Genomic DNA, 101,413 nt, shown 5'->3' on the forward strand with positions numbered 1-101,413 from the left:
AACACGGGCTGCGCGGCGGACACGCCGACGTCACCGCAATGCCACGCCATTTTGCAGAACTTGACGCACACAACTGTTGAGGCTCCACAAATTAGATAGGGGCAACGTAACCCATTTTGTTAAATTGGTAACGACGCATGAAAAGGCCTACAATTCACTCCAGCCGGCAGAGCCACTGACACCCGGTAAGGCCCGGCGGCACGCTGGTTTCCCAATACTGTCGGGACGGCCTATCAAAGTTATGCACCGCTGCAACCAACGTGAAACGCTATCGAACCAACACCCCCCAACCGGTAAGCGCCACGAGCCGCCGGCCAACGACGAAGCAGGCTATTTCGAGTTCTGCCCCGTTTGTGGCCAGACGTTCGACAAGCGAAACGTTAATGAGGTGCTGCATCACTATCTTCCCGACCATGAGCCGTTGAAGTCAATGGACAGGTAACCAGCCTTCGACAGATGACTCCAGCATCCAAGATCGTGATCGGTCCTCAACGCGCGCCGGTGCTTCGAATCTGCCCGCGCGACCACCTTTCGCCACATTCTTTTTGACGCCATGCATCGGCTTGGCAAGTGTGATGAGTGCCGTTCGACGCACACCTGGTCTGCACTTGCCAGGATTGCTGCGATTGTAGCTGAAGATCACGTCGGACCCCGCAATGCCTGAAATACGCATCGGAACGATCTACACATTGCGCCCTAGGCTGGTAACCCGTCACGGGGTGATCACATAGCCCTGGGCGCCCACTTTCCGTGGGCGCTGACCCGCGCCGGCGCAACTTCCTTCGGCTTGCGACCGAGCCCGATGGACCTGGCCAGTGCCGAGCAGAAGCGGCGTAGACCCATGTTGCAAACTAATCGAGCGGGCTAACCTTGCTCTGTGGCGCTCACGCTCCTTATTCGAAGGAATAGGTGAACGCTTGGCCAGCGGCGCCAACCGTCACCTTCGTCATCTTTTCACCAGCGAGCGACCGGTTCAGCACGCCGCGGCTCAGTTCCGGAAGAAGCGTGTTGGTCAGAATTGCGTCAATCATCCTGCCGCCCGATTCGATTTCCGTGCAGCGGGCCTTGACCAGATCCATGACACCGTCGCCGATTACCAATTCCGCATCGTTGGTCGCACGCAGCCGGCGAGCTATCTTGGCGAACTGGTGACGGGTGATCGCTTCGATCATCGAATCCGAAAGCGGAAAGTAGGGGATGGTCACCACCCGGCCGAGAAAGGCCGCAGGGAAGACTTTCAGCAATGGGCTGCGTAACGCGGCGTCCAGTTCGTCGAGCCCTGCCCGGACCGCACCATTCCGTGTCCGGTCCATGATCACTTCTGAGCCGACATTCGACGTGAGAAGGATCAGAGTGTTCTTGAAATCGATGCGTCTACCTTCACTGTCGTCCATCATCCCTTTGTCAAAGACCTGGAAGAAGATTTCGTGCACGTCCGGGTGCGCCTTCTCGACCTCGTCGAGCAGGATCACCGAATAGGGTTTGCGTCGCACCGCCTCGGTGAGAATTCCTCCCTTGCCGTAGCCGACATAGCCGGGCGGCGCGCCCTTCAAGGTAGAGACCGTATGCGCCTCCTGGAATTCAGACATGTTGATCGAGATCAGGTTCTGCTCTCCGCCGTAAAGCGTTTCGGCCAGTGCCAAGGCGGTTTCGGTCTTGCCGACGCCCGAGGGGCCGCAAAGCAGGAATACACCCACCGGCTTTTCCGGAGCGCCGAGACCGGCGCGGCTGGTCTGCACGCGCTTGGCGATCATCTCCATGGCGTGATCCTGTCCGACAACGCGCTCGGACAGAGTGGCCGCGAGCCGCAGCGCCTTCTCGGTCTGACTCGACAGCATCCGCCCCGTCGGGATGCCCGTCCAGTCCTGGACCACGGCCGCCACGGCGTTGCGGTCGACCGATGGCAGGATCAGCGGTGTTTCGCCTTGCGCCTCGGCCAGTTCGCTCATCAGTTCGCGCAGCCGAGCGAGATCGGCAGCCGGATCGGGAGGAGAAGTACCGCCTCCCGCCGGAACCTTCGTCCCGGCGTTGGACCGTTCGGTCTCCGGCAGGTCCACGCTCGCTGTCTCAGTGGCGGCCTCCTGCCCTGCCACGGCATCGAGAGGCACGCCGTCACCGCGCAGCCTGGCGCGCAGTTTCAGTATCTCGGCCACCAGCGCCTTTTCGCGCTCCCAGCGCTGTTGCGCGGCTGCTAGCGTGCGTTCGGTCTCGGCAAGCCCAGCCTCGACCCGTGCCTGCCGCTCAGCCACCTCGATGCCGATTGCAGCCTCGCGGCCGATGATGCCGCGCTCGACCTCCAGCGCCTGGCGACGGCGCATGATGTCCTCGACCTCGGCGGGCGTGGCGTGCTGCGATACGGCGACGCGCGCGCAGGCGGTGTCGAGAAGGCTGACCGCCTTGTCCGGCAACTGCCGCGCCGGGATGTAGCGATGCGACAGGGCGACCGCCGCGTCGATCGCCTCGTCCAATATCTGCACCTCATGGTGCTGTTCCAGGACGCCGGCCACCCCGCGCAACATGAGAATGGCCACCCCTTCCGACGGCTCGTCGATCTTTACCACCTGGAAGCGGCGGGTCAGCGCCGGGTCTTTCTCGATGTGCTGTTTGTATTCCGCCCACGTCGTTGCCGCTATCGTGCGAAGCTCGCCGCGCGCCAACGCCGGTTTGAGCAGATTGGCAGCGTCGCCGGTTCCGGCAGCACCACCGGCGCCTATCAGGGTATGGGCTTCGTCGATGAAGAGGATGACCGGCGCCTCGGACGATTGAACCTCGTCGATTACAGCCTTCAGCCGCTTTTCGAATTCACCTTTTACGCTTGCGCCTGCCTGCATCAATCCGACGTCGAGCATGCGCACGCTCACTCCCTGCAGTGGGGGCGGCACATCGCCTTTGGCGATGCGCAGAGCAAAACCCTCCACGACTGCAGTCTTGCCGACGCCCGCCTCGCCGGTCAGGATCGGATTGTTCTGCCGGCGTCGCATCAATATGTCGACAATCTGCCTGATCTCCGGATCGCGGCCGACGACCGGGTCGATCTTTCCGTCGCGGGCGCGCTGGGTCAGATCGGTGGCATATTTGGCCAGTGCCGAATCCCCGCCCGAAGCCCGCCGCGGCGCCTCTGTCGCGGTGACCGTCGGCGCAGCGCCGGCTTCGAGTGAGCCCTCCGTAACATCGGCGAAGCGCGCCACGACGGCGTCGGCGTCGATCTTGTCGAACTCGCCGCTGATCTTCGACAGCAGGCCTTCCAGCACCGGTGTCTTCAGGCAAGCAAGCAGAACATGCGCGCTGCGGACCTCCTCCACGCCGAATTCCAGTGTTGCCAGATTCCAGGCCTCCTGGATGGCGTGGAAGATATGGTCGGAAAACTCTTCGATCGAGGTTGCGCCATAAGGCAGCTTGTCCACCGCACGCGTCATATCGGCCGTAAGTCGGCCCGCATCCAGTCCCGCATCGGCGATCATCATTTGCACATCCGAGCGGTCGGAGAGCACCAACTGCTCGATGAAGTGGACGAGTTCGACGTAAGGATTGCCGCGCAGTTTGGCACTGTCGGCCGCTGCCTTGAAGGCGCGCAACCCTAGAGGATTGAGCTTTCCGACCAGTTCCTTGCGCTTGAAACTCTGCGATGACCGGCGCTGTTCCATCGAACGTGCTCCTGCACTCTGCAAGTCGATAACCTGCCACATAAGCAGCCGCTTGACAAAGTACAGGATGAACAAAGGTTTCGATCCCCGATTGTGCGGGCTCCCATCATTGGTGGAAGATCCTGCGTCGCCGGCTGCAAACAACCACGAGCCTGACATCCCAGGCACGACATTTCCGGTCCAGGGCTCGGCAATCACGCCTTTCGGATTCCACAATCAAGACAAGGCTGCATTAGCTTTTGTTAATTTTTTCCGCACTCGCTGAATTGTGGAAAAGCGCAACCGTGTGATAACGTAGGGGCAGGTCGGCCTCAGGGCCGGTGACTGGGGGATCGGTGTGATCGACGTCGCACTCTGGCTTGCTCCGCTCGACGGTGAAAATCCGTCGGGAGAGGATTTGCGTAACGATCCGGCGTTTCACGAACTGGAGCGCCTGACGGAGCCCCAGGTCAAGGTTGTCCATGACGGCAACAACAGGCCGGTCTCGCAAAGCACCATTCCCGTCGACTGGCCAGCAGTGCTCACCAAGGCCGAGGAATTGCGCGCGCGTGGTCGCGACCTGCGCCTGATTGTCATTGTCACCCGCGCACTGGCCAACGAGCAGGGACTGGCCGGCTTGGCGCAGGGTCTGACGCTTATTGGGCGGACATTCGACCAGCATTGGGAATCCATGCACCCGGCGCTGCGGCCCAACACGTCGCCTCGCGAGGCCGCCTTGCGCCGCATCAACGCGCTGCTCGATCTTCAAAATGGTCAGGACGGGCTGCTGGCCAACCTGCGTCAGATGACTTTCTTTGCGCCACGCTCGATCGGGCCGGTCAGCGGACGCGACCTGGAACACGCTGCACTCGACGACCGCGTCATGCTGCAAGAAGCAGCGTCAGGATTGAATGCGGCCGAAAAGGCAGCGCTTGTCAGTGCGCACGGACAACTGTTGAACCGGGTTCGTGCCGGGTGCGCGGCACAGGCGGATCAAGCCAATGAGGAAATGCAGTCGCTCATCGCCGATGCGCGCGCGGCGGTCGCGGCACTGGATACGGTCGAGACAGCCCTCAATGCTCGCCTTGAAGGCAGCGGCGGGACCACCATTCCGGAATTAAAACGGTTCCTGCAGCGTTTGCTGACAACCCTCGAGCGCAACTCGGCTGCCGGCGCGATGGCGAATGGCTCGGCAAAGCCGTCCCCTTCGCCTGCAGAACCGGTAATGCCTGCCCGAAACGGTCATGGAGCCGATACAATGGCAAGTGTGGCTAGCTACGCGGACTCGAGCACCGGACTCCCCGACCGGATTTCTTCGCGCGACGACGTGGTGAAATGCCTGGACCTCGTCGTCGCCTTCTATGACCGTACCGAACCGTCGAGCCCGATTCCCCACCTCGCCCGCCGTGTGCGCCGGATGGTGCATATGGATTTTGTTGAACTGATGGAAGACCTCGCCCCGTCGGGACTGAAGGAGTTCCGGCTTCTTGCCGGCGTTCCCGATGCCAAGAAGACGGCTCAGAAGGATGAAAGGTAGCAAGCAATGCCAGCCGAAAGCAAAGCCAAGGTCATCGAACGAAATCGCGCGCCGCGGGTGCAGATCGCCTATGACGTGGAAACCTATGGCAGTCCAACGACAATCGAGCTGCCGTTTGTCATGGCCGTCATGGCCGATCTTTCGGGGGCTTCGCAGACGAAGGAAGCGGCCAAGTCGGTGCTGGACCGCTCCTTGGTCGAGACCGATGCGAACCGGTTTCCGCGTTTCATGGAGGCACTTGGACCACGCGTGAAAGCCCGCGTGAAGAATACGCTGCCACAGGCTGAAGGCGCCGAGCGGGACGAGGAGCTGGCGCTCGACCTTACCTTCACCAAGATGGGCGATTTTGCGCCGGACAAGATTGCCGAACAGGTGCCGCAATTGGCCGAAATCCTCAAGATGCGCCGCCAACTCGAGGAACTTCTCGGCTTCATGGACGGGCGCGTCGACGCCGAAAAGCGCATTGCGCAACTGCTGAACAATGAACCGCTTCTTGGCCAGATCGCCAGCCAGGCACTGGCGGACGACAAGGCAGGGGAATGACCATGGCCGAACAGCAAAAAACCGCCGCCGTCGCCGAGGCGGAAACCATCGATCTTGGAGAATTCAGCGGGCTCCTCGAGAAGGATTTCAAGGTCAAGAAGGACGACAGCGAAAAGCTGCAGCAATTGGTGCGCAATCTCGCACTTGCAGCGCAGACACGTTCCGATACCACGACCATCTCGTCGAATGCGATCAAGTCGATCAAGTCGCTGATTGCCGGAATCGACAAGATGCTTTCCGAACAGGTCAACGAGATCCTGCACGCGCCGGAAGTGCGCGAAATGGAGGGCACATGGCGTGGCCTGTGGTATCTCGTAAACAATACCGAGACGGATCAGAAGCTGAAGATCCGGGTGATGAACATCTCCAAGGAGCAGCTGGCCGACACGCTTGAGGATTATGAGGGCCAGATGTGGGATCAGAGCCCGATCTTCAAGAAAGTCTACACGGACGAGTATTCGATGCTTGGCGGCGAGCCGATCGGCTGTGTGATCGGTGCCTACGAATTCTCCAACCACCCGCGCGACGTCGGTCTGCTGCGCAACATCTCCGGCGTCTGCGCCTCAGCGCACACGCCTTTTATCGCAGCTGCCTCGCCTCGCCTGTTCCGCATGGATAGCTGGCAGGAATTGCCGAATCCGCAGGACCTGCAGCAGATCGTCTCCAACCCCGCCTATGCCTCCTGGCAGTCGCTGCGCGAGAGCGAGGATGCACGCTACATCGGCCTGACCATGCCTCGCGTTCTGGCGCGGCTGCCGTATGGTACCGATACCGTTCCGGTGAAGGGCTTCACCTTCGAGGAGGAGGTGCATGGCGACCACAACAAATATGTCTGGATGAACGCTGCCTTCCCGATGGGCGTGAACATAAACCGCAGCCACAAGCTCTATGGCTGGGGTACGCAGATCCGCGGCGTCGAAAATGGCGGCACGGTCCTCAACCTGCCAGTGCACAGCTTCCCGACCGATGATGGCTCGATAGCGATGAAATGTCCGACGGAGGTCGCCATCGACGACCGGCGCGAGGCGGAGCTGGCCAAGCTCGGCCTGATGCCCATCCTGCATCGAAAAAACACCGATCTCGCCGCCTTCATTGGCGCGCATTCACTGCAGGACGACGAGACAAGGGCGGGACGGCTGGTCGACCCCGATGCGCAGGCCAACGAGCGGCTGAGCGCCAACCTGCCCTACCTTTTCCCGGTCTCGCGCTTTGCCCACTACCTCAAGGCGATCGCGCGCGACAAGGTCGGTTCGTTCAAGGAGCGCTCCGACATGCAGATCTGGCTGACCGAATGGATCAACCGGTATGTGCTGGCCAACCCGGCCTTTGCCGACGACAAGGCGCGCGCCAAGCGCCCGCTCGCCGCCGCCGAGGTTCAGGTGGACAGCGTGGAGGGACGCCCAGGCTACTACAATGCCCGCTTCTATCTGCGCCCGCATTATCAGCTGGAGGGTATCAATGCCTCGCTCCGGCTGGTTTCGGAACTTCCGTCCGTAAAGACTTGATTTGCAGCAACAACATCTCGGTTTTTGAAAGCGGTGGAGAAAGACAATGCCCACAAATACGAAGATTGATGGCTTTCTAAAGGTTCCGGATATCAAAGGTCCAAGCACTCGTGATGGCCATGAGGACGAAATCGAAATCCATGGCGTCGATTACAAGATGATCGCACCCTATGATCCAAACTCGCTCTCGCGCCGCGGTCGTGTGTCCTTGGGCATGATCAAGTTCACCAAGCATTATGACAAGTCCTCGCCCTACCTGAAAAAGGCGCTGTTCGAAAACAAGGCCCTGGACGAAGTCGTGTTTTCGGCACGGCGGACCATTGATGGCGAGACCAAGGATTACCTGGTCGTCACACTCACCGACGCCTCGATCATGGAATACGACATGTCGCAGGCCGAGGATGAGGAGGACCTGATCGAGGAAGAGGTCAGCTTTGCCTACAAGAAAATAAAGTTCGTCTACGACGACAACGACGAAATCGAAATGGATGTCTATGTCGGCAAGTGAGGCCCGGCGGCCCGGCGCGGACAAGTCGCTGGGTAGCGGCAGCTCGCGGGCAAAGCGCGAAGCCGTCCAGCCCTCTCTATGGGACCGCCTCGTAAACGATCTGCCGGGTATGACCTCCGAGATAGACGGGCTGCGCCAGGCACTGCAGGACGAGCTTGGCGCGGAGCGGCTGGACAATCTTGTTGCGGCCAGCGCGCGGCTCATCGACACCGACGCGGAGTTGACGGCCGACCAGAAGCGGCGTCTGCATCGCCTGGCCTTTCAGAGCCAGCACCGCGCTGAAATCGAAAGCCGCGGCGTGGTGGTGTCGGCGCGTGTGCTCAAGGAAGCCGTGCGGCGCGATGTCGAGGCTTTGTTCAATACCGAGCGCTTCGAGGCCGTTCCGCTTCTTTCCGACCTTGAAAGCGAACAGGCCACGGACAACCCACCGTCGCTCGCCGATTTTCCGGAGGTGCGTCGCAGCGTCGTCAATTACGGAGTGCCTTCCTTCTCGGGCCGTTCTTCCCGCGACTTTGATCGCGAGGCCCTTGCGCGCGAGATCCGCTCGGTGCTTGCCACCTTCGAGCCGCGTCTCAAGGACAGTACAACAAAGGTTGCGGTAACCCTTGGCGACAAAACCGTGGGCCTGAAGATCGAGATAGATGCGGTGTTGATCATGACGCCCACGCCCGAACGCATGCGCCTGCGCACCACGATCAATCTCGATAACGGCTTGGCTCGGACCGAATTTAGGGAAGCCTGAGATGGACCGGGTCTTCGTAGAATATTACGAGGAGGAACTGACCCATATCCGCGCGCTCGCGGCAGAATTTGCCGACATGCATCCCGCGGTGGCGCGCAACCTTTCACTCGATACGGTCCCCTGTCCGGACCCTTACGTCGAGCGGCTGCTTGACGGCGTTGCTTTCTTGGCCGCGCGGACCCGACTCAAGGTCGATGCGGAACGCTCGCGTTTCTCGCGCGCCGTCCTTGATGTTCTCTATCCCGATCTTGTCACGCCGGCGCCGGCAACGGCCGTGGTGGTGTTCAAACCCGGCCAGCAGGTCCAGACAATGATTGGCGGCCATGTCGTCAAACGCAATACGCGTCTGGTTTCCAGCCTCCAGCCAGGCCTGTCGACGCGTTGCACGTTCACCACCGCCCAGGACACCACGCTGTGGCCGATTGCCATCACCTCGATCGGCTATTTTCAGGATCGCAGCGCCTTGGCTGCAGCCGGCATCGCGCGGATCGGCGGTGTGGATGGCGAGGCGGCGCTTCGCATCACGCTGGCTCGTACCGGAAAAGGCAAGCTCGACGAACTGTCGCTCGACCGGCTTGATCTCTACTTTTCCGCGCGCACCAAGGCACCACTGCTTTTCGACGCGATCTTCGGCGCCTGCGCGGCCGTTGGTGCACGGCCGGAAGGCAAGGCCAACCCGATATCGCCGTTGCCGGTACCTGAAATGGTCGGCATCAACGATGACGAGGCGCTGATGCCTCGTACACGTCCGACCTTCGAAGGGTACCGTCTTCTGCGCGAATATTTCATGATGCCGGAGCGCTTTCATTATGCTCGGGTTTCGGGATTGCAGCCCATCGTGCGCACATGCACAGCCGAACTCGAGATCATCTTCATCTTCAGGCGTCCGGTGCCTGAAGTTGCCGATGTGACGGCGGCCGATTTTGAACTTTTCGCAACGCCGATCATCAATCTGTTCGAACGTGAGTGCAACGTCGTCGAGCTCGATCCACGCAAGACGCGGCAGGTGCTGCATGCCGACCGCACGAGAGCGCGGGACTTCGAAATCTATCGGGTTATCCGCGTCGAGGACGCCGACAGCGAGGGGAGCGACGCCGCAATCCCGGAGCTCTTCAGCCTGGGACAGAACCGCGGCAGCGGTTGGGTTTATTCCACCGAACGGCGCCCACGCCGCCCGACGGAGGAGGAACGGCGCGACGGCCTCACCCGTACTTCATACACGGGCGACGACGTTTTCCTGGCGATTTCGCGTCCCGCGGAAAGTCCTCCGAACCGGCCGCTGAAGCGCGTCGACGTCGTGGCGCTCTGCACCAACCGCGATCTGCCGATTCTTGACGACAACCCTACCTTGACTCTGGAAGCCGGCGATCCGGTCGAGACGATCCGGCTTCTCGGCGCATTGCGCCCGCCTCGCCCAGCCATCCCCGCAGCGCTGCCGGCGGGCGCGGCGGGTGAATCGCGAGCCGACAATCTCGCCTGGCGGCTTGTAGCGCAGCTCGCGCTCAACTTTCTAAGCCTTGCAAAGGAAGGTCGCGGCGTCGATCCGCTGCATGCGCTGCTTGAGCTTTACGCCGACAGGGGAGACCCGAGCCTCGCCCGCAATGTGCACTCGATCGTGCGCATCGACTCCCGGTCGGTCATCGAACGGCTACAGATCGACGGGCCGATGTGCTTCGGACGAGGCACGGAGGTGACATTGCATGTCGATCAATCGGTTCTGGCGGGGCAGAGCACCTTGCTGCTTTCGGCCTTGCTGGCACGGCTGTTTGCCCGTCATGCCGGAATAAACGGCTTTGTGCGAACCCGCACATGGCTGCTGCAGAAGCAGGAGGATGTGCCATGGCCGATGACGCCCGGCAATCGCTACCTGATCTAGACAAGCCTGGCCGGTCCGAAGAGCTGTCGGATGCATTCGACTTCTTCGAGTTGTTGCGGCGACTCGAACGAAGAGGCGGGCTGTTCGGCTATTCCGGCCCGCCGGAGCGCGAGCCCTCGCGGCTCGGGCAGCATGTCCGTCTCAGCTTTTTCGCCAAGGACTTGGCAGAATTCCGCGAAGCGACTGACAAAGCGCCCGCTCGGGTCACGGTCGCAAACATTGGTCTGATGGGACCTGAAGGTCCGATGCCCCTGCATTTGACGCGCTGGGTACTCGATCGCCTGTCGCAACGCTGGTTCACCGGCGCCGATGCGCAGCAGACCAGCGACACGACGTTCATGGACTTCGTCAACATTCTTCAGAACCGCATGATTGCGCTGTATTACAGGGCGTGGGCGGATGCGCATCCGGCGGTTCAGGTCGAGCGCCCGGTAGGTGGGCGCGTTCGCGCTATGCTTGAAGCCATGGCGGGAATAGGGCTTCCCGGCACCCACAACCCCGAACTGGACGCAGTGAAGCTGCGCCAGGCCGCTTCGCTTGCCAATCAGGTCGACGGCCCCGAGCGGCTGACGCTGTTCCTGGCTGAGGCGTTCAAGGTGCCGGTCCAGATCAGGGAGTTCATCGCTGCCTGGATGACCATACCAGCCGCGCTCCAGACCCGCGTTGGCAAAGCCTACGCAGGGCTCGGTCGGGGAGCGACGATCGGTCCGCGCGTCTTCAACCGTCAAAGCAGGATCGAGCTCCGCGTCGGCCCGCTGGGCTATGAGGAGTTCAAGGCGTTCCTGCCGGGCGGTCAACGCCTCAAATTGTTCAAGCAAGCCGTTAGCGACATGGTCGGCGCATCGCTCGACGTCGATCTGCGCATCGTGCTGGCGCGCGATGCCGTTCCGCCGCCGCGTATTGGAACCGTGCAACTCGCCCGGACCGCGTGGCTTGCGCGGCCCGCTGAAAGGGGCGATGCTGACGACATGCGGCTGCGGACATTAGTCGGCTGGCGGCAGGAAGGGGCGGAGGTCGCGGCATGAGTCTGCTGCTGACGCTGGAGCAAGGGCCACGCACCCAGGCGGTACGGCAGACCCGGCTTGACGAGGGGGAACTGGTGATCGGCCGCAGCGCGGACGCCGGCTGGCAGATCGATGATCCCGACATGTTCGTTTCACGCGCCCATTGCAGGATCACTGGTGGGCGCGACGGATATTTCGTCACCGATACGTCGAGCAGCGGATTGTTCATAGACGACTCCGACAGCCCGCTCGGCGCAGGCAAGTCGACGCGTCTTCGCAATGGCATGCGGCTGAGACTGGGCGATTACATCGTGCATGTCGATCTGCAGACGTCGAGTGCCCAAGCCACAGCAGCAGCCGCAGCGCCGGTTCCGGAGCGCTCACCGCCGGCGTCTCGGGCGCCGGTCAGCATCGGCCGTGACGATTTCTTTTCAGCCGCCGTGGAAGAAGAGCCGCAGCGGCCACGTCCAGCCGAGCTGCCGAACCCGTTCGAGCAGCCGATCCCGGGCGCGTTCGAACGCGCCAATTCCAGACAGCGCAGCTCGCCTGCTTTCGACGACCCGCTCAGCCTCGATCCGATCGCAACACCAGCATCCAAAGGCACCGCAAACTATCCAGAACCAGCCAGCGCACCCAAGCAGACAGACCCATTTGGCCTCGAGTCGGTGTCGTTCCCCAACGGCGCTACGGAGCCTGCGACGGCAAAGCTGCCGGAATTCAACGACGACTTCGGTTTTGGTCCAGCCGCAGCGCCCAACCCGGGAAGCGGCGCCAGCTCAACCGGGCAGCGCGAGCGCGACGCCCTGCCACTGCAAGCGGCCAATCCCTGGGACGTGCCCGTGCGAGGGGCAGATGCCCCTCCCCCAATACGGGCAGGCGCAGCCGCCAGCCCCGCCCGCCAGCCGCCTGCGAGGCAGCACGCCGACATGGCGCTTCGCACCGCATTCCTGCGCGGTATGGGTGTCGCGGAAGCCGATTTTCCCGGGCGCGACGCCGTCGCCGAGATGGAAAAGTTCGGCCGCGAATACCGGCTTATGATGGAAGGATTGATGCAGCTGCTGCGCAAGCGTGCCGAAGAAAAGGGAAATGCCCGCGTTGCCCAGACAATGGTCGGGGCCTCCGAGGTCAATCCACTCAAGTTTCTGCCGACGGTCGACGACGCAATCTTGACGCTCATCGCCGAACGCAGCCCCGGATTTCTCGCCGGCGAAGCGGCTATCGCGGATGCGGTTCGCGATCTGGCACAGCATCACGTGCGCGCCTGGCGCGGCGTGCAGGCTGCCTTGCGGCGGATGGTCGACCGTTTTGAGCCGGCAGCCATCGAAGAAGAGCTGAAATCGAGTTCCGCGATCGGCACGCTGTTGTCGGGCGGGCGCGGCGCCAAGCTGTGGGAGCTCTATCAGAAACGCCATCGTGAAATCGCCGAGAGCGCGGAAAAGAGCTTTCTCGGCGAAATCGGCGCCGATTTTCGGGATGCATATGAGGAGGAGTAAGACATGATCGATCGACGCGAATTTATCGTTGCCTTGGGTGCGACCGGGCTGCTTACGGCCTGTCAAAGCGCCGGGCCGCCAAAACCGTCGGTCATCACCGTGAAGCTGACAGGAGCGGCCGGCATGAACCCTGGACCAGGCGGCGGCGACCGGCCAGTGACGGTGCTGGTCACGCGGCTGCGCAGCACCGGTAAGTTCAACTCCGCCGACTACTTTGCCTTGCAGGGGGATGCCGGCTCGGCACTGGCAGGCGATCTAATCGGGTCCGACCAGATTGCCGTCGGGCCTGGAAAAACCGCGACCAAGACCATTACGGTTGAACCGGATGCGACGGCCCTGGGCTTCGTTGCACTTATCCGTGAGCCTGGCGGGCGAAACTGGCGGACGACCAAATCGGTTTCGCCCGGAGCAAACTTTACGATCAATGTCACACTCGGCAGCGGCGGCATTTCCGCCTGACGGCCAAGGCAAGGGGAGCTCGATGCAGAGAGTAGCCGCATGAGCGATGCAAACAGGGTGCTGTGGTCCGAGGGCCTTTTTCTGCGGACCCAGCATTTCCAGCAGCAGGATCGTTTCTTCGAGGCGACTGTGCGCGGCGCGTTGCAGGCCGGCCGGCTGCATACGTTCGGCTTTCAGCAATTGACCCTGGATAAGGCATTGCTCGATGCCGGCCAGATCTCGATCCTGTCTGCACGAGGCATTTTCCCGGACGGAACCCCCTTCTCCATTCCGGATCTGATGGACGCGCCGCGTCCGCTGCCGGTCTCCGCGGATACAGGCGCCGGCCCGGTGCTGGTCGCCTTGCCGCTCGAGCCGGCGGGCGGCATTGGTTTCGATCCGGCGCATGCGCCGCCCAGCGGTGCGCGCTATCATGGACGGATCGTTTCGGTGCGCGATGCCGTCCAGGGCGGTTCAGACCCCGAAGAAATCGAAATCGCCCGGCCGCAATCGCTGTTGCTTGCACCCGGCAAATCGGTCGGCGGCTACACCGCCTTGCCGATCGCCGACATCAAGGGGGTTCGTGCCGATGGCGGCGTTTCGCTGGACGAGACGTTCCTGCCACCGGCATTGGTTACCGGTGCAGTGGCCTGGTACCGGCAACTGCTTCTGGAAGTCGTCACAGGCCTCGACCAGATCGCCGAGGCGCATGGCAAGATGGTCATGGGCGGGCCAGGGCGCAGCGTCGAAGACCTGTTGATGCTCAACCTCGCCAACGCGGCGCGTCCGCGACTGGCCCATATGCTGGCGCAGGATGTCTTCCATCCGGCCGAACTTTACCTGGAACTGGCCGGGCTTGCCGGCTCGATGGCGACCTACGGCTCGAGCGCGCGGCGACTGGGCGAGCTGCCGGCTTACGATCACATGGCGCCCGGCCCACCGTTTTCGGCGCTGGCGGATGCATTGCGCTCACTGATCCTGAGCCTGCGCTACATCGAGCCGAAATCGCGGGCGCTGCCCGTCATGCGCCATTCGACCAATGTTTGGAAAATCCGCATCGACAATCCGAAGCTGCTGGTGGCCAGCCGGATCGTCATCCGGGTCGGTTCGGAACTGTCGGAGGACGCGCTACGCAAGATATTCGTCAACCAGGCGACCGTAGGCTCGGCGGATGAGTTCGAGGGCCTGTGGAAGTCCCGCCTGCCCGGCATCCCGCTGAAACCGCTTCATTCGCAACCGCGCGAGATTCCTTACGACGGCGATCGGCTGTGCCTTGAGCTCGACCAGAAAAGCGAGCACTGGGCATCGCTGCTCGGTGCCCCAGGCTTCGTCATTGGCGTTTCGGGTGTACTGCCGAGCGAACCGCAGGTGGACTGCTATTCGGTGAACAGGTGAAACCATGAGCCGGGATGATCCTTTCGGACTGTCGGAGGATCGCGAACGCACTCGCATCAGGCTGACCGGCACGCCGATGCCGCGACCGATGGCGGCATCCTTGCCGGGCGGGCCGGTTAAACGCTCGCGCACCCACCCGAACGGCCTTGTCAACGCCTTCGCGCCCCTGCTCGAGTTTGCGCCTGAGCTTGAAAGCGCGCTGCCACCAGAGAATCCGGAAGTGTTACGCACCCGGCTGCTCGAAGAACTGGTTCGGGCACGCGACACGGCAATGGCGGCGGGGTCATCGATGGAGCGGGCCGATCAGGCAGCATGGGTGGTGGCGGCCTTGCTCGACGATCTGGCCCTGAACACGCCCTGGGGCGGGGCCAGCGCATGGCCGCGTCAGCCGCTTGTGGTCATGTTGCGCGGCGACGTCGACGCCGGCACGCAGTTCTTCACACGGCTCGACGAACTGGAACGCCATCCGAACCGCGATCGCGAATTGCTGGAACTTCAGTATGACTGCCTGGCACTGGGTTTTCGCGGCAAGTATCGCGTGCCCGGCCGGTCGGGCGATCGCTCGCTCAATGCCGTTCGTGTGGCCGCGGCACGTTTCCTGCGCGATGCCGACGCCGAGAATGGACCGCTGTCGCCGAACTGGAAAGGCGTCATCGCATCCGACGAGCCGCAGCGCTTCATCGTTCCGATCTGGGTGATGGCCTTGGCCGCGGCGGTCATCGCCACCGCGACCTATGTCGGGCTCTCGATGGGACTAAGCAGCCAGGCGGTGGAGCTTTCAGCGCTGGTCCGCGCATTGCCGCCGCCGACCCGTGGCGACATCAGCCGCGTATCGCCAACCGTCGATGTCCCGCCGCCGGAGACTGTGGATTTCGCGCTGCTGCCCGAATTTGAGGCCGGCGCGCCGGGCAATCTCAGATCGGCTCTGAGCGGCACGGAGAGCGTTTCGCTGGCCAAGCTGGTCATCCAGGCCTCCAATCCCGAACTGTTCCAGTCGTCGCGGCCAACACTGACGGAAGGATTCGAGCCGCTGATCGGCTCGATCGCCAAGGTGATCCTCGCCAATCAGGACCTGATCGGCAACATCACTGTGGTCGGACATACGGACGGCGTCCCTCTGCAAAGAACCAATCCGCTGTCGACCAACCAGCGACTGTCAGAGGCTCGTGCCCAGACCATTGCCGACATGCTGGTACAAAACGGAGTGCCGCAGGAACGCGTCCATTCCGAGGGCCGGGCAGCCACGGATCCAGTGGCCGACGACGGCACGCGCGAGGGCCGGGCCCTGAACCGGCGCGTTGAGGTGCTGGTCGAAAAGAGGCTGTGAGATGTTCATCCTGCGCTTCCTCTGGGCGGTCCTGACATCGCGCTGGCTGTGGACACTGATTGGCATCGCGCTGCTTTGCTTTGTGATCTGGGTATTCGGGCCGATCGTCAGGGTCGGACCCTACGACCCTTTCGCCTCCGACAATGTGCGCATCGTCATCATCGCGCTGCTGGTCATCTTCTGGCTGATCTGGCTGATCGCCGCCCAGCGTCGGGCGATCCGTGCCAACCGTATGTTCGTCGCCGAAATCGCCGCGCCGGCGGTAGAGAAGCCACTCAGCCCCGGCGAAGAGAATGTCGCTGCCGTCGGAGCCAAGTTCGGCGAGGTCATGGCCGAGTTGAAGCGCCGCAAACTGGGCGGTCGCAAGTTCCTGCGCGAGATGCCCTGGTACGTGATCGTCGGACCGCCGGCCACCGGCAAGACCACGGCCTTGCGCCAGTCGGGGTTGAATTTTCCGATCGACCTGACCGACGACCTGCAAGGGGTCGGCGGCACGCGCAATTGCGACTGGTTCTTTTCGGAGAGTGCGGTTCTGATCGACACTGCAGGCCGCTATGTCCAACAGGAGAGCCAACCCGACGTCGACGCAGTGGAGTGGCTGGGCTTCCTCGACCTTTTGAAGAAGCACCGGGGCCGTCGCGCGCTCAACGGTGTGATCGTCGCGCTTTCGATCGATGTGCTTTCGGAGGGCGACGACGCCATCAAGGCGCATGGCCGCAAGATCCGCCGTCGGCTGGCCGAGCTCAACGACCGCCTCGAAATCCGCCTTCCGGTCTATCTGATGCTGACCAAAGCCGACCTGATCAAGGGGTTCGAGGCTTTCTTCGGCGGTTTGTCGACGGCTGCGCGCGAGCAGGTCTGGGGGACTACGTTCGCACTCGACGCGCATGTCGATGCAAAGACCATCGAGCGGGAAATCGCGACGTTAGCAACCGAGCTCGAGCGGCGGCTGGTGCCCCGGCTGGAGGACGAAGACAAGCTTGCTGCCCGCGCCGAAATCTTCAGGTTTCCCGCCCAACTCGCCAGCCTGTCCGAGCCGATCCAGGTACTGATCGAGGCGATGTTCGGCGAAAGCCGGTATGAGGAGGCCGCCTGGCTGCGTGGCCTTTATCTGACGTCGGCGACCCAGGAAGGGGCGCCCATCGATCGGCTGACCGCAGCGCTGTCTGCCTCCTTCGGCCTTCCGCCGCGCCGGGCGTTGGCCGCGCCGCGTGTCGAAAAACGCAGCTTCTTCCTAAAGAACCTGCTCACAGAAGTCATCTTCAAGGAAGCCGGCCTAGGCACCTTCGATCCGCTGGCGCAACGCCGCCGCGCCTGGATCTGGCGTGGCGCGGCCGCCGCATGTGCCGCAGCCGCCCTGCTGGTCAGCGGTCTATTCACCTGGTCCTATTACGACAACCGCAACGCGATCACGGCCCAGGCAAGCCAGTTCGAGGCGCTGCAAACGCCACTGACCTCGGCCGCGGCAAACCCGGCATCCGTAGAACAGCCTGCGATCGATGGCGCCCTCAGTGCGATGGATGAGGTCGCAAATGCCCGCACCCCGCCGCCTGGCGCGGGACAGGATTTGCTGGGGCCATCAGCCTCGGCGGAACTGGTGCGGGCACAGACCGACACTTACGACCATGCTTTGCGCAATGTTCTCGAGCCGCACATGGTGGCGCTGCTCGAGGCGACGATGTGGCGGCAGATCCGCGATCCGGACTTCATGCTTGGCGCGCTGAAGACCTATCGCATGATGACCGGCCTTTCTCAGATGGATCCAGACTTCGCCCAGAGCTGGTGGGTCAACAGTCTGCCTGAATTCGCCGCGGCTGCCCCCTTTCCGACAGCTGACGCCGAAGAGCACCAGCTTGCCGCGATCCGTCGCATGGCGGTTGACGCCAGTTATATCGCTCCGGACCAGGCGCTGGTTGCGGAGGCACTTAAAACCGTCTGCACGATTTCCTTGCCGGCGCGTGCCTATAAACAATTGCTGGCCGACCCGGCGGTGACTGCGCTCAAGGAATGGATTCCTGCCAACTTCGCCGGCCCCAACGGCGCCAAGGTCTTTGCGCGGCGTTCTGACAAGACGCTTAGGGTCGGCATTTCGGGAGCGTTTACCTATGCCGGCTTCCATGACGCCATTCTCGACCGGGTCGAGGATATCGCCGCCCAGGCAGCACTCGACCGGGCGGTGTTCGCCGGCGGTTGCTCGGAAAATTCCGAAACCTCCCTGTCAGCGCTGTCAGAAGATATTCTGAAGCTTTATTACGACGACTACATCGCGCAATGGGACAGCTTCCTGCGCGACATGAGGCTTGCGCCATTGACCGATCTCAACGTCGCCAGTGAGAACCTCAAGGATCTTTCAAGTGCCGACTCCGCGCTGAAGCGCCTGGTCACCGCGGTGGTCCAGGAGACCGAGCTTACGCGATCCGATGAAGCGCCGGCAAACGACAAGGCAGCGGCGGCAGGTGGCTCGAAACTGCTTGGCAAGCTGGGCAAGCTTGGCAAGATCGTAAAAACCGGAGCAAAGCTTTTGCCGCGTGCCGGCTCCGCCGACGAGGTGGATCTTACCGGCAGTCTGGTGGCCGAGCATTTCAAGCCGCTCAAGGGTGCCATCGCCGAGGTCGACGGCCAGCCGCCGGCGCTCGACGCCGCCATTGTCGCGCTCACCGCACTGTCCAACGTGCTGCAGACGGTGACGGCCAATCCCGATCCTCAGGACGCCATCAAGAAACAGGGCGGCCTCGCCGAGCTGACGGGAGCGGTCGCCAGGCAAGCGCAGATCCTGCCCGACCCAATCGATGATTGGTTGGGCGGTATTGCCGGCGATACCAGCGGCCTGACGCAGAAGGCGGTCACCTCGGAGCTCAACGCCATCTGGCGAGCCGATATCCTGCCGTTCTGCCAGGCAGCACTCAACAACCGCTATCCTTTCAGTCCTGACAGCGCCGTCGACGTCAATGTCCGCGACTTCGCCCGTCTGTTCGGGCCGGCAGGGCTGATCGACACCTTCATCAACGACCATCTGATCAGCTATGTCGACACGTCAGCGCAGCCATGGAAATGGCGCGCCGATTTCGGCCTCGACCCGTCGGCACTGGCCGCGTTCGAACAGGCAAGGCGGATCCGCGATGATCTCTTTCCCGGCGGTACAGGCCCGCTGATGAGCTTCACACTCGAGCCGAAGGATTTGTCACCCAACGTCGCGCGCGTGACGCTCAATCTGGATGGCCAGAACCTCGTCTATTATAACAACGCAACGAGGCCGCAGCCGATGACGTGGCCCGGCAAGGACGGCACGGGCGTCATCTCGCTTGCCTTCCAGCCGATCGATGGCTCGCCCGAGATCTTGCTTAACGAGACCGGCAGCTGGGCGTGGCTGAGAATGTTGCGCAGCGGTCGCTTCACCGGCACCTCGCTGTCGGACGTCTACAGCCTGCGCCTGGGCACCAAAGGCATGTACGCCGATTTCCAACTCAAGGCCGCCAGCGTCGAAAACCCTTACAACCTGCAAATGTTCAAGAAATTTTCATGTCCGCCGCAGATATGATCTTGCCCGGCTTTTACGGCAAAATGCCTGCCACCGGCGATTTCGTGACGCGGCGGCTGCCGGGAGATTTTGTTCGCGCCTGGGACCGCTGGCTGGCGCAGCATGTCGTCCCGCTTATTGGCTCGGAATCCTGGCCGCGCGGCACGGCGCTGCGGTTCCTGAGCGGTCCGGAATTTCTTGGCGCATCGGCAGGCGTCATCGTGCAGAGCGCCGACAGAGTTGGCAGGCAGTTCCCGTTGAGCGTCGTCGCGCAGCTTTCCAAGGCTCCCGTCGAGCTTGCATATGCCGATGCATGGTTTGGTGAGATCGAAAAGGTGGCCATCGCCGCCCAAGGCGGCGACCTGACGCCGGATGAATTGGAGGGCGCGCTGGCTCCGTTGCCAGTACCGCAGGTTGAACCGGGCGAAGAGCTCATCGGCGGTGTGGTGATGTGGACGGCTGGTTCCGACATTTTCGACATTGATCCGCTGTCGCCGCAAGCCGCGCTGGAGCAAATCTTTGCCGCCAGTTGGGAGAGGCAAGTCTGATGTTCGTCAGCCAGAACACGACACCGTTTCTCGCCGAGACCTTTCCTTACCAGGATAAGGATTGCGTGAAACATTGTGTGGCTGTCATTCGTGCCACGTTCGATGTCGATCCCGACGGAAACTGCACGCCCAGCAAGGAGCAGTCGCCTTTCGTCTATGCTGATACTCACTATGGCGATCCGGAGGTCACCTCCATTCGCGTCGAGACCGACTTTGCGCCCGTCAAGCCGAAATGCGAGGTTCTGCTCGATGCGATGGCCGTCGCCCCGCAGTGGAGGCAGGTGGAAGCTATCGACGTGCGCCTGGTTGGGCCGGGACTGGACAAGCGCGCGATAGTCACCGGACAGAGACGCTGGTTCCGAGGCGGGCTCGGTATCCAGGCTTCGCGGCCGACGCCGTTCGTTTCAATACCGCTGGCGTGGCACCTTGCCTTCGGCGGCACCGACCGCACCGATCCCGATCCAGCGAAGCACCGCAGCGACGCGGTCAACCCGATCGGCAGCGGCTACCTTGTCGGCCAGAGTAATGTCGATGGCACGCTGCTGCCCAGCGTCGAGCACCCGCAATCGCGAATGCGCATCTGGAACGACCGACCGCGCGCCATCGGCTTCGGGCCGGTGCCGCGCTTTGCCAAGGAGCGCGCTCGCTATGCCGGCACCTATGACAAGCACTGGATGGAGAACGTCCTGCCCTTCCTGCCCCAAGATTTTGACGACCGGTACTTTCAGGCGGCGCCCCAGGACCAATGGTTGGACAAGCTTGGCGAAGGCATGATCTTCGGCTGCCTCGGCATGAACGAAAGCGGCAAGTTCAAGGTGAAGCTGCCAGCGATGTCAGTTGCGGTACGGTTCATGTTCCATGACAGGACCGAGCACAAGGTGGTGGCGCCGGATACGCTGACCATGCTGCCGCATGAGGGGAGGATAGTGCTGGTCGGACGAGCTAGCACAAAGCTGCCTCGGAAGTTTGTGAAACTGCTCCAGGTCCAGGTGGGAAAGGAGCGGGAGCCGATCTTTCTCAAGCCTCATTACGCTGGGCTGAAGGAGGCTGTGGCGGCCTTGGCCGGGATGCGGAAAAAAAGATGACGGCGATTTCCTGTGTCAGTCTTGTCTGCCCTGTCGGCTATACGCCCGAAAGTGCTGCTGCCGCCATGCGGGCGAGTATCTCGGTATTCCAGGAGTTGTTATATCGGGACATCAATGGGCAGCCGCTTCGCGGAGCCAGGGTCGAGGCTGTTCCGGCTGAAACGCGGGGCCGGAGCCGTCTCACGGCTCTGGCCCGACTCGCTGTCGAGCATATCGATGAAAAGATTTCGGCCTTGCTTCCATGGGGCGAGATGCCGTTCCTCCTGTGTACGCGCGACGCCGGCATGCCCGGCGCCCGCATAAATGGCATTCTGTCCGGGCTTGCGGTGCGCGGAGGGGAGCCATTAGTGGGATCGCGCACATTCCAGATCACCCATGGCCAAATCTCGGCTTTTGTTGCGATAGAACAGGCGCGCAAGCTGTTGAACGAGCGCAATGCGGAAGCCTGCCTCATCATGGCGATCGACAGCCTGATCGACGCTCGCTCGCTCAGCTGGCTCGACAGCCGCATGCGATTGAAGACGAGCCAAGTGACGGACGGCCTCATCCCCGGTGAGGCGGCCTGCATTCTGGTCGTCAGCAAACGTCCGATCCTTGAGGGGGCCTTGCGATTGCGAGGGCTGGGCCTGGCCATCGAAACGGCAACCGCCGGCAACGAGGAACCGTTCCGAGCGGATGGTCTCAGCGCCGCGCTGAAAGCCGCACTTCGCGAGGCGGGCGTCCATCTGCACGAAGTTGCTTTCCGCATCAGCGATGTCGGAGGCGAGTCTTACGCATTCGAGGAATTGGTGCTGGCGCAAATGCGCAACATGCGTAAGACGCGTCCGGAACAACCGCTGTGGCACGCGGCGGACTGTATGGGCGATTGCGGATCGGCGGCTGGCCTGATCCAGTTCGCCTGGGCCGAGCAGGCCTTCAGGCGCGCCTATGCGCCTGGCGACCTCGCCGCACTGCACGGCAGCTCGATGTCGTTCGGCGGTCGTGCCGCCGCTGTGGTCTCAGCATGAGGACCGTCAGATGACAAAGAATGTCTTTGCCGGAAAGTGGGAAATTGCAGCCGAGAACGGGATGAACAAATCAATCGCACGCTTCCCCGACGTGTGCATGTCGCCACCGTCGCCACCAGCCGGGCCGATTCCGATCCCCTACCCAAACACCTCGTTTTCGAACACACTCAAATCAGGCTCATCAACGGTAAAGATCGGCGGCAAAGGCGCGGCATTGGCACAGAGGTCGTATTACAAGGAATCCGTTCTGGGAAATGAAGCCGCGACACGGACTTTCGGGGCAGCCGTGATCACCCATCAGATCACAGGCAAGACCTACTTCCAATCGTGGTGCATGGACGTCAAATATGAGGGCAAGAACGTTTGTCGCCACTTGGACATTACCACCAGCAATCATGCATCCGACCCTCCCTCGACGCCTCCAGCCCCAGCGCCGGAGACGCAGACTTTCGCCGAGTCCGAAGCCCTCTGGGACGAAGACAAATGTCCATGTTGCCACGAGCCTCTGCACGAATGGCAAAAGGACGAGAACGACAAAAAGTTTCCATTGATGAAGGAAAGCGACTTCTGGGCAAAGAGACACAGCGAGCTTCCCGCTACTAACGACAAACAGATCAAGGTGCGCGAGCGCTTCAAGAAGAAGATGGATGACATGCTGGCCGCCAAGGCGAAGGCGCGGGCAGAAAGCGCGGCAGGCGGTGATGGCTGTCCGAATGTCCACAAGACGGAAGACGGACCATGCGCCCTCTATTTTGACGTGCCACGCGGTGCTAAATCCAGATACACCAGCCCGCGAACCCCAGGAACGCGTGTGGAAAGACAGGCGAGGAGTGGTCGAAACCATTTCGACGACAACGGACTGAAGGATGCCGCTGTGAAGAAATGGACAGAAGCGAACACGAAGCCAGGTCAACCTCCGCCTGATTTCAAAGGCAAGACGATGCACCACAAAACGCCGATGATGGGAGGCGGATGTGCAACCGCAAACAACGTGTTGCCAGACCAATATTTGAAAGCTTCCTCTGGGGACTGTCAGGACATCGAAGCTTGGCAAAAAGACCTCGAACATCTGACGACGAATTGATGCCTGAGACACACATCAATCCCCACATCTATGATGGATTTCATGTGGATGCATCCCTGGGCGATGAGTTTGATCCAATTTCTGCAATTCGTAGCGAAGATCCATGGACGGCCTACTTAGGTATCCTGAGGGCATGCAAGTCAGGGAATTTTCGCGAGATTGGTCGACTACCTCCTCTGATGACAAAGACGGAGGGATATTTTTTCTGGCGAGCTAGCACTGAAATCATCGGCTATGCCGGCAGCTGGAAAACAATCTCGGGCGCTTTCTCGTACTTCACGCCGCGAATGTCGAATTCTGATTTCCAGTACTTCTTTGCCTCGGCATTGGGCGCATCCTGCAGCCTCAAGGCGGTAACACCGCTACTGCAACTGCATCAGGAGGCGGAAGACGAAGAGGCACGGCACCAGATCGAAAACCACCTCGCCTATTTGCTGGAAGAGGAGGACGGCCCCGTCTGGGACGGCGCCTCGCAGACCCTTGATGTTCCAGACGATGATAATGAGCCACTGCGATTTGTCGTCGACCGGGTGTCATACTTTGACGTGGTCCAAAAAGCTTTCCGAGATGTTGCCGCTACTCAATCGTCAGATACTACCCCAATCTATGAAGGCAAGACGTACGATGTGATTCAGCTTTCCCACAGATTGCTGGACAGGTTGCGATCAGACGACCGCCAATTTGGCCGCATCAATCGTGAACGGGTCGCCTTCGAGGCCGCTACTGGCCTCGATACTCGCTCATTCTACACCGAAAATGGCACTCTCTTGCGCTTGCCGGCCGCGGCAATCATTGAAGACTTTCTCGACAGCGGCGACGTCAACCGTTTCCGTGCGGGACAGCGCTATTTCTTTGGCCACCCAATTCCTGAGTGATACTTCCCTACCGACGGGCAATCGGCCTGGTTTCGGGTGTGGCAGGGACGTTCATACCTGCCCATTCCGACACCTTGTCGGCCAGTGACAAAGTAACGGTGCGGTCCGCGAAAAATGTCGCGAACGGTTTGCCGAGTTCGACCGGATCCCCTGTGAACAGCTTGCTTTCTTCCCGAGCTTCAGGAAAGAGTTCCAGGAACGAGGCTTTGGCCATCAGCGCAAGGGCCGGCTCCTTCATCCGCTCGACCAGCCAGCCCAGCGCCGACTTGTCTCCCAGCATACCAATTCCACGCACGGCGATGGCAGCGGTGGAGGGCGATTTCATCAGAGCGCCCATCCAGATGCGAACGTCGTTTTCGGGTCCGGCTTTGACCAGCGCACGCATGGCGACCACCGCGTCAGTGCCGCCAGCGGTTGCGATTCTCGCGAGTTCCTGCCGCGCGAGATCACCAGCCCCCAATTCGACGAGCGCCCATGAGGCCCAGAGCCGGACGGGCCCGTCCTCGTGATCAAGCGCAGCTTGGATCTCCCGTTCCAAATCGAAGCACCGGAGCTGGCCCGCAAGACGCAAGGCAGCGGCACGCACTTTTGAATCGTGGTCTTTGATCACCCGGGCCAAAGTTTGGCCCGGGTTAACGTTGTGTGCGATACATGACGAAATGGCGAGGAACCGGATCAAGGCATCCTGGCCCCCGATCCAATTGCGCACATACGGGCCAATGGTCGCAGGTTTGTGCGATGCCAGCGCGCCGACCAGACCCTTGGCATCATCGGCCGCCAATCGTGCGAACTCGACCGCCTGTTCCACCCTTTTGCCATCATCCAGTTCCAGTGCCATCCATGCGAAGGCGAAGAGCTCTCCCTTCTCCGGAAAATTCTCGAACTGCTCGCTCAACAGCGGCCACGCGGCGGCGCCCGCGATTCGGAGTCCGTCGAGATTTATCTCCAAGCGCTCGTCGATCTCGGCGACGACCTTGGCATCGGGGGGATCCTCGGCGGACCAGCTGTCACGCTGCGCCCAAAGAAAGGCGACGAGTTCCGCGTGCTGGCGCACGACCTCCCTCGCAATGCGAAGCGGGCGTGCCCCTTCTGTATTCGACGAGGTCCGCATCAGTTCAGGTTGATCGAGCCGCCGCGAATGCGCTGCGCACCACTGGCATGGCTGGTGATCTGAGCACCACGAATGGTGATGCGGCCGTCTGCTTCCATCAGGATCGTCGCCTTGCCACATCGCAGTTCAAGGCGGTCCGCGGCGGTGACCTGCACGCGCTGTTCATCCCGGATCACCGGCAGAGCCATTTTGGCGCGGTCAGGCTCAACAATGCGGCCAACGATCAGAGGTTTGCGCGGGTCGCCTTCCTGAAACAGCAGGGCCACCTCACAGCCAATCATGTCCGACGACAATTCGCACAGGCTGCGAGCAGGCAATGCCGTCTTCTTCGGATTGCCAGGAAAAACGACTAAGGGGGACTCCTCTCCGAAACCCAGGAAGGCGCCGATCACCACGCCGTCGATCTTGTCCCTGACATTGCTCATCGTGCCCTCAATTCTCGTTGATCTTCGAGCCCTTGATGATCACATCACTCGACGCCTTGATGTTGATCGTGCCCGAGCCCTTCACGGTAATATCCTTGCCCTCGATGATGATCGTGCCGTCTTTCTTCATCACGATTTGCGCGCTACCCGACTTCAGCGTGATGCTGTCCTTGGCGTCGAGCGTGAAGTTCTTGCCGACGTCGATAACGCCGCTCTCGCCGATGTCGATCTTACTCCCTTTGGCGATCTTGAGCAGATGCCCGCCACCAACGTCGGTGCTGTCGTTCGACTTGATATTGGCGACGCGGGAGGCGCCGATATCCGTGGCCTGCGAGGCTGCGATCGCCACAGTCTGTCCCGCACCGATGCTGATGCCCTGATCGGCGCCGATGGTCCAGGTATCACTCGTGCCTATGCTGTGCGTCTGGCTAATGCCCACGCTGACCGACCTTGTCGCGCCGATCGTGTTTGTTTGCGCCGCGCCTACGGTTCGCACCTCCGCGGCGCCGACCGTATCGATACGGGCGGCCCCCACCGTGATCGTCTGGACAATTCCCACCGTCTGCGAATGGTTGGCGTCGATGTTTTCCGTCGAATTCGCCACAACGTGGATCGTCTCGTTGGATCCGACTGTCAGTGACCGGTTCGCACCCACCGTCTCGGTGTCGTTCGAGCCGATGTTTGTTGTCTGGTCTACGCCGACCTTCACTGTTTTGTTGTTGCCGACGTCCTCGTCTAGGTTGTGACCAACCGAGTGCTTAGCGTCGTGGTCGATACGGTCCGACTGGTCGTGCTGGACCAGCTTGTTGCGGTTGTGCTTGATCAGAAGGTGATGGTCCTTCTGCGCCTGGAAATTGACCAGCTCGGAGCCGGCCTTGTCCTCGAACATCAGTTCGTTGTAGCCGCCGCCACCTTTCGATGAATCGGATTTCCATCCGGATTGCGTGGCGTTGCCGGGAAGTCCGTAGGGCGGCATCTGCGCGGCGTTGTAGACCCTGCCGGTAATGATCGGAAGGTCGGGATCGCCTTCGATGAAGTCGACGATGACCTCCTGCCCGATGCGCGGTATCTGGATAAAACCCCAGCCGCTTCCGGCCCAGGTCTGCGAAACCCGCACGAAGCAGGAACTGTTCTGGTCCTTTTTGCCCAGCCGGTCCCAATGAAACTGGACCTTCACCCGCGCATATTTGTCGGTGAATATCTCCTCGCCGGACGGACCGACCACCGTGGCCGTCTGGGGACCGCGCATGATTGGCCGTGTCGTGACTCGCGGCGGACGATAGGGCAAGGCCGTGGGTGCCACGCCAAGGACCACCTTGAACTTCTCGCTCTCGACATCCGCATGGGCTCTGTAGCCCGGGTCGAACAGTCTGTATTCGGCGCTCACCACCAGATACTCTCGGTTCTGGTCTTCGCGCGGGAAGCCGTCCAGCTTGAAAGTGCAGCCTGAATACAGGCCGCGCACGGTTCCAACAGCGGCGATGCGCTGGTGCACCGCCTGGATTTCCTCGCGCCGGATCGCCGCTAGGGTGTCGCCGCGGCCCACTTCCAGATGCGCGCCGGGCTGCCGGTAATTCTCCCCCGCGGCCAACTTGTGACTGAACGGCTGGGCCGATTTGGCCATCAGGTCGGCGCCCGGTTTCCTGAAATCATAATCGGTATGGACATAGGAGCCCGGCCGCACCGAGCTGCCCGGGATCCATTCGGTGATATATTCGACATCACGCCGGGAGCCCTGCCCCTCAAAGTGGTAAGGCACTTTTTCATAGCCCGGCGCTGGCTTCAGCTTGCCCATCGCATCGGCCAGCACAAGAGTGTGCTTGCCCTCGCCATGCTCGAAGAAATACAGGATGCCTTCATGCTCGAGCAGCCGCTGCACGAAGTCGAGATCGCTCTCGTCGTACTGGACGCAGTACTCGCGCGGCGGATAGGACCCTTGCAGGCGCTTCTCGAATCTTGCCGTGCTGTATTTCGAAAATACCTCTTCGACGATTTCGATGACGCTCATGTTCTGGAAAATGCGGCAGTCGGTCGTATTGCCGAGAAACCAGAGCCATGGCCGGACGACTGCTTCGTAATAGGCCAGCCGATCCTCGATCCGGGTGAGGCGAAAGTCCGACACGATGCCGCTGAACCAGCGCTGGGGGTCGGCTTCACCTTCGATGGAGACGGGGCCACCCAGCATTTTCAGCGGATCAATATCGGCGCTGGGGCTTACGAACCCGACCGTATAGGCCAGACAACGACTGATCTCATCTCGCCCGACGAGATGTGTGAAGGTCAACAGCTCAGCGCCAACTGGCGTTTGCACCACCGTGGCACGTTGTTCACTCGGCATGGGTCGTGCCCCTCCTCGGCCTAGCCGCCAGCGTGGTGGATTCGAAATCCAAATCAGGAACTCGAAATCACATCTAACCTCGATGAATGCCAGTCCATGTCGAGCGTAACACATGTTGTTGTGCTGGCCAAAGAGGACCATGAAGCGCCGCCCGGCCCTGCGCTACCAAGAATTCGCTCGCTGCGTTGCGCCAAACGTTATGCGAATTTGGGGTTAGCCACGCTAAAAACATGGAGTATCGTGTCGGCAAGGCCGCCAGCGATCACACAGGCGATTTTCGCATGTTAATCAGTCTGCAGATCAGCAATGTCGATGCCCTGCCCACTGGCGTGGCGCCTGGCTACCGATCGCGTAATCGCAGCTTCAAAATCGGCCGCGAACATTGCGACTGGATCTTGCCTGATCCTGACAAGTTCATCTCAGGCCGGCATTGCCAAATCCGCTACGAGGCAGGCGCGTTTTGGCTGCACGACATTTCGCGCAATGGCACTTTCATCAATGGATCGAGCCAACGCATCACCGGTCCGCGCCGGCTAGACCACGGTGACAGGCTCCTGGTCGGCCGCTACGTCATCTTTGTATCGATTGACGACGAGCATGCAACGCCAAGTCATCCGGAGGCCGACCGAGGTTCGACGCAACGACACATGCCGGTCGCGGCCGATCGGCTGCTTGATTCCGGAGGCGAGCCTCTCTTCAGTTCGGCAGAGCGATGGCTCGGGCAAGCACCGCCATCGACATCGTCGCTGCCTAGGGCCGTCCACTCGACGACAGACGAGGTGCTGCGGGAAATTGCAATCGGCGCAGGCATCTCGCCGGAATTGTTCCAATTGCGTGATCCGCATGAAGTCGCTGCCGAAATCGGCGCAGTGCTTCGCACGGTGGTCGACCAACTGGCCATGCTGCTGAAGGCACGTGCGGCTGCAAAGACATTGGCCAAGAGCCCACACCGAACGATGATAAGCTCCGCTGAAAACAATCCCCTCAAATTTGTCCCAGCGACCGACGACATACTCGAAATCATGTTCGCGCGGCGCAGGGCTGGCTATCTCGATGCCAGGCGCAGCGTCGAGGACGCGTTCCGCGATCTCAAGGCGCACGAATTTGCCACCTATGCCGCCATGCAAGCTGCACTCTCGCGACTGCTTGACGACCTGTCGCCGGAAGCGATCGGCAAAAAGCTCCCGCCGACATCGTTTACCTCGAAGAAGGCCCAAGCGTGGGACGCTTTTGTCGGCACATGGCGGAGCATGGAGGAAGCCCACGAAAACGGCATGCTGGATATATTCTTGGCCTATTTCAGCGAGGCGTATGCCAAAGCCGACAAGCACAAATAGACCTGCGCAACATACTGCACCGCTGTAGCTGACGAAGAAAAGAGCGACGGCGCACCGCATCATGTTCCAATCGACAACATCTGGGACTACGATCACATACGACAGTTCGCCAAGCGGGTAAGCCTGATTGACCTGGGGGTCTGCGGCAAATGTCACATTGCGGCGCCATAGTTTCTTGTAGCTCCGGACCGCCTTGCCGGAAGGACCATTGCCTGGCCTATCCAGCCAGGAAAGATCTGGCGCCTCTCGCACGCGAGCGCGGACACTGCACGGCAGCGGCATATCGGCGATGAGCTCGAAGGACGATCCTTTCGGCCCGGTCGGCAAGACCGTCATCCGCACCAATCCACGACGCGGGCAGAATGCGAAACCAGCCGCAAACGAACCGATTGCGAAGACCGTCGCGCCCCCGCATGTCAAGGAATCGACAGTTTTCGATCCTGACATAGGTCGGCATATGCCGCCGGACTGGACATCCGGAACCATTCTTTATCAGGGAGCATCGTCCGGTACAGCGGCCAGAGCCGAGGCGGCCGGGTCAAGGCCGAGCATTCAGCAGGAGGTGCTGCTCGGCGCCGTAGACACGGTAAAATATTCGACGGCAAATCCGATCCTCGCTGGGTCAGCACCGTTGCTCGTCCTGTTCGGGCATCTCAGGCTCGTGCCGGTCGAAAGACAGGTGGCGCCATTGGCCGAACATATCGCCGATGCGATCGAGAGGTTCGACTGGACGCTGGAGAAGTCAGGGGTTCCCGAAGAGGATGCGCGGATCGCCAAGTTTGCCCTTTGCGAAACGGCCGACGATCTTGTGGGCAACCTGCCTTGGGCCGGCGAGGACACCTGGGCACAGCACAGTATGCTGTCGCGGTTCTTTCACATCGAGCCCACCGGCGCCGGCTTTTACGAAGCACTGAACAAGGTGCTGGCCAATCCTGAGCCACACTTAGACCTGCTCGAGCTGATGCATGTCTGCCTATCCCTGGGATTTGAGGGCCAGTATCGTGGCCTGGCGCGCGACGATACCAGTCTCGAACGTGTGCGGCGCGACGTCTACGAGACGCTTCGCTACTTCAGGGCCCGCGCCGGAGAGGACATCTCCCCCCGCTGGCAAGGCATGGCCGCTATGATGGTGCCGTCTTCGACCCGCCTGCCGCTCTGGGGTGTTGCTGCAGCGGCGTCAGCCCTGGTGACGGCCGCGTTCTTCACGTTGCGGGCGTTCATGACCGATGAAGGCGATGCTGCAGCCAGACAATTGCTGGCGCTCAATCCCTCGACGCCTGTGACGATCGAGCGCGCCAGTGTGGAACCCCCACTTGCCAAACCGGTGACAGCCGCCTCGCCTGCCGTGACCGGCCAGATCGACCGCATCCGCTCAGCACTGTCCACGCAAGTCGAGCGCGGCGGGATGACCATCGGCACAAAAGGCGACTTCATCGTAGTGGAGATCAACAATCAATTGTTGTTTCAGCCAGGCAAGACCGAAGTGAAGCCCGAGTTTCTGCCACTGGCCACACAGATTGCCGCAGCCCTTGAGCACGAGCCAGGGCCAATCACGATCGTTGGCCACACGGATAATGTGAAACCACGGAAATCAAGCACGTTCAAATCGAATTTTGACCTTTCGGTCGCCCGCGCGAAGGCTGTTGAGACAATGATCGCCGCGAAGCTTAACGATCCCTCGCGAGTAACCGCCGAGGGCAAGGGCGAAGATGAGCCAATTGCCGACAATGCGACGTCCGAGGGCCGCGCCAAGAACCGCCGTGTCGACGTGATGATCCCCAAGGAGGAAACGCTGTGAACACCGCCGGTGGGAAACGCCAATGATGCGTTGGCTGCCGCGGATATTCAGCACGTTCGCGTTGGCCGGTTTCGCGGCGGCGGTCTGGTTTGCCGGACCTTTGATCCGCTTCGCCGATATCCGGCCTCTGGGATCCGTCTGGCTGCGCGCGACAATCATCGGCACGATCGTGGCGATCGCGGCCCTCTTTTACGGAGTGGGCTTTTGGCAGAGGAGAAAGGCGCAAAAAGCGCTCGAGACGGTCGTCGCTCGCGCCGAGGGCAGCAATGACGATTTGCCGGTACTCGAGGCGCGCATGAATGAAGCCATCGCAGCGTTGAAGCGGTCGAGCGGCAAACGCAATTTCCTCTACGACATCCCCTGGTACATCATCATTGGTCCGCCTGGCGCAGGCAAGACGACGGCACTGGTCAATTCGGGTCTGAATTTTCCGCTTGCCGGTTCGGGAAACGCCCAGCCGGTGGCCGGTGTCGGCGGCACCCGCTCCTGCGACTGGTGGTTCACCGAAGAGGCAGTGCTGATCGATACGGCGGGACGCTACACGACGCAGGAGTCCAATGCCGGAAGCGACAGCACGAGCTGGCTCGCCTTCTTGTCGCTGCTCAAGAAATACCGCACCAGGCAACCGATAAACGGGGTCATCCTGGCCATCAGCCTTGCCGATCTCATCGGCCTCGACGACCAGCAGCTCGATGCCCACGTCATCGAAATACGCAGTCGCCTGAGGGAAATCTACGAAACGCTGAAAATCCAGTTTCCGGTGTACCTGCTTTTCACCAAGGCCGATCTTGTTGCCGGCTTCATGGATTATTTCGGCAGTTTCGAGGAGCCGCGCAGGCGCAAGGTCTGGGGCGCGACATTCCAGACCACAGACCGGAACAAGAACATGGCCGGTGAGGCTTCGGCCGAATTCGATGCACTGGCGAACCGCTTGGCGGACGAGATGCCTGATCGCCTGCAGGAAGAGCCTGACCCGGTCTCGCGCATATCGATCTTTGGCTTTCCGGCCCAGTTTTACGCGCTCAAGGGCCGAATTGCCAATTTCGTGACCAGCCTGTTCGATCCGGTCCGTAGCCAAGTCAACGTCAGCTTGCGTGGGCTCTACTTCTCGTCGGGGACCCAAGAGGGAACGCCGATTGATCAGGTATTGGGCGCAATCGGCCGCAGTTTCGGCAACAATTCCCGCCCCCACCTGTCCGGGACCGGCAAGAGCTTCTTTTTGCACGATCTCCTGACTGATGTCATTTTCGCCGAATCCGGATGGGTTTCCTTTGACCGAGCGAGCGAGAGGCGGGCAGCGGCTCTCAGATATGGCGGCTTTGGCATCATAGCCTTGATCACTGCAGCGGCCCTTGGCGCGCTCGGGATGAGCTTCATGGCCAACCGCTCGCTGATTGCCTCCACGACGCAGGCGACGAGCCAATATCGCGAGACAGCCGACGCTCTGCTCAAAAGCACGACGGTCACCGATGTCGACCTTGAAAACGTCATCGGGCCGCTCGACCAGTTGCGCAACATGCCGGCCGGTTTTGAAACCAGTGACTTACCGACCCCGATCGAGGAAACGGTCGGCCTTAGCCAGCGGGAAAGGCTTCTTTCGGCATCGACAACGGCCTACCGGCAAGCACTGGAACGAATGTTGCGGTCGCGTCTGCTTGTTCAGGCGGAGCGGACCGTCCAGGCGACGATGGCTGAGCCCGCCGCGCTCTACGAACCGCTCAAGATCTACCTGATGCTCGGCGGCAAGGCACCCAAGGTCGATGACGCATTGATCATCTCCTGGATGAAGCAGGATTGGGAACAGAACCGGTATCCAGGCGAGAGCAACCGCGAAGGACGCGCGCAGCTCGAAAAGCACCTGCGCGCCATGCTTGCGTTGGACGATGCCTATGATCCGGTTTTCGAACTCAACCAGCCGCTTGTGGAAGCCGCCCAACGTTCACTCGGGCGCATGAGCCTTACCGATCGTGCGTCCGCATTGATCAAGTCGGCGGTGTACGCGGCTGCGCTGGACGATTTTTCTGTTTCGCAAAAAGGCGGGCCGGAAGCGCAGCTTGTGTTCGAGCGCGTCGATGGCGGCGATCTGTCGAAGCTCCGTATTCCCGGTCTCTACACCCATACCGGATTCAACAACTTCTATCTCGGACAGCTTTCGCGCATTGCGCAGACACTCGTCGACGACCAGTGGGTCCTGGGCGGTGGCGGCGAGCAAGGCGGGATCAATCAGGAGTTGCTCCAGCTTGGCCCCGAACTTCTCGATCGCTACGGCAAGGAGTTCGCAGCCGCGTGGAACAGCGTTCTCGATGGTTTGAAATTCAAAGCCATGCTGAACGACAAGCCGAACTATGTCGCGCTTTCCGCCGTTGCCTCACCAAGCTCGCCGGTCGAACAGCTTTTTACCGCAATTGCCGAGGAAACAGCCTTGGCGCGCGACCCTGTCTCCGGCGAAGACTCGGGCACTGGGGTGAAAGCCGGCGCCCTCATGCGCCAGTACCAGGATGTCGCGGACATGGCCAAGGGCCTGGCTCGCATCGGCATTCAAATTAGCTCCGCAAAGTCGCAAAGCCGTGCCGGTACGGGGTCCGCGAAATTTCAAAGCCAGAGCCCTGGGGCAAACATCGAAGCGCAGTTCAGGTCCTTCCAGGCTCTGGTAAGCGGTCCTTTTGGACACCGACCCATCGATGCGCTGACCCAGAATTTTCGCGACATCCACCAGAGCCTGCAACTGGCAACCGAGATCCCCTTGCAGACGGAACGTGTCAACGCCAACCTGCAGTTGCAGATAGCCACCCTTCGCGCCAATGCATCGCGTCTGCCCAAGCAACTCGGCAGAATGGTCAACGCAACTGCAGACGAATTTGAGGGCAACGCGGCTGAAATTTCCTTGACGAATTTGAACGAGATGCTCGACCAGGCCGTCACGCAGCCCTGCGAGAACGCGGTCAACGGCCGCTACCCCTTCGCCGGCGATGGTACCGAGGATATTGCGATGGCGGACTTCGCCAAGTTGTTCTCTCCAGGCGGCCTGATGGACCGGTTCTTCGCACAAAACCTTGCTTCCTTGATCGACATGAGCGGCCAGGACTGGAGTTGGAACCGGGATGCGCGCTTTGGGCGCGACCTGTCGAAGTCGACGCTGAAAAACTTTCAGCTGGCTGCTGAAATCCGCGGCGCATTTTTTCCGTCGGGTGGGTCAATGCCGTCGGTCAACCTGACCTTTACCCCGTTCTCGCTGAACGGTGATGCAGATACTGCGGTGCTCGACGTCGATGGCCAGATCGTCCAGAGCAACCAGGCTGGCAACACGCCAAGCACTGTGTCCTGGCCGACCGATGCAGCCTCGAGATCCGCCAGTCTGAGGGTGATGCCGGAAATGCCGGGCCGCGAATCCGCAATCAGGTTCGAAGGGCCGTGGTCGCTCAAGAGGTTGCTGGACAAGGCGACGATCACCGGCAAAGACGACACTGTGGAGGCGCGCTTCGTAATCGGCGGACGCGACGTCAGCTATACGATCCAGACCGGTTCCGGAGCCAGCCCCTTCTTCCTTCCCGCCCTTTCTGCATTCAGCTGTCCGAAGGCGTTTTGAGAGGATTTGAACCTCACCTTTGCAACTAGGGCGCCAAAAGCCGTTGCGATCACGGATTGTCCTTCCCTCGGTGAAGTCGCATCGGAGTGAACTCTGGGATAAAGCGCATTTGCCGGTAGTGGGTGAGTTTGAAATCAACCGCCGCGCTTCTTGCCGGGTCAGTTCTTCGGCATTTGGGGTGGCACAAGTTGAATGTAGGGCGTCGTCGGTTCCTTATCAGAGCGAATGCGGCTGGGGGCCGGCTTCCCGTGTTTGCCGAGCGACCTAATGTATAGATAGAGCGATTGCATATCGCTCTCCTCCATCGCTCGAAGATTGTACCAAGGCATCGGTGGAGACGTTCTAATGCGCTTCAGCATCCCTACAAATCCACGCTCGGTCATTACCGAAGCATCTATCCGAAGATTGGTCGCATAGGTCGTGCCCCANGTAGCCTTCGGTATGGCAATCGTGACACCCGCCGATGATTGATACCTGCAACCCTCGTTCGACCGATACTTCGCCTTTAGCGAAGGCTGCAATTGGGGTCGTGAGACCGGCTAACAGGAAAAACAGGCTTGTGATGCGCATCCTTCCCTCCCATGCGTTCCGCTAAGCATATATGACCCAACGTCCGAAGGCGACGGCTAGCTTGAAAGGCTCTTTTTGTAAGGGCCGCAAACAGCCGGTTTCTCGCCTTCCTTCGCTTCGATTAGCGCAACGATGTCAGTGATCTCCCAACGCTTGCCAGTCCGCCAGCGGCTATCGCCGGGGTCATGCGAAGCGCAGCATGGATGCGGACGAAGTTGTAATACGTGAAGTGCAGAGCCACGGCGTTGGCGTGAGCCTCCACTTTCTTTGAGAAGCCGTTGGTCAGGCGCGTGAAGCGGCGCATATGCATCCGCATGGTGAGGTACTGACGCTCGGCAAATGACGTGCTGACGTGTTTGATGTCTGGGTTGACTTCGATCCGTTGTTTCTGTGCATCAGCGCATTCGGCGGGGCTGTAACGGCCCTTTCCGCCATGCCGACCATGAGGCGTTGAGGATTGCGTAGTAGTGTTTCGGCCAGCGTGCCGCGAAGCGTCAGCCCGGCATAGAGGACTCCGAACCGTCCGCCCGCGCTGTCAAAACGGGTCGTTGGTGGCACGCCTCGTCCGGACCAAAAAATGGGGTCGAGCCAAGATCGGTGAATACGGTGCAACACCTGACCGGCTTCTATGTCGTCAATAGGAAGCGAGATATCGTCAAGCCAATCAGGAGGAGGAGGCGCCCGACCGGGTGGACCGCGGCGCGCGGCTCGATCCACGGAGATCACGCAAAGCCATCCACAGCCTCACTGCGTAGAATGCGCAGAACTAAATCCGCCTCGCCTGCCCTTAACGCCTCTAGTGGCGTGCGCTCTCCGAGCACGGAGTCGGGGGCGAGCAAGAAGTCCAGCGCCATCCACGGTCCGGCTGAAGTGTAGGCCCGCACAACGTTCTCGATGCCGGGGACCACATCCGTTTCGTCAAATTGGCAAGCAGGATATCGCCAGTCGCTCCCCTGCCGAACGGCAAGCAATGACCCGCCCGGCGTCCTCGGCCGACAAGATGCGGCCCGCACGCTCGATCAGAATCTTGCGATATTCGACGTTTCTTGCCAGGGCGGGGACCAGTCGGTCGAGCTCTATGACGGCTGACTCGACGACGTCCGACTGGTTGAGAGGCCGGGCGAGCGAACCGGCATCGGTCGGGGCCGACAATGCGTCAGAGAGAACCTTTAGCGAGGCAGTGGCTGCATGCGCTCAAGCGCCGATGTGGCGCGTCGAAGAAACACTGCCTGCAGACTATCGAGACCCGATAATACTTTTGTTTAGCGCTGGCCGAGCCATGGTGATCTCGCTGGGTGACATCAGGAATATATAGAAACGACGTTGCCTCCATCAACCAGCCGGATGTCACGGGTGAGGATCGATACTTTGGCATATACCGTGCCTCCTGTTTCTATGCCGGCGTCGGCCATGTGCGCTGGGTTGCACGCCGCTCGCTCGGATCCTGAAAGAAGTCGGGGTCCACGGCAGTGGCATCCAGGGTGGTCTTCTCTGGCGCCGATGATGGGGAGATCACATGACGTCATTCCGCACAATTCTCGGGTACTGACAGCTGCCTGCTTGGTTGTGAGATGAGCGGGAACGCTTAGGCAGCGGCAAGCTGTGACAGACGGGGAGATCGCAGCATGCGCAGTTGAGGAGGCAACGGAGCGCAGTTGCGCCCTCAAATCATCTCTTGAGCTCTTTCTGGTGGTGACCCGCCACAACGGTCACGCGCTCAACGCTAGATTTCGATATTTTAATATTCGAGCCTGTGGCAAAGTGGCGCCAGCGAGCGCCTGAGAGTGCGCTGCAGAGGACACTTCGAGAAGCGCTTGGTGGCAAGTTGAGCGATGTCGCCCTTTCCTTTGAAAGCTTCGGCGTGAGCCACAATGGCTGTGTCCGTGAGCACAATGAAGACAACTATCTGGTCGAGCCGCGAACCGGCCTGTGGGTGGTGGCAGACGGAATGGGTGGGCATGAAGCCGGAGAGGTTGCTTCAGCCAGCATCGTCGATCATCTGGCCACGATCGGCATTGCCAGTTCCGCCCCGGATCTTCGTGCACGCTTCGAGGACAGGCTGAGCCGTGCCAACGCCGAGATCCGCAGGATCTCCGAGTCCCGCGGCATAACCATCGGCTCCACCGTTGCCGCCCTGTTGGCGAGGGATGGGCGATTTGCCTGCCTATGGGCGGGCGACAGCCGGGTTTATCTGATCCGCAACGGCTCGATCTCACAGATATCGAAGGACCACACCGAAGTTCAGGAACTTCTCGACCGCGGCATGATCAGCGCAGCCGAGGCGCTCACCTGGCCGCGCCGCAATGTCATCACGCATGCGGTAGGCGTCAGCGACGAAATCGTCATCGATTTCCAGCAAGGCGAAATCATGCCGGGAGACATCTTTGTGTTGTGCACCGATGGGCTGACGGCGCATCTGACCGATGCCGAGATCGGCGCCGCGGTTGTGACTGCGACACCTCAGGCGGCCTGTGAGGCTCTGCTGAAAACGGTGCTGGAGCGAGGCGGGACAGACAATGTCACGATTGTGCTGGTAAAATTCGCAAACAGAAGCAATGGACACCCCCCCTACCCTGATCTGTCCAGAGCGGAGGGTTGAGGCCGATGAGCGCCGACGACAAGACGCGAATATCGCCGCAGCTGGCCAACACCGCCGTCGGCACGCAGCTCAGCGGCATCTACGAACTTGACGAGCGGATCGCATTCGGCGGCATGGGTGAGGTCTACCGCGGACACAACATCCAGACTGGCGACCATGTCGCGATCAAGATCGTCCTGCCCGAATTTGCCCGCGACCCGACGATCTTGTCCTTGTTCCGCAAGGAAGCGTCGATCCTCAATCACCTCTCGCATGATGCAGTCGTGAGATATCACGTCTTCACCATCGACCCCGGGATCGGTCGTCCTTACCTTGCGATGGAATTTGTCGACGGCGAGTCGCTTTACGACATCATCCGACGTGGCCCGATGCCGACTGAAGAGGTACGCAAGCTCTGCCATCGCCTCACGTCGGGACTGAGCGCCGTGCATGAAGCGGGAGCAATTCACCGCGATCTCTCCCCGGACAACATCATCTTGCCGGGAGGTCGGGTCGATCGCGCCAAGATCATCGATTTCGGAATCGCGCGATCGGCGACCGTCGGCGGTGAGACCCTGATCGGCGGAAAATTCGCGGGAAAGTACAACTACGTTTCCCCCGAACAGCTTGGGCTGTACAGCGGCGATGTTAGCGAGCAGTCCGACATCTACAGCCTGGGGCTGGTGCTGGTTGCCGCCTTGCGCGGCAAGCCGATCGACATGAGCGGGTCGCAATTCGAGATCATCGAAAAGCGCCGGACCGTGCCCGACCTGTCTGACATCGACGACGATTTTCGCGGCATTGTTGAAGCCATGCTGCAGCCGGATCCGCGAGACCGCCCGGTGAGCATGGCGGAGATCGCCAGGATGACGCGTGACGAGGACGAAGGGACAACGCCGCCGACGTTCATCCCAAACCGCGACAGGCCGGGTCTGCCACGAGCGGGGCAAACGCTTGCGCCCGATCCGAAGGCCTCGTCCCCGCCGTCCAATGTCTTGGGCCATGACGCGGCTTTGGCAGGCTCGGGCGGGCAGCGCTTTGTCCCGCATGTCCGGCCAGCGCTTTTGTCCGAACCGCGGGCCGCACCGATCGCCGCGCCGCCACGTGCGGTCGTGGGCGCTGTTCCTGGAAGGTCCTCAAAGACGCGAACCATCGCAATCTCTGCCTTCGCGACATTGGCTCTCGCCTCGGTTGCCGGCCTTTATTTCAGCGGCTTTACAACGCCCACCGCGCCGAGCGCCAGCAAGACCTCGCTTTCCGCGCCAGAGCCACCACAGGCTGCACCCCAAGCAACAATGCCTGTCCCCGAAGCATCGATTCCTGAGGCAGAGGCGTCAAAGCCGCTGGCGACGGACAATGATGCGGACTCCCCTGCGCCGCCACAGGAAGTTCCAGCCCCAAAGCCGCAAACGGAGGCTACATTAGCGCCAGCTGAGAATCAGGCGGAGGCCGCAGTTCGAATGCCGCCGCCGGCAGCGTCGCCCAAGATGCTCCCGAAACCCGAGGAAACGTCGAAGCCGTCGGCAAGTGCGGCGCAACCGCCGGCCGAAAACGCAACGCCATCAGTTCAGCCCGATACGCCCCCGCCGCCTGCCAAGATTGCTCCCGCCCTCCCGCCGGTCGAAAAAGCTCCGACGGCGCCCGCGACCCAGTCAGGTGCCGCGGCGAGCCAGAAGCCTGAACATCAGGCAAGCCACCAGGCGGAGGCGAAACCGGCCACGCCCTCCCCCAAACCGGCTGCAGACCAGGCAGATGCGACGAACGCACAGGAGCAGCAGGCCGACCTCCCGCCGGCCAAACACCAAGCAAGCCGGCCGGCGAAGGCGATACCAGCAGCGCCCGTTCCAGAGCCGGCTGCACGCCAGGCGGATGCGACGAGGGCAAAGGAGCAGCAGGCCGACCTGCCGGCGGCCAGAGAACCAGACCAGGCCATTGTCGCCCTGAACCTGCCTAAGCCAGAAGTTGCCCCGGTAATCGACGATATAGCGCAACGTGTCTCGTGGGTTCGCGACTTCAGCGGCGGCGACTGTTTCTACGCCGCCGTGACTTCGATAACCGACAAGACCGCTGCCATCGAAGGATTTGGAACCGCGGTCCAGCCCTTCGAGCAGATGCTGGCTGATTTCCAGGCAAAGTTCCACGTTGAGCCGGACATCAACGTGCGCCTCATTGAGCCGAGCCAGTGCGAAGTCACCAATTTCCTGCGCTTTCTGGGGCAGACTGCTGGCGAAAAGCCGCAGCTTGTTCTCGATCGAACATCGGTGCCGAACGGTACACCGATCAGCGGTACGCTGGTGACGCGTGGCGGGCTCATTTCCAGCGTGCTGCTGATCGACCACAAAGGCATGATGTTCAACCTCGACGACCGCATGGTCGTACAATCGGACAAGGCTACCTTCAGCATCCCGATCAGTCTCGGCGCCGCCGACAGGGCTGCAGGCAAGGCCGTGCCGCAGATCATCATGGTGATTACCGGGCCCCAGGATATCCAGGCGGCTGCGTTCTCCACGCCAGTGCCAGCCTCGCGGCTGTTGCCCAAAATCCTCGAGGAAATCGAGACCAACGGATCTCAGTTCTCGGCCAGTGCCAAATATTTCCGGCTCGGCGGGTAGTATGGGCGTGCAATGGAACTCTGCCGCTCGCGTTTGCCCCGCTCGTCTGACGGCCTGCCCGTAAAGCAGCGCGATCGGTTTCGAGCCTTGCTTGTCTTGACAGGCCGCATGAGGCTTGCGGTCGTTTCGGGCGCGGCACTCCTAGCCGTGCTCTCATGCAATGAAGCGCGCGCCGAATTCACGGTGTGCAATCAGACGCTCGACGTCGTCAACCTCGCCGTGGGCCAGGAGGTCGACAATGCCGACCAGACCGATGGCTGGTGGACCATCGGCGCAAATCAGTGCGTGAACGTCATCCGCGAGGAACTGACGAACCGCTACATCTACCTCTACGCCACTGACGTTTTCGGCCACGCCATCCTGACCGGATCGACCGAAATGTGCATTGAGCGGCGACGTTTCTCGATACGCAGCATCGACGAATGCTGGCAGCGCGGCCATATTGCCGCGCGATTTGTTGAAGTCGATACGCTGGAACAGGTGCGGTGGACATTTTTCCTGACCGGAAGCAGTCCGTGACGCACGCTATCGACACCAGCTTCAAGGAAAAGAAGCAAGCACGCGCTGCCCTTCGCCGGCGCATGTTTTGGCGCAGGCTTCTTGCCGGCTTCGCCACGGTTTTCCTGTGTTCGATTGCCGCCGGCTTCTATCTCACCGCAGACTATTGGTCGTTTGGCGACGAAGACGAGGAGCTGCATGCGGTCGAAGGAGCCGACGATGTGCCCGCTGATGCCTCTGTTTATGTGCCTGCCATTATCGGCCTGGCGGGGGACCCGATGTGGATCACGCTCGCACCCGATTCCGGCGCCGCAACGAAAGGCCGCGTTGTTCCGCGCCCGGCCGAACTCGAGCAGGCCGGGGTTTCGCCACAGCTCGAGATTTTGTCCGACGTCATGCTTAGCGCCAGCGAGAAATTCATGACCACCATACCGTCGACGCAGGAGGATTTTGCATTCTTCCAGGCGCAACGAAAGACGGCTCCAGCAGCCTCCAGCGATCTGCAGAACAATCTTCAGCCATTTCCTGCCCCGGATGAACCCGCGCCTGCTGCCGATCAACTGGCCGAAGCCGACGACCCGGAGGCCGGCTGGGGTGAAACAATCGATGCAGGCGATGCAGCTCTTCCGGCGTTCCACAAGACCCAGATCGAAAACAACACCAGCGTCGCAACTGTGACGAACGAATATCAGCGGTTTGAGGCGACGGAAGACACGTTCGTGAAGATCCTCAACGATCGCAGTCTGGATAGCGTTGCGCTCGATGCACATTTCTCCGCCGACGACGCCAAGCAGGCAGGCGAGGCGCTGAAGGCCCTCTTCGGCCGGGACGGCCTGGAACCGGGCTATGTCGTGGCCATGCGTGGATACCGGCCCAACCGCGAGACGACAACGATGTCCCTCATGCAGGTGTCGATCTACGCCAAGAACGTCTTTGTCGGTACGCTGACGCGTAATGCCGCGGGCGTGTTGGTATCGGGCGTTGACCCTTGGGTACGCGAAGATCTGTTCAACTACTCGGGCGCGCCGGCGGAAGGCGGCCACAAAAGGCAGTATCGTCTGCTCGACGCGATCTACTCGACTGCGGCACGCAACAGCGTTCCAACCGGCGTGATCGGCGAAGCCATCATGTATCTGTCGAGAGGACAGGATCTGGATGCCTTTGCAAGCGAGGACCAGCGTCTTGTGCTGATCTATTCTCAGACGCCGCGCGGCAAGGACGAAGGCGCCGGCCGCGTGCTGTATGTTGGTGTCCAGGGCACGACAAAAAGTCTCGACTGTTTCGTCTTCCAGCAGGGTGATGGCCAGTTTGCATGCGTGACAGGCGACGATCAGGTCCGTTCGCTGACGGTCACCAATGGCATGGTCACACCGGTCAACGGGGTCTTGACCTCGACCTTCGGGCCGCGCAAGCATCCAATTCTAGGCACCGTTCGCATCCACAAGGGCGTCGACTGGGCGGCGCCGGTCGGCACGCCGATCGCAGCCGCCTTCGATGGCGAAATCAGCTTCCAGGGCGATGGGGGCGGCTACGGCAATCTAGTCAAGATTTCGCACGGGAGCGGGCGCGAGACGCGCTATGCGCATATGCAGAAATTTGCAATCGAGGGCGGCGTCGGCACCAAGGTGAAGGCAGGCGACATCATTGGCTATATCGGCACCACCGGCCTTTCGACCGGACCGCATTTGCATTTCGAACTCTACCAGAATGGCGCGGCGATCGACCCACTGGGCACGGTTACCGCGGTCGCTTCGGATCTGTCCGCCGTCGAAACGCTCACCGACCGTATCGTCCATGTCGAAAGTGGCGGCAGCGCCCGTGCCAAGAACCCAAATTCTTCAGCGACAGGCGCCGGCCAATTCATCACAAAGACCTGGATCCGGATGATGAATACTTACCGCCCCGAACTTGCACGCACACTCTCGACCGCCGACCTGCTCGCCCTTCGATACGACGCCACGATCTCGCGCGAGATGGTTCGCAATCTGGCGCGAGAAGGCGAAGCCTACCTTCGGGCGCGCGGCCACCACATCACAGCCGGCCGGCTCTATCTCTGCCATTTTCTCGGCATGGAGGGCGCGCATCAGGTGCTGTCGGCATCGGGTTCGGCGCAATTGAGCGCCGTGCTCGGGTCAGCCGTCATTCAGGCCAATCCTTTTCTGACCGGCAAGACCGCCAGCTATGTCGCGGACTGGGCCGAAAGGAAGATGGGTCGCAAGCTGAGCCCAGCCACAACCGCGGCGGGCCAGCAGACGACGACCACCACGGAGGTCCGGCAGACATCGCCCGAGTTCGCAAAGTACAAACAGGTGATCACGGCGATGCTGAGCTCTGTTCAGAATGCGCTTTGAGCCTGTGCATGGCCCCGGCAAATCGTAACCGCTTGGGTGCACGCAGACGACCGGTTTTCGGTCCAACGAGTGCTATACTTCGACCTCTGCGCACTTTCGAACCGTGGCCAAGTTCACATACGCCACGGCCATTTTCGGGTTGAAGCGACCTGCCGCTGACAAGACCTAAATGTGCAAAATAGAGCTCGCTGCGACGGCGGAAGGAAAAGCAGGACCCGCCTCCGTGAGCTACAGGGCCTCCTTCGAGGCGGCAAGTTGGAGACGCTCTGGCACACGGTCGGTGGCAAAACCCTGACGGCCTTAAAAGCAGGAGCGCCCGCAAAGCGGGCGCTTGAAACCGGCTGCCGGCGTTTGGTCAGGATGATGTCGCTGGCGACAGCACCTCTTCGAGCAGGGCTGTTGCAATGGCAAGGCTATCAGCAGCCATCTCCTCGTAGTCTGGCATGATCATGAGCTGTGCGATCGTCCGTCCGACGAACTCCGGATTCAGCTCTGCAAGCCGCTCCCTTGTTCGAGCGACACGATCCGGAAATTGTGAATCGGCGTGCAAAATTGACCCCATAAGCCGGGGAATCGGCGTCCAATTTTGACCCCCCTGACGGTTTGATTTGCGACCATCAGCTCGTCGTAGCGAGCGGATGGTGTGGGGATGAAGTCGGTGGATACGATTGCCCGGGTTCGGCGCGCATTCCATGTGCAAGGATGGTCGCTCAAGCGGATTTGCCGCGAGCTGCATGTGTCGCGGAACACCGTCCGCAAGATTCTCAGATCCGATGAGACATCGTTCTCCTACGAACGCGAGCGGCAGCCCAAAGCCGAAGATCGGTCCGTGGCAGGATCAGCTTGACGGGTTTTTGAATGGCAACCGTGGCAAGGCGGCGCGCGAGCAACTGACACTGATCCGGATTTACGAAGAGCTTTGCAGCCTCGGCTACGAGGGAGGCTATGACGCCGTCCGCCGATACGCGAAGAGCTGGGCGAAGGCGCAGGGGTCGGCGATGGCGGACGCCTATGTGCCGCTGTTCTTCGCGCCGGGCGAGGCCTACCAGTTCGACTGGAGCCACGAGATCGTCCTGATCAACGGCGTGACAGTGACCGTGAAGGTCGCCCATGTCCGGCTCTGCCACAGCCGCATGATGTTCGTCAGGGCCTATCCGCGGGAGACGCAGGAGATGGTGTTCGACGCCCACGACCGGGCCTTCGCCTTCTTCGGGGGCGCCTGCACGCGCGGCATCTACGACAACATGAAGACGGCGGTGGAAACGATCTTCGTTGGCAAGGACCGCCAATACAATCGCCGCTTCCTGCAGATGTGCAGCCATTATCTGGTGCAGCCGGTCGCCTGCACGCCGGCATCGGGCTGGGAGAAGGGTCAGGTCGAGAACCAGGTCGGGCTGGTGCGCGAGCGCTTCTTCACGCCGCGGCTGCGCTTCAAGACCTATGAGGAGCTGAACGCCTGGCTGCATGACAAGTGCGTCGCCTACGCCAAGGCGCATCGTCACGTCGAGCAACCGGAACGAACGATCTGGAACGTGTTCGAGGAGGAGCGTGGCAAGCTGGTTGAATACCGCGGTCCCTTCGACGGGTTCCATACGGTGCCGGCCTCGGTGTCGAAGACCTGCACGGTGCGCTTCGACAACAACAAATACTCGGTGCTGTCGACGGCCGTCGGCCGCCCGGTCGAGATCCATGCCTATGCCGGCAAGATCGTCATCCGCCAGGACGGCGTGGTCGTCGCCGAACATGCCCGCTCCTTCGGGCGCGGCGACACGATCTACGATCCCTGGCATTACATGCCGGTCCTTGCCCGCAAGCCCGGTGCACTGCGCAACGGTGCGCCCTTCCAGGGCTGGGTTCTGCCCTCGGCGATGGAGCGTATCCGACGCAAATTGAAGGCGGCGCATGACGGCGATCGGCAGATGGTGTCGATCCTGGCCGCGGTGTTGACCGACGGCATCGATGCCGTGGAGGCTGCCTGCCAGGAAGCGCTCGATNGTCGATCCTGGCCGCGGTGTTGACCGACGGCATCGATGCCGTGGAGGCTGCCTGCCAGGAAGCGCTCGATCAGAATGTCTGCTCCGCCGCCGTCATCATCAACATCCTGGCGCGGCGGCGCGATCCGGCGCCGGCCGTCACCATTCTCACCCCGGACGCTCTTCGCCTGCAACACGAGCCGCAGGCCGACTGCGCCCGCTACGACAGCCTCAGGAGGGCAAGCTGATGGAACGCACGCAGGTTCTGGAACTGATGGGGACGCTGAAGCTATACGGGATGCGCGGTGCCTATGACGAGGTCATGGCGACCGGCATCAAGCGCCAGCACGAGCCGCCGAAGATCGTCGGTGATCTGCTATCGGCCGAGATCGCCGAGAAGCAGGCCCGCTCCATCAAATACCAGCTCACTGTCGCCAAGCTGCCGATCGCCAAGGACATCGATGAGTTCGACTTCGACGGCACGCCGGTCAACGAGGTGCTGGTCCGGGACCTCGCCAACGGCACCTTCGTCGCCGACCAGCGCAACGCCGTGCTCATCGGCGGCACCGGAACCGGCAAGTCGCATCTGGCAATCGCCATTGCCCGGGCCCTGATCCGCAACGGCTCACGTGGCCGCTTCTTCAACGTCGTAGATCTCGTCAACCGGCTCGAGACCGAGCACCGCGCCGGCAAGCAGGGCCGTATCGCCGATTACCTCACCCGCCTCGACTTCGTCGTGCTCGATGAACTCGGCTATCTCCCGTTCGCGCAAGCCGGCGGGCAATTGCTCTTCCACCTGATCAGCAGGCTCTACGAACGGACCTCGATCATCGTCACCACGAACCTGGCGTTCGGCGAATGGCCCGCCGTCTTCGGCGACGCCAAGATGACGACAGCGCTGCTCGACCGTCTCACCCATCACTGCGAGATCATTGAGACCGGAAACGAGTCCTGGCGCTTCAAGAACCGCGCCTGATCACCCCATCAGCTGCCAGCGCGATCCGCGCTCGCCCGGGCTGCGCAACCCTGACCAACTCCGCCCGGGCGAACGCTGACCGCCGCGCATTACATAAGGGGGGTCAAAATTGGACGCCGATCGGGGGTCAGTTTTGGAAGCCGTTTGACACCGGAAATGCCCGGAGGGCGCCGACAACGCCGGCTCGATGCGATCGCGCGGCTGCTGAGATATCGAAGATGTCCCGCGGCCTGGCCTCCGCCTCGGTAATGAACCTTCTTGGCAATGATCTGGGAATGCTCTCAAGCCATACCGAACGACCTTCTACCTCTCGCTTTTCGAAAGGTGTCCCGGTCAAGGCCCCGGCGACGATGAAGTCAATCTCGCCCAGGCCCTCGAACGCGAATTTCTGGAACCTCGTCCCGTCGCCGTCATACGCGGCAGGACCCGTGCTGAAGCTCAGTTGGCTCTTGGATGGGTCAATGAAGCCGAGTAGCTGAGGGTCGTCGAGGAAGATATCGACGTCGTGGCTTTCGCGATGGTTGATCTGGATCATCATCGCCGTGCCGCCGCCAAACGACCATTCGAATTCAAAACCTCCGGCCTTCTCCCGGAGTTGGTCGATCAGATCGGCAGCAATGGCGAAAAGCCGTCGCCATTCGGACGGACGACGGCCATGGACCTCGATCATCAGGCAGCGAGTTGATAGGTTTCGCCGGACCAGGCAGAGAAACGGGCAGCGAAAGCCTTCAGATCATCGACCGCTATCTGGTGCGCGGCGGCGAACTCCATCTGCTGCTCGACCGGCACTTCTCCAAGGAAGGCACTGACCTGCCCAGGATACTGCTTCGCCAGATCTAGATCCGAAAGACAATGAGCCAGCGCCACGCCGTCGAGCTGTTCGCTGTAGGGCGCGTTCACTGTCGTCAGAACCAAGGCCAAATGCTCACTCATAGTCATGCAAAATAGTCAATTCGTGGATGGGGCACAAGCTGCGCAAATGGGTCGCGAGGCTCACAATCGTCCTTCCGTCGACCACAGTGACGCCTGAGCGGCCATGCGCGCGTAGACCCGAGCTACAGAAGCGCGGGGGGATCGAACAGCATTCGGCCGGCTGCGAACTGATCGTTCGGAAGCATGACTCCGGCACGTCCCGCCATTAGCTAGGAAGCTGCAGCGCGAGCTCGGCGGTCGCGCGATCGGTTCCGCGTCGACCTCACCAAAGGGCTCTGAAGGTCCCCTCCCCGCGCTTGAAGCCGTAAGGTGTAAACGGCGGTTCTGAAATAAAACCGACACCGGCCAAGGCCATCAAGGACGCGCTCAACGGCTGATCCTTTGCCGGTACATACCCCTGACAAAAAGAGCCCGGCCGGTCTACCTTGTGGGAATCAGGTGCAGTGCAGACTTCCCGCCCTTCACGGCCGCGACTGACAGCTTGCGGTCAAAGCTCGCAAGTTGGCCGCCACGCGCCTTGGCGAGCGCGAGAAGATACGTATCCGTGACCTGTGCCGAGGTCAGGATTTTCGCTGCATCGATGTCGCCTGAGCCAACCAGGCTCACATCGTCGGGCCAGAAGCTGTGCCCGTGCAGAGCCCGCAACTTGGTAACGATTTGCGCAACGGCGGCGGGCGAGCCGGGAGAATTGGGATATCTTTGGTTGCCGACGATGCGCAGGACGCCGTTTTCGGTAATGGGGCAGGTAGCCCATGCGGCATGACCGGTCACTTCGAACCAGCCATGGGCGTCGTCATGGGCGACATGGCCAGGATCGATCAGCGCGATCAGCACATTGACGTCGAGCAGGAAGGTCACAGCAACTCGTCACGCAAGGCATTGACCGTCTCAAGCGTGACAGGAGGTGCATCCGGCCGAGGCGACAGCAGAGGTATCCCGTTGCGCTCGCCGCCGGCTTGCGGGCGGCGCAGCGAGCGCCGGGCGAGATCGGTGATGATCTCGCCCACGCTGCGGTCCTGCTGCCGGGCCATGGCCTTGGCCGCGATCAGGACGTCGTCATCGATCGCCAGTGTGGTTCTCATATCGCCCTCCTTGGTGGGGCATCAAACATCACGCATCATATAGAGTAGCGACAACGGATACTCAAGCGGTACGATCGCGCACGAAATAGAGGCTCGGTCCCGCCGCCGACAAGCGGGCCGCCGTTGGTCTCGAACAGTTTCCGAATGGTCGCTTCGCCACTGTGGGGCGGCTGAGCATCGATAAGTTGAACACGCCCAAAGCCCAAAACCAACAGATCGCGGCGCGCGATGAGGACCAGGTAAGCAAACAGCGGGCACCGATTTGACAGAAAGTGCGATCGGTCTTGACCGCCAAAGCCGCATCGACCAGCAACTGCGCATCGAGGGGTTGGGCAACGAACTTGGCCGCATCGACGGAAACATAGGTCCGCAGACCCGCCGGGCGATCGGCATCTGGCAAGGCAAGAATGATCTTCCGCCGACCACCTATCTGACGCGCGAGCAACTTGCATTCCTCGTGGTTCAGACAGATCCGATGATGGAGCCGTGCGTGCCGGATATGCCGCCGATCAAGCCCGTACGACGCAGCCGAAAAAGCAGGTTGCGCAGAAGGTCCGCACCCAGCGGCCGGTGGCGCAGAAACCCGCCAAACAACAGCAGGTCGTTCAGAAACGGCGCTTCCGCAAGACCGTGGTGCGGCGGGACGATCCTCCGCCGCCCCAGGATAACGACTTCCTGACCAAGGCGTTGCTCTTCGGCTCCGGTGTGGTGGCGGGCGGCGTGCTCAAGAACTGACCGGGGTCGTTCCAAGCCTATTCGCCTGACTGCCGCTGCGCTTGCCACTCAGTTCCTGACGCACTGCTGCACAGTTTCAGGCGGCATCCGTACGCTACTCGGCCTTTATACGCATTTCCACGCGGCGGTTGACGGCGTCGTATGGATTGGGGCTACGCGGATGCGCTTCGCCCAACCCGATCGCGTTGATGCGGTCAGCCTCGATGCCACTGGATGTGAGGAAGGACGTCACCGATTGCGCTCGTCGCTGCGACAGCCGCTCATTGTAGTGCGCCGGACCGGAAGCGTCGGTGTAGCCTTCGACGACGAAGTGGAAAGTACTGATCCGGCTGTCCTTCAGGGCCTTGGCATACTCCTCGAGTTCAGCGCGTGCGGTCGCGTCGAGTTCGGCCGAATCCAGCCCGAAATTGATCAGCATGTCGAGACTGGATTTGTCGGCCGGCCCCTCTTTTGCCTTGGTCTTGCTCTTGCACTGCTCCTCCGTGCCGACACAAATCCCCCGAGACTTGCCGAGGTCGGCCGCGCCAGCAAAAAACTTGACGATGTCTTCTGATTTCTGGACAGGGTCGGCGGAAACATGGGTCGAGAAAGCCACGACCGCCAACACCAAGGGTGAACTAGCCCACCGCATAGCGGTTACTCCTGTTGAGCATCCGATATTACCAAGCGTGAATATACCAAATTCCCACGCATTTGTCTGTCAATAAACGCCGAGCCCGTGGCTGTGTCGGCCGATCTCCCGTCACCACGAGTTGAGACTTGACCGGCGCCACGCCGGGGGCTTGAGTACCGACTGGTCCTCGATGAAGGCGTGGCGTCATGGCCAATGGGCTCCGATTCAAAACGGCACGGGATCTTTTTGTGGCTTGTCCCGCTGTCGCCAGAGACATGAGAGCCCTTCCAACCGAGCAGCGTTCGATCGAGTTTTGCCGCGATCTCCTCGCCGGGCCCATTCCCGAAGAGGCGATCACGTTTTGTGCCTACCTGCTTCCTGATCGGGCTGCGGTCTGGTGGGCCCACGAATGCCTGGGGCATCTGAGCGAGCTGCTCGATAAGACAGATCAAGAGCTGCTCGCGCTTGTTCGCGACTGGGTCAGCGAACCGGACAGTCCCCGCCATCGCGCCGCAGTAAGCGAGGCTGCGGCAACCCCGCCGGCAACGCCGGGCGCCTGGATTGCCTTGGCTGCGGAATGGCGTGACAATGGTTTTGGCGTTGCCGGATCTGTCGTCGGCGCAGCCGCGCCAACGGCCTTGCAGCGACATCCTGCCGCCCATGCAGTCAATGCCGGTGTGCTAGCAGGGCTGGCGCGCGTCGCACTGGCGGACCGCTTTGCCGTTCTCTCCGCCTTTGTCGAAATGGGCCTCCAGTTGGCCGAGATCGAGGCGCAGCGCCAATCGGCTGATGCGTATTAGACCCGAACCATTCCAATAGACGCAGCTCCATGGTCTTGTTTGACCAGGGATTTTCGAACCGAAGGGCCCAGATCTCACTTGCAGCCGCCTTGCGCCCATTTGGCCAGCGCCACCTTGAAGCGTGTCCCAAGCGGATGTTGCAGGCGGAGAACGGAGACATCGTTGGCGGCGAAATTTTTCGCCTGTTCGCATAGCCGATCCTCACTCCACTCATGACAGCCGTTGCAGTGCTTGCCCTCCCACACCGCCTTGTCGAGCCCTTCCACGGGAGTGAAGAGTGGTTTGCCTGTGATCAGCTCGGCGATACTCTTGCCGTCGATCTTTGGATCCCCAAAATCGACAGGTTGGTCGAAAAAGATCGGCTCGTCCGAAGCCAGTCTCGGGATTTTCTGACGGAGCACATTGAGCGCAAGCTGGGCATCGTCAGCGCCAGACGGATTTGCGGCGGCGTTGCGCCCGCCCGAGCCGCCTTGCGGTTGTTGCGGAGCGGTCGCCTCACCGACGATCAGTGGCGCGTTCAGATCCACCTTGTGCAGCATGACCTCGGTGGTTAGCGAGACATTGATCCACGGGCGCTGTTTGCCGGCCGTTGCCTTGAACACGTCGGCGGTAACCCTGTTCATTGCGTCGGTGATGGAGACGTTCGAGGCCCCGATATGGGCAAGCAGCGCCGACGTGAACGGCGAGTGTTCGCTCGATCCGTCATAGGCGACCTGATTGGGACTGGTGGAAAAGGCGACCAGCGTGCCGGCGCCGCCATTCTCGATCGGGATTTCGGCAAGGCCACTTCTCGCTCCTTTGACGCCTGCGGTCTTTGCCAACACCTCGGCCAAGGGATTGTCGCGACAGGCGTCGAGGAAAATCAGCCTTATGCTGGTCTCGCGCGACATTTGCCGCAAAACGAAATCCACCGGCACCGCTTCGAAGTCGAGCGAGGTCTCGTCTTCCAGTGCGGCATCGACCGGAAGCAGGTAGTTGCTGCCTGAAACTTGCAAGCCGTGGCCGGCGTAAAAGAAAAGGGCAATGTCGGCGCCGCGAACCTGCTTTGCGAACTTCGCAATGGTCGTCTGGGTCTGCAATTTGGTCAGATCGAACCCGGAGACGACTTCAAAATCCAGGCTTTTGAGACGTTCGGCAACAGCCTGCGCGTCGTGTACCGGGTTGGTCAGCGCCGGCGCATGCTGATACTGGGAGTTGCCAAGGACCAGAGCAACACGGCGTTCGGCGTTGGCCGCCGTCAAGGTCAACAACAGCGAGAGCATCACCAGCCCGATCGCGCCTAGGACACCAATAAACCAAGCAATCAGATCGAAGCCCCGCCGGAACAAAGGCCCTTCCTCAGTTGACGAGCTTGGTGGCGGAAAACTCTATCCGCCGATTGAGCGCCTTGTTCTTCGGCGTGTCGTTGCCAGTAACCGGCCGCTCCTCGCCATAACCGATCGCCGTGATCTGCGTGTGAGCAATACCTGCGGCAACAATGGCGTCAGCTACTGCCTGGGCCCTCCGCTCCGACAGGAGCTTGTTGGCGGCGGACGACCCGTCGGAGTCGGTGTGGCCGGAAACCTCGACCTTCAAGCCCGGGCACTTGCCGACGACGCCAACGACCTCGTCCAGTAGCGGGCGGCTTTGGGTGTCGAGCCGTGCGCTCGCCGACCGAAAATAGATGGCTCCGGTGCGCGAGAGGACCGCGAACCGGTTGAGGCACTCCTCGTCGCTGAAGTTCGCCTTCGCAGCATCGGTGGCAACGGGCCCGACGTCGGCGGTGCTTGCCGCGACGGTCTGAACGGCCGCGGGCTTGGCGCCAGCGGCGTTGAACACGAAATCGAACGATACCGAAGCGGTCGGAACAATGTTGGTCACATTGGCGGCCTGCTGCAGCTTGTCGACATTCGGCAGCAGTCCGAAGTCCTCGACATGCACGGCGACGGGCGCTTCCGAAGCGACGGATACCACGCTGTCGCTGATCATGGTCACCACGACGTTGGCCTCGAGATCCTTGTCGACGCCATGCAGGTTGAGTCGGAATGGAAGCATTGCCTTGACCCTTCGCATCGTCGCAAGGTCGGCAAACGCCTCAGGGTCCACTTTTGCGGTCAGTTCGGCGGACGGATACTTGAATGTCTCGAAGAAAAGAAACCGCATCCGGACATTGCGAAGATCGACACCGGTATCGACTGAATTGAGGTCGAACGTGATTTTGGCCTCACCCGTCGAAGAAAGAGTGCCGGCGATGTTCCTGATCTTGTTGGTTTCAACGATCGTGTTCTTCTTGACCGACTGGTAGGTGAGCACCGAGGCGGCCGGATCGAGTGTCCAGTTCGTCTGTGCATTCGCGCTTTCCAGTCCGGGTAAAAACAGCACCGACAGCGCGACCATGAAGCCGAGGATATATGCGGCGAGCCAGCTTCCTGGCCCCGCTTTCCTGCAGGATGCAACGACTTCGAACATGGCCCCCTCCCCTGCCTAAAGCGACAGACTGAGCATCGATAGCTTGCACTACCCGATACTGCCACAGACCATAGAACACTTGCCCCCGCTTGGCGAGTATCTGTCCAATTGAGCGCAAAGTGTAAATTCCGCTCAGGCCCGAGCTGCGGAAGTCCAGCAAAATGGTGATGCACGAACACTGCCTCCGCAGCAGCCGTATTCCAGCCACTCGCGCAGCATGATCGTAATGAGACCCGATCCGCCGATTTTCATTTCGGCCGCTATGAACCGCAAAGCGCCGCCCCGGCAAGGGCGCGCTTGACGATAGCAGGAGGAAGTGGCTGGCGCCACTAGCCGCGCGGTTTGATCTTCGGTTCTGGCGAGCTTTCCGACGGGTTTGCAGCCAAATTTGCAGTTCGCCGATCTTTTACCCACAGCGACTTTCTTCTTGCCACTAAATCGTGGCGATCGCCTTCAGCGGTCGCTCGGCTATGCATCGCAGCAATGGCATAGTCGGCTCTGTTGGTTCGATAGTCTTCTTCTTTTTGCACAGTCATCGTTTGCTCCCAGTTCGTGGCCCCTCTTTTTGCCCTGCCGGGAAGATTAACTGCCGCGGCATTCCTCGAGTCAATCGATTAAATGATGCACTCTGCAGTCGCGCCCACATCTCATTGTTTTGATGATGCCGGCTTAGCCGTCGGGCAGGTTGGGGGCGGGCGAAGGGATGTCTTGAGCCCCACGCAGGCCCCACCTCCGTTCTCCGGGACGAACACCACCCGAAGGCGTTCCAGGCCGAGACCATGGCGGTCAAATTGTTAGGCACCGGGATGGATCGCAGAGCCTCCAAGTTTCGAACCGTCGCGCAGGTCGCCTAACGATACATCCAGCCTGCGTGCATGCTCCTGTCGCTTGGCAATTAATTGTGAGAATGGCTTGTTAGTGATTCAGCAGGTTAGCCATACACCTGATTTGGGGATCTACACTTAGTTCGTTAATCGAGCCCGGCCATAGGCACTTAATATGAGAATCAACGCCAGCAACTTGCCGGCATTGCATTTGCCGAAGGCGCTGTGAAATTCAAAGGAAGCACGGCCTTGACGATAATGCGATGGCATTTAATTTGATAATCCGAACTTCCAGGTTCTCAAGTAAATGCCAATCCTGACAGAAACGGATGCATTCTTACGGTGAACTGTCAAGCGACACCCGACCGACGAGTCCGTGTGTTGCGGCCGCCCTAACGCCGGATGTGAGCGCCGCATCTACCGCTCGCGACTTCGCCTCCTACGCTCAACATTACGGGCGTTTCGACGGGCAACTCTAAGTTCGGCAAGCGTTGGTCTCCACCAGCCCCTGAAGCGTTCGGTCGGCTCGGCGGGTAACCGAGCGGGCCATGTGCTCACAAGTTCGGCCATCGTAGCAGAACGCCACCTGCCCCAAACGAAGTCGCCGTTCGCTGGCATTACGTGGGGATAGAAGGCGGCTGCGCCCAAATAGCTCAACCAGTTCACCGGAAATTTCATCGAAGACGACAATCCCGTACTGTTCCGTTGCGACTGCGCGGCCCAGGGTAGGTAGATCTTGAACTGGCAACGGGTAGCGATGGCGCCGGCGTTCAGCAGCCCGCTTTTGTGCGGCCCGACAGGATTCGGTGTTCCTGGCGGCCGCACGTCGCAGTTTCCTTTCCTCCGGTTCGGCAAGCTGCGCAGCCTTTTCGATGTGTGGCCATCGGCGCCGGAGCTCTTCATATGAGCGGAACGGAACTCTCCAGGCCGCAACTCATCGTCCCAACTCGCCCACGGAACCGCACGCAATTCTTCAAGCACCGTCCTCGAATACGGCGTGCGAATACGGAGGTCGTCCGCAATTTCCAGATACTGGCTCGAAATTGGGTCGAAGGCGAAGGCATCGCGTCCCTTGCTATCGTCATGGGGCGCCCGTAACGCTACGTCTTTCGCCAGCCAGCGGTCGATCCGCCGGGCTGCTGTGTTGCCGTGGACAAACCAGCTCCTGCGCTCGTCGCTCCATCTGGCACGCGGAAAAGCTTGCTGAAACCGCCCCACCGCCATTCGATCGAACGAAAAGCGGGCTTCGGCACCAGGTGCCTCGCGTTTCTGCGGCGCGGGACGAGCGTCGGATTCCATCGTAGTGCATCAGTCGAGTTCGCTGCACGGAACGCGGCGCCGGCCCTAAAGGTTCACCAGCCGGACAAGCCCCGCGGGAATATGGCGCCTGAACCCTGATGCCCAATGCTCAGGACGCGCGCAGTGAAACTTTCCCCACGCTCGTCGGTTAAGGAGTGCCGAGAGGATGAACGATGTCTAAATCAGATGAGAGAGCGGCTGCGGCCGTGCGGCCGAAAAAGGCTCGTTCGCGACCCATAAAAGGGGAGGACGCAGAGGTGAAACATGCCGTCGAGACACAGGATCTGTCGCCAACCCAGGCGCGGGAATTGGTGCGTCGGTACGGCAACGACTGGCGAAAGATCGGCGAGGCCGCCAAATCCTACAAAGACGACTGACAACTCCTCCCTTGCCGGCATGATCCAAGAATCAATATCTGAGCCTTCCATGTCCAAAATCGCCAAGGGTTGTTGAGAACTTCAGATGACCCGCATCGCAACCTTCAACTTGAACGGCGTGAACGGTCGCCTGCCCGTGCTCATCAAGTGGCTGGGTCAGACCGACTATGACATCGTGTGCCTTCAAGAATTGAAGACCTCGGATGAGAAATTTCCCGCCGAAGCCGTCAGGAACGCCGGTTACGGCGCGATCTGGCACGGGCAAAAATCCTACAACGGTGTAGCTGTACTCGCCAGGGGAAAGGAGCCGCTGGAGCGTCGACGCGGCCTGCCGGGTGATCCCGACGACACTCACAGCCGGTATATCGAGGCAGAGGTGGATGGGATCGTCGTGGGGTGCATCTACCTGCCCAACGGCAATCCAGCGCCCGGCCCGAAATTCGACTATAAGCTCCGCTGGTTCGACCGTCTGATCAGCTACGGCCAGTTGCTGCTCAGCGAAGGGATCACAAGCGTTCTGTGCGGCGACTATAATGTCGTGCCAACGCCGATCGATGCCGTGGTGCCGAGACGTTGGCTAGGCGACGCAGTCTACTTTCCGGAGAGCCGGCAGGCCTACGCTGAAATGCTTGGTAACGGCTGGATTGATGCCGTCCGTACCATCCATCCGGAAAAAGGCATCTACACGTACTGGAACTTCTCCTATCGGGGCGGCTATGATCGGAGTTCCGGCCTGCGAATGGATCATCTCCTCGTCAGCCCATCACTTTCGAACAGGTTACGTGATGCCGGCGTGGACGCTGACTTGCGAGGCTGGGAAAAGCCGAGTGATCATGCGCCAGCCTGGATAGAGCTCGACGCGTCCGGCAAGTAGTTGACATGATCGAATGTTCGGCGGAATCGCTGGGCGTCTTCGCCCACTGCTAATAGAATGCTCTGCGAGATTGCTCACGCTGCCTTTCTGGCTGCTGCCCTGAACGGACGGTCAATGGTGAAGGCATCTGGACGGATAGCTGCCTCAACCTGGCTCCAGGTCACGGGATGCGCGATTGGGAAGCCGGGTCGCGCTCGGGGAGAGAAGGCCCCGACCGCCGTGTTGCCGCGCCCATTGCGGAGGTAATCAATGAAGATGCGGCCCTTTCGGGCTGCCGGCGCGGCGGAGAGCAGACAGCGATCGGGATGAGCTTCAGCGAGGCGCTTGGCGAACGACCGGGCAAGGAGCCGGGCATTGTCGTGTGTGATCTTCGTCTTAAGTGGGGCCATCAGGTGAATTCCCTTGCCCCCGGTCACCTTCGGCCAGCTCTCCAGCCCGTCCGCTTCCATGATGTCGCGGAGCGTTAGCGCGGTCTCGATCACTTCATCCCACTCGACCCCCTCCCCCGGATCAAGGTCCAGAACAACGCGGTCGGCATGTTCGATATCGTCAACAGTAGCGTTCCAGGGATGCAGCTCTACCGCATCCATCTCGACCAGCCCCAGCAAGCCGGCAAGGTCGTCCACCCACACGCGCATACCTTCGCCACCCTCGCGCTTCTGGACGCGCAACTGATGCACTGCCGCCGGGATCTTGGGCAGCGCACCTTTGTGGTAGAAGGTCGCGCCATGAGCATGGCGGACCAGCTTCAGCGGTCGGTGGCCGAGATGGACGAGCGCGTGATCGGCAACTCTGTGCCAGTAGCGCGCGAGCTCTTCCTTGGAGGGCGGGACTGCGTCGGGCAGCAGTTGCAGGATGTTCTCGCTCGGAACGCCATGCGCCCGGGCTGGCCCACGTCGCTTTGATGGCGCAGGAGGCTTGGCCGGGATGGCCACGAGGTCTTCGCGAAGGCCCTTGAACACGGCTTCACGCAGCACGCCGCGATCAGTTACGCCACTGAATTGAACCTCAGCCAGAACGTCTGGTCTGACCCAGGTTGCCTTAGGTTTCACAATGGGCTCTGACAGGGGCGACGTGCTGATGATCAGCGGGTCGAGCCGCTCTCGGACCGATTGCGCAGCGCTCAAGGTATAGCCGCTGCGGGCCTTCCCGGCATAGAGCAGTCGGTCGCCCTCGCGGCGCCCGATGTAGAGCGATGCAATGCGACGCGGATGAGCGCCGAGTTTCTCGACGAAAGCGACAATGGGAAAAGTGTCGCTCTTGATGCACTTCACTTTGAGCCAACTGGTCTGGATACCCGAGCGATACGTGGCATCTGTGCGCTTGGAGACGATGCCCTCCAATCCCATCCGGCAGGCATGTTGAAACACGTCTTTGCCACTCACCTCCAGATGCTCGGCATAGGTCAGTGTCGGCGCTGAGCCCTTCAGCAGCTTCTCCAGCGCTGCCTTGCGCTTGACCAGCGGCTGCTGTCGTAGATCGCGGCCGTTCAGGTGCAGCAGGTCGAAAGCGTAAAAGATGAGCCTGACCGAGTTTGGATTGCCCAACTCCCGTTCCAACGCTTGGTAATCCGGCAGGCCGGTATCGCCGAGAACGACAGCCTCTCCGTCGATGATCGCCGCCTTCACCGGCAAGCCCGCAGCTGCTTGAACAATTCGTCGGTATCGATCAGACCAGTCGTAGCCACGGCGCGTGAAGGCCCGCGCTTTGCCGCCCTCAATGATCAGCTCGGTGCGGTAGCCGTCGTACTTGATCTCGTGAAGCCATTCGCTGCCCTCGGGCGCGTTCGCGACCAGCGTGGGCGACTGAAACTCAATGAAAGATAGCTGGCCATCCCCAGCTTTGGAACTCATGGCACACTCCTGACTTCCCACCCAACTTTGGTGCCGCTGAATAGGTTCCGCAACAGGGCTGGCCGGAGGAGTAGGGCCCCGAGCCGGTTTACCCGATCCTTGCTCGAACCGGGCGTGGTTGAGAGAACTCTTAGTTAAGCCGTCTCTTATGTACGAATGTCGCTCCATTGGTTCTCCCCGCCAGTGTCCGTAAGGACCAGCCACCCTGGCATTGCCTATCAGTGCAACAACGTCGAGGGGGCCGCCGAGCAACTGTTGCAGTGGACCAAGCGTGGCCCCAAGTGGCACAGCGCAGTGCAGCTCTGCATGGACGCAATGATCGATCAGGTGAAACCCGAAGTGGTCCGCAGGGCGTTTCTCGAAGCGGCCAAAGAAGAGGGAAACCTACTGCCTCCTTAGCATCTGCGACCGAAAGCCCTACTCTTGGTCGGGCACGAACCTGACAAAGAGCATCATCGGCTCTGCAGCGAGGCGGCGGTCGTAGAACTGGCAAGCGAGGACCATTGGCTTGCCCGACTACCGCTGCGCCTTCAGCGATAGTCAAGCTATCCGGCATTTAAGTTGACTTGCAGGGGATTTTCTCTGGCGGCCTTTTCACTATCGATAATTCCCGCTTATCGATAGTGACTTGACCAAGGCTTGACCATCCGGCGAAATCGGCGCTGTCGTGGCGCAGAATTGCAATTGCTGGGCAAAGCAGCGCTCGTATCGACGACAGCGCACGGCGCGCCGCAGCACAGGAAGCTCGTACGAGGACAAAACAACCGTCACGGTGAAGGTCGGCGAGGCCAAGACACACCTTTCGGAGCTGCTGGCCAGGGTCGAAGCTGGCGAGGACATTGTCATCGCACGCGGCAACGATCTGATCGCCAAACTGACGCGGATTCAGCGCCGCAGCGACGTCGATGCGGCAATCGAGGAGACCAGGGTTGCGCGCGCCCGCGCAAAGCCCGTGACGCAGGAGGAGGTCAGGGCCTGGCGCGACGAAGGACGTCATTAGCGATCCTCATCTAACGTCGTTCGTCGTCGACGTCTCGGTTGCTGCCGCCTGGGTGCTTCCCGACGAGAATGACGCGGCGGCCGAAGCCCTTCTGCGCCAGCTTCCAGGCGCTACCGCTCTTGTCCCTTCTCTGTTCTGGCATGAAGCGCGCAGCGTCGTCTTGAGGGCCGCTCGAGGACGCCGGAGCGGGCCAGGACGGCAAGATTTTAGCGTTGGCGGCACGCCACCAGCTCATCGCCTATGACCCCAGCTATCTGGCGCTCACCATCGAGAGCGAGCTTGCGCTTGCCATGCTTGACCGGAGGCTCGCCGCAGCCGCGCTCGCCGAAGGCGTCGCGATCCCCGCTCCGTGCGGCGAAACGAAAGACCGCTGACATGACCACAAAACCGCCCGCCTGAGAGGAATAATCAAAGAGCCGATCTTGCTTTCAGCCGGCGGCATTTCTTGCCATCAAGCGTCTTGCGCCGGGGAGCTCGTCGTCAAGATGGTCAAGACCCGGCTCCATTTCGGAGGCTTCGACCGGAGCGATTTCGTCCGCGCTGAGCTCCGCTGTCATCTCGACCCGCCGGTCGCGCTTCGACAGCCGGACAAAATCCTCGTAGGCCAGCAGCACGGTGCGCGGGCGGCGGTTCTTGGTGATGATGACCGGATCGCAGACCGCGGCATCCTGATAGGCGCCGAAGTTTTTCGAGACGGCGGCCGCGGTGACGGTCTCGGTCATCTGCGGGACTCCTTTGTTCCGGACGGGCTTTCCGGCTTTCCAAAAGAATCGGCGAACCGGACAAGAACGAGCCAGTGACGGGGCAGAATGCCAAGATCCAGAATGCTGAGATCATCGCGAGGCGGGCCGAAGCCCTCGACGCGCTCGATTCCGTGCTGCCCTTCGACCGCCGCGATTTTCTGGCCGATCTCCTGACCGAGACGACGTCGCAACGCTGCGCCATCTGGCCAGGGAAGGCATTGGCGCAAACTCTCTGCGGGCGCTCGCCTCCGACCTCGGCTATCTCGGCACAAGCTATATCTTCGAACCGGATCTCGGCGTCGGCCTGGCCTTGCGCCGTCCTCAGATCGACAACGTCATCGCAATCGATCTCGTACGAGCAGAGCACGCAAGGATCAATGCGATATACAAACCCTGATTTGCCTCCTTCACGACCGTCATTGTCGAGCGCCAGATAAAGCGTAGGCACACCTTTCGCGTTGCATCTGGCACCCCGAATAGCCGCTCCGTCCCCTGAGATCGGCTGGAAAAACCAACGCGGATCATGGGCGCGGTAGCAAATTCCGGCAAACCTCAAGCAAAGCCACCAACGGCGACATGATCCAGGTAGTCGCGAACCGCGCTGGCCTTGCCTTCCTTAACCAGAGCTTCCGCCGTCCGCCCGCCGAATGCCGGTATCGGCTGCGCCCGGTACCAGGCCATCGCCTGCTCTTTGCCTCCAGCCCAGTCGGTCACCCTGCTGATGATCTCAAGCATTTCACGAAGGCGACCTTGCGTCTTTGCAGCACGGCTACGCTCAACCCTATAGCGGGTTTCCCGTGCAAGACCCGCCGTTTCGGCAAGCTGACCTTTGGACATACCGAATCCATCCGCAACCTGGGCGATAGCGATCTTCCAGCCCGATCCATATAGGACAGCACCAACGGTTCGTTCTGAACTGGAACTTTCAACGCTTGGGTCAACCCTGTCTCCCTTGCCATATTCAGAAACACATTTCTTGTGCACCAGATATGGCATTGTGCGACGGACTTTAAGCCTCGGTCGGGTGATGGGACGTCTTGAGGCCTCACCAGACGCATTCATACGTTCGTTTTCTGGCACATTCCTTATGTGTATAAACACCCCAAAAAAGCCCTGTCAAAAACGACCGAATGCGCGCACAATCGCGAGTGCCCCCGGCTGCGGCCTCATTGGTGATGCCCGCGTCTCGACCGAGGATCAGGCGAGCGCCCAAGTCGACGAACTCAAGGTGGCCGGCGGCCGCTTGGTCCATCAGGAGCACGGCTCCGGCGCCTCGCGCTCCCGGCCCGGTGCTGGCGAAGCTGATGCGCGCCATAGGCGCGGGACACACTGCTATGGCGATATGGCGCCCAGAATCTCCAGGGTCGCCGCCGGCGATAGCCTGCCAAGACTGGAAACGACGGCGGGCGCTACCGTGACGAACAGGATATAAGGCTCTCCGGCAGCAAGCTGGTTGAGGAAGCCCCACCGTCATGAAGCCAATGAACGAAGAGCACCTGGCGGTCCTACGCAGGCACATGGTCGAGATGATTGCAATCCATACCGACCTTGCAAGCGAAGAACTCGGCAAGGCGGCGCTCGATGAGCGGGTGATGGCAGCGATGCGGCGAGTGCCGCGGCATCTCTTCGTGCCAGCCTCGGTTGCACCTTATGCCTATCAGGACATGCCGCTGCCGATCGGCTTCGATAAAACCGTCTCGCAGCCTTTCATCGTCGCTCTCATGACCGATCTCATTGCGCCGCAACCGCACGAGGCGGTGCTCGAGATCGGCACCGGCCTGGGCTATCAAACCGCAATCCTCGCGGAACTCGCCGGGCAAGTTTGGAGCGTCGAAATCATCGAGGAATTCGCAAGCCATGCCGAGACTCTGCTGCAGGGCCTCGGCTTATCCAATGTCGGCATTCGTGTCGGAGACGGGTCGCGCGGCTGGCCTGAGCACGCCCCATACGACAAGATCCTGGTCACCGTCGCGGCCGGGCGGGCGCCGCCGGCCTTGCTTGAGCAGCTCAAGCCGGGGGGACGCCTGGTTCTGCCTGTGGGACCTGAAGATGTGCAGTTGCTGACGGTCATCGACAAGGATTCGGCAGGGCAACTGAAGACTCGTAAACTCATCCCGGTTCGGTTCAGCCGGCTCGAAACGGTCTAATGAGGTGCGACAACTGGCGCGACCGCGCTTTTCCGACCGTCAATCAGATGCCAGCCTTCCGCGTTTCTTCGCCCTTGGTGAACGCGAACAAACGGTAGAGTCGAGGTGTGGCGCAGTGGCGGTAGGTTGAACATATCTGTTTGCCGCCCCTTCGTCTGCCCTGCCTTATTGGTTCAACCTTGGCTCCGTTTCCACACCCCGCTCATCGAACCGGACCTGCAGATCTCCCGCATCCGGCTCTCGGACAAGTACTCACGCCTTCACCCACGACACGCCACGTCCAAGTTGGGTCAGACGTACGAGCCCGAAGTGCTCGTAAAGATGCGAGTCTGGATAGACCCCGCCCTTGCATAGTCTGGTCTTGTGTTTGGAACGCAGCCACCGGCGCAACCGCACTGCAGTGTAACTGTCGAGTGCCCGGTATGCCTTGCTGGTGGTTCCTAGCGAGAAATAGTTCGCCCATCCGCGCAGCATCCGGTTTACCTTCGCTACCAAACAATGTGGTCTCTTGCCATGTACCCTTTCGGTCGGTCAGCGCGTGGATGTTCTCCACAGCGCGCCTGATGCTCTTCTTCGATGGCCGTTGCGCCAAGCGGGCCGCTGACGATCCTTTCCGGTCGATCTTCCAGAGAATAGGTGGAAGGGGATCTCGCCGTGTGATGGCGCTCGGGGTGCGGGCACTATAGCTCGGGCCAGAGTGACGCAAGCAAAAGCAGCACAATTCGAACGAATGCGAGATTCCAGACGAGCGAACGAACCAGGGGAACCCAGCTGCGTAGGGCGGGAGATAAACCAGCCTGGCTGAGAGCCCGCTCCGGCCCCTATCTTCCCGCCGACGTTCCCGGCATCGGCATGTTCATTGTGCTTCCCAGCCGTAGGGGGAAATGGCAGCCGAATGAATACGCCCCAACAAATGCCAGCGCTACCCGAATTCGAGGCCGATTCGAATCCTTACGTGCTTCATCTACGACCGCACAAGATTGTTAACAATCTGAAAAAGTTTTGTTGACAGGTAATTGATTTGAGCCTTCACTCACAAAAGTCCGCGTATCGGTCGAGTTCTGTCGCAACAATGCGCGGCCTCCAAAGGGGAAAGAACAATGATCAACAGGCGTTCAATAATCACATCCGCGGCGCGCGGCGCCGTCTCCGCGCTGGCAATCATGGCCGGCGGCACAATCACGGTGCACGCCGCCAACAAGGAACTCAAGATCGGCTTTGTCGGCGTGACGAGTGGCGCGGCCGCTGCGTGGGGCACATCCAACGTCCGCTCGATGCAGACGCGCGCCGCCTGGATCAACGAAACCGGCGGTGTGAAGATTGGTGACGAGACCTACGATATCAAAATCGTCACCTTCGACGACCAGAAGGACCCGAAGCGGGCGATCGCCGGCATGGAGAAGATGGCCCAGGAGGGCATCCACTATGTCGTCGGTCCGAATGTCGACGACGGCGCGGCGGCGGCGCGCCCCGTGGCGGAATCCAAGGGCATCATCTATTTTCCCTACGCGTTCCCGAAGGAACTCTACACCCCGCCGGCGTCCAATGCCGTGCTCGGCATGATCGCCAACTACCAGTCAGCTCCGGCGATCTACAAATATCTCATGGAAAACAGGGGCGTGAAGAAAGTTGCCTTTGTCGCCGCCAACGAATCCGATCCGCTGAGCCAGCGGGATGGCGGTGTTGCCGCGGCAAAGGCGCTCGGGCTTGAGGTTGTGGCTGCCACGGACGTCTACCAAAACGATACCCGCGATTTCACGCCGGTACTGACGCCGATCGTTTTGCAAAAACCGGACCTGCTGGTGCTTTCGGGTGTCGCGCCCGGCAATGCGCCGCTGCTGATCCGCGCCGCGCGCGAGCTCGGCTACGAAGGCCTGATCTCCACCGAAACGGCGCAGGATGCCAAGGTGCTGGAAGAGGGCGCGGGCGAGTTGGCCAACGGCTTCATCTCGGTCGGCGGCGCATCGACGCCCGAAATCGCGTCCGACACGATGAAGGAATTCGTCGACCGCTATACGAAAATGTTCGGCGAATACAATGACGAGTCCAACACCAAGGTCTACGCGCTTGAATACATCATCGAGACGCTGAAGGCGAACCCGGCCGCCATCGACAATGTCGAGCAGTTCAAGAAGACGATCGACACTTTCTCGGCGCCCAATCCCTATCTGAAGGGCGATGCCAAGCTGACCTATGTCGGAATGACGTCGTTTGGCCAGAAGCGCCAGCTTTCGGTGCCGATGGTGGTCACGGAATACCGCGACGGCAAGTTCGAGACGCTCTTCGTCGCTCAAGTCGATTGACGCAACTGCACTGAAGCGGATTGCCGCAGAGGCTCGTGCATTCGTTTTGAGCCTCTGAATGGCCGGGGAACCATCCTGATGGAACAAGTCATCGCCAACGGGCTCTATCTTGGCGCGCAATACGCCTTGATCGCGCTCGGTCTGACCCTGATCTTCGCTCTGATGAACGTGCTTAACTTTGCCCATGGGCAGATGTACGTTCTCGGTGGCTTCGTCACCTACACCGTCTATGGCCAACTCGGCATGCCTTTCGTCGTCGCGCTCGTCGCGTCCGGGATCACGCTGCTGGTCATTGGAGCGCTGGTCGAGAAATTCCTTTTCAGAACGGTGATTAGGCGAAGCGTGCGGGAGGAAAGTACGATGCTTCTCGCGGCGGCGGTCGCATTCTTCCTCGACGCCGTGATCCTCCTCCTGTTCGGTGAAAAGCAGCGCGGCGTGCCCAAGATCGTCAAAGGCGTCTTCGTCTCCGACAGCCTCATAATGCCTTACGACCGGCTGCTGGTCGGCGCACTCGCCATACTGTTCATCGCCTCCTTCGTGCTTTTCATGCAGTACAGCAAGCCGGGACGCGCCATGCGGGCGCTGGCGCAGGACCGGGTCGCGGCGCAGCTTATGGGCGTCGAGGTCGACCGCTATTCGATGATCGGCTTTGCGCTCGGCGCCATGCTTGCCGGCATAGTCGGCGGGCTGCTGGTCGCCATCACCGGCGTCAATTCGGGCATCGGCGGGCCGATCTCGATCAAGGCGTTCTTGATGGTGATGATCGGCGGGGCCGGCGTCGTCAGCGGAGCGATCGCCGGCGGCTTCATCCTCGGCATGATGGAATCGGTCGGCCTGACGGTGCTACGCCAATATGGCGACGTCACTTATCTCGTCATCTTCGCGGCGCTGATGGTGTTCCTGAGCATCCGCCCGAACGGGCTCATGGGCAAGCCGTGGGGGTGATCGACATGAAGCGTACACGCAACATCCTCGGCGTCGCTGTCTTCCTGCTGGTCGTACTCATCGGCGTGCCCTGGCTGATCGAGGCGACCGGTCGGCTCGACCTCTACTACACGCTGACTTCGGTCGCGCTGCTCAGCATCGCCAGCGCCGGGGTGTGGGTGACTTTCTACATCGGCCGCATCAATATCGGCCAGGGCGCCTTCGCGCTTATGGGCGGCTATGTTTCGGCCATCCTTGTCGTCCAGTATGGTGTGTCGTTCTGGCTGACACTGCCGGTGGCCGGGCTGTTCTGCGCCGCTGCAAGCGTGCTGATCGGACTGCCCATCCTCAGGCTCCGCGGCGTCTATTTCGCCATGGTCACGCTGGTTTTGACCGAAGTGGCGCGGCTGCTCGCGCTGGCACTGCCGATCACCAACGGAGCCAAGGGCATGGTGAGCATTCCGCTCCCCGGCGGCATCTCGATCTTCGGGCTGACCATCCTTCCGGATTTCGCGACGCTCGCCAATCCGCGTCCCGCCTTCTATCTGGTGTCGGTTGCGCTGATGGTGCTGTGCTTTGCAGCGCTCTACCGCCTAGTCCATTCGCGCATCGGCAAACTCTGCCAGTCGTTGCAGCAAAACGAGGAACTGGCCTCCTCGATCGGCGTCAACATCGCCTATCTGCGCGTCATCGCCTATGCCATCTCCTCGTTCCTCGGCGGTCTCGGCGGTGCGATGTTCGTCGCCATCTCGCAATCGATCTATCCGTCGAGCTTCACCGTCACCGACTCGGTGAACTTCATGCTGAACTGCTTCCTCGGCGGGCTCGGCCACGTCTTCGGGCCGATGATCGGCACCTTCGTGCTCTATTTCGGCTGGGATTTCCTGTTCGAGACCGGCGAGTTCCAGTTGCTGATCTTCTCTTCGGTGCTGATCGCGCTGATGCTGTTCCTTCCCAACGGCCTGCTCAGCCTCAGGCTGTTCGGCAAGAAGCAGGGCTAGGACCATGACTGAGCTTCTCCAGATCAAGGCAGTGACCAAACGCTTCGGCGGGCTGGTCGCGGTCAACAATGTTTCCTTCGCGGTCCGCGAACGCGAAATCCTCTCCGTGATCGGTCCCAACGGCGCCGGCAAATCAACGCTGTTCAAGCTGATTTCCTCTTTCCTCAGTCCGACCTCGGGCGAGGTGCTGTTTGGCGGACAGCGGATTTCAGGCCTGGCGCCGCATATCGTCGCCCGGAAAGGCGTCGTCCGCACATTCCAGGAGACGACGATCTTCAAGGGCATGACCGTGCGCGACAATGTCATAATCGCACATCACCTGCGTTCCAATGCCACCCTTGCCGGCTTCTATCTCGGCACGACTACAGCGCGGCGCGACGAGGCCGAATTCGGCCGATCCGCCGACGAGATCATCGACTTCCTCGATCTCGGCGCGCAACGGCATGAGATCGCGAGCACGCTGCCGCACGGGCATCTGCGCGCGCTGGGAATTGCCATCGGCCTCGCCACCAACCCGACCGTGCTCCTGCTCGACGAACCCTTTGCCGGCATGAACCACGACGAAACCGTGCGTGCGGTGAAAATGGTGCGCGGCGTCCGCAAACGCGGCGTGACCGTGCTACTCGTCGAGCACGACATGCCCGCCGTGATGAACATTTCCGACCGTATCGTCGTCCTGAACTTCGGCGTCAAAATCGCCGAGGGAACGCCGAAAGAAATCCAAGAGAACGAAAAGGTCATCGAAGCCTATCTCGGCGCCGAAGACGAGACGATCGGATTTTAGCCATGAGCGAACTGCTGAGCGTCTCCAATGTCGAACTCTACTACGACCACGTCTATGCGCTGAAGGGCGTGTCACTGAGCGTCAACGAGGGCGAGACGGTAGCGCTGATCGGCGCGAACGGTGCGGGCAAATCGTCAATCCTGCGCGCCATCACCGGCCTGAAAAAAGTCCGCAGCGGCGAGATCCATTTCCAGGGCCGCCGCATCGACAAAACGCGGCCGGACGAACTAGTCAGGATGGGCATCGCTATGGTGCCGGAGGGCCGGCGCGTCTTTTCCTACATGACCGTGCGCGACAATCTGATGATGGGCGCATTCACCCGCACCGACAAGGCCGACATCGCCAGGACGCTGGACATGGTGCTCGGGCGTTTTCCGCGCCTGAAGGAACGCTATTCGCAGACGGCGGGCACGATGAGCGGCGGCGAACAGCAGATGCTGGTGATCGGGCGGGCGCTGATGGCCAAGCCGAAGCTGCTCTTGCTCGACGAACCCTCGCTCGGCGTCGCGCCGAAGCTCGTGCAGGACATCGCCCGCTCGATCGTCGCGATCAACCGCGACGAAAAGGTCAGCGTGCTGCTGGTCGAGCAGAATTCGCGCATGGCGCTGCGCATCTCGCAGCGCGCCTACGCACTGACGACCGGAACGATCGCGCTGGCCGGATATTCGGCTGAGCTGCTTGCCGACGATCGGGTCAAGAAACTCTATCTCGGCGGCGAAATATGAAGGCGCAAATGGACATACTCGTCGTCAATCCCAACACCACCGCGTCCATGACCGAGAAGATCGGCAAGGCAGCACGCGCCGCGGCTTCGGCCGGCACCAGGATCATCGCGGCCAATCCGAAGGATGGGCCGCCGAGCATAGAAGGCTATTTCGACGAGGTCTTCGCCATCCCGGGAATGATCGGCGAGATCCAGAAACATCCGGCGGCGAGCGCCTGCGTCATCGCCTGCTTCGACGACACCGGCCTAGACGCGGCGCGCTGCGTCGGGGAGATGCCGGTGGTCGGCATCGGCGAAGCGGCGTTTCACATGGCGAGCCTGATTGCCGGCAGGTTCAGCGTCGTGACGACGCTGTCGCGTTCGGTGCCGGCGATTGAGCACAATCTGGTGCGCTACGGCCTCGCCAGCCGCTGCGCCAGGGTGCGAGCAAGCGACGTTCCCGTTCTGGAGCTCGAAGTACTCGGCTCCAACGCCCGCCATCGAATTTCTGAGGAGATCGAGTGCGCCATCCGCGACGACGGGGCCGAAGCGATTGTGCTGGGATGCGCCGGCATGGCCGATCTCGCCGCTGCGCTCAGCCGCGAACACGGCGTTCCCGTGCTCGACGGCGTCGCCTGCGCGGTAAAACTGTGCGAGAGCCTCGTCGGCCTTGGCCTGTCGACTTCGAAGCGCGGCGGCTATCAGGTTCCACTCGAAAAATCCTTCGCCGGAATCTTTGCGTCCTTTTCGCCCTCCGGCCGTGTATCCTGATGCGTGCAAATTTGTTGACATTCCCGCACAGGATGTTCGATGTCCGGCCTGAAACGCGGTGTTCGCGCCGCTATGCGATCGGGCCGCCAGGACAATGAGACGATGGACCTGCTTGGACCAAAGACACGGGATGACGACAAACCGGCGATGCGCTGGTTTCCGGTCTATGCCGGCCTGCGCGACGCCATCGTCAGCCACCGCCTCGCACCGGGTACAAAACTGCCCGAGGACGAACTCGCCTCGATCTATTCGGTGAGCCGCGCGGTGATACGCGCGGCGCTGCAGGCGCTGTCGCATGACCGCTTGGCCCGGCTCGAGCCGAACCGCGGTGCGTTCGTCGCCCAGCCGACCAAGCAGGAAGCGCGCGAGGTGTTCGAAGCGCGGGCGCTGATCGAGCCCAAGGTCGCGGCGCTTGCCGCCGACGTGGCAAAGCCGGCCGAGATCGCGCAACTGCGGCTTCATCTCGAAAAAGAGCACGAGGCCCTGCATGCCGGCCGCGACAGCGACGCCATTATGCTGTCGGCAAAATTCCATGTCGGCATCGCCGAAATCGCCGGCCATTCGATCCTAACCGGCTTCGTCAAAGACCTGCTGTCGCGGTCGTCGCTGATCATCGCGCTTTACTGGCGCCGCCGCGATACCACCTGCGAAAGCCAGGCCCATCACGCCCTTGTCGATGCCATCGAAAAACACGACGCAAAAGACGCGTCCGACCTGATGCGAAGCCATCTCATCGACCTGCTGTCGGGCCTTGATCTGACGCTTGGCGAGAAGAAGCCCGACAGCCTGTCGGACATCTTGCGCTGATCTCCGCTGTCAAACTCTTCGCCGGAGTTCGCCTATGTCCGCGCCATGCTGGGCGTGATTGAAGGCATAGCTTCGGTCCATGACTACTGCTTCTTCGTTCCTGCCGTCATAATGGTAGCGCGCGTAGAGTCCCGCGGCGCAGCCCCTCCATCTGCCACTGCTCCTGCTGGGCCATAGAGTCAAATCAGTCCCTCCCGCACAACGAGCCGGTCGGGCAACGCGCCCGATCAGAGCTTGAAGCAAGCATAAAGCGCGTATTGGTCGCTCAAGCCGACCCGGTGAAACGCGATGCGCTCGAGCGGGACATCTGCGCAATGGCAGCAGTTCGTGGTGGACGGCTCCATGCCGCTTCAGGTGGGCATGATAACGGCGACAGCGCGGAAATAGACATGTGAGGTGAAAGAAGCGCTTTGACAACGTGCGAGTCGAGGTCAGCTGGGCAAGCATCCAGCGGGACGACATTGCGAATGACAATAATGTGTGCCGATCCGGACTTTGTCTCTCTTTCTTAGGCGTCAGGAAATGGCGCAACCTCCTGGTTCAGGAACCGGAACATCTGGTACAGTCGAGGTGTGGCGCGGTGGCGGTAGGTTGAACATATCTGTTTGCCGCCCCTTTCGTCCGGCGGTGCCTTACTGGTCCTCCTGAATCGATCAAAGGCCACGGAACGCTACGGTCGTGCGATCCTTCTTTGGCCCTCACAACCTGACCTGATCAACCCCCCCAGCCGCCTCCCCCGCCTCCGCTTCCGCTCCCGCCCGAAGGAGGAATGATGACAGGCGCAGGAACAGGCACCTCTTCAACCGGTATAATCACTTTCTTGGCGGCCACCGGTTTGGGAGTGGGCTTGACCGCCTTTGGCCGAGGCATCGTGCGAACGACCTTCGGCGGGGGCGTGCCGACCAGCGCCGTCGGTTCAAATTTGGGTGTCAGAGAATTGCAGCCCATGAGGCCCGCCAGGACGCCGGATAGCGTTGTTCCGATGATTGCTCGCTTCAATGCCCTTTCCACCTTTGCCTCCTCCTTGATCAAAACAAGTCCCGACGCGGATTGGCTTCTTCCCAGACTCGTCTGGCCGCGCCAACCAGTTGAGTGTCGAGTGAACCGGACCCGGGGATCTTCGATTTCAGTTCCTGGCGCAGCTGCTTCAACGCCGCCGTTTTCGGCTTCGGTCCGAATTTTGCCAACGTCCTTTGGGCATCCGGCAGTTCCTTGCGCAGGTCGAGCGCAGCCGCAAACGCAAGGAAACGCACCGCAACGGCCTGATCGGCCTTGTCGCCCTTTTGCAATTCGAGGGCCGCGCGATCGTAAGCTGCGAACTGATCGCCCCGCGCGATCCCAATTTCGAACAATCTTTGCGCTTCCGCTAGGTTCCGTTCCACATCGACACCGTCCCGATACATGCGTGCGAGGCTGCCCGGAGCGTAGGGCTGGCCGAGATCGATTGCCTTCTGAAAAAGCGCCAGCGCCTCTTTCGGGTCCTTCTGAACGCCCTGCCCAGACAAGTAATTGCGGCCGAGCAGGTTCATCGAATACATGTCCTGCCGCTGGACGCCGGCCTCCAGGAAGGCAACGGCGCGGGCCGGATCGGCGGTCACGCCGTTGCGGCCCTCGGTGAAGATTGCGGCAAGATCGTTCATTGCATAGGTGTGCCCCATTGCCGCTGCCTTGAGCAGCAGGTCCAAACCCTTGCTGGTATCAGGTTTGACGCCATACCCATTGAACAAGGCGCGACCCCACGACGTCATGCCATAGGGATCCCCCTTGTCGGACGCCGCCGCGTAAAGCGCGTTGGCCTGTGCGCGGTCGACGGCCATTCCGGTTCCGGTCGCATACATGTAGCCGAGCTCGAACACGGCACGGACGTGTCCCTTCTTGGCGGCTTCCTCGATGGCTGTCCTGCCCTCCTGGACCTTGCCTGCCGCAAGGAGCGCGCGTCCCAGTTCATAGCGAAAGCGCGCGACATCGGGATAAGCCTTGACCGCGGCTTCGCAAACCTCCACCGCGCTGGCGCGAATTTCATTTGGGAGCAGGCCGGGGACGACGCCTTGCAGGTCGAGAGGCTCGCCGGCAGCCGTATCGCACGGATCCACTGTTGGCGATAATTTCATTGTGGCGGGCTTGGATGATCTGCTGTCCGCCCGGATTTCGAAGCCAACCTCGACCGTGGCTTCGGCGCCGATCTGGGGTTCGTAGCGCAGCCGGTCGACTTCACCGGACCTCAGGCTCGAGTCGGGCGCCAGGGTTCGATCGGGCAGCGAGAGCGTTCCCGTTGCCGGATAACCCGAAACTTTCAGGCTGACCGCGGGATCATCGGTCGGGAAGTCCAGGTTCAGCGCAACCGGACCGACACCCACGGGAACATCGATGTCGCGGTTTTCGATCGCCTCGGCCGCACCGGTGATATGGATGCCACGCTCCAGCACCTGTTCTTTCTGCTCGGCTTCGAGCGAGGCCATGATCTGTTCGCCTTGCGCACCTTCGCCGCTCTTGACCCGAAATACCACGATGCCCTGGGTTTGGCCGCCCCAGTTGTCGTGCGTGGCATAGGCCAGCATATCCACCTCTTCCTGCGTAGCGACACCCTTGGGAACATCCATCTGCAAATGGGGCAGGTCCTTGCCTTGGATCGGCACGCCCACCTCGACAGGCTTGCCGTCCAGCATCAGGCGCCCCAGGGCAGGCGGTCTTTCGATGCTCAAGGTGATCGTGCCGCCGTCGACGTCGATCGGTTCGGGCAGGCCCAAGCCGACGGGTCCCACTCCCGACAGCACGACCTTTTCCAGCACCGGCGGCAGCGAGGGGCGATTGCTGCGGCGCATTAGCACGACCTCGTCGATCAGCGACGAGTTCTCCCAGGGAACCTGGAGGCCGTTTGTGGCTTCCACCACATCGCGGCGCACCGCCGCCATTACGGTGCGGATCTCCTGGTTCGGGGCCAGCGCGCGACGGGAAAACGCCGCCGAGAACGGGCTGAGTTCGCCGGCGCCGTCATAAGCCGCCGCCCCGGGTTCGGTGGCAAAGGCAATCAGGGTGTTGAGCGAGCTTCTGACCTGCGCGAGCCCGGTATTGCCGGCAGTGATGAGCTGGTCTCTCAGCCAGTAATTCTTGCGCGGAAACGGATTGTTGCGGCAGGCATCGAGGAGGATCACCTGGATCTTTGATTTCGAACGCAACTGTTCCAGCACATCGTTGAGCTTGACGGCCTGGACCTCGATGTCAGCCGCCTGCTTCAACGACGCATCGACCGGGATCAGGAAGTTTTCGCCGCCGATCTGGAAGCCGTGACCGGAATAGTAGACCACGGCTAGGTCGGCGCCGTCGACTGCGGCCAGATAGTTGCGAAACTGCTCCTCGAACTGCAGCTTGGTCAGATCGCTGGCGACGAAGACCTCAAAACCGGCCAGTCGAAACGTTTTGGATACATCCTCGGCATCCCTGGCCGGGTTCTTAAGAGCGGGGAATTGTCGGTAGTCCGAATTGCCGATGACAAAAGCGACCCTTCGGTCGGCGCAAGCGTCAAAGGTCGTGAAGCTCGTAAGGATGAAGGCTGCGATGAATCCGCAAAGTCGGAGCATGGCAAATCCCTAACCGCTGTTACGTGGCAACCACGAGAACACAGCATGTGGTAGCAAGGTCCATTAGAGGGCATGCAATCTGCCGAGACAGAAAGAGAGAAAAGCCGTCGCGACAGCGGGCATATTCCTCATTTATCAAGTACTAAAGTACATCAGAGGCTGAGTGTCCGCAATGATTGTCAAACGGCTTCTGAACTCGGCTATTCGGACAGTGGTCGCTTTGGTCTCTTTAACTACGCCCAACGACACGAGCCGCACCGGAGCACCGACAGCAACCATTTCCGGTCGCGCCGATGGTCCGACTGCTGGTCAGCGGTCTGCGCTTCAGCGCCGCGAAATCCGCTCGCCTACTTAGCAAGATGTGCCGGACGGCTGGCCTCAAGACGAAAATCGGGCTGCTATTGGGATCGACGCGACATGGGTTCAATGTGCCGACTTATCCCGATGATCCGACATTTGACTTGGTCCGGCGAGAGCTAGGACGCCGGTCGCAGGCTAGCTGCTGCTGAGCAATGATCTTACCGCACTTCTGCAGGCCTTGGCGTGGATCGTGTCGCGTAAGTCGGAAGATTTGGCCGCCTGATGCTTGCAATCCCTTGATCTCAAGGGAGTCTACCTCATTCAAACAGACGAGGACAGTAGGCAATCCTGCCTCTACCGTCGGTGGTCCTTCTGTGAAACTCGTGCGGGAGCAATTATTGTAGGTTGTGCGGAAATCGAAGCAACATGCAAACACTGTTGCAGTTCATACACTCGCATCCCGTAGGGGGGACATTCTCGAAGGACGATTGGGGTAACAACGATTTTCTCGGTGTGACCGCAAGAATTTACAAACCCCATTCGGTGATATGCCGCCAGGATGACAACAACGATGGGATATTCATCGTAAAATCGGGTTGGGCCCTCCTTTACCGCGGACTACTGGACGGAGAACGGCAGATCATCGACACTCCTCTGCGGGGGGACATTGTCGGGTTCCGTTCCGTGGACGGACCCCGTTTAGCGTCCCTGGCGTCCATAACCGAACTAGCTGTTTATGAAATTTCCAGCAAGAAACTGGTAGAGGCCATTTTGTCGGAAGGCCGCCTCGGCAAGACTATCGCCTGCTCCCTGGCCCGCCTGAACGCCATCCTTGCCGAACATCTCATGAATGCCGGGCGGCGGAACGCGATGAGCCGCACCGCCCATTTCCTGCTCGAGTTGGAGGAGAGGCTCTCGAGCGTTGGCCTGTCGGCCCATGGACGATATGAGTGTCCCCTTACCCAGCACGAATTGGCCGACATCCTGGGAATGACCACCGTTCACCTCAATCGGACGTTGGGGGAACTCCGCAAGGCCGATCTCGTCGCTTTCAGGGCAGGCCATGTAGAGGTGATCAACCGCAAGAAGCTGGTCAAAACAGCCGGATTCGACAGCGAGTACCTCAGGTAAAGGTTATTCCCTCTAGCTCGGGTTCAATTGTCTCTGGCGGGGCTTTCGCGTCGCCCTGCGGCGCGGTGCTGGGCGCCAGCGCATAGGCCATCAGCAAAATTTCTGCTGGAAGGCGACAATGCGCCGTCGCTGGAGCAGTTCCACACGATGTTTTCCGGGCTGGTATTGGGCTTACCTGGCCGCAGTCTATCTTGACGAGGGCAGCCGCAAAGGCCCGATTATCATGACCGACGGCACCATGGCCTATCGCATGAGGAGAAGGTGCTGCCGAAATGCGTGTAAGCTGCCCATAAACTCGGCAGATACAGCCGGGTGTTCTCGGACCTAAAGCGCTTGGCCAAGGATGCCACGAACTGCGCCCTGGTCATGCCAATATCCACTTTCAGGAATTCTCGTCTACAATCGCGAGGAACTACCGGTCCTCCCTCGAATGGCTGCTGGGGTTGGGGTTGGCTAAGCGGTCCCATTCCTGAGAATGGCATCATCGCCAACCCGGTTGATCAACCTCGCAGAGCTATCCCACTCCTTGGCATTCCTTGAGCGGTCGGGAATCGTTTCAACGGTTGGCACATGGCCAAAGAGATTGAATCTGACCGGACCCGCGCGTCACGATCGAACTCGCGGGAGGCTTCAAGGCGGGTGACGCGGTCTCAACACATGCCCTCAGGCGAGACCGTCGACGTGAAATTTCCCAAAAATTAACTTATGTTAGAGAACGCTTATAAATAGTCGATAGGCTGCACAAGCTGTTCTCGCTAGGGGGCGAAGAACTGCTGAGAACGCGCGAGCTGGGTGAGCGTCACGCCTTCACAAGGCCGGGTATTCATACACGAGCGCATTCAAACACAGGGCTGGGTATTCAAACTTTCAAATTGCGAGACAATGAGGGGAGTTTTGGCAGCCGCAACGCGGCTTGTATGCGAAAAGATTGGGGATTGACATGGGTTCCACAGCAGGACGGCATAATCACACTTCGGCCAATCGGTCAGGAGTCCTGTCCAGCGGAACGGAAAATGTCCACGGCCAAGGAGGCAGGGGATGCCTCCTCATCCTGGACGGAAGGGCCCTAGACCGCGAGTGTCTCGCATCGGCCCTCGCGGACCACGAACTCGGCATGGAGATCGCCGCCATGGGTTCGATGGATGAATGGCGCGTGAAGAAGGGCTCGGCACCTCCCCTTGCAGCCATACTCTTCAACCTTGGCGGCCGGAAGGTCACCGATCATGGCATCGCAGACGAGATTAAGCATATTTCGTCCGAATTCAAATCGGTCCCGGTGGTTATCCTGGCCGACACCGAAGATCTTGCACACATACTGACCGCTCTCGAATGCGGCGCACGCGGCTACATTCCGACCTCGGTCGGAATCGATGTCTGTGTCGAGGCTATCAACCTTGCGGCAGCGGGAGGCATCTTCGTCCCGGCGAGCAGTGTCCTTTGCATGCGCCACCTGATAGGTTCAGACAGCCGCGACACGCAGCCTTTGAAAGGCATGTTCACGCTCAGGCAGGCCGAGGTCGCCCAAGCGCTCCGGCGCGGAAAGGCGAACAAGATCATCGCTTACGAACTGAACCTGCGCGAAAGCACCGTGAAGGTCCACATCCGAAATATCATGAAGAAGTTGAAGGCGACCAATCGCACGGAAGTCGCCTACAAGGTCAACGATCTCTTCGCGGAAGGAACTCTTGCTGAAGCGTATCCCAAGCAATAAGACTGCCCGCCTCCGGTGAATCCTGGCGGGCCCGTGTTTGTGAAAGTCGGGGGATCTCCGTTGCAGTGAATGGCATCCGGGAGCCGCCCGAGACACAGCGGCCCCTGCCCCGGTGCGGTTGGTTGCCCCGAGCCTCCTGATAGTATGCTGTAGGGGGATTTGGCGGGGTGCTCCGAAACGCGCGGCTTCGTTACGATGATCTTGTTCTGCAGTCCTCTGGAAAGCTGTTCCAAGGGCGCGGTGTCACAGGCAGTGGTCCGCCTCCTCGGGCTTCCACCACAAGGGCTAACCGAGACCTTATAGAGAACGCGTAAATCCTCAGCCGAGCATGTAGACCTTGCTGCCGGAATGGAGGTCCGCATGTCTGAGCAAAGCCTTCGTTTTCGCAAATCCGTCCCTGCACGAACGCGGCCGTGAACTGATCCCGGGCGGCAGCCACACGTCGGCGAAAGGCGAGGACCAGTATCCCGTCCTCGCGCCGGGCTTCCTCGAGCCCGTTGGGGTGCAACAGTACGTCGAATACGAGATGCCGCAGAAGCTCTCCACGCTCGACCCCACCGGCAAGCCGGCGCAGACATACCGTCCCCTGTTCCCTGCAAGACATTCAGGCGTGGAGTGCCCATGCCGTCTCTCGTCGTGGCTACACCCGCGACGAGGCGGCTGTCATGAAGACGATAGAGCGCCGACGGTGCACTGGCGGTGATGGGCACGACCTCACTTCGGTTGCGGACCAATAAGATGACGGCCGTCTGACAAACGGGTGTAGGTCCCGCCGGTGAGGGTATGCATCAGACACCGGGCCGAAAGGCTTCGCTGGGACCTGCATCGGCACGCAAAGCCAAAAAGTTCGCGCCGACAGGAGACTGGCCTCGCGGTCGACGGCTTGAAATGCACTTCCGCCAGGTCGGAAGCTGACAGCAAATCGGGTTAACTTCCTGCCACTGAATCCGCCGATCCATCTGCAGTGTCGGGGAAAGTGCGTCTGGCCACCGATCTTATGGCTTTTTCGATCGTATCGAAATTCTTGTGCTGCCCGCTCAGCAGCCCGAACCCTGTCTCGAGGAACCATTTGCCCTTCGTGGAGTAGGCTTCCTCGTCGATCTGAGTAAGGACCGCGACGAGTTGGTCCCATTTCCACACCAGAACGCCGGATTCTCCACCCTCGACCGTTCCGATCCGGGCTTTCTTGAACGAAAATCCAGGAGCAATGTTTTCTTTGCCCACTTTGATGAATCCCTCAACTTCAAAATGGATAGTAAAAACGGTCGGCTCGAAAGGCTAGTTCTGTACTGTCTTTCCTTGTAGATGTCTTTGTGCCGAACCGCTGTAGACGAATTAGTTAGCACATCGCCCGGTGAGTTCAAGTCCCACTCGATTTTTCGACGGTCTCCCGGTGAGTTTTTTGCGAGAGAATGTGTGAAACTGCTTCGGACCGTGAAAGCCTCGGCGAAATGCTCGGTGCCTGGCATTCCATGTCACGCAACCTCGCAAGCCCAGCGAGTGTCTCGCGGTCGAACCAGTCCTTGGAGCGCTGCGTTCCGAAGTGCTTGTCGAGGAACTCGATCTTGCGTTCCAGCACGTCGGCCGCGAGCGGCACGTAAGGCATTGGGCTGGCAAAGGTCGCCGTCCCATTTCGGGATCGTATTCGAGCACCAGATGATCGCGGAAGACGTTCCAGGTCAGTTGGTTGACCTCCCGGTGGTCCTGATGGACGTCGAACCTGGCCGGGTTAACACCACGTCGCGTGCGGCAGCACAATGCAGGTAACACCAGCCCGAAGGACGATACGTCAAGACGGGGTGGCGGTCACACCGGATGAATGGTCTTGAGAAGGTGATACTCCTTTTGTGCTTCAAGTAGCTCTTGCGGATGGTGAGAAGGCTGAGTTGCCGTCCTTTCGGTCCCCGACGGGCCATTGCCGGACGCTGGAGTAAGCATCTTCATCGCCCAAACTGCAGCCTGTGTACGGTTGCGGACCCGAATCTTTCGAAGGATGGCCTTGACGTGTACCTTCACTGTAGCTTCGGCAATGTTAATTTCGCGCGCGATAGCTTTGTTAGACTTCCCTTCGATTAGGCGACGTAGAATGCAGTTTTCCCGATTTGACAAAATTGATAGTTCTTGATCCTCATGCTCCACTTTGACAACCACCTTTGCTAACTCATCAGCTACCACGTCATGTTTTAGACCATGCCTTATATCTTGAATAAACGTCGAAGTTTCCGCAGGTAACACCGTCTGCCCTAGCATAACCAATTCGAGAGCTTTGATGAAGGTGTCGTAAGCAGCGACTTTTGTCAAATAACCGTCAGCCCCCGCACGAAAAGCTGAAACTATATCGGTCGATCGACAGTGATCGGCTAGCGCAACGACATGGCTGGTGGGATAAACCGCTTTAAAGTCTGCAATTTGGGCGAATCCGGCATCCACATCAGTACCGCCGACATCCATGATGAGCAAGATGGACCGGTGCTGGGCTAGCGGCTTCTGCAGAAGATCGTAAACACAAGCCGCAGAGAAAAGAATGCGAAACTTTGCTGCATCCAGAATTCGAACAAGGCCATCTCGGAGTAACTCGCTTGGACTGACAAGCACTGATATAAAAGATTTTGCGGTCATCAAGGATTTCGTTGTCATCGTAGCCCCCCTGGCGCGATTTAGGTACGCTCGTTTCGCAAGGCGTTCCACGCATAGTTTCTTTTTTGACCATGTTACTTTACGCTAGGAAAACCATATACATGAACACCCTCTTTAGGCGTAGGGCAGCATCCTCGAGGGCTACCCCCGATTTCTCAAGCCTGAGGCCTTGGTGAGGGGTGCGAGCCCTGGCTTTCAGCCGCTCCGGGCGGCAGCCAGCACCATCGTGGCGCCGGATGCGCGGGCCGCGAGAGTTGCCGGGCTTGGACTCCCGGGGGGCATGGGTGGTGCCGCCGGTCTGGCGCGGGGCGGCGCGGCGTGACAGGCGGGAGAACCGCGGGCACAGGGGCCGTCCGCGACCACCCGCCATTTTTGGGATGCCGAGGAGAAGGCGATCTTGACTGGCGCGCGCTGATCCTGACCAGCGCCCGAGCTTCAGCAGCTTGAGGAGCAACGTCTCACAGCTGGCAGTGGCGGCTGGGTGTGGGCCAGGGCGATGCGGCGCAGCGCGCACAACAGCACGGGTGCCTTCCGGGCATCGAAATGCGCGATGGTCTGCCGAGCCGCTCCTTGCGTTGCACCTGCGGTGAGCAACAGAGAAGTTGCCTGGCACGGCCCCTGAGGCGGGCCAGTTCTGCTATTGCTACCTCGATAGATTGCCCAGACTGACGGCTTCGTCGAGGTCGCCTCTTCATTCATCAGGCGAGTCAAGCCGTCGATCAGGTCATCGACATAGCAGAATGATCGGGTTTGCGACTAGGAGCCGGAGATCGTGATCGGCTCGTTCTCCAGGGCCTGGACGACGAAGTGGGAGTTAGGCAGGCCGAGGTTGCGCAAGCGCTCCGGCGCGGCAAGGCGAACAAGATGATCGCCTACGAACTGAATTTGCGCGAAAGCACGGTGAAGGTCCACATCCGCAATATCATGAAAAAACTTAAGGCGACCAACCGCACGGAAGTCGCCTACAAGGTCAACGATCTTCTCGCAGAAGGAACTCTGGCTGAAGAGTGAGCCCAAGCGTAACACTGCCCACCTTGCGAGTCCCGCGGCCGTATTCGACTGTTGCCCAAATAAATTATATTCAATTATATATTGTGAAGGTCCAAGGGCGGGATCGGCAGATGAACTGCTATCTAAGCAGACTCGGGGAAGGTGTGTCTTCCTACCCATCTTATGGCCTCCTCGATCGTATCGAAATTCTTGTGCTGCCCGCTCAGCAGCCCGAATCCCGTCTCGAGGAACCATTTGCCTTTGGTGGAGTAGGCTTCCTCGTCGATCTGGGTAAGGACCGCCACCAGTTGGTCGCATTTCCAAACCAGGAGGCCGTATTCTCCGCCTTCAACCGTTCCGATCCGGGCTTCGCTGAACGACAAACCAGAAACAGTTTTTGTTTGGCCCATTTAATGAAAAATCCCCTCAAATTCAAAATGGCGGTAAAGATCCGTCATCCTTGTGTTTTTTATCAATCACGCACAGAGTTCAAACCGTTTGAGGCGATCTAATTCGTGATCCACCGCTGTTGAGTACAGAGGACAACGGGCAAAAAAACAACCGGATCTAAGTCGGGTCGTGGTTACACTGGCGGGATCCATATGATACGCCCCTGTGATGCGGTTTCCACCGCGCCTCTTCGGCCATCGCCCAGAATGATTTGAGCCTATGCGTTCTTGATCGGGAACGAGGCTTCGGCAAGTGAATGCACCAGCCAGAACGAAGATCTGTCGCAGGTCATATTGGAGGACGATTGTCGAAAACCAGGTATCCATTTTTTGCTTCAAGTAGATCATGCCGATGGTGAGACCGCTGAGGTACCACCGTATCGTTCCCCGACGCGCCGTTGCCAGACGGTGGAGTAAGCATACCATGATTCATCGCCCAAACTGCGGCCTGTGTTCGGTTGCGGACCCGAATCTTTCGAAGTATGGCTTTGACGTCTACCTTCACCGTAGCCTCGGCAATGTTAATTTCGCGCGCGATGGCTTTGTTTGACTCCCCTTCGATCAAACGGCGCAGAACACAGTTCTCGCGATTCGACAAAATTACCTTTTCTTGATCGCCACTCTCCACTTTATCTTCCACCTTTGGTAACTCATCAGCTATCAGTTCAGCCGTCGGTTCATTTTTCGAACCTTGCATTATATCTTGAATAACCATCGAAGTTTCCGCAGATAGTACCGTTTGCCCAAGCATAACCAATTCGAGAGCTTTGATGAAGGTATCGTAAGCAGCGATCTTTGTCAGATACCCGTCAGCCCCCGCACGAAAAGCTGAGACTATGTCGGCCGTGCGACAGTGATTAGCTAGCGCAACGACATGGCTGGCTGGGTAAATCGCCTTAAACTCAACAATTTGCGCGAATTCAGCTTCCGCATCAGCACCGCCGATATCTATGATTAGCAAGATCGACCGGTGACGCGGCAGCGGCTTCTGCAAAAGATCGTTAACAGAAGCCGAAGAGAAAAGAATACAAAAATCTTCTTCATTCAGGATTCGACTTAGACCTTCTCGAAGTAACTCGCTCGGTCCGACAAGCACGGTTATGAAAGATTGCCTTGTCATCATCGCTTCTCACCCGGCGTGATTGGGATACACGCGTCGATTAGGCGCTCCACGCGCCAACCGCACAGTTTCTTTTTTAACTTTACGCCAGGAAAACCGTACACCAAAATACCCTCTTTAGGCGTAGGGCAGCATCATCGAGGCGTATCCCGGATCTTCAGCCTGGGGCTTTTTGGTCAAGAACCCGAGCTCGTGGTTTCACCGACTCAGCCCATCGTGGCAAAGGATTGCGCGGCCGCGAGGATTACCGGGGCTTGGTTTCCGGCGGGCCGATGAAAGGAAAACATGGGACGGCCCGTCCGCTATGGTTACCTCGATATGATTGCCAAGATTGACGGCTTGATCGATTCGCGCCTTAATTCATCTGACGCGTCAAGCTGTGCATCAGGTCATCCACGTAGCAGGGCGCAGGACCACGGCGCCGGGGGAGCGCGGCGGCAGGAGCGTCAGGGTGATGTTGTCCAGCACCTTGAGTTTCGGCGTCACATGCCATCCGGCCTGATCAAGATGAGCACCGCATGCGCGCCGTCGTCGACGCTCCGGCTGATCTCGGCGAGGTGCTCCCGCATCGCCTCGGTATCACAATAGGGCAAAGGCCCGCGCCCTTCCCTTCCGGGGGCAGACGGCCCCGCAGGTCGAACCAGTAGGGGAGTTTCACACAGTAGCTTTGCCAGTTGCTGCGAGTCCAGCAAGGCTCGGCAGGCGTTTCCAGTTCGGCGATGTCGCGAAGGCGCTCTCACCATATTGCGCTGCAAGCTGCCCCCGCCGCGTGACGAATGCGGGAAGCCGTTGCAGTTGCTCACGCCGATGGCAGCGTGCAGGTCGGTCAGGCGGTAATTGTAGCCGAATTCAGGATAGCCCTCGTAGATCACCTGATTCGAGCCGTGCCTGACCGCGTCGGTAACGCTCATGCTGTGTTGGCCGACGAGCATGCATGACCTTGCCTCCTGCTCCTCGGGGGTAAGTTCACGCGTGATCCGAGATACTAGACGACGTTTGCAATTCGACGTAGGCACAAGCTTGAACGCAGCGCCAATCGCCCGGGAGAGTCTCAGTATAGCCTTATCCACGCCGTATTATGGTCATGAAGGTTAGCGTTATATCTCCAGATGGAATTTCTGGTTGTATTGGCAGAATTTCGTTAGGACGATAGATTGTCGATGAGCGTCCTGAGAGATACTTATGATGATTAATATTTAACTGGAGAAACACATGAGATCGATGAATTCCGACAAGGAAATACTGTTGACACACTCGGAATGGTTGAACAACTCTCGCGCGACGACGGAGGCCGCCGAGTGACGACCGAGGCTCCCATTTCCACCGCTTCCGCATCGACGGCAACCACGCAGCCGGCGCAGGGTCTTACCTATACCACCACACCGATCCAATCGGAGTACGACGGCCAGGTGATTGAAAATCTTGACATCTACGTCACCAACGGGGACGCGGTCACGATTACGCACGACAATGTCATCCTGCGCAATTGTCTTATTCATCACGTCGAGGGCGACGGGGTGATGGTATCGGGCGCAAACGGTGTCACGATCGAGAACACCGAGGTCATCAACGCCGCCCCCCCGGCGGGAATCGACCCCGAGACGAGCCCAGACATCAACAACATCAAGGCAGAAAACGCTTCGAACCTGACCGTTCATAACACGACGGTGCGGGAAGGCTCGACTGGCATCTATCTCGTGAACTCGCCCGGCGCGAGTCTTTCACACGTCGATGGCTACGACTTCCATGGCCCAATGCCGCGCGGTCAGTTCGTCCAGTTCAACAACTCGGGCAATAGTTCGCTAACCGACTTCTATGCCGTCAACGACGCCGGCAGTTCGCATCCTGAGGACATCGTCTCGGTATACGGCAGCCCGAATACGACGATCTCAAATGGGGTGATCGACGGTAACAACTCTCAGACCGGCGTGGCCGTCATGTTCGAGAACGGATCGACCGGCGGGAGGGTGGATCACGTTGACGCCATCCATCAGGGCAATGGCGCGTTCTCTTCCTACGCGAGCGATGTGACCTTCGATCACACGAGGTCGTTCGACGGTATCGATGAGGATCAAGGCCGCGGGGTTCCCTCGTCGAATGGACTGATCTGGAATGTAAGCTCCGGTGGGGTCAGCATCCTGAACTCGACCTACACCAACCCTGGCAATCCCAACAACATCATTTGGGACGCGTCAAAGGCGGTCGTGGCCGACGTGCACGAGGATCCCACGGCCACCCCAGTGGCACACGTCGATAACCAGTTCACCTGGGACTACGCAGCGGATAGCTCGACCGACACTGTCACGGACGCGAGCGTCACTCCCCCAACCACTAGCACGACGGAGACCGGGTCTGGGACCGGGACTGTCGCTCCTTCCGGCAGCACCAGCGATGGCACGTTGTACGGCACCAGCGGCGCCGATATACTCCACGGAACCAGCGGCCACACCATGATCGGCTATGGCGGCAACGACACCTACTATGTCGACAATGCCAACGAGAAGGTCGTTGAGGCAGTGGGCGGCGGCAACGACAGTGTGATCGCCTCGGTGAGCTATGCGCTTTCGGCCAGCTCGGAGATCGAGCATCTCGCCACCAACAACCCGTCCGGCACGAAGGCGATTTCCCTCACCGGCAACGAGTTCGCCCAGACCATCCAGGGCAATGCCGGCAACAATGTCATCAATGGCGGGCTCGGCCCCGACGTCTTGACCGGTTACGGAGGCCACGATGCCTTCTCGTTCAATACTGCTCTTGGAGCCGGCAATGTCGATAAGATCACCGACTTCAAACGCTCCCAGGACACGTTCCATCTCAGCGATACCGTTTTTACCGGGCTTCAGCCGGGAGGGCTTCCATCCAAAGCTTTCTTTGTTGGTACAGCCGCGCATGACAGTTCCGATCATATCATCTACGACAGTGCAACCGGGGCGCTCTCTTTCGACAGCGACGGAGCCGGCGGCGCATCTCAAACCCAGTTCGCCACCCTTTCCCCACATCTCTCGCTCGCCGCAGCCTCATTTTATGTGACCTGAAGGAACGCGGGGCTGCCGTGGCCAGATAAGGACTGGATAAACAGCACCTCAAAGCCATGATCCCGAACCGAAGTCAGCTTACCAAAGGCGGGAGTCCGGTTTTCGGAGAAGATCACGCTCAATGGAGTTCCATCCCGATGTCATCGGGATGGAACGGACTCGACTTGTGAGTTTTCCGTAGTTGTCCATGCGGACCGAACCGAGGAGACTGGAGTTACCAAGCTTGCTCTCACCGGAGGGTACTAAATGAACATCCACAAGAATGCCCGTCTGACGCCGTGGCGTCGAGAGGAACTGGCTCTTTCGGTCATCGAGCGACGTCTTTCCTAAGCCTTGCGGCGCAGGCCTATGCTGTGTCGAAGCGAGCTGGCCTGTGATGCTGCTGTGGCATCGATGTGCCGGTGGTCGACCCCAACCTGGCTTCGACGTGAGATCGGCGTCGTCTTGCAAGAGAACGTGCTCTTCAACCGGTCCATTCGCGAGAACATCGCGCTCGCCGATCCGGCTATGCCATGAAGCGGGCATCGCTCGCCGGCGTTCACGATTTCATCCTGGAGCTGCCCGAGGGCTATGACGTGCGACTGCGTCATTGCCGGCGCCTGGGTCGCCGGCGTCGCGATTGCGCGACATGGCTTCTCGTCGAACGGATACTCTGATCCTTGAAGGAGCGAACGCCTCGGCACTGAGACAAGTTCGTGCAATTCCGAGTTATTCAGGCGGGCATTACGATCCGGTCGGATCGCTAAAGGCCCAGATCTGCGTAGCGGGTCGGGAACAGCTCTATCGTCACTGGAGGAGCCGCCGATTCCGCATATGCGCTGCGGCAAGCTTTATAGTCGCAGGAGACCGGTGCTTGCTTCTCTCCAGTCAAACGCGTCCGCTTGCGGTGCGGGAGCACCCGTCTGTCGGCCAATTAACCGCCTGGCCGGCTGTTTCCTCTCCTAACCAGCAGGAAGGCAGATGCGCGGGCATCCAGAGCCCATAGCCCCGCCTTTTCCACGCCAGCCTACCCGATCGTACGATCGTACTTCGGCTCTCGTCGACATCTTGCGCCATCGCGAGCCGTTCGTAGCACGCCGTCAGGCCGCTTTGGGAACGGCCGCACGGTAGCGGCCGCACGGTAGCGGCCGGGGGCTGGGAATGGAGCCGCTATCCGGTCATGGTGCACCGGTATCCGCTGTCCGCGCGCAGCGCCCATGCGCGCCTGGAGCGCATATTCCAGGAGAACCGCCCATTGCCGGACTCGTGCGTCTGCCTGACGTCAGGGGTACGGTTTCCGTCGAGAACCTTTTCGTCCTCGCCCCGGCACGAACACGCCGGTCGTCATGGGCGCGACGTTCACGCTGAAGACTTCGCTTGTGGGTGCATGGCCGCCGGCGCAAGGGTGCGTGCGACCGGCACCGCGCTCCAGGATATCGAGCTGTTCTCCGGTTGCGTGCGCGACAACATTGCGCGCTTCCGAGCGGACGCGGCCGATGCGCAGGTGATCGAGGCGGCAACACACGCCTCTGCGCACGAGATGATTCCAGCGCCTCCCCAACGGATATATGACCGACATCGGGGAGGATGGAGTCGGCCTGTCGGGAGGGCAGCGGCAACGGGTCGGTCTCGCGCGAGATCGGCGAAAGAAGAGCTGCCAGACACTTGGTTCCACATCAATATTGCCAAGGTGAGGAGCGAACAGGTCAAGTGCATATTGTCGTCACTATCGACCGCATGTCAACACTTTGCAAAATTGCACGACAAGTCCACCACCTGAGGTGGTCCAGCCTGGTCGCCTCAAGTGCGACCTTGGCCTTGAACTCGGCCGAGAACCGTCTGCGTGTCTTCATGCTGGATCGTCCTTCTCATCGGGCGATCCACCTTATGCCCCTGTCTCAGAAACCGGGCACCACCTCAACCATCATTGCGAGAGGGTTCCTGCTCCAATAATTGGATACCCACCAGGCAATTGCTGGCAAAGCCTAACTCGGAATGGGTGCAGGTCTTGGAATGGATGTCTGTCTTGCGAAGTAACGCTTGAAGACACGTCGCGCCACATGGAGATCGTAGACGCCCTCGCTAACCACGGGCCAGTTCTCCACATTGGCCAAATCCACTATAGGCAAACCGTTCGCGACGAGGATCGCCGGGACTTGCGTCCAGCCCAGTGCGGACAAGGCCGCCAGCCGATGGTGGCCGCTCATCACGATGAACCTTTCATCTTCGTGATCTCGCAGCATGACGACCTGTATGAATCTGCTGTCAAGCGCGCCGTCTGAGGCAATATTCGGCTTATAGCCGATTTTCTTTATACTTTCGTAGGTTGCTATTAAGCGCTCGTATTCCTTCCTGCTTTCCTGCTCCACGATGCTCGGGCTTAGGTCCGGCGCCAAGCTACCATTAAGAGCTTTCAAACCTTGTCTGTATCTTGAGATCTCGGAAGGCGTACTCCACGGCATGGGCAGGAACGGCCTGGTGATGTCCAGGGAGGAGACATAGTGTTGGAGCTGAGAAGCCTTGCAGTCATCCTCATAGTCCGTTTGCTGCCCAAATAGCACTTCCTGCAAGTTCCGGGGGCGAAAATCTGCCATGAACCTCCTTATCAAGGATTCCTCATATCTCACACTTGGATCGCTGATGTATTGCCTAAGGAATGCAACCTGCGGATTGCAGCCATTGGCATCAAAATCGATGGCATAACCGTTAAGACATTTATTGATCGGCACTCTGAATTGCGAGCCTAAGACCGTATCAAAATCCGCGACGCGTACCAAATAAAGACCCGCGATCCATAGCGCTCTGTCAATCAAGGAACTTGTATATTCCCGCGACCAAGAATACATAGGCGATCTCCTAGGAAGCAAGTATTGCCGTCAAGTTAACTTTCGAAGTCGCAATTCGGCAAGGGTTTAGCGGGTTCGCGGTGTTGAGACCATGCAGGACCGCAATACTACAAGAATTCGAGGGTGACCGCGGAGGGATACCACCTCGCGAGAGCTTGGCGTGACGTCGTGGCGATACGACGGAAATCCAGGCGTCATCAATGCCCCAATGATTTTCGGGCGGGCAGAGCTTTGAGGTGCATGCGCAGCACGGCCAAGTCCAACCTCTCCTAACCGGGCGTCAGAAGTTTCTTGCCAGCGACAAGCTTCCTCAGGCGCGCGTTTCGTTCACTTCATTGCCAGTCTCCTCTCAAAGACCGGAACAATCTCAATGCGAGGACATTACTGGGGCACGTCACCTTTGATCTCGCGCGGTTCCTGGCAGACGCCGTGCACGCGAAGAGTTGGTATCGGAAGAATGCGCAGAACAGACACCCCCCATGAAACAGCACAAGCTGCGGAACTTAACATAGAATTCATACCGAATTGATTTATAGAAATTAGAGGCCGGCAATCTCGGCTTAATGGCAGAGGCGGTGGCACATGTTGATCGCGGGATCTTTCTACTTGGCTCTCGGAATGCTGCTTGGGTTTTGGATCAATTCCAAACAGCTGGCGCTTGTGGCGGTAGCGCTGTGCGCGCTGGTGATCGGCGCGGGACAGGGCACCGTGCGTAGCACTCTTCTCGCTGCGGCCGCACTGAGTTTGCTACAGCTCGGATACTTTATCGCACTCTTGGTGCGGAGCATCCTTGTTCACCGTCGCGAGCAGACAAAGCCGCTTTGCTGGCGTCACAACGGAGGCGCCGACGGCTAGTGGATGGACACGTTTCGGGTGGACTCAAATTCTCCTTCATTTCCTCTACTTGGCCTCGACAACTGCCAGGCGATCAGTAACCCCTCGTCGTTGCGGCCCGCAAACAAGGAGAGTGACGAGCGCATCCATCTGCTCACCGCATCAACAGGCGGCCAGCAATCCTAGTAGTAGCGGCAGCGTCTGCGCATTTGATGCATTCTGGGCAGATCAGTAGGTTCACCATCTTCACCCTTGGGATCGGAAGAGACGCCTCGCTTCCTGCCGAAAGATTCCCAGCATGAATCTGGGGATGACGCGGAAATAGCGCCCCGCAAGCCGCCCCGGCTCCTGTGATATGCGGTAGAGGAATTCCAGTCCGAACTGGCGGATAAAGGGAGGGGCGCGCTTTATTGCCCCGGCGCGAAAATCAAAGGCGGCACCGACCCCCATCGAGATTGCGCCGGGGATGTGCCGTGCATACCGCGCCATCCAAATCTCCTGCTTCGGGCAGCCCAGGCCGACCCAGATGATGTCGGGCTTGGCGACTGCAAGGCGGCGAATCTGCTCCTCCATCTCGACGTCGGTCAGCGGGCGAAAGGGCGGCGAGACCGCGTCTGCTATTTCGATGCCGGGATAGGATGCCTCGAGCGCAGCCACCAAGGACCTTAGGACCTCCGGTGTTGCTCCGTAGAAGGCATGCCGCCAGCCTTTGGCCAGCCCCGCCCGGCAAACCGCTTCGAGTGTGTCGGTACCTGTCACCCGGCCTGCGCGACGGCCCCTGAACCGACAAACCCACACCAGGGGCGCCCCGTCGGGCACGTTCATGAATGCGCCTCGATGCGCATCGGCCAAGGCCGGCTCGTCGAGCGCGCGCACCACCCCATGTACATCGCGAAACACGACGTAGACACCAGCGGTGTTGGCCGTGCGCCGGGCAAGCCACTCGTCCACCCTCAGCAGGAAAGACTGCTCTTCGACCACGGCAACTGAAGTCGTCAGGATCTCAACAGCTTCAACAGGCGGCAGCCTTTCCGCAGGCTCGCGCGCATGAGCGATTGACAGGCGCGCTTGGCGGTGTTGCGTGGTCACATCTTTAAGCGGTTTAGTCATAATATTATCCTCAAGTTGACGTACTTCACGAAACTTCGAAGCGACTGGTATAGGCGGCAGCGTCCGAGGTCTCGTGAATCCCAGGGCCAAGACTCATAACCAGTAGCTGACGGTTGCGGCGATGCAGACGGCGGCGAGGAAGTTCCGGGCGAGTCGATCGTAGCGGGTTGCGATGCGGCGGAAGTCCTTGATGCGGCAGAACATGCGCTCAATCGCATTGCGGTCTCTGTAGAGGAAGGGCGAGAAGCAGTTCTTCCATTTCCGGTTCGCCTTGGGCGGGATATTGGCGAACGCGCCGTCCGCGAACCTGCTCCCGGATGGCATCGCTGTCATAGCCTTTGTCGGCATGCAGGATTGGCGCCGCCGGCATCTGCTCGATCAGCAGCGCCCCGGCAGTGCAATCGGCGACCTGGCCGCCGGTCAGGAGAAAGGCGACCGGCCGGCAGAATCCATCCGTCAGGGCATGGATTTTGGTGGTCCATCCGCCTCTCGAGCGACCGATGGCCTGATTTTGCTCCCCCCTTTGCCGCCGGCCGCACAGCGATGCGCCCTTACCGCCGATGGGTCGATGAGAAGCTCGGCCGGAGGCCCGCCTGCGATGGCGAGAGCATGGAAAATGGCGCTCCAAACGCCCTTGGCCGACCAGCGCTGGAAACGGTTGTAGAGGGTCTTGCGCGGTCCATAGACCGACTAGAGCACGTCCCATGATGGATGAATCGATTGTGATGTGACGATGGCGTTCGGAAGTGATTCAACATCCACCTCGATGGAGGTGGATTATGGGAAGAGCACTGAGCGGGGATCTTCGGTTGCGGGTCTTGAAGGCTTCGGCGGAAGGCATGTCGGCACGGCAGGCGGCGGCGCGGTTCGGCGTGGGAGTATCCAGCGCGATCCGCTGGATTGCGCGGGCGAAGATCGGCGAGTTGGCGCCCCGCCCGCAGGGCCGTCGCCGCGCCTCCAGCCTCGATGCGCATGAAGCCTTCATCGGCGGGCTGATCGAGGAGCGCAAGGACATCACGCTGAACGAGATGGTGGAGCGGCTCTTGGCCGAACAGTCGGTGCGGATCAGCCGCAGCGCCTTGAGTGCCTGGCTTCGCGGCCGAGGCTGGACTTTCAAAAAAGTCCGCACATGCACTGGAGCAGGATCGCCCCGACATCCTGAAGCGGCGGCGGGCCTGGTTCGAAGGCCAGCTCGATCTCGACCCTGCGAAGCTCGTGTTCATCGACGAGACGGGATTGTCGACGAAGATGGCGCGCCTGCGTGGAAGAGCGCCACGCGGCGAGCGCTGCCGGGCCGGCGTGCCGCATGGCCATTGGAAAACCACGACCTTCACCGGCGCCTTGCGGCTGACGGGCATGACAGCGCCCTTCGTCTACGATGGCGCCATGAACGGCAACGTGTTCCTGGCCTATGTCGAGCAGGTGCTGGTCCCGACCCTGTCGAAGGACGACATCGTCGTGATGGACAACCTGCCCGCCCACAAGGCCGGCGGCGTGCGCGACGCGATTGAGGCCGCAGGCGCGAGCCTGCTCTACCTGCCGCCCTACAGTCCCGACTTCAATCCGATCGAGAACGCCTTCGCCAAGCTCAAGGCGCTGCTGCGAGCAAAGGCCGAAAGAACCATCACCGCACTGTGGAACACGGTCGGTTCGGTCCTCGACCTCTTCACCCCAGCCGAATGCGCAAACTACTTCAAAGCGGCCGGATATGACCCAGATTAAACAGGACGTGCTCTAGCGTCGACCAGCGTCCGCCGCTCTTCACCACATGGATGATGCCGCTGATCACGCGGCGATCATCAACGCGCGGCTTGCCTCGGGTGTCGGTCGGCAGATGCGGTTCAAGCAGCCCAAACTGCTCATCACTGAGCCAGAAATATTCGCGATTCATGAGTGGTCCCCCTCAGAGACCCCTGAATCACAATCCCGCCGTCAGGGGAACCCCTTTATGGGTCCGGACCCTCGTTCGGATATTGAACCGGAGACGTTCTACCGAAGCTCGCCTGATAGGTGCGGGACCAATCAGAGAGAAGCTGCTGCTCGAACTGATCCACTGGTAACGGTGCCAAGCTCTCGTTTCCGGTGCACAGCGTCGCCTCGGCTGCATCGACGGCGCAATCAGGTATCCAAAGATTGTTGGCCTCAAATACGCCCTTCCGATACGACTCGACGAATATTGAATTCGAATGAGCGACATTGGCGAAGTAGGATTCGTCGATCCCGCCTTCGCCGCAGCATTTCCAGACGTAAATCCCGACTGTCTTCGTTGTTATCTCGTTGCCGTCGATATACCGGGCGGGCCGCACGACAAAGTTCTCGAATACTTCGTTGTTATTTCCTGCCGCTAGCCCAATCCCAGCATTGGAGGCGTAGAGGATACGGTTGGCAAAGATTTTTATCCAAGCTGAGCCGGTCGACGCATCCGTGTTAACTCCGTCGATCATGATGCCGGACCCCGAGTAGCGCCCTGTGAACGGCTGGCGGCCCGGAAAAGCTCCGATCAACAGGTTGTTGGCTATCGTCACCGGTCGATCCTTCCTACCCCTGACGCGGAACAGGCTGATCACGTCCTCGACGGCGCTCTTGCCGGGCTCGTTGCGCACATAATTCCAGGAGATGTCGACAGTGCCCGCTTCACGGATGTCTGCAAGCTGCACGAAATTGGCAACGGCAATCCCCGTCCTGCCAACCCAGGCGCCCACATTCTCCGTAGAGCATTGGTCGCGACAAAGCCCGGCAATGTTCAATGCGTGGTTGAACCGAACTGTGATCTCACGTGCCGGCATTCTCGCGGGATCCGCATAGACCCAGATTCCGCGGCTTCCCTCGACCGAGTTGTGCTGTACATCGATGCGCCGAGGATTCAGAGCCACAATGAACCGTGGCGGGGCTCTATCGCGCAGCTCAGGCTGTTGCCCAATCGCCCTGCAATTCCGAACTGTCACGTCGGCATAATGGGTGTTCCTGGGGTTTACCCCGTCGCTTCGGTGCTCGGCCTCGCCGTAGCGGGTGCTGATCAGGGTTCCGACCCCGCTGACGACACAGTTCTCAATTGTAACCGGCTCGGTCGTTCGAATAGTGACCGCCGGGACGTCCGGATCGTCCGAATGCCAGCGGCCGCTGTAGGTGCCTCCAGCGGTAATGATCAAGCTCCCCGCATGATCGAGGTTTGCCTGCATGGGGACGGGGCTGGTGGCCTTGTTGCCAAGCAACAACGGAAGGCGCGGCACAGGGGGCGACACTGCCCCGCCTATGCCGAACAGTAAAACAGTTGCCAGCAGAGTGATCGGTTTCAGCATGGTCGTCTCCGGGTTGCAGGAAAGCGCGTTCCGCGGTGCTTGGCCAAAGCCCCTGTTGGGAAACGAAATAGCAGTCCCATTTCGCCTGAAGCATTGAAGTGAGCGCATGTGTCGGATTCCAACGCGCTATTTGGGAAGTTCAGGGATAGGCCAGTCCCCGGCTTGATAATTCGCGCGCTCTGCTGGATCCTGTTATCGTCTCGCAGTCGTAGCGAAAGTGCGGGAAAAGGAACGTCCCCAAAGCCGCAGACGAACGTTGATCCTGTGGCACCAGCCAATGCAACCGAAATGGACGTTGCGCAGCTTTTCACGCCGTCCGGCCCCGTTCAGGAGGAGTCGCTGTTCGCCGGGCGGCGACAACAGGTCGACCGCCTTGTTGAGACGCGGAGCCATCCAAGCATGCCATAGTTTATGGTGAGCGGGGCGTCGGCAAGACTTCACTCGTCAATATGTTCTTGTGGCAGAGGCGACGGGGGCTTCCTCAGTTCACCTCGTCGCTCGGGTGCAGGCGGATCCCTCTGACGACTATTCCTCTCTATGGCGCAAGGCGCTGAGTGAGCTTAGCAGCATCGACCCAGCCTCGGGTCACGCTTTTGCGGCAACGCCGCTCCCTACTGACCGACCGCTTAAACCAGATTCTGTCAGGCGGCATCTGCAGCGTTGCTGCGTCAGAAATACGGCTTTGATAATTGACGAGTTCGACCGGCTGCAGAGCACTCGCGATGCCGAGCTCACCTGCCGATACCATCAAGTACCTTTCCGACTACAACATAAACTGCACAGTGATCATTGTCGGCGTTGCCGAATCTCTGGGCGACCTGGTCAGGAACCACGAATCGCTGCGCCGTTTACTTACCTGCATACCCTTGCAACGGATGCGCGATGACGAGTTCTCGGAACTCATTGAGTCTCGGCTTGACCGCGCCTCTCTGGAGATTGAGGGACCAGCAAAGCTCAAGATACTGCGCTTGTCTCGGGGACTGCCCTTCTACGTTCACACGATCGCCAAGCTTGGTTGCCTCGCTGCTGCGCGCAGCGCGTCCCGACGCATTGGCGTGGCGCAGGTGAATGCGGCGATCGAACAGGTCATTGACGAACTGCGGCAAACCTTCTGTGACGGCGTCACGAATATGTTGGCTGGAAGCCGCGGCAGCATCTTTCCCGAGGTCGTCCTTGCAAGCGCGCTGGCGGACGCGGACGACGATGGCTATTTCAGCGCGAAATCGGTGGCGGCGCCCCTGTCGCGCATGCTTCGCCGCCAGATGAAACCAGCAAGCTTCCAGCGCCATCTGGCCGACCTTGCCTCTGACGAGCGTGGGCGCCTGTTGGTCAGGCGCGGACAGCCCGGAAGCCACCGCTTCCGCTTTCGTGACGCATTGACCCAGCCATATGTCATCATGGACAGTTTATGCCGCGGCTTAATCGACGAAGCAGAGGCACTGCGGCGGCCCGGCATTGACATCACTGCTCATGCAACCGCGCCTGAAGGTGATTGGACGTATGGCAGCGCACGTCCTGCAAACATGGTTTGACTGGGACCGGATCGCGATGCCCCACTCCGGGGCCCTGTGTTCTGATTTCGGCAACGGCCACCATTCACCGAGACGGTAGTCGCTGCCATTAGACGCGGAAACCGGTCTTCTGCCGCTGCCCGAAGTGACGCTTGGAACTGTAGCGTTCATACTTGCGCAACCGCCTAAGGTTGACCTTGCTGTAGATGACACCTAGGCATTTCTCCCTAATGCCGTGATCCAAGGACATGGCCTTCTGCACCAGTTTGCGGGAGGTACGCGCCCACTCGATTACGCAGATGAAGGCGTCGATGCGGATGGCCGCCGCACGGGCCTCTATGCCTTCCGCCATAGGCGGCAAGTCGACGATGACGTATTTGAACGTAACCTCCGCTTCCCGAAGCAAGGTGGTGAAGCCAGGCGATGCCACCATATCGCTGGTTTGCGGAAGAGAGCCACGCTTGGATGCTGGAAGAAATGCCAGTCCCGTCTCCCCTTCAAAGAAGAAAAGCGCGTCTCGAAGGCTGCGGCCATTCATCACAACGTCGGCAAGTGTCACTTCGGCGGCAGGAGCCAGGGCTTCGCTCAAGCCCGGATTGGTGAGATCGGCGTCAATCAGCAGGGTCTTCGATCCGCGCGCGGCAAGAAGGGAGGCCAAGTTCTTCGCTGCAGTTGATCTCCCCTCTCCGTTCAGCACCGAAGTAACCCCGATAACCCTCATCTTCTGGTCCGGAAGTTTGAGGTCGGCTGCGACCGTCGCGCTGCGCAGACATTCGGCGAACCTCGAGGTCGGCTTATCGATCACGTCACGTAGGAGGTCATCCGCCCCCTTGGCCAGCGGCCCCGGCAAGGTGTTTCCCTCCGCCTTAGCAACTTGTCTCGGCCACGGCCGCGGAGACCAGCTGCTGCGCCGAACCTTCGGAAGCATGCCGAGGAAATCCAGATGAAGCAAATCTCGAACCTGAGCACCTCTTCGGAAACCTTGGTCTCTGAACTCGAACAGCGCCCCTAGACCGACCCCCAGAACGCCGCCAGCCAAGAGCGACAACACCAAGATTATGGTCTTGGGAGGATAGCTCGTCCAGGACGGGGTATCCGCCCGGTTGATGATGCGGGCGTCGGCAGATGGCGTGGTCTGCTGATGGAGCGCCTCTTGATAACGTTGCAGGGAGGAGGCGTGCAGGTTCCGGTAGGTCTCGGCTTCTCGTTCCAGAGCATTCAGCGCGACCAGGGCCGACGCATCCGCCGCAGTCCTTCTGGACCTGATGACAGCGAGTTCCGCGTCGGCCAGCTTCTGCCTCAGGTCGACAACCTGAACCCGGAGCCATTCGCCCGCCTGGCGCATCGACTCGTGCGTTCTTTCCCGTTGGTCATGCAGGTAGCCTTCTGCAAACGCATTGGCGATGTCTGCAGCAAGGGAGGGATCGGGCGCGGTGGATTCGATGCGGAGAATGAAGGCTGGGCCGACCCGCAATACCCGCACCATGGACTTCAACTTCGCAATGCCCGCCTTGATCCTTCCGTCCTCCGTCTCCTGCGGAGCCGGAGGACGGGCAAGTTGCTCACGAACGAACGACACCAGCTTCCAAGTTGGTGACGTCGCCTCAGAAAGAAAGCGCGGATCATCCATCAGCTGCAGTGCGTCGATCACATGACGGGCAACCGATTCCGACCTCAATACCTCCATTTCGCTGCTGACGATTCCGTCGAAAGCCGCAAGAGGATTGGGAAGATAACTGTCCCCCAGAAAGCTGATTTGACGATATTCGATGAGCAGTTCAGCCGAGGCCGTGTACTGCGGGGTTTCCGTCAGCGCGAACGCCGTGCCCAAGGCCAGTGCAGCGGCCCCGACGGCAATGATTACGCGGAACTGTCTGCCCGCGGCCGCCAGCAACTTGTCCAGGTCAAGCGTGCTGTCTTCGACCGAAGTAGGCCACCGTTCGTCCGTATAGGTAGCGGGAGATTGGGAATTGCGCTGCAGCATATGGATCTCCGCAGGTGATGCGGCTGCAAAGGCCGTCGTTGAGGTTTCGTTCAGCGGCTCTTTTCCGCAGCAATCGAGGGGCGGAGAGAGGGAGCGAGTATCCAGTCGACGTTGAGGGTGATCTCCACGACATCTCCGGGCCACAAGTCGGTTTCTTCATTGGCGCTGATCCGGTCGACGGCGTCGGCAGATTTTCTGACGACGGTGATCTCCGGCGGCGACTGCCGGCCGCCGCGTGCGAGTTCCGAGCGCAGTCCTCCGACATAGACGAGCTTCTCCGCATTGCCTTGCAGCTGCGCCTTCAGGTCAGCCACGTCCAACATCGCAGCCGTCAGCTCGCCAAGAAGCTCGATGCGACGGGAATCTTCAATCCTGACGAGATTGCGTTGCAGATCATTGCGCTCTCGCTCCATCCGGGAAGCCTCCGCGAATGATTCCAATGCCCGCGTTGACCACAGAAGCACGGCCCTGCGCGCGTCGTTCAGAAGGGCTACCGAGGCTAGTCCTTTCTCATGGAGTCGTCTGACCCGCTCAAGCTCAATGGTGTCTTCTTCCTTGGCGGTCTGCTCGTTCTCTTGACGCCGGCTCAATAGATCAAGCCGTCGCTCGATGTGCTGGAGAGAAACGCGGACGGCCTGCTTCTCCTTGCTGTGGTCATCGACCCTGTTGGCGAGGAGCTCGCCCTGGACCTGCTCGATTTCCGGCAGCAGGCCCGCCGAAAGGCCCCCGTCAGCGGAAACGGCCAGGCTGGTTTCATCGCGGCCCTCGAGTTCGGCTCTGAGCCTTGCCACGCGGATCTGCGCCGCCGCCAAACGAGGCCAGGTCGTGTTGTACTGAGTTTTGAGGTCCGTCAGCTCCAAGATGGGATTGTCGATCCGTAGCCTGACCAAATCGTAGCCGCCCGCGACGGCGATTGCCTGGCGTACCGTCATTCCGCTGCGGAAGGGCTGTTCGCCAGGATTTGCAACATCGCCGGTCAGGTAGATGGGACGATACTCCACCACCTGCAGCACCACCGCCTCGGGATGCACGAACTGCCAGACGTCTCCCCCGACGCCTTGGACCGGGTAACCCTTCTGCGGCGCCTGGGCCACGACCGCGTCCCGAACCGCGCTGACAGTTCGTCCGGCAGCCTCCACCGCGCCGACGAGCGGTAAAAGAACCGTCCCGTCCATGCCAATAGGCGACCGCTGGCGCAGATCGGGAATTCCAAGCACCTGAAACTCAAGCACGTCACCCTTTGCCAACAGGTACTCCTCTGCCACTGCCGTGTTGCCGAAGCAGATCAGAAGGACCAGCCCAGCTACTGTTGGCTTCAGGCACCTCGTCAGAAAAACTCCCAAGCTCTTCGACATATCATTCACACTCCACTTAGCGCTTGTGCGATCGCGGACTCCCCGCGCCCAAAAGAGTCAAACCGGCAGACGATGTGCGTCGGGGAGCAGATCAGCGGCCTTGCACAGCCATTGCGTTGACGATCGCTTCCGCCAGCATGGCTGCACCGATACTGTTGAGGTGATTGTCATCGAAATAGAGCGGATCCTGCCCAAGCAGGGCTACGCAGCGGGCCGGGGTGAAGGAGCTGCAGAAAATCCTTTCCGGCCTGATTCGCACCAAGTTCGGATGGTCGGGGATCGCGTCCAGTTGGCGGTGTATGCCTTCAACCCTCTCTTCGAAGACGCTGTAGCTCGTCGGCAGCCACTCTTCCCGTTGGATCCCGAAGTGCCACTCCTTTGCAAATGCCGCGGCACGTCCCAGCCGACATCGGGGATCATATAGACGAGGAGGACCTGCTTTCCGCTGTCCAGCAGATGCTGGATCGAAGCGCGATTAAGGGCGCCAAGCTTGTCGATCCGGGAGGGATGCTCATTGGACTCCCGTGCCTGTCCAATGGGAAGATAGAGAACGGGCTTGCCGTGTTCCAAACCGCCCTCCTTTGTTGAAACGGTTCCCGTCAAAGTAGAAAGTCCAGCGGGCAACCACGACGACCGTCTTGAGTTCCGCGCTGGCCACAAGATACTCCTGCACCAGTTTGTTGTAGGTCGCGCACTCGTCCTCACGGTCAGAACGGTAAGAACCCACAAATGGCGGGCAGCGGCCGACGCTTAGTTCTCTCAGGCCATGACCGACACACGAGAGAGCGCCAGCGAGGGCATGGCTAAGCGACATAGCGTGGCTGTCGCCGAGCGCTGAGGAGCCTTCCGACCAAGTTTTCGGGTCTCGCGAACGCAATCACAAGGGCGGTCCCAAGCACTGGAACGAGAGCCCAAAAGCTGGGAAAGGGCACTGTCTCGTCGAACGTGAAGACGGCATAGAAGATCATGACAATCCCCGAGACCGAGGCTGCCTGTGTCGCCCCTCCGCCCACGTGATTCCATTTGGTAGCGGTAAGTGCGAGTGCCGCCCCGATCCCGAGTTCTCAAGCCCGAGTAGGCACGATGGGTAATGAGAGCATGTTGCAAGCGTCCTGGTTCGTGGATCACGGGCTTGAAGATTTCGGGACACCGTCCACCGGACCTCGTCCGGCAAAGGAGACTTTCGGCCGGCGTGCGGGTGCCTGCGCCGGCGCGGCCCAGGCTCTCCTGTTGTTCGAGCTAAGCTTTAGGCAAGCTGACGCGCGGTCTCTTGAGTAGTTCTCCGTAGTATTGGGCCGTTCGCGAAGCGATTGTGCCCCAATCCATACTGGTGGCGGCAGTGTTCATGGCGCCTTGCCGCAGGCGCCTCACAAGGCGCGGCGAGCTCAATGCCATCCCCAGTGCGTCGGCCAGAGACTCCGGTTGCCCCGGCTCGCATAACAGCCCGTTCACGCCATCGATCACCACGTCCGTCAGTCCGCCGACCCGACTGGCCACGACCGGCCGCCCGTTTGCGAACGCCGCAGAAGCCACCCCGCTTTGCGAGGCGTCCAGATAGGGCAAGGCGACGATGCACGCCTCCTGAAACTCCTGAACGGCTTCCAGCGACGTGAGAAAGCTGTCCCTGACCGTAATATTGGTAGCACCCCGGCAGCGTCCGGCCAGGCGATCCAGTTCAGAGCCCCGCCCAGCCAGATGCAGCGACAACGGGAGGCCGCGTCGACCCAGGAGCTCCACTGCATCGAGCAGGACGGCCAGCCCCTTGTATTGTTCCATTCGTCCGAACAGAAGCACACGTCCTGGTATGGGCTCACGCTGCAGTGCTGCAGGTGGGCACAACAGCACGCCATGCGTCGTCTCGCGGACTTCGGTTCCATTCGCGCGGGTGAGTCGGGCAAGCTCCGTGCAGCAGTGGTGACCATGACCAAGGAGAAGGTTTGCTGCGGCTCTTATCCGGCTGCGGATCCTGGGACGATCGACCTTGGAATCGCTTCCTGAATGCGGCAGTGGGTCGTGCACAGTGACGACTATCCTTGCGGAGCCTTTCATCAGAAGGACCATAATATAGTGGGCGAAGTTCGGGCACTCCTGGAAATGCACGATGTGCGGCTTGAATGCCCACATGTCGATCAACGCGCGCAGAAGGTCGCGGATATAGGCGAACATCCCGGACCTTCGCAGAAAGAGCTGGTACAAGCGGGTCTGCAGTTTGGAAGGCTCTGGGCTGCCAAGATGCAGTCCGCATTCCTTCTCGTAACCCGTCCTATCCGTAATCAGTCGGACGGAGCCATGATTGGCGAGGGACGCAGCCAGACGCGCCGCATACTCCGGAAATAATGGAGAGAAGATAACGACCCTCAGTTCCTCCTTCGAGGGAGAGATCTCTCCGGACGCACGCAGGGTTGGGCCGGGCGCAGGCGCAGGCGCCTGCTGCGGGCTGCGCGCGGATTTCTTCAGCAGCGAAGAGGCAGTATCGTCCATGAGTCTTAGACCCCGTTGGTAGATCATTCCGCAGTCATTTAACCGCAGACTTTTTCGCCCGCGCGGCGACGATGACGGGATAGGAGGGGTCATGCTGGTCGAGCGCATCTCGAGTGACGTCGTCGAGCACGCGTTGCTGAAGAAATGCAATGGCGGCTTCGAGATTGCCATGTGCTTCCACATGGATACTGCCCGGCTCGAACTGCTCTTGGACAAGGCGCCGGACGGACACAGCCGTAAGCGACCAGCACCAAGTATGGCCCCAGTCGCTTTCCCGACCCACTGGACTGATCCCGGGTACGGTAAGTAACAGGATACCGCCGGGCTTCAGTGCCCGGTGCAGGGTTGCAAGGGCGGCTCGCATGTCGAACAGCAGGTGCAGTGTCTGTGTCAGGACAATGCAGTCGAACTGCAGTTCCCGGAGGGTTTCAGGATCGGCCAGATCACCGATTATCGTGGCATTGGGGTTGCTGTCGTCGACGAAGAGGATGTCGCTTTTCTCCACGGCGGGTCCGCCGAAGCGTAACGTGTAGTGGTTGTCTCCGACTTCCAGTACACGGCCGCCGATGTCTCCGGAATTCCTGGCGAGGAAGCCTTCAATGTAGTGGCGATCAATCGGCGTTCCGCGATCAAACCCCCACCCGCCGCGGGTGGACCGAGGCGCGCTCTACTTATTCTCCCTTCGCATCCAAACCATCCCCTCCCGCAGATGCCGCCCGAACTCGCGCGTCACGGCTCTCGTCGTGCCTCCAGGCGACCATGCGACTGCCCGCGCGACTTGACCCACAACCGGAGCGAAACGCTTGCCGGACTGCCAGTCCGCGCGCGCGGCGACGAGCATTTCCTTTGCATATAGCGCGCGCCATTTCGCTCTGCTCTCCCTCATGGCGGCGCGCCTGGACGGATCGTTTCCGAGGCGCTCCTCGTGCCGATCCAGCACTGAAAGCACGGCCCGAAGCATCCGGTCCCGGTCTGCTGTCATGCTGTTTGCATGCCGGCGGTATTGGGCGACTGTGACGGGATATCCGGCAACAGGGAACCTGCTTGCGACACGTAGGTAGAGGTCGTAATCCTCACAGCGCTGAAGCGCCTCATCGAAGCCACCGATCTCCTCCAGGCACTTGCGCTGATAGAGAACGGTAGCGTGCATCCCGATGCAGTTGCTGAGGATGAAGTCATGATGGGCGTCTTCGCCTATGTTGATGAAGATGTCACCGCCCATTGGTGCCAAGCTTTCCGTTACGTATTGATGCCCTCCGTAGACCAGAGCGCAGTGTGGCTGCCTCTTCCAGAAATTCACGCCGCATTCTAGGGCGTGTGGCAGGAGAAGGTCGTCCGCATCAAGGAAGACCACATGTGTCGTCCTGCAGTTCTTCCACCCGAAGTTGCGGGCTGCTGCGAGCCCCTTGTTGTCCTGCCGGATAAGCCGCACGGACGGGTAGCGCTGGACGACTTGCGAGGGATCGTCGGTCGAACCGTCATCGACGACGATCACTTCGTCCGCCAGGCGAATCTGTGCCAGAACGCTGCCGATGGCGTCATCGAGGAAATGAGCATGATTGAAAGTCGTTATGATCACTCCGACGGTAAGCTCGTCGGTGGCCTCTTGAGGCGGAAATGACTTATCAATGACTTCAACTGATATATTCACGGCGCCTTCTCCTTTGGTGCATGATTGACGTATCGGCTCAAGACAGGGTGCGTGATCCACCCGCTGCCTAGCGCCGTTACATGTGGTGCGTGGCTGTGTATGCGGATGATGCGAGTCCCCGCTGTGTAAGC

Annotated in this window: 77 protein-coding genes and 16 pseudogenes; 52 read left to right on the plus strand and 41 right to left on the minus strand. The window is 60.3% G+C overall.

From position 1 onward, the window contains the following. Window positions 1-893: 893 nt before the first annotated feature. A complete protein-coding gene (gene tssH / locus X773_RS63120; protein ID WP_031212155.1) occupies window positions 894-3,644 on the minus strand; it encodes a type VI secretion system ATPase TssH in 2,751 nt (916 codons plus the stop codon). 232 nt (window positions 3,645-3,876) lie between these two features. Beyond that, window positions 3,877-4,107 (minus strand): hypothetical protein, encoded by a 231-nt coding sequence (locus tag X773_RS78245; protein WP_245274763.1) that lies wholly within the window; start codon window positions 4,105-4,107, stop codon window positions 3,877-3,879. Here X773_RS78245 and X773_RS63125 point away from each other — a divergent pair. The 17 genes from X773_RS63125 to X773_RS63195 are packed head-to-tail and all read left to right on the plus strand — an operon-like array spanning window position 4,042 to window position 24,107. Continuing rightward, window positions 4,042-5,160 carry a type VI secretion system ImpA family N-terminal domain-containing protein gene (locus X773_RS63125; RefSeq protein WP_245274762.1) on the plus strand — a complete coding sequence of 373 codons (1,119 nt, stop codon included), beginning with the start codon at window positions 4,042-4,044 and terminating at the stop codon, window positions 5,158-5,160. The two genes, X773_RS78245 and X773_RS63125, sit on opposite strands and share 66 nt — an antisense overlap. Before the next feature lie 6 nt (window positions 5,161-5,166). Beyond that, window positions 5,167-5,703 carry a type VI secretion system contractile sheath small subunit gene (gene tssB, locus X773_RS63130; RefSeq protein ID WP_023678574.1) on the plus strand — a complete coding sequence of 179 codons (537 nt, stop codon included), beginning with the start codon at window positions 5,167-5,169 and terminating at the stop codon, window positions 5,701-5,703. A gap of 2 nt (window positions 5,704-5,705) precedes the next feature. After that, window positions 5,706-7,208 carry a type VI secretion system contractile sheath large subunit gene (gene tssC, locus X773_RS63135; protein ID WP_023678575.1) on the plus strand — a complete coding sequence of 501 codons (1,503 nt, stop codon included), beginning with the start codon at window positions 5,706-5,708 and terminating at the stop codon, window positions 7,206-7,208. 46 nt (window positions 7,209-7,254) lie between these two features. Next, a complete protein-coding gene (gene tssD / locus X773_RS63140; protein WP_023678576.1) occupies window positions 7,255-7,716 on the plus strand; it encodes a type VI secretion system tube protein TssD in 462 nt (153 codons plus the stop codon). Next, on the plus strand, window positions 7,703-8,458 hold the full coding sequence (gene tssE, locus X773_RS63145; RefSeq protein ID WP_023678577.1) for a type VI secretion system baseplate subunit TssE: 756 nt from the start codon (window positions 7,703-7,705) through the stop codon (window positions 8,456-8,458). The genes tssD and tssE overlap by 14 nt, the downstream gene beginning before the upstream one ends. A gap of 1 nt (window position 8,459) precedes the next feature. After that, window positions 8,460-10,334: a type VI secretion system baseplate subunit TssF gene (gene tssF, locus X773_RS63150; RefSeq protein WP_023678578.1), complete on the plus strand. Its 1,875-nt coding sequence runs from the start codon at window positions 8,460-8,462 to the stop codon at window positions 10,332-10,334. Beyond that, window positions 10,298-11,359: a type VI secretion system baseplate subunit TssG gene (tssG, locus tag X773_RS63155; RefSeq protein WP_023678579.1), complete on the plus strand. Its 1,062-nt coding sequence runs from the start codon at window positions 10,298-10,300 to the stop codon at window positions 11,357-11,359. Before tssF ends, tssG begins: the two co-directional genes overlap by 37 nt. Continuing rightward, the gene (gene tagH, locus X773_RS63160; RefSeq protein WP_023678580.1) at window positions 11,356-12,831 is read left to right on the plus strand and encodes a type VI secretion system-associated FHA domain protein TagH; all 1,476 of its coding nucleotides are present in this window, start codon (window positions 11,356-11,358) and stop codon (window positions 12,829-12,831) included. The genes tssG and tagH (X773_RS63160) overlap by 4 nt, the downstream gene beginning before the upstream one ends. A gap of 3 nt (window positions 12,832-12,834) precedes the next feature. Then, window positions 12,835-13,290 (plus strand): type VI secretion system lipoprotein TssJ, encoded by a 456-nt coding sequence (gene tssJ, locus X773_RS63165; protein ID WP_023678581.1) that lies wholly within the window; start codon window positions 12,835-12,837, stop codon window positions 13,288-13,290. A 39-nt stretch (window positions 13,291-13,329) separates the two neighbouring features. Next, window positions 13,330-14,664: a type VI secretion system baseplate subunit TssK gene (tssK, locus tag X773_RS63170; RefSeq protein ID WP_023678582.1), complete on the plus strand. Its 1,335-nt coding sequence runs from the start codon at window positions 13,330-13,332 to the stop codon at window positions 14,662-14,664. Between the two features lie 4 nt (window positions 14,665-14,668). Continuing rightward, the gene (icmH, locus tag X773_RS63175) at window positions 14,669-15,991 is read left to right on the plus strand and encodes a type IVB secretion system protein IcmH/DotU (protein WP_023678583.1); all 1,323 of its coding nucleotides are present in this window, start codon (window positions 14,669-14,671) and stop codon (window positions 15,989-15,991) included. A 1-nt stretch (window position 15,992) separates the two neighbouring features. After that, window positions 15,993-19,529, plus strand: coding sequence for a type VI secretion system membrane subunit TssM (gene tssM / locus X773_RS63180; protein WP_023678584.1), 3,537 nt, complete (start codon window positions 15,993-15,995; stop codon window positions 19,527-19,529). Beyond that, window positions 19,511-20,056: a type VI secretion system-associated protein TagF gene (gene tagF / locus X773_RS63185; RefSeq protein WP_031212156.1), complete on the plus strand. Its 546-nt coding sequence runs from the start codon at window positions 19,511-19,513 to the stop codon at window positions 20,054-20,056. Before tssM (X773_RS63180) ends, tagF begins: the two co-directional genes overlap by 19 nt. Beyond that, complete coding sequence (locus X773_RS73755; RefSeq protein WP_023678586.1) at window positions 20,056-21,141, plus strand: DUF2169 domain-containing protein; 1,086 nt, start codon at window positions 20,056-20,058, stop codon at window positions 21,139-21,141. The genes tagF and X773_RS73755 overlap by 1 nt, the downstream gene beginning before the upstream one ends. Beyond that, window positions 21,138-22,148: a hypothetical protein gene (locus X773_RS63190; protein ID WP_023678587.1), complete on the plus strand. Its 1,011-nt coding sequence runs from the start codon at window positions 21,138-21,140 to the stop codon at window positions 22,146-22,148. The genes X773_RS73755 and X773_RS63190 overlap by 4 nt, the downstream gene beginning before the upstream one ends. 10 nt (window positions 22,149-22,158) lie before the next feature. Further along, window positions 22,159-23,232, plus strand: coding sequence for a PAAR-like domain-containing protein (locus X773_RS73760; RefSeq protein ID WP_023678588.1), 1,074 nt, complete (start codon window positions 22,159-22,161; stop codon window positions 23,230-23,232). Beyond that, window positions 23,232-24,107: a hypothetical protein gene (locus X773_RS63195; protein ID WP_156937387.1), complete on the plus strand. Its 876-nt coding sequence runs from the start codon at window positions 23,232-23,234 to the stop codon at window positions 24,105-24,107. The genes X773_RS73760 and X773_RS63195 overlap by 1 nt, the downstream gene beginning before the upstream one ends. Before the next feature lie 7 nt (window positions 24,108-24,114). Here X773_RS63195 and X773_RS63200 read toward each other — a convergent pair whose 3' ends face one another. The 3 genes from X773_RS63200 to tssI are packed head-to-tail and all read right to left on the minus strand — an operon-like array spanning window position 24,115 to window position 27,981. Continuing rightward, on the minus strand, window positions 24,115-25,161 hold the full coding sequence (locus tag X773_RS63200) for a hypothetical protein (protein WP_156937388.1): 1,047 nt from the start codon (window positions 25,159-25,161) through the stop codon (window positions 24,115-24,117). Between the two features lie 56 nt (window positions 25,162-25,217). Continuing rightward, window positions 25,218-25,643: a DUF6484 domain-containing protein gene (locus X773_RS63205; protein WP_023678591.1), complete on the minus strand. Its 426-nt coding sequence runs from the start codon at window positions 25,641-25,643 to the stop codon at window positions 25,218-25,220. A 7-nt stretch (window positions 25,644-25,650) separates the two neighbouring features. Next, on the minus strand, window positions 25,651-27,981 hold the full coding sequence (gene tssI / locus X773_RS63210) for a type VI secretion system tip protein TssI/VgrG (protein WP_031212159.1): 2,331 nt from the start codon (window positions 27,979-27,981) through the stop codon (window positions 25,651-25,653). A gap of 281 nt (window positions 27,982-28,262) precedes the next feature. Between tssI and tagH (X773_RS63215) the strand changes: the two genes are divergently transcribed. The 3 genes from tagH (X773_RS63215) (at window position 28,263) to tssM (X773_RS63225) (ending at window position 34,702) form a co-directional block, all read left to right on the plus strand. Beyond that, complete coding sequence (gene tagH / locus X773_RS63215) at window positions 28,263-29,318, plus strand: type VI secretion system-associated FHA domain protein TagH (protein WP_031212160.1); 1,056 nt, start codon at window positions 28,263-28,265, stop codon at window positions 29,316-29,318. A gap of 457 nt (window positions 29,319-29,775) precedes the next feature. Beyond that, the gene (tssL, locus tag X773_RS63220) at window positions 29,776-31,116 is read left to right on the plus strand and encodes a type VI secretion system protein TssL, long form (RefSeq protein WP_280952120.1); all 1,341 of its coding nucleotides are present in this window, start codon (window positions 29,776-29,778) and stop codon (window positions 31,114-31,116) included. 22 nt (window positions 31,117-31,138) lie between these two features. Beyond that, window positions 31,139-34,702 carry a type VI secretion system membrane subunit TssM gene (gene tssM / locus X773_RS63225; RefSeq protein WP_031212161.1) on the plus strand — a complete coding sequence of 1,188 codons (3,564 nt, stop codon included), beginning with the start codon at window positions 31,139-31,141 and terminating at the stop codon, window positions 34,700-34,702. A gap of 626 nt (window positions 34,703-35,328) precedes the next feature. Here tssM (X773_RS63225) and X773_RS78250 read toward each other — a convergent pair. The 3 genes and pseudogenes from X773_RS78250 to X773_RS78260 all read right to left on the minus strand — a co-directional run. Continuing rightward, a pseudogene (locus X773_RS78250) lies at window positions 35,329-35,642 on the minus strand (IS1 family transposase); the annotation flags it as partial. Continuing rightward, window positions 35,555-35,998: an RES family NAD+ phosphorylase gene (locus X773_RS78255; protein ID WP_348625936.1), complete on the minus strand. Its 444-nt coding sequence runs from the start codon at window positions 35,996-35,998 to the stop codon at window positions 35,555-35,557. The pseudogene X773_RS78250 and the gene X773_RS78255, both read right to left, overlap by 88 nt. Continuing rightward, window positions 35,995-36,553 (minus strand): annotated as a pseudogene (locus X773_RS78260) (DNA-binding protein). The gene X773_RS78255 and the pseudogene X773_RS78260 overlap by 4 nt, the downstream one beginning before the upstream one ends. A gap of 544 nt (window positions 36,554-37,097) precedes the next feature. Here X773_RS78260 and X773_RS63240 point away from each other — a divergent pair. From X773_RS63240 to X773_RS63255, 4 genes are all read left to right on the plus strand, one after another. Further along, window positions 37,098-37,871, plus strand: a complete 774-nt coding sequence (locus tag X773_RS63240) for a PP2C family serine/threonine-protein phosphatase (RefSeq protein ID WP_023678600.1) — start codon at window positions 37,098-37,100, stop codon at window positions 37,869-37,871. Between the two features lie 5 nt (window positions 37,872-37,876). After that, a complete protein-coding gene (locus tag X773_RS63245) occupies window positions 37,877-40,462 on the plus strand; it encodes a serine/threonine-protein kinase (RefSeq protein ID WP_023678601.1) in 2,586 nt (861 codons plus the stop codon). 108 nt (window positions 40,463-40,570) lie between these two features. Beyond that, window positions 40,571-40,981: a DUF1036 domain-containing protein gene (locus X773_RS63250; RefSeq protein WP_023678602.1), complete on the plus strand. Its 411-nt coding sequence runs from the start codon at window positions 40,571-40,573 to the stop codon at window positions 40,979-40,981. Then, window positions 40,978-43,311, plus strand: coding sequence for a M23 family metallopeptidase (locus X773_RS63255; protein ID WP_023678603.1), 2,334 nt, complete (start codon window positions 40,978-40,980; stop codon window positions 43,309-43,311). The genes X773_RS63250 and X773_RS63255 overlap by 4 nt, the downstream gene beginning before the upstream one ends. 355 nt (window positions 43,312-43,666) lie before the next feature. Here the strand turns inward: X773_RS63255 and X773_RS77445 are convergent, their stop codons facing one another. Continuing rightward, a complete protein-coding gene (locus tag X773_RS77445) occupies window positions 43,667-44,047 on the minus strand; it encodes a hypothetical protein (protein ID WP_198023596.1) in 381 nt (126 codons plus the stop codon). Here X773_RS77445 and istA point away from each other — a divergent pair. Then, window positions 43,961-45,599 (plus strand): annotated as a pseudogene (gene istA / locus X773_RS74815) (IS21 family transposase). The gene X773_RS77445 and the pseudogene istA overlap by 87 nt on opposite strands. Next, on the plus strand, window positions 45,532-46,260 hold the full coding sequence (gene istB / locus X773_RS63275) for an IS21-like element helper ATPase IstB (RefSeq protein ID WP_023678608.1): 729 nt from the start codon (window positions 45,532-45,534) through the stop codon (window positions 46,258-46,260). The pseudogene istA and the gene istB overlap by 68 nt, the downstream one beginning before the upstream one ends. Window positions 46,261-46,387: 127 nt before the next feature. Here the strand turns inward: istB and X773_RS63280 are convergent, their stop codons facing one another. From X773_RS63280 to X773_RS78265, 5 genes are all read right to left on the minus strand, one after another. Further along, window positions 46,388-46,930, minus strand: coding sequence for a nucleotidyl transferase AbiEii/AbiGii toxin family protein (locus X773_RS63280; RefSeq protein WP_023678609.1), 543 nt, complete (start codon window positions 46,928-46,930; stop codon window positions 46,388-46,390). After that, on the minus strand, window positions 46,930-47,181 hold the full coding sequence (locus tag X773_RS63285) for a hypothetical protein (RefSeq protein ID WP_245274759.1): 252 nt from the start codon (window positions 47,179-47,181) through the stop codon (window positions 46,930-46,932). The genes X773_RS63280 and X773_RS63285 overlap by 1 nt, the downstream gene beginning before the upstream one ends. A 432-nt stretch (window positions 47,182-47,613) precedes the next feature. Continuing rightward, on the minus strand, window positions 47,614-48,051 hold the full coding sequence (locus X773_RS63290; RefSeq protein WP_023678611.1) for a TA system VapC family ribonuclease toxin: 438 nt from the start codon (window positions 48,049-48,051) through the stop codon (window positions 47,614-47,616). After that, entirely contained in the window at window positions 48,048-48,275 is a 228-nt protein-coding gene (locus X773_RS63295; protein ID WP_023678612.1) for a hypothetical protein, read from the minus strand. Before X773_RS63295 ends, X773_RS63290 begins: the two co-directional genes overlap by 4 nt. Window positions 48,276-48,336: 61 nt before the next feature. Beyond that, a complete protein-coding gene (locus tag X773_RS78265) occupies window positions 48,337-48,720 on the minus strand; it encodes a hypothetical protein (RefSeq protein ID WP_023678613.1) in 384 nt (127 codons plus the stop codon). Here X773_RS78265 and X773_RS79325 point away from each other — a divergent pair. Next, window positions 48,604-48,954, plus strand: coding sequence for a peptidoglycan-binding domain-containing protein (locus tag X773_RS79325; RefSeq protein ID WP_348625937.1), 351 nt, complete (start codon window positions 48,604-48,606; stop codon window positions 48,952-48,954). The genes X773_RS78265 and X773_RS79325 overlap by 117 nt on opposite strands. A 150-nt stretch (window positions 48,955-49,104) precedes the next feature. On the opposite strand, the gene X773_RS63310 is transcribed toward X773_RS79325, so the two are convergent. Then, a complete protein-coding gene (locus tag X773_RS63310) occupies window positions 49,105-49,641 on the minus strand; it encodes an OmpA family protein (RefSeq protein ID WP_031212166.1) in 537 nt (178 codons plus the stop codon). 257 nt (window positions 49,642-49,898) lie between these two features. Between X773_RS63310 and X773_RS63315 the strand changes: the two genes are divergently transcribed. Continuing rightward, entirely contained in the window at window positions 49,899-50,423 is a 525-nt protein-coding gene (locus X773_RS63315; protein WP_023678616.1) for a hypothetical protein, read from the plus strand. A 74-nt stretch (window positions 50,424-50,497) separates the two neighbouring features. On the opposite strand, the gene X773_RS63320 is transcribed toward X773_RS63315, so the two are convergent. The 4 genes from X773_RS63320 to X773_RS74830 form a co-directional block, all read right to left on the minus strand. Then, window positions 50,498-51,751 carry a caspase domain-containing protein gene (locus tag X773_RS63320; protein ID WP_023678617.1) on the minus strand — a complete coding sequence of 418 codons (1,254 nt, stop codon included), beginning with the start codon at window positions 51,749-51,751 and terminating at the stop codon, window positions 50,498-50,500. Window positions 51,752-51,761: 10 nt separating this feature from the next. Continuing rightward, window positions 51,762-52,799 carry an OmpA family protein gene (locus tag X773_RS63325; protein WP_245274760.1) on the minus strand — a complete coding sequence of 346 codons (1,038 nt, stop codon included), beginning with the start codon at window positions 52,797-52,799 and terminating at the stop codon, window positions 51,762-51,764. 401 nt (window positions 52,800-53,200) lie between these two features. Further along, window positions 53,201-53,407 carry a hypothetical protein gene (locus X773_RS74825; protein ID WP_084641411.1) on the minus strand — a complete coding sequence of 69 codons (207 nt, stop codon included), beginning with the start codon at window positions 53,405-53,407 and terminating at the stop codon, window positions 53,201-53,203. 705 nt (window positions 53,408-54,112) lie between these two features. Continuing rightward, window positions 54,113-54,994: a hypothetical protein gene (locus X773_RS74830; protein WP_245274761.1), complete on the minus strand. Its 882-nt coding sequence runs from the start codon at window positions 54,992-54,994 to the stop codon at window positions 54,113-54,115. A 462-nt stretch (window positions 54,995-55,456) separates the two neighbouring features. Between X773_RS74830 and xth the strand changes: the two genes are divergently transcribed. Beyond that, window positions 55,457-56,245, plus strand: a complete 789-nt coding sequence (xth, locus tag X773_RS63335; protein WP_023678621.1) for an exodeoxyribonuclease III — start codon at window positions 55,457-55,459, stop codon at window positions 56,243-56,245. Window positions 56,246-56,319: 74 nt separating this feature from the next. Here the strand turns inward: xth and ligD are convergent, their stop codons facing one another. Continuing rightward, window positions 56,320-58,098, minus strand: a complete 1,779-nt coding sequence (gene ligD, locus X773_RS63340) for a DNA ligase D (RefSeq protein WP_023678622.1) — start codon at window positions 58,096-58,098, stop codon at window positions 56,320-56,322. Window positions 58,099-58,254: 156 nt separating this feature from the next. Here ligD and X773_RS63345 point away from each other — a divergent pair, with 156 nt between their 5' ends. The 3 genes from X773_RS63345 to X773_RS78275 all read left to right on the plus strand — a co-directional run bounded on the left by X773_RS63345 (window position 58,255) and on the right by X773_RS78275 (window position 59,472). Beyond that, on the plus strand, window positions 58,255-58,497 hold the full coding sequence (locus tag X773_RS63345) for a DUF982 domain-containing protein (RefSeq protein ID WP_031212172.1): 243 nt from the start codon (window positions 58,255-58,257) through the stop codon (window positions 58,495-58,497). A 373-nt stretch (window positions 58,498-58,870) separates the two neighbouring features. After that, window positions 58,871-59,098 (plus strand): type II toxin-antitoxin system Phd/YefM family antitoxin, encoded by a 228-nt coding sequence (locus tag X773_RS0138500; protein WP_031212173.1) that lies wholly within the window; start codon window positions 58,871-58,873, stop codon window positions 59,096-59,098. Between the two features lie 212 nt (window positions 59,099-59,310). After that, window positions 59,311-59,472, plus strand: coding sequence for a hypothetical protein (locus X773_RS78275; protein ID WP_023678625.1), 162 nt, complete (start codon window positions 59,311-59,313; stop codon window positions 59,470-59,472). Between the two features lie 54 nt (window positions 59,473-59,526). On the opposite strand, the gene X773_RS63355 is transcribed toward X773_RS78275, so the two are convergent. Beyond that, window positions 59,527-59,820, minus strand: coding sequence for a type II toxin-antitoxin system Phd/YefM family antitoxin (locus X773_RS63355; RefSeq protein WP_023678626.1), 294 nt, complete (start codon window positions 59,818-59,820; stop codon window positions 59,527-59,529). A gap of 95 nt (window positions 59,821-59,915) precedes the next feature. On the opposite strand from X773_RS63355, the pseudogene X773_RS78280 reads away from it, so the two are divergent. After that, window positions 59,916-60,106, plus strand: a pseudogene (locus X773_RS78280) (integrase); the annotation flags it as partial. On the opposite strand, the pseudogene X773_RS79330 reads toward X773_RS78280, so the two are convergent. Then, window positions 60,107-60,397 (minus strand): annotated as a pseudogene (locus tag X773_RS79330) (RES domain-containing protein); the annotation flags it as partial. Then, window positions 60,394-60,800: pseudogene (locus X773_RS63365) on the minus strand (MbcA/ParS/Xre antitoxin family protein). The pseudogenes X773_RS79330 and X773_RS63365, both read right to left, overlap by 4 nt. Before the next feature lie 128 nt (window positions 60,801-60,928). On the opposite strand from X773_RS63365, the pseudogene X773_RS78290 reads away from it, so the two are divergent. The 9 genes and pseudogenes from X773_RS78290 to X773_RS63410 form a co-directional block, all read left to right on the plus strand. Beyond that, window positions 60,929-61,129: pseudogene (locus tag X773_RS78290) on the plus strand (hypothetical protein); the annotation flags it as partial. Between the two features lie 184 nt (window positions 61,130-61,313). After that, the gene (locus X773_RS63375; protein ID WP_031212174.1) at window positions 61,314-61,988 is read left to right on the plus strand and encodes a protein-L-isoaspartate(D-aspartate) O-methyltransferase; all 675 of its coding nucleotides are present in this window, start codon (window positions 61,314-61,316) and stop codon (window positions 61,986-61,988) included. Between the two features lie 1,100 nt (window positions 61,989-63,088). Next, window positions 63,089-64,291 carry an ABC transporter substrate-binding protein gene (locus X773_RS63380; protein ID WP_023678631.1) on the plus strand — a complete coding sequence of 401 codons (1,203 nt, stop codon included), beginning with the start codon at window positions 63,089-63,091 and terminating at the stop codon, window positions 64,289-64,291. A gap of 78 nt (window positions 64,292-64,369) precedes the next feature. Further along, the gene (locus tag X773_RS63385) at window positions 64,370-65,236 is read left to right on the plus strand and encodes a branched-chain amino acid ABC transporter permease (protein WP_023678632.1); all 867 of its coding nucleotides are present in this window, start codon (window positions 64,370-64,372) and stop codon (window positions 65,234-65,236) included. 5 nt (window positions 65,237-65,241) lie between these two features. Then, a complete protein-coding gene (locus tag X773_RS63390) occupies window positions 65,242-66,216 on the plus strand; it encodes a branched-chain amino acid ABC transporter permease (RefSeq protein ID WP_031212176.1) in 975 nt (324 codons plus the stop codon). 4 nt (window positions 66,217-66,220) lie between these two features. Next, a complete protein-coding gene (locus X773_RS63395; RefSeq protein ID WP_023678634.1) occupies window positions 66,221-67,000 on the plus strand; it encodes an ABC transporter ATP-binding protein in 780 nt (259 codons plus the stop codon). A 2-nt stretch (window positions 67,001-67,002) separates the two neighbouring features. Next, window positions 67,003-67,725: an ABC transporter ATP-binding protein gene (locus X773_RS63400; RefSeq protein WP_023678635.1), complete on the plus strand. Its 723-nt coding sequence runs from the start codon at window positions 67,003-67,005 to the stop codon at window positions 67,723-67,725. A gap of 8 nt (window positions 67,726-67,733) precedes the next feature. After that, a complete protein-coding gene (locus tag X773_RS63405; RefSeq protein ID WP_031212178.1) occupies window positions 67,734-68,474 on the plus strand; it encodes an aspartate/glutamate racemase family protein in 741 nt (246 codons plus the stop codon). A gap of 102 nt (window positions 68,475-68,576) precedes the next feature. Then, complete coding sequence (locus tag X773_RS63410; protein WP_031212180.1) at window positions 68,577-69,281, plus strand: GntR family transcriptional regulator; 705 nt, start codon at window positions 68,577-68,579, stop codon at window positions 69,279-69,281. Window positions 69,282-70,309: 1,028 nt separating this feature from the next. Here the strand turns inward: X773_RS63410 and X773_RS63415 are convergent. Beyond that, a complete protein-coding gene (locus tag X773_RS63415) occupies window positions 70,310-72,859 on the minus strand; it encodes a caspase family protein (protein ID WP_023678638.1) in 2,550 nt (849 codons plus the stop codon). 726 nt (window positions 72,860-73,585) lie between these two features. Here X773_RS63415 and X773_RS63420 point away from each other — a divergent pair. Continuing rightward, window positions 73,586-74,290 (plus strand): Crp/Fnr family transcriptional regulator, encoded by a 705-nt coding sequence (locus X773_RS63420; RefSeq protein ID WP_023678639.1) that lies wholly within the window; start codon window positions 73,586-73,588, stop codon window positions 74,288-74,290. Window positions 74,291-75,230: 940 nt separating this feature from the next. Next, window positions 75,231-76,001, plus strand: a complete 771-nt coding sequence (locus X773_RS63425) for a response regulator transcription factor (RefSeq protein WP_084641415.1) — start codon at window positions 75,231-75,233, stop codon at window positions 75,999-76,001. A gap of 927 nt (window positions 76,002-76,928) precedes the next feature. Here X773_RS63425 and X773_RS77460 read toward each other — a convergent pair. The 4 genes and pseudogenes from X773_RS77460 to X773_RS78295 all read right to left on the minus strand — a co-directional run. Then, window positions 76,929-77,225 (minus strand): hypothetical protein, encoded by a 297-nt coding sequence (locus X773_RS77460; protein WP_023678641.1) that lies wholly within the window; start codon window positions 77,223-77,225, stop codon window positions 76,929-76,931. 232 nt (window positions 77,226-77,457) lie between these two features. After that, window positions 77,458-77,717: pseudogene (locus X773_RS63435) on the minus strand (PIG-L family deacetylase); the annotation flags it as partial. Window positions 77,718-77,807: 90 nt separating this feature from the next. After that, a complete protein-coding gene (locus tag X773_RS63440) occupies window positions 77,808-78,638 on the minus strand; it encodes a response regulator transcription factor (protein WP_051406176.1) in 831 nt (276 codons plus the stop codon). Window positions 78,639-79,334: 696 nt separating this feature from the next. Continuing rightward, window positions 79,335-79,451, minus strand: a pseudogene (locus X773_RS78295) (NAD-dependent epimerase/dehydratase family protein); the annotation flags it as partial. Between X773_RS78295 and X773_RS63445 the strand changes: the two are divergent. Together X773_RS63445 and X773_RS76535 are read left to right on the plus strand one after the other, a co-directional pair. After that, window positions 79,452-79,649, plus strand: a pseudogene (locus tag X773_RS63445) (LuxR C-terminal-related transcriptional regulator); the annotation flags it as partial. Between the two features lie 110 nt (window positions 79,650-79,759). Then, window positions 79,760-80,140, plus strand: coding sequence for a hypothetical protein (locus X773_RS76535; RefSeq protein WP_156937391.1), 381 nt, complete (start codon window positions 79,760-79,762; stop codon window positions 80,138-80,140). 226 nt (window positions 80,141-80,366) lie between these two features. Here X773_RS76535 and X773_RS63450 read toward each other — a convergent pair whose 3' ends face one another. The 3 genes and pseudogenes from X773_RS63450 to X773_RS76540 all read right to left on the minus strand — a co-directional run. After that, entirely contained in the window at window positions 80,367-81,200 is an 834-nt protein-coding gene (locus X773_RS63450) for a response regulator transcription factor (protein ID WP_023678647.1), read from the minus strand. 420 nt (window positions 81,201-81,620) lie between these two features. Then, window positions 81,621-81,790, minus strand: a pseudogene (locus tag X773_RS78300) (IS630 family transposase); the annotation flags it as partial. Between the two features lie 53 nt (window positions 81,791-81,843). Next, window positions 81,844-82,117 (minus strand): annotated as a pseudogene (locus X773_RS76540) (DegT/DnrJ/EryC1/StrS family aminotransferase); the annotation flags it as partial. A gap of 378 nt (window positions 82,118-82,495) precedes the next feature. Here X773_RS76540 and X773_RS73765 point away from each other — a divergent pair. From X773_RS73765 to X773_RS79335, 3 genes and pseudogenes are all read left to right on the plus strand, one after another. Continuing rightward, entirely contained in the window at window positions 82,496-84,232 is a 1,737-nt protein-coding gene (locus X773_RS73765) for a right-handed parallel beta-helix repeat-containing protein (RefSeq protein WP_198023592.1), read from the plus strand. Window positions 84,233-84,618: 386 nt separating this feature from the next. Further along, window positions 84,619-84,807 (plus strand): annotated as a pseudogene (locus tag X773_RS79085) (hypothetical protein); the annotation flags it as partial. Window positions 84,808-85,388: 581 nt separating this feature from the next. After that, a pseudogene (locus X773_RS79335) lies at window positions 85,389-85,848 on the plus strand (type I secretion system permease/ATPase); the annotation flags it as partial. 348 nt (window positions 85,849-86,196) lie between these two features. On the opposite strand, the gene X773_RS63465 reads toward X773_RS79335, so the two are convergent. Continuing rightward, window positions 86,197-87,057: a ParB/Srx family N-terminal domain-containing protein gene (locus X773_RS63465; RefSeq protein WP_084641424.1), complete on the minus strand. Its 861-nt coding sequence runs from the start codon at window positions 87,055-87,057 to the stop codon at window positions 86,197-86,199. 582 nt (window positions 87,058-87,639) lie between these two features. Between X773_RS63465 and X773_RS63470 the strand changes: the two genes are divergently transcribed. Then, entirely contained in the window at window positions 87,640-87,912 is a 273-nt protein-coding gene (locus X773_RS63470) for a hypothetical protein (protein ID WP_023678653.1), read from the plus strand. Between the two features lie 225 nt (window positions 87,913-88,137). Here X773_RS63470 and X773_RS63475 read toward each other — a convergent pair whose 3' ends face one another. After that, a complete protein-coding gene (locus X773_RS63475; RefSeq protein WP_156937392.1) occupies window positions 88,138-89,091 on the minus strand; it encodes a WecB/TagA/CpsF family glycosyltransferase in 954 nt (317 codons plus the stop codon). Window positions 89,092-89,094: 3 nt separating this feature from the next. Next, window positions 89,095-89,688 (minus strand): annotated as a pseudogene (locus X773_RS74880) (IS5 family transposase); the annotation flags it as partial. Window positions 89,689-89,780: 92 nt separating this feature from the next. Between X773_RS74880 and X773_RS74885 the strand changes: the two are divergent. Then, a protein-coding gene (locus X773_RS74885; protein ID WP_198023593.1) for an IS630 family transposase occupies window positions 89,781-90,723 on the plus strand; the annotation gives its coding sequence in 2 pieces (ribosomal slippage) (window positions 89,781-90,118 and window positions 90,117-90,723; 945 coding nt in all). Between the two features lie 19 nt (window positions 90,724-90,742). On the opposite strand, the pseudogene X773_RS63490 reads toward X773_RS74885, so the two are convergent. Both X773_RS63490 and X773_RS63495 read right to left on the minus strand, forming a co-directional pair. Then, window positions 90,743-90,892: pseudogene (locus X773_RS63490) on the minus strand (transposase); the annotation flags it as partial. A 55-nt stretch (window positions 90,893-90,947) separates the two neighbouring features. Beyond that, the gene (locus X773_RS63495) at window positions 90,948-92,300 is read right to left on the minus strand and encodes a hypothetical protein (protein WP_023678659.1); all 1,353 of its coding nucleotides are present in this window, start codon (window positions 92,298-92,300) and stop codon (window positions 90,948-90,950) included. A gap of 722 nt (window positions 92,301-93,022) precedes the next feature. Between X773_RS63495 and X773_RS63500 the strand changes: the two genes are divergently transcribed. Further along, a complete protein-coding gene (locus X773_RS63500) occupies window positions 93,023-93,832 on the plus strand; it encodes a hypothetical protein (protein WP_023678660.1) in 810 nt (269 codons plus the stop codon). A gap of 88 nt (window positions 93,833-93,920) precedes the next feature. Here X773_RS63500 and X773_RS63505 read toward each other — a convergent pair whose 3' ends face one another. From X773_RS63505 to X773_RS0138560, 5 genes are all read right to left on the minus strand, one after another. After that, window positions 93,921-95,795, minus strand: coding sequence for a Wzz/FepE/Etk N-terminal domain-containing protein (locus tag X773_RS63505; protein ID WP_023678661.1), 1,875 nt, complete (start codon window positions 95,793-95,795; stop codon window positions 93,921-93,923). Window positions 95,796-95,845: 50 nt separating this feature from the next. Continuing rightward, on the minus strand, window positions 95,846-97,150 hold the full coding sequence (locus X773_RS63510; RefSeq protein WP_023678662.1) for a polysaccharide biosynthesis/export family protein: 1,305 nt from the start codon (window positions 97,148-97,150) through the stop codon (window positions 95,846-95,848). A 1,239-nt stretch (window positions 97,151-98,389) separates the two neighbouring features. Beyond that, window positions 98,390-99,631 (minus strand): glycosyltransferase family 4 protein, encoded by a 1,242-nt coding sequence (locus X773_RS63520; RefSeq protein ID WP_198023595.1) that lies wholly within the window; start codon window positions 99,629-99,631, stop codon window positions 98,390-98,392. Between the two features lie 34 nt (window positions 99,632-99,665). Beyond that, window positions 99,666-100,247, minus strand: a complete 582-nt coding sequence (locus tag X773_RS0138555) for a methyltransferase (RefSeq protein ID WP_036238948.1) — start codon at window positions 100,245-100,247, stop codon at window positions 99,666-99,668. A gap of 51 nt (window positions 100,248-100,298) precedes the next feature. Then, entirely contained in the window at window positions 100,299-101,282 is a 984-nt protein-coding gene (locus X773_RS0138560; RefSeq protein WP_023678668.1) for a glycosyltransferase, read from the minus strand. Window positions 101,283-101,413 lie beyond the last annotated feature (131 nt).

It is taken from the genome of Mesorhizobium sp. LSJC280B00 (assembly GCF_000502835.1).
Classification (GTDB): domain Bacteria; phylum Pseudomonadota; class Alphaproteobacteria; order Rhizobiales; family Rhizobiaceae; genus Mesorhizobium.

Excerpts from the sequence above, each read along its gene's own strand:
- X773_RS63470 (WP_023678653.1), top strand. The coding sequence starts at position 87,640 with ATGTTGATCGCGGGATCTTTCTACTTGGCTCTCGGAATGCTGCTTGGG.
- X773_RS63325 (WP_245274760.1), bottom strand. The coding sequence starts at position 52,799 with ATGGTCGCGCTGTCGGTGCTGTTTTTACCCGGACTGGAAAGCGCGAAT.
- X773_RS73760 (WP_023678588.1), top strand. The coding sequence starts at position 22,159 with ATGACAAAGAATGTCTTTGCCGGAAAGTGGGAAATTGCAGCCGAGAAC.
- tssF (WP_023678578.1), top strand. The coding sequence starts at position 8,460 with ATGGACCGGGTCTTCGTAGAATATTACGAGGAGGAACTGACCCATATC.
- X773_RS63395 (WP_023678634.1), top strand. The coding sequence starts at position 66,221 with ATGACTGAGCTTCTCCAGATCAAGGCAGTGACCAAACGCTTCGGCGGG.
- tssJ (WP_023678581.1), top strand. The coding sequence starts at position 12,835 with ATGATCGATCGACGCGAATTTATCGTTGCCTTGGGTGCGACCGGGCTG.
- X773_RS63500 (WP_023678660.1), top strand. The coding sequence starts at position 93,023 with ATGCCGAGCTCACCTGCCGATACCATCAAGTACCTTTCCGACTACAAC.
- X773_RS63250 (WP_023678602.1), top strand. The coding sequence starts at position 40,571 with ATGAGGCTTGCGGTCGTTTCGGGCGCGGCACTCCTAGCCGTGCTCTCA.
- X773_RS63400 (WP_023678635.1), top strand. The coding sequence starts at position 67,003 with ATGAGCGAACTGCTGAGCGTCTCCAATGTCGAACTCTACTACGACCAC.
- X773_RS74825 (WP_084641411.1), bottom strand. The coding sequence starts at position 53,407 with ATGACTGTGCAAAAAGAAGAAGACTATCGAACCAACAGAGCCGACTAT.
- X773_RS63195 (WP_156937387.1), top strand. The coding sequence starts at position 23,232 with ATGCCTGAGACACACATCAATCCCCACATCTATGATGGATTTCATGTG.
- tagH (WP_031212160.1), top strand. The coding sequence starts at position 28,263 with ATGTTAATCAGTCTGCAGATCAGCAATGTCGATGCCCTGCCCACTGGC.
- X773_RS63385 (WP_023678632.1), top strand. The coding sequence starts at position 64,370 with ATGGAACAAGTCATCGCCAACGGGCTCTATCTTGGCGCGCAATACGCC.
- X773_RS63280 (WP_023678609.1), bottom strand. The coding sequence starts at position 46,930 with ATGATCGAGGTCCATGGCCGTCGTCCGTCCGAATGGCGACGGCTTTTC.
- tssD (WP_023678576.1), top strand. The coding sequence starts at position 7,255 with ATGCCCACAAATACGAAGATTGATGGCTTTCTAAAGGTTCCGGATATC.
- X773_RS63425 (WP_084641415.1), top strand. The coding sequence starts at position 75,231 with ATGGGTTCCACAGCAGGACGGCATAATCACACTTCGGCCAATCGGTCA.
- X773_RS63375 (WP_031212174.1), top strand. The coding sequence starts at position 61,314 with ATGAAGCCAATGAACGAAGAGCACCTGGCGGTCCTACGCAGGCACATG.
- tssE (WP_023678577.1), top strand. The coding sequence starts at position 7,703 with ATGTCGGCAAGTGAGGCCCGGCGGCCCGGCGCGGACAAGTCGCTGGGT.
- tssB (WP_023678574.1), top strand. The coding sequence starts at position 5,167 with ATGCCAGCCGAAAGCAAAGCCAAGGTCATCGAACGAAATCGCGCGCCG.
- X773_RS73755 (WP_023678586.1), top strand. The coding sequence starts at position 20,056 with ATGTTCGTCAGCCAGAACACGACACCGTTTCTCGCCGAGACCTTTCCT.
- X773_RS63415 (WP_023678638.1), bottom strand. The coding sequence starts at position 72,859 with ATGCTCCGACTTTGCGGATTCATCGCAGCCTTCATCCTTACGAGCTTC.
- tssH (WP_031212155.1), bottom strand. The coding sequence starts at position 3,644 with ATGGAACAGCGCCGGTCATCGCAGAGTTTCAAGCGCAAGGAACTGGTC.
- icmH (WP_023678583.1), top strand. The coding sequence starts at position 14,669 with ATGAGCCGGGATGATCCTTTCGGACTGTCGGAGGATCGCGAACGCACT.
- tagH (WP_023678580.1), top strand. The coding sequence starts at position 11,356 with ATGAGTCTGCTGCTGACGCTGGAGCAAGGGCCACGCACCCAGGCGGTA.
- X773_RS63205 (WP_023678591.1), bottom strand. The coding sequence starts at position 25,643 with ATGAGCAATGTCAGGGACAAGATCGACGGCGTGGTGATCGGCGCCTTC.
- X773_RS63420 (WP_023678639.1), top strand. The coding sequence starts at position 73,586 with ATGCAAACACTGTTGCAGTTCATACACTCGCATCCCGTAGGGGGGACA.
- xth (WP_023678621.1), top strand. The coding sequence starts at position 55,457 with ATGACCCGCATCGCAACCTTCAACTTGAACGGCGTGAACGGTCGCCTG.
- X773_RS63465 (WP_084641424.1), bottom strand. The coding sequence starts at position 87,057 with ATGTATTCTTGGTCGCGGGAATATACAAGTTCCTTGATTGACAGAGCG.
- X773_RS76535 (WP_156937391.1), top strand. The coding sequence starts at position 79,760 with ATGAACTGCTATCTAAGCAGACTCGGGGAAGGTGTGTCTTCCTACCCA.
- X773_RS63245 (WP_023678601.1), top strand. The coding sequence starts at position 37,877 with ATGAGCGCCGACGACAAGACGCGAATATCGCCGCAGCTGGCCAACACC.
- X773_RS63310 (WP_031212166.1), bottom strand. The coding sequence starts at position 49,641 with ATGCGGTGGGCTAGTTCACCCTTGGTGTTGGCGGTCGTGGCTTTCTCG.
- X773_RS63520 (WP_198023595.1), bottom strand. The coding sequence starts at position 99,631 with ATGGACGATACTGCCTCTTCGCTGCTGAAGAAATCCGCGCGCAGCCCG.
- X773_RS63380 (WP_023678631.1), top strand. The coding sequence starts at position 63,089 with ATGATCAACAGGCGTTCAATAATCACATCCGCGGCGCGCGGCGCCGTC.
- X773_RS63345 (WP_031212172.1), top strand. The coding sequence starts at position 58,255 with ATGTCGCTCCATTGGTTCTCCCCGCCAGTGTCCGTAAGGACCAGCCAC.
- X773_RS63190 (WP_023678587.1), top strand. The coding sequence starts at position 21,138 with ATGACGGCGATTTCCTGTGTCAGTCTTGTCTGCCCTGTCGGCTATACG.
- tssL (WP_280952120.1), top strand. The coding sequence starts at position 29,776 with ATGCCGCCGGACTGGACATCCGGAACCATTCTTTATCAGGGAGCATCG.
- ligD (WP_023678622.1), bottom strand. The coding sequence starts at position 58,098 with ATGAGTTCCAAAGCTGGGGATGGCCAGCTATCTTTCATTGAGTTTCAG.
- tssM (WP_023678584.1), top strand. The coding sequence starts at position 15,993 with ATGTTCATCCTGCGCTTCCTCTGGGCGGTCCTGACATCGCGCTGGCTG.
- tagF (WP_031212156.1), top strand. The coding sequence starts at position 19,511 with ATGTCCGCCGCAGATATGATCTTGCCCGGCTTTTACGGCAAAATGCCT.
- X773_RS74830 (WP_245274761.1), bottom strand. The coding sequence starts at position 54,994 with ATGGAATCCGACGCTCGTCCCGCGCCGCAGAAACGCGAGGCACCTGGT.
- X773_RS63410 (WP_031212180.1), top strand. The coding sequence starts at position 68,577 with ATGGACCTGCTTGGACCAAAGACACGGGATGACGACAAACCGGCGATG.
- X773_RS77445 (WP_198023596.1), bottom strand. The coding sequence starts at position 44,047 with ATGCAGCTCGCGGCAAATCCGCTTGAGCGACCATCCTTGCACATGGAA.
- tssG (WP_023678579.1), top strand. The coding sequence starts at position 10,298 with ATGGCCGATGACGCCCGGCAATCGCTACCTGATCTAGACAAGCCTGGC.
- X773_RS63440 (WP_051406176.1), bottom strand. The coding sequence starts at position 78,638 with ATGACAACGAAATCCTTGATGACCGCAAAATCTTTTATATCAGTGCTT.
- istB (WP_023678608.1), top strand. The coding sequence starts at position 45,532 with ATGGAACGCACGCAGGTTCTGGAACTGATGGGGACGCTGAAGCTATAC.
- X773_RS63505 (WP_023678661.1), bottom strand. The coding sequence starts at position 95,795 with ATGCTGCAGCGCAATTCCCAATCTCCCGCTACCTATACGGACGAACGG.
- X773_RS63495 (WP_023678659.1), bottom strand. The coding sequence starts at position 92,300 with ATGCTGAAACCGATCACTCTGCTGGCAACTGTTTTACTGTTCGGCATA.
- X773_RS78245 (WP_245274763.1), bottom strand. The coding sequence starts at position 4,107 with ATGGACAACCTTGACCTGGGGCTCCGTCAGGCGCTCCAGTTCGTGAAA.
- X773_RS63355 (WP_023678626.1), bottom strand. The coding sequence starts at position 59,820 with ATGACCGAGACCGTCACCGCGGCCGCCGTCTCGAAAAACTTCGGCGCC.
- X773_RS63405 (WP_031212178.1), top strand. The coding sequence starts at position 67,734 with ATGGACATACTCGTCGTCAATCCCAACACCACCGCGTCCATGACCGAG.
- X773_RS63295 (WP_023678612.1), bottom strand. The coding sequence starts at position 48,275 with ATGAGAACCACACTGGCGATCGATGACGACGTCCTGATCGCGGCCAAG.
- tssC (WP_023678575.1), top strand. The coding sequence starts at position 5,706 with ATGGCCGAACAGCAAAAAACCGCCGCCGTCGCCGAGGCGGAAACCATC.
- tssK (WP_023678582.1), top strand. The coding sequence starts at position 13,330 with ATGAGCGATGCAAACAGGGTGCTGTGGTCCGAGGGCCTTTTTCTGCGG.
- tssI (WP_031212159.1), bottom strand. The coding sequence starts at position 27,981 with ATGCCGAGTGAACAACGTGCCACGGTGGTGCAAACGCCAGTTGGCGCT.
- X773_RS63510 (WP_023678662.1), bottom strand. The coding sequence starts at position 97,150 with ATGTCGAAGAGCTTGGGAGTTTTTCTGACGAGGTGCCTGAAGCCAACA.
- X773_RS63315 (WP_023678616.1), top strand. The coding sequence starts at position 49,899 with ATGAGAGCCCTTCCAACCGAGCAGCGTTCGATCGAGTTTTGCCGCGAT.
- tssM (WP_031212161.1), top strand. The coding sequence starts at position 31,139 with ATGATGCGTTGGCTGCCGCGGATATTCAGCACGTTCGCGTTGGCCGGT.
- X773_RS63390 (WP_031212176.1), top strand. The coding sequence starts at position 65,242 with ATGAAGCGTACACGCAACATCCTCGGCGTCGCTGTCTTCCTGCTGGTC.
- X773_RS63450 (WP_023678647.1), bottom strand. The coding sequence starts at position 81,200 with ATGATGACAAGGCAATCTTTCATAACCGTGCTTGTCGGACCGAGCGAG.